The following is a 111632-nucleotide window of genomic DNA, read 5'->3' as shown; positions in this document are numbered from 1 at the left end:
CCCTCGAGACAGCGCGAGGTAATTACGACCGGCACTCCCTCGCCGATCGCGTCGCGGACAGCGGTTCCGAGCGCTTTCGTCGTATTCCCGAGGCCCGTCCCCTCGACGACGAGACCATCCGCATCACGTTCGACCGCCGCCTCGAGCAACTCGCCCGTGACGCCGCTGGCGCTTGTGACCGTGTAGACGGCCGCTGCGAGCGAGGTGGCCGGAAGGTGCGTCGATTCGCTCCTGGGTGTCCGATGAATCGCGACGCCGTTCCGGTCGACGGTGGCGACCGGGCCGGTCCCGACGGAGCGGAAGGTCTCGAGTTTCGAGGTATGAGTCTTCGTGACGCGGCGGGCGGCGTGGACCGCCTCGTTGAACGCTACGAAAACGCCACCGTGGCCGTGGGTGTCGAACGCGCCAGCGGCCCGAAACGCCGTGAGGAGGTTCGACAGCCCGTCCGGGCTATACTCGTCCGGGCGGCGCTGTGCGCCGGTCAGGAAGACGGGCGTCGCCGGCCGAATCGCGACGTCGAGATAGTACGCCGTCTCTTCGATCGTGTCCGTGCCGTGGGTGATGACGACCGCGTCGACGCTCGCATCCCCGTCGAGTTCGCGGACCCGATCGCCGATCGACTCGAGCGTTGCGGTGTCCATCTCGAAGCTCGGGATCTGTGCGACCTGATCGACGTCGATGTCCACGTAGTCGGCCAGTTCGGGGACCGCACTGACGAGATCGCTCCCTTGCTTGGTCGGCGATGCACCGTCGTCGCCGCCGGTGCTCGCGATCGTGCCGCCCGTGCTGAGTACGGTCACATACATGCGTCGTTCGAGGAGCTACCAGCGCCATCCTCAAAACACCGCAGCCTGCGCGGAGGAGACCAGTCGTCCCGTCGAACGCCACGCGATCGTCGCCCACTGCCCGAGGACGACCGGCGCGACTCGTATCGGCTGACAGACTGGTCCGGAAAGGCAGCCGATCGCTCCAGAAACACCGCGATCCCGCTGTCACCCGTAAAGGGTGCCTTTTTATGCCAACCGTCCGTACGCCGAGCTATATGTTCAAGGCCATCGTGAGCGCCGAAACGCTCACCAGCGCGCTCGACTCGGTCAGCGTGTTGGTCGACGAGTGCAAGATCCACCTCGAGGCGGACGGCCTCGAAATCCGGGCCGTCGACCCCGCGAACGTCGGGATGGTCGACCTCTCGCTCGATTCGGCTGCGTTCGAGTCCTACGAAGCAGACGGCGGGCTGATTGGCGTCGACCTCTCGCGGCTGGAAGACATCGCCGGCATGGCCGACTCCGGCCAGCTCATCCAGCTCGAACTCGACGAGGAGACCCGCAAGCTCCACATTCAGATCGACGGGCTCGAGTACACGCTCGCGCTCATCGATCCCGACTCGATCCGCCAGGAACCGGACATTCCGGATCTCGACCTGCCCGCTGAGGTCGTCCTCGAAGGCAAAGACGTCAACCGCTCCGTGAAGGCGGCCGACATGGTCTCGGATCACATCGCGCTGGGCGTCAACGAGGGCGAGGAGTTCTTCTACGTCGATGCGGAGGGCGACACCGACGACGTCCACCTCGAGTTGACCCAGGAGGACCTGATCGATCTACAGATCGGCCCTGCTCACTCGCTGTTCTCGCTTGACTACCTCAAGGACATGAACAAGGCGATCCCCTCGAATACCGAGGTCACGCTCGATCTCGGCGAGGAGTTCCCCGTCAAGATCTACTTCGGCTTCGCGGAGGGACAGGGACAAGTGACCTACATGCTCGCGCCGCGGATCCAGAGCGACTGAACGGCCGTCGTCAACTGTTCTGCCGGCCTGCTCTGATACTTAAAACGTCGATATAGACAGGGGAGTGGCTACTCTGTGACGTCCCCTCCAGTGTGCTATGCCCTCCCCGAACGATCCAGCGGACGAGCCGACAGAGGAATACGTCACGGCGTTCGATCCGGCGGATGGCCGGCCGAGCGAGGCCGTCGTCACCGCGGTCGCCACACGGCTCGAGCGGGACCCGACCGAACTGTCGCCGCTGTACGATGCCGTCGACCCGGGTGCGCTCAACGAGTTGGTCGAACACGCACACAGAAAAACCAGCGACAGCGTCCATCTGGTGTGGTTCACCTACGAGGGGTTCTCGATTGGCGTCCGAAGCGACGGCCGAATCCAGATCGAAGACGCCACCGCGGCCAGTTGACCGGGTCGTCCACACCGCCAGCGATCTAGCCCGCGTCGCTTAGTCCTGTGCGTCGAGAAACTCGATCAAGTGCTCGCTGACCAGCTTGTCGTCCTCGATGAAGAAAAGATGCGAGCCGCCCTCGATCAGTTCCAGCCGACTGTTGGGTAATTTCTCCTCGAGCAACCGCGCGTTCTCGACGGGGACGACCTGGTCGTCGGTCCCGTGGAGGATCAGCGTCGGGACGCGGACACGCTCAAGGCGGTCGCTGATGTCGAAGCCCTGCACAGCCGCGCCTTGGGCTTCGCGGGCTGGCTCGTCAGCATCTTGCTCGAGACGCCACTCGATGATCTGATCCATCAGATGTGGGTTCCGGTTGGTAAAGCGCTCGGTGAACGCGGGACGCATGCGGTGGCGGATCGTCCCCCGCTCGTCTGCCCCGTCGGGCGTCTCGAACATGTGTTCCTGCGTTTCCTCGGGCACCGGCGCGGCGTCGGGCCCGCCGTGGGACGTACAACACAGCGTCAGCGACTTCGCCCGGGTGTACTCGACGGCGTGGCGCTGGGCGATCATCCCGCCCATGCTCGCGCCGACGATGTGGGCGTTGTAGATCCCTGCATCGTCGAGGACGGCCTCGAGATCGGCCGCGAGCCCGTCCATCGAATAGCCCGCCAGTTTGAGCAAGACGAGTCCGCGGAGCAGCCCCGGCAGCCGCGGGACGAGCGGCGGCAAGCCGACGTCCGAGCGGCCAGTTCCCCGGTTATCGGGCGCGATCACGTCGTAGCGATCGGCGACGGCCTCGCGTTGCCACCGCCACATCCACCGCCCGAATCCCAGCCCCTGAACGAAGACGACCGGCGCGGTTCCATCGCCGTCACTCTCGTCGCGCTCGTAGTAGATCGACACACCATCTCTCGTCGCCTGTGGCATACTCGCAGTGACGTGTCGAACACTCTTGAAATCGATCCTCGAGCGCGGCGCTTGCGTCGCCGAATCGAGGAGCCGAGTATAAAACGCGATTACGATAATCAGCGCGCTTATCCCGCCGGAGTAATTTCGTTTTACCGATGCAGCGACTCCACGCCCGGTATCCGTTTCTCGCAGCCGCTCGCGAGTCCGTCGCGACGGAAGCGGTCGATCTCGCGACCGTCGTCGAGCAAGACCGGGCGGTCGTCGACCGCGCACGCCAACGCGTGATTACCGCACTCGAGGACGGAACTGTCGGCGAGCCAGCCCACGAACCTCGCGTCGAGTTGCTCTCCTATCCCGTCGCACGAGTGCTCGTCTCGCTGGTCGGCGAGCGCGTGCTCGTCCGCAAGTACGCCCGCGGAGAGGCCGCGACTGCCTACGACCGCTTTACCGCCGACATGGCCGACACGACCGAACTCAAAAGCGTCTCGTCGACGGGGCTCGAGCTCCCAGAGCTGTTAGCTGAATTCGACCTGCAAGACGAGATCCGCGAGACGCCAGCCAGCGATGGCTATCGCATCGACGTCGGCACCTACCTGCCGCTGGCCGAAGACATGTGGGAAGACGAGTGGCGGCTCGTCAATCGACCGCTGGACAGCGGCGAGGTACCCGTCGACGAAGACGAACTCCTCGCGCTGCTCCGGGAGGCGATCCGGGGCCGGATCGAGGACGGGCTGCCGTTCGAGGTGCCCGAGACGATCGCGAGCGCGCTCGAGGACGACGCCGACGAGATCCGTTCGATACTGGCAGACCTCGATCTGACGCAGGACATCGACACCGTCGTTCCCGACCTCTTCCCGCCGTGTATGAAGGCGTTGCTCGATCAGGTCCAGAAGGGCGAACACCTGCCACATCACTCCCGCTTTGCGATCACTGCCTTCCTGACGAGTATCGGGATGTCGACCGACGAGATCGTCGACCTCTACCGGGTCAACTCGTCGTTCGGCGAAGAGATGACGCGCTATCAGACCGACCACATCCGCGGCGATAGCTCGCCGACTGAGTACTCGGCACCGGCCTGTTCGACGATGCAGTCCTACGGCGACTGCGTGAACAAAGACGACCTCTGCGAGCGGATTCCGCATCCGATGGCCTACTACGAAAAGCGACTCGAGGAAGCAGAAGACGAAGAGCTCGAGGATTGGCGGGAAGACGAGCAGTCGGCAAGCGGGGACTGAGACGGACGCCTGTCAGTCAGTGCCGGCGCACCCGCATGCGATCGTGGGTGCGCCGGGAACCAGTGACAGCAGACCGTCTGAGACGGCACCAGTTCTGGCGGCTCCGAGTTCTGTTCTGGGTCAATTATGGGTTCAGCGGGCAGACTGGGAGAAACGAGATGGTGGCGTGTCTTATACTGCCGGACAAAACGGTTCATCCCTCGATCGCACCCAAGACGCTGTCGCCGACGGCGACAGCCGTCGAGACGCGATCGAGTAGTCACTGACGTTTGTCCGGTAGTATTAGGCACTGACGTTGCCGTCAGAATTGTTCAGCATATAAGCCAGAGCGACCCCGACTGCTGTCATCAGCAGGATGAACCCGACGATTACCCAGACGAGCATCTGACCGCCCTGGGGCGAGAGCGTGCTGTTTGCTGCGCCGTAGGACGATCCGATAGCGAACATCGCCGCCAGCATCAGAAAGACGGCACCGACGGAGACGACGATCTCGATGAGCGATTCGCGTTCGACCATTGCCTGAGCGATTTCGCCGGCCCCGTCAAAAGCGCTTCGAAGGGGTTCTCGGACGGCGATCGGGCGATACTACCCTGCTTTGGTCGCCGGTCACGTATAAATGCCGACCATGGGCATGCAGGCACGGTGGTTATGACTGTCGGTTCCCTATAAACGTCGAATAGCCAGCCGACCAGCCATTCCATCCGACGCATCCATGAAAACAACAGCGTCACCGAAAGCACCGCTTCCAGTCCCACGCACAGCCCATCTCCCGGAGCGATCGCGCCGGGCACACACCGAGCCGATGTCGGTGTTGCCACTCGGCGACGGCCTCTACGAGGTCGAGTCCGCGAGCGACCACACCTATCTCGTCGATCTCGAGGCAGGCCGGTGTACCTGCCCGGATTACGTCTTCCGCAAGACTCGATGCAAACACATTCGCCGGGTCGCACTCGAGATCACAGCCGGCCGAACACCACCGCCAGGCGAGATCGCGGTCGACTGTCACGACTGTGGCGAGCCGGTCTTCGTCGACGAGGACGCGGCCGCGCCGTTTTACTGCGACGACCATACGATCTATCCGGGCGACACCGTCGTCGATCGAGAGACCGGCGACCGGCTCACGGTCGTCGATGTCTCGGAGCTGCGGGCTGACGCCGTCAACATCGGGGCCGCAGACTGTACCGTCGCCGAGTACAGGACGAACGAGGACTACGATCCGGACGTGCCCGTCGTGGGCGCGGTCTATCCACACGCCACCGTCGCATCCAACGGCGTCGTTCCCGCGTCGCTGAAGGTCTACGTCTTTCCGCGAACGCGCCTCGAGAAACGATAACGGAGACTGGGTTCGGAACCGCGAACGGCGTTACTCGAGCAGTTCAGCAGCCTCTTCGACGTCCATGACGCCTTGTTCGACGGCATTGAGCACACGGAGGAGTTCCTCGTCCGGGCCGTCATCGACACTGCCATCGGCTGCGGCTTCCGCCAGCGTGACCTTCTCGGATTGGCCAGTGAACTCGGGGAAATCAGTGCCCTCCGCAAGTGCCGTTTCCTTTTTGACCCGGTAGTTGCCGCCGTCGGTCACGTAGAGGTCGCCGGGGTGGAAGAAATACCAGTCCTCGCGGTCGAAGCGGACGCCGATCCGGGGTTTCGCGCCGAAGTTCTGGGCGAAGTAGATGAGCGCTTCGACCTCTTCGCCGGTGAGGTAGATTGGGTCGCCCGCGCTCGATTTCGCCTCGATGGCGTAGAACTGCTCACCGTCGCCGGCGAGCACGTCGGGGAGTTCGCGGTCGGTCGCAGCGCCGCTTGCGGGCGCACGCATCACCGCGAAGCCGGCCTCGTCGAGCGCGTTGACGAGTTCGCGTTCGCGGCGGTCGCCCTTCGCATGGGACATATAGCACCCTCACCCGCGGGCGGTAATAAAAGACCTGACGACGCGGCAGCCACAGCCGATCACAGGGGAACGATTGCTGCGAGGTCGACCAGCAGCGACGTCGACGGGTCGGCAGTCTCGAGGTCGTACTCGAGGGCAAGATACAGCAAGCCGAACTGGATCGCGTTGAACGCGGCGTGGGCACCGATCGGCACGACGAGGTTATCGGTTTTCGCATACAGCAGGCCGAAGATGATCGAGCCACCGAAGACGACCACGACGGGAACCAGAGTCGCGAGCAGCGAGTCGGAGAGAACGGCATACGACATGATGTGGATCAGCGCGAAGATCGCGCTGGCAACGACGACCGCGGTGAGCCGGCCGAACGCGGCGTAGAGGCGTTTCTGGACGATATTTCGAAAGAGGAACTCCTCGGCAGGCGCGTTGAAGAAGAAGACGATGCCGATCATGATCAGGACCATCGTCTGATCGTTCCCGATGTAGGTTGCGACCTGATTGTCTGCAGACGGTAGAGAGAGTACCTGTACGACCAAACTGACGAGAATGTAAAACACGAAGCTCCCGAGAACGCCGGCGAGGACGTAGAGCCAGCCGCGTTTCGTCGGCCACCGGAGGTCGACGTACGACCAGCCGCGGCCGGTCGCGGCAAGATAGAGCGCGCCGGCGAGCACGAAGCCGAGGAAGTTCAGGATCAGCAATGCCGTTCGACTCACGAGGGAGGCGTCCGTCGGAGACGTCGCCAGCGCCGGCTCGAGCGCGATCGCGGGGAGGGTCGTAAACTGGCTCGCGAGAATCCCGAACGCTGCCAGACCGATCGCGACGAGCGTCGTCCGGACCGGACCGTCGCGATAGCGTGATGGCGTTTCCATAGCAGTGGTTAGGGCGACTGGGCCCTTGGGCGTTCCTCTCTCCGAAACGGCCCATCCGGTGAGCCGGTATCGTGAGCGATCAGTCCGCGAGAGCCGGGCTGCCCTCCTCGAACAGCTGTGTCAGCAGTCGCTGCTGGCCGATTCGTAGGTGGCGGTTGACCGTCGGCTGTGTCACCTCGAGCAACTCGGCGATCTCCTCGCCGGTGCTCTCGCGGGGCCACTCGAAGAAGCCGGCGAAGTATGCCGTCCGGAGCACCTCGAGCTGGCGATCGGTCAGCGCGTCGAGCAGCGATGTGACGTGTTCGCTGCGCGTTCGCATCGATCGCTCGACGTGGTGGCGGGCCTGCAACTCGATGGTCGGATACGCCTCGCGGAGCATCTCGACGAACTCACGGACGTCAGTTCCGGTGGGGACGTCGACGGTGAGCTCAGTCCCCGCCGCGTCGGCGTGCATCGAGCGCGGACTGCCGCCGTGGCGGACCAGCCGCGAGGCGATGACCTCGCCGGCGACGGTCGCCTCGAACCGACAGTCGGTTTCCGTCCGACTGATGAGTCGGGAGTCAGTCACCGAGACGAGGTCATCAAGCGCCGCGTGTACCTCGTCGGGCGACACGCCACTGGTCTCGAAAAACAGCAGCGTCTCGTCGCCCGAGTGTGTCCCAAGCCCCGCATAGTCGACGGTCGCATCGGTCTTCGCTGCGATCCGAGAGAGGAGATCATCCGCTCCCTCGAGCCGAAGCGTCAGCTCGAGCACGCGTTCGGCGTGGAGCGCCTCCCGCGTCTCGACGGCGTTGATCGCGTTTGCGATCCCGTCACCGAGTTCCGTCACGACGGTCTGCTCGAGATCACCGAACGCATCCGGTTCGTCTGCATACAGCGTGAGGACACCGTACGAGTACTCCGCGTGCGAGAGCGGGACGCTGATGACCGACTGGAAGCCCCGATCCAGCGCCGGGCGTCGCCAGGCTTCGCTCTGGAGTCCTTCGACGACGTTCGAGGCGACCGTCGGTGTCTCGGTCCGGGCGGTGCGGGCGGCCGGCTCGGCTGACGCATCGTATGCGAGCGGCATGTCGTCTAAGTAATCCTGACCGGAGCCGGCCCAGGCGCTGGGCTCGAGTCGCGTGCCGCTGGCGTCGAGCTGGCCAATCCACGCGAACGCGATGCCATCGGCCTCGATCAGCTGTTCGGGGACGGTTTGTTCGATCTCTGCGCGGCTGTCAGCGCCGATTAGCGACTGGTCGATCCGTCTGATAAGTTCGGTGATCGAGATCTGGCGGTTGAGCCGCCGGTTGCGTTCCTCGAGTTCCGTTTCCCGCTCGCGAAGGCTGGCTTCGCTCTCAAGGCGGTCGAAGGCGGCTTCGGTCGTCGCGACCAGTGTCTCGATCAGCCGCCGGGCGTCGACGTCGATCGATTCGCCGTCGGACGCGATCGCGAAGACGCCGTGATCGCCGATCGGGACGATGACGCCGCTCTCGACGCCTGGACCGAAGATTCGCGACTGGTCGAACGACGCGGGGTCGTCGACGACCATCCCCGTCCCCGTAACGTAGACGTTCCAGAGTGCGGCGTCGGTATCGCCGACGGCGACCGAGGCAGTGCCGTCACAGAGGTGTGCGAACGCGTCGGTATAAGCGATCGGCTCGAACCGGTTCACGTCGGCATCGAGGTGATACACCGCGACGCCTGCGGCCTCGAGGATGTCATCGGCCGTCTCGACGACCAGCGCCGCGACCTCGTCTTCGCTGTCGGTGCCGAGTAAGTCGCGTGCAGCGCCGTGGAGCGACTCGAGGGCGAGTTCGTGCTCCTTGCGGCGGGTGATGTCGTTGTTGATCCCGACCATTCGCGGGCCCGCATCGTCGTCGACGACCCGCCCGCGGGCCCCAACCCAGATCCAGCTTCTGTCCTCGTGTTGGAGCCGAAACTCCGTCTGGAACAGCTCGTTGTTCTCGATCGCCTGGGTGACCTCGTCTTCGACGCGAGCCACGTCATCTGGGTGGACACGCTGTGTGAACGCATCGAACGTCCCCCCGAACGACCCCGGTTCGAGCCCGAGCAGCCGCTCGTACGTCTCGTTCCAGATGACCTTGTCAGTGTCTAGATCCCACTCCCAGACGGCCGTGTTCGTCCCCTCGAGTGTGAGTTCGAGACGGCGTTTCGTCTCGCGAAGATCGCGTTCACGCTCTTTGCGTTCCGTGATGTCGCGACTGATCGCCAGATACTGGTTTTGATTCTCGAGATCGAGACAGATGAGGTGGACCTCGACAGGGAACGTCGAGCCGTCGTGACAGTGGTACTGACCCTCGAACTTTCGACGGTCGCCGACCGACAGGTCCTCGAGCATCGTAAACACCTCGGCTTCGCTGAATAGCGCGTCGTGTTCCCAGATCTTCGTGCCAAGTAGCTTGTCTTCGGTGTAGCCGAGCGCGTCCGCAAGCCGCCGATTGGCGTCGACGATCGTCCCCTCGGTATCGAGCACGTTGATCATGTCGGGGGAGTTCTCGAACAGTGCCTCGAGTCGAGCGCTCGTCGTTTCCAGACGGCGCTCGCGTTCCTTGCGCTCGGTGATGTCACGGATGACGCCGGCGGTCCCGGTGAACTCGCCGTCGTCCATCGGCAACAGCGCCATGTGGTTTTCGACGTCGATCCGCTCGCCGTCGACGGTCTCGAGGACCATCTCGAACGTCTCTGACGGCTCGTTTTCGCTGAGTAGGTCTCGAATGCGGTTCTGTGCCGTCTCGATGTCCGCGGCAGCCATCACCGTCGAGACGTGTTCGCCGATCAACGCGTCTGGGTCGTAGCCAATGATCTGTGTCAGCGCATCGTTGACGAACTGGAAGTTTCCGTCCGCGTCGATCGTATACACCACCTCATCGAGCGCCTGAATGATCGTCTCGGCGCGCTCGAGTTCGCGTTCGCGCTCCTTGCGCGTGGTAATATCTTGGGCCGCGCCGCGGAGTGCGACGATCTCACCGTCATCTCGGACGGGCGCACCGATACTGCGGATCCAGCGGCGGTTGCCATCCGCTGTGATGATCTGGTTTTCGATATCGTACGCCTCACCGTCCTCGAGTGCACGGTCGATCACCGCGCGGAGTCGTGACCGATCTTCCGGTGCAATATAGTCGAATACCCGATCGAGATCGAGTTCCTGATCGGATGCAAGTTCAAAGATACTGTAGACCTCGTCAGTCCATCGAACGTCGGCGGAATCGTCGGTCACGTCGAGTTCCCAGGCACCCACGTTTGCCAGCCGCTGGGAGTGCTCTAACAGATGCGTCGTCCGCTCGAGGTGGGCTTCGCGTTTGCGAAGCCGGCGCTCTTTCGCCTTGCGCTCGGAGATATCTCGACCGATACCGACCTCGACGGGGTTACCGTCGGGATCGTTAAGCACCGACGCGACGAACTCGTAGGGAATCCGATCGCCCGATTTCGTCTGCAGCGCCGCTTCAACGTGCGTCTCGCCCGTCTCGAAGGCTTCGGTAATCGAATCGCGGATCACGTCCCGATCGTCCTCGTCGAAGAACTCGAGGGCGTGCATGTCGTCGATTTCGGCGTCCGAATACCCCGAGACCTCGACCAGCGTCTCGTTCCAACGCTTGAGAGCGCCGTTCTCGTCAAGGACGTAAAACACGTCGTCTAACGCATCGATAACGTCGGTGGTGAACTGTTCGAATCGCTCGAGTCGCCGCTGTTTCTCCAAGCGTTCGCTGACGTCGCGACCGACGCCGACGATGACCTGCTCGCCCGCCGGGTTCTCGAGGGTCGACGCGACGAACTCGTAGGGAATCGGCTCGCCATCGCAGGTCACGATCGGGACATCGATACGTGTGGTCCCGGTTTCGAGAACCTCGGCGATCGAGTTCATAATCCGGTCGTGGTTCGCCTCGTCGAAGAACTCCAGCGCATGCATCGACTCGATCTCGGCATCGGTATACCCCGTCGTCTCGCACAGACTCTCGTTCCACTGGCACACCGTGCCGTCCTCGTCGAGGAGATAGACGACATCGTCGACCGCGTCCAGCATATCGTCGGTAAACGCCCGTGCCCGCTCGAGACGGCGCTCCCGTTCCCGAATCCGCTCGACGTAAGTGCGGCGTTCGAACGTCTGGCTCACCCAGCGGGCGATCAGTTCCACGAACGACGTTTCGGCGGGCGTAAACGCTCGCTCTCGGGGCTCGCGATCCAGAAAACAAATCGTTCCGCAGTGGTCGCCCTCGACGGTGATCCGACCACCGAGACGACAGTTGACATCGAGTTCGTCGGCAATCGGATGGTCGTCCCACTCGACCGCACTGGCGTCAGTGGCCCCCTGAACCTCGGCCGACTCGAACAGGTCGCGACAGGAGACCGCCGAGAGATCCAGCACCGTCCCCTCGAGATCGGTACCGTGTCCGACGGCCGTCTCGATCTCGTATCGGTCGGCCGACTCGTCGATTCGGGAGACGAACCCGGTCTCGAGACCGAGCCGCTCACAGCCCAACTCGAGCAGGCGACGGATCTTCGTCTCGTCATCCGTGTTCGGATCAGACGTGATCCGGTACAGGTCCTGCCGATACCGTTCGCTCTCGGCGCGTTGCCGTTCGCGGTCACACACCGCGGCCGTCAAGTCGGTGACGGTCTCGGAGAGCCGTCCGAGTTCGTCGTCTCGATCGATCGTAACGTCGATCGGGCCGTCGACGGCCGGCGGTTGTACAGACTGTTCGGACTCGGAGCGTGCAGACTCGTCCTCGAGTCGCGAGGTGAACTGCCGAAGCGCGTCGGTGAGCCGCTCGAGGTCGTTCGTCCGATCGGAGCCGCTTCGTGCGGCAAGACCCACGATGAGCAGTCCAGGTCCGGTCTGCGTGCCAACGCCGTGAAATCCGGAGACCAAGAGGCCAGCGACGATCCAGACTGCAACACCGATCACGCCGAGCAAAACCGTACGCGACCGCCTCGTGTCGGCCGCGAACAGTCCGCTCTGAACCGCAGTCCAGTCCATGGTACGCCTATGGAATGACTGACAATGATATGAGCGGTTTATTTCACACGCATCTCAATATCACCATTACAGTGCTGGCAGAGTACAAACGGTTGGGGCCGCAGTGTCGTCGGGTTTTGGACGTCCACCACACGCTCCGGCCGCGATATGGAGCGAACAGCGGGTAAACGACGTCGATCTTCGAGACACTATACACGTAGTGTTGGGGCGGCAGCAAAATTACGTGTATAACGGGCAAGCCGATACCGACGGATCGTATTAGTCAAGCCAAGATGCCCGGAGCCACACTCGATTATCACAACGATTCGATCAGTCTGCGCGTCGTCGAAGCCCTCGCAGACGCGACAGACACCGCCCCGAGCGAACTCGACCCGCTGTACAATACCGTCGATCCCGAGGCACTCGATCGACTGTTCCAACCCGACTCGAGCGACGGAATCCGCGTCATGTTCGAGTACGGCGACGCACGCGTCGAGGTTCAAGGCGACGGCACCATCATGGTCGATGGAACCGTCCATGACAGCCGATAAGCCGCGAGTCGAGTCGACCGGCCCCAGTCGAGTCCGGCAGGAGACGACTGCTGGAAACAGCGCCGCTCCCGTCTCGCCGGACGCGTCGAGCGACCCGCGACCGGAGGTGGTCTGAATGCTCGTCCCACCAGCAGCGGGGATCGAGCCATCCGTTCGAGGGCAGCCGGCACAGCGTACCCTCCTCGTCGTCGATCAGGAACGCGACCGCGACCACATCGAACGCGCGTTCGACGACGAACCAGTTGTCATCGAGACGGCCGCCACGCTCGCGGCCGCACGGGCCAGCGTCGACGAGATCGACTGTCTCCTCGTCCCGGCAACTGTGACGGACGACGACAGCGACATGACCAGCGATGACGCGGCCGCCACCGACAGGTCGGGCGAGCACGTCGGCTGGCTCGAGACAGTCAAAACCGACACGCCGGCGCTCCCGATCGTCGTCCTCGCTGCTGAGGTCACGCCCACTCTCATGCGCGCGGTCCGGGCGTACGAGTGGACCGCCGTGGTCGGCCGCGACGAACCACGCGAGCGACTCGTTACCTGCATCACCGACCTCCTCGAGCGGCACCGACTGACAGCCCTCTCGAAGCGGTCGCTTGCGAGCGTCGAACTCACTGGCGACGCGGTCGCGCTCGTCGATCCCACCGACGGAATCCAGTTTGCGAGCCGCTCGCTTCGGATGCAATTCGGTGCCGACGGCGACGAGCTCGTCGGCACCCCGTGGCAAGAACTGTTTACCGACGACGCCGTTTCCCACCTCGAATCAGTGGCATTGCCGACCGTTGCGGAGGGATGGCGGTGGACCGGCACCTGCACCGGCCAGCGACGGACGGGTGTGACGTTCCCGGTCCGAGTTCGACTCGGCGGCCTCGAGGACGGCAGTCTGGTGTTCGTCGTCAGCGAGGCCGACACCAGTGCTTCTGGACACGAAGACTGAGCACGTGGCGCTCGTCTTTCGTCCGCTCGATCCGCGATCCGCTGCTAGTAACTCAAAACCGAGACGATCCAACGAGATTCGACCCGTCCGATGTTATGTTCCGTGATCCCAGCTACCCATATAGTCGCGCTGGGTCTCGGTTAGCGAGTCGAAGTCGACGCCTTCTGCCTCGAGTTTGATCTCGGCGATCTCTTTGTCGAGTTCGTCGGGCACGTCGTGAACGCCGGCGTCGTAGGCATCACCGTTCTCGAGTAGCTCACGGACACAGACGGCCTGAATACCAAAGGACTGGTCCATGACCTCGACAGGGTGGCCAAGCGAGACCGGGGCGGCGAGGTTGACAAGGCGGCCCTCGGCGATGACGTTTAGCCGGCGGCCATCTGCGAGTTCGTAGGCCTCGACGCCGTCGCGGGCCTCGTAGCGATCCACGGCGAGGTCATCGAGCGCGTCGAGGTCGATCTCGATGTCGAAGTGGCCCGCGTTAGCGAGTAAGACGCCGTCTTGCATCTTCTCGAAGTGCTCTTCGACGATGACGTCGCGGTTGCCGGTCGTCGTCAGGAAGACGTCGCCGATTTCGGCGGCCTCGTCCATCGGCATCACGTCGTAGCCCTCCATGTGGGCCTCGAGCGCGCGGCGGGGCTCGACTTCGGTGACGATGACGTTCGCGTTCTGGCCGGCTGCCTTCTTCGCGACGCCCTTGCCACAGTAGCCGTAGCCAGCGACGACGACGTTCTTGCCGGCCCACGAGAGGTTCGTCGTCATGGCAATGGAGGCCAGCGAGGACTCGCCGGTACCGTGGACGTTGTCGAAGAGCCGTTTCATCGGCGTGTCGTTGACCGCGAAGACGGGGTACTCGAGTGCGCCGTCGTCGTCCATCGCACGCAGGCGGTGGACGCCAGTGGTGGTCTCCTCTGCGCCGCCGATAATGCCGTCGATCAGTTCGGGGTAGTCCTCGTGGATCGCCGCGACGAGGTCCATCCCGTCGTCGACGGTGACCGTCGGCTCGTGGGCGATGACTGCCTCGATGGCGTCGTAGTACTCCTCGTCGTCGACGCCACGTTTGGCGTAGCTGGTGATGTTCTCGTGGGTATCCAGCGCCGCCGAGACGTCGTCGTGAGTCGACAGCGGGTTACAGCCGGTAACGGCGACCTCCGCGCCGCCCTCCGCGAGCGTCTCGACTAAGATCGCCGTCTTCGCCTCGACGTGCATCGCCATCGCGATCCGCTCGCCCTCGAAGGGCTGGTTCGCGACGAACTCCTCGCGAACGTGCTCGAGAATCGGCATGTGCTGGGCTGCCCAGTCCATCTTCCGGCGTCCCTCCGTGCGAGCGGACTCGAGATCGTCCAGTTGCTCGCTGATCGGGGGATACTCGGTGTCGGTCATGGATCCATTGAGTGGGAGCGGGGCAAAAACGCTACCGAACCGCTCCGGCAACCACTTTCTGACACCGATTCGAACCTGACAGTAGAGCTGCACCGCTAGCTGGATCGAAATGAACGGCCAAAACGGTGCGTGAGCCGTACTTACTACGTGCCTCATCGATCGAGGCGGTCGCCGTCGATGGCGAGCACCGCGATCGTGTTTCAACACCGGCGATGGCTGATCTGCCGCGTGGCAGCGTCGTCGCCAGCGTCAGTCGTTCGAATGCACGTCGGCAGCGGTATTAGTTCGGACCGGCGTGACTCGGCCGGCCGCCGGCATTTCCGTTCTTTTCGCCGTCGTTGCTGTCCCCGCTGTCGGCGTCTTCGGCGTCGTCGTTGTCCTCGCTGTCGGTGTCGTCGCTGTCGTCTTCGTCTTCCTCGTCGTCTTCGGTGTCGTCGCTGTCCTCGTTATCCTCGCTGTCATCGCCATCTTCTTCGTCGTCGCTATCCTCGCTGTCGTCCTCGTCGTCTTCGGTGTCGTCGCTGTCGTCTTCGTCTTCCTCGTCGTCTTCGTCCTCGCGATCAGTTGGCGGCCCCGCGTGTGCCGGTGGGCCTCGCTTATCGTCATCGTCGTCTTCCACAGCATCGCCGTCGTCGGCGTCCTCGAGGTCGTCGTCGCTATCAGTCGGCGGGCCAGCGTGTGCCGGTGGGCCTCGCTTGTCGTCTTCGTCGTCCTCGTTCTCGTCATCGTCATCATCGTCGCCTGGCGGGCCAGCGTGGCCCGGTGGACCGGCGTGGTCCGGTGCGTTACCCGGGTTGTGCTCGACGACGAAGTTCGCGATTCGAAGGCCACGCGTCGTGTCAGATCGGGTTTCCTCTTCCTGCTCCTCAACGAACGCGGAGACGAGCGAGCCGAAGTTCTCGTACTCGGCGGACTCGAGCGTCACCGTCGTCTCGGCGGATTTGGTGTCGGTCGTCGCGGTGATGGCGACCTCGACGCTGTCGTTCTCGAACGGCGCGGACAGGCTCACCGTGCCGTTCTCGTCGGTCGTGTACGTGCCCTCGTCAGTGTAGGACACGGTCTCGTCGACAGTCGAGACGTTGACCGTCGCGTTTGCGACCGCGCTCTCGTTGTCCGTGACCGTCACGGTGACGTCATCGTTGTCCTGCTCGACGGCGACGACGAGGCCGGAGTAGAGCGTCGTCTCCGTCTCAGCGGTGAGCAGTTCATCGGAGACGTTCTCGTACGACGCGGCGACCGTCACGTCAACCGTTTCCGTGGGTTCGGGAAGGACGACCGTGCCGTTGGCGTCAGTCTGATATTCGCCTGCGCCATCGTAGGTCTCGTTCTCGTCGACCGGCGTCACGTTGACGGTCGCGTTCGCGACTGCGCTCTCGTTCGACGTGACCGTCACGACGGTGTCGTCAACGGACACGTCCAGCGTTTCTAACCCGTCAGGTTCGAGCGTTGCCTCCGTCGTCCCCGAAGCGTTTCCAGACGACGCGTTGACTGTCACGTTGACTGTCGTCTCGGGATCAGGGAGGTCGAGCGTGCCGTTGGTGTCAGTCGTTCCGTTTGCGGTATACGAGACGTTCTCGTCGAGTGACGTTACATTGATAATCGCATCCTCGACCGTCCCGTTCTTGGTTGTCTCGTTTTCAAACGCGCTTTCGTTCCACGTAACCGTCACGACGGTGTCGTCGACGGATACGTTCAGTTCGTCTATCTCATCGGCTGGTGCGTCATTACTGGCTGCCACCGCCGACACTGTTCCCAGCGGGGCGGCCACAGACAGGATCATCGCGGTAGCCAACGCCACCACGAACAATCGGTTTCGTTTCATCTCACTCGAGACATTCAGGTATCCGTGAATAAACCCACCCGGCAGTTCTCGGTGTTTTCGACTCGAGCGAAACAGTCTGAGAGACGGTTTAAACGTTTATAACAAAATCTGAGCGTTCAGTTTTCGTTCAGAGATATGGACTGAACCGGCGTCAACCGTCGGCGCGAGCGGCCAGCGTCTCGGCCGCCTCGAGCGCTCGCTCGCGAACCGCCCGTTCGTCCAGTGTCAGCACCTCGCGGTCGCGCATGAGTACCCGCCCGTCACAGACGGTGTGGCGGACGTCCGACGCCGCGGCCGCGTAGGCAAGGTGACTGACGAGGTCGTGTGGCGGGGTGAGGTGGGGTTGCTCGAGGTCGATCACAGCGAAATCGGCCGGTGCGCCTTCCTCGAGCCGGCCCGACTCGAGGCCGATCGCGTCGGCGCTGCCCGCCGTCAACATCTGGACGACAGCCTCGGCGGGGACCGCGCTGGCATCGTCGGCGGCGAGTTTGCCGAGCATGGCCGCATCGCGGGCCTCGTCTAACATCGAGAGGTCATTGTTCGAGGCCGCGCCGTCGGTACCGAGGCCGACGGTGACACCGGCCTCGCGCATGCGCTCGACGGGTGCCATTCCACTGGCGAGTTTCATATTCGAGGCCGGACAGTGGATTACGCCGGTGCCGGCCTCCGCGAGCAACTCGATCTCGCGGTCGTCGACGTGGACGCCGTGGGCGATGAAGTCCTCGGGTTCGAGCATTCCCTGTTCGGCGGCGTACTCGAGCGGCCGTTGGCCGTGTTCCTCGACGATCGGCGTGACTTCGGCTTCGGTCTCGTTGGCATGGTAGTGAACCGGGATCCCTGCCTCACGCGCTTTGGGGATGAACTCCTCGAGATACTCGCTCCCGACGGTCGTCAGCGAGTGAGGCTTGAACGCCGTCGAGATCCGGCCGTCTGCCGCGCCGTCGTACTCGCGGGCGATCTCGAGGCTCGTCTGGGCGTCCTCGCGGGCGGCCTCGTCGTCTTTCCCGACGGTGACGATGCCATGGCCGAGCCGCGCCCGAATGCCGGCGTTCTCGACCGCCGCGGCGACTTCGGGGACGTGGAAATACATATCCGCAACGGCGGTCGTCCCGGATTTGATCAACTCGAGCAAGCCGAGTTCGGCACCGACACGGACGTCCTCGGGAGTCATCTCGCCTTCGGCAGGCCAGATGTCTTCCTGGAGCCACGCATCGAGCGGTTTGTCGTCGGCGTACCCCCGCAGGAGCGTCATCGCGACGTGGCAGTGGCCGTTGACGAACCCCGGCGTCACGAGCGAACCGGCGGCATCGAGCGTCTCGTCGGCGTCAGCAGCCAGTTCGGGGGCGATCTCGCGGATCTCGCCGGTGTCCTGGTCAACCAGTACGTCTGCGGCCGTCACCGTCAGATCAGGCCGGAGGACCTGTCCGTCGGTGATCGCAAGCGTCGTCATTGACTTGGGATTCTCGTCGGGCGGCCTTAGCCTGTCGATGGACCGCGACGGGACGAGCCACGGGGTTTATGAAACAGTTCGACAATATGAAACTATGGACAATCGGACCCAGCGCGAGCGCGATCGGTCCAATGGCGGCTATCCACCGCGTGCCGCGCTCGCCGACGCATGGAACGAACACAGCCGGTACGTCGGCTTCGCCGCCGGCCTGTTCGCGGTCGGGATCGTCGTCGGCATCGCGCTCATGGTCGCCGGCTACAACTTGCTCGAGATCATCCAAGAGGTGGTCGGCGAGCCACTGTTCCCCGACATCAGCGACCGAAGCCGGCTCGAACTGGCACAGTTCCTGCTCGTCAACAACAGCCGGGCGTTCCTGCTATCGATCCTCGGCGTCCTGACGCTTGGGTTCCTGACGGCCTGGGCGATGGTGTTCAACGGGATCATCGTCGGGAACGTCGGTGCCTTTATCGCCGGCAGTGTCGGCATCGGCTACATCCTCGTGGGCCTGTTGCCTCATGGCATCTTCGAGCTCCCCGCGCTCTTTATCGCCGCGGGCGTCGGTTTCCGACTGCTCTACCGTGTCGGCCAGCGGATTCGAGGGTCCCGCGATGCGATCGTCACGAAACGCTATCTCTACCGAACCGGCCTGCTCGTCCTCGTGGGCTGGCTTTTACTCGTCGTCGCCGCCGTCGTCGAGGCGTTCGTCACGCCTGCGCTGCTCGAGGCGCTGTTTGCCGACCGGCTCGAGGCGATGGGGTCGTCCCCGTAATCGGAGCCGTTTATCCAGTTTATACGCTGTTGAACGGTCGTGAACGGATCGAATCGTTGTCCCCCTTTTTCTCGAGGAGGTGACTGTGTTCGGGTATGAAAAGACGCACAATCCAACTCGTATTGGTGGCAGCCCTCGTCGCCATCGCCGGCTGTGCCGGTGGGATGGGCGGCGACCCGGGAACGAACGACGACGGCTCGATGACGGACTCGAGCGGCGGGACAGGAACGGCCGCGTTCTACGTCAGCGACGAGCCGAACGTGATCGACGACTTCGAGCATCTCAACGTGACGATCACGAAAGTCGGGTTCAAGAAGACCGGCAACGTGACCGCCGACGCGACGAACGAGACCGACGGGAACGTCACCGACGGCAACGTCACGGAGACCGACTCGGACAGCGCCGGCAACGAATCGACGACCGAAACGCCAACTAACGAGACGGTCGAGAACGACAGTGATGACAGCGCGGCCGACGAGCAGTGGATCGAGCGCGAGGTCAACGACACGACGGTCGACCTCACCGAGCTGAAAGGCGCGAACGCGTCCATGATCGACGAGTTCGAACTGCCCGCCGGCGAGTACGAGACAGTCTTCATCTACGTCAGTGAAACCGAGGGTATCCTGACCGATGGTACGGAGACGCGCGTGAAACTGCCGAGCGAAAAGCTCCAACTGCACACGACGTTTACCATCGGGAACAACGAGTCGGTCGACTTCGTCTACGACATCGCACCGCACAAAGCCGGCAAGAGCGGGAAATACATCCTCAAGCCGGTGATCAGCGAGAGCGGCACGGGCGACGACGTCGAGATCCACGACATCGACGAACAGCAGCCTGACGAATCGACGGACGGCAAGCAGAACGACGATAAAGCGGGAGACGACGCCAAAGCAACGCAGGCAGACAGCGCCGAACAGCAGTCTACGGATACACCGCCACAGCAGGGCTAACGCAACCGACAGCCATCATGGCGGTGTGAGTCGCCAACACTAACAGCGGTGGCACCTCACTCGCCGCCCGACTCGAACGCTATTTTACAGGCCGATCGACAGCACAGAAGCAGTCGACTCGAGCCGATCAGCGCCGGAGCCACCCGAACAGCCGGTAGTCGTGGTCAGGCGTGTATCGGCGAAACAGCAGGCTGTTCGAGAGGACCGACACCGACGACAGCGCCATCGCGCCAGCCGCGAGCACCGGCTGGAGCAGCCCCAGCGAGGCAAGCGGGATCATCGCGGTGTTGTAGCCCAGCGCCCAGACGAGGTTCTGCTTGATCTTGTCCAGCGTCGCCTGCGAGATCCGGATCGCCTTCACCACGTCGAGGGGATCGTCGCGCATTAGCGTCACGTCGGCCGCCTCGATGGCCACGTCGGTCCCAGAGCCGATGGCGGTGCCGACGTATGCGACCGCGAGCGCAGGCGCGTCGTTGACGCCGTCGCCGACCATCATGGCCTTGCGACCCCCGGACTGGATGTCTTCGACCGCGTCGGCCTTGTCCTCGGGGAGGACACCCGCGCGAACGTTGTCGGGGTCGATCCCGACCTGCTCGGCGACGGCACGGGCCGTCCGCTCGTTGTCGCCGGTGATCAGCATCACGTCGAGATCGCGTTCCTGCAGGGCCGCGACCGCGTCGGCCGAACTGTCCTTGACCGTGTCGGCGTCCGCGACCACGCCCGCGACCGCGCCATCGACTGCAACCAACATCGCGGTCTTGCCCTCGTGCTCTAAGCGTTCCATCTCGTCTGCAGCAGGGGACGGATCGACGCCCTCGCTCTCGAGCAATCGACGATTCCCGACCAGCACCTCGCGACCCTCGACGGTCGCCCGGACGCCATGCCCGGGGACGTTCTCGAACTCGTCGGGGGTGGTTGGCTCGAGGCCGCGTTCTTCGGCCCCTTCGACGATCGCCTGTGCGAGCGGGTGTTCACTGTTGCGCTCGGCGCTGGCCGCAAGGCGGAGCACCTCGTGGTCCTCGAGGGACGGGCGGGCGGTCAGCGTGCCACCGTCGGTCGCCGTCTCGCCGCCGTCGGTCACAGCAGTCTTGCCCCCGAGGGCGACCACGTCGGTCAGCGTCATCTCGCCGGTCGTCAGCGTCCCGGTCTTGTCGAAGACAACGGTGTCGACGTCCTTCGCGCGCTCTAAGACGTCACCGCCCTTGAACAGGACGCCGTTTTGTGCGCCCAGCGTAGAGCCGACCATCGTCGCCGCGGGCGTCGCCAGTCCGAGCGCGCAGGGACAGGCGATCAACACGGCAGAGGCGAAGACGACGATCGCGAACTCGAACGTCGAGAGCGCGGCCGGGCCGCCACCGACCAGCCCCCATAGCGGTAACGCGCCGACAAAGCCGGCCAGCGCCTCGGGGAAGAGGAACCAGATCAGGCCCCAGAACGTCGCATTGAGGATGACCGCGGGGACGAAGTACGCCGAAATGCGATCGGCGAGATTCTGAATCTCTGGCTGGCGTGCCTGGGCCTCCTTGACGGTCTGGACGATCCCCTGCAGGGCGGTGTCCTCGCCGACTTTCGTCGCCTCGACGACCAGCACGCCGTTTTTGTTGATCGTCGACCCGATCACCTCGTCGCCCGACTCTTTCTCGACGGGCACCGACTCGCCGGTCACCATCGACTCGTCGACCGCGGACTGACCGTCCACGACGACGCCGTCGGTCGGCACCTGCTCGCCCGGCCGGACCTTCATCCGATCGCCGACCGCGACGTCCTCGAGTGGTACCTCCGCTTCGTTGCCCTCGTCGTCGACCAGCGTCGCCGTCTCGGCTTCCATCTCGAGGAGTTTCCGCAAGGCATCGCCGGCCTGGCCCTTCGAGCGGGCCTCGAGGTAGTTGCCCAGCGTGATGAACACGAGGATCATCGCGGCGGTATCGAAATACAGGTTCCCCGCGAGCAAGTCCAGCAGGACGACGAGGCTGTAGATGTACGCCGTCGACGACCCCAGTGCGATCAGCACGTCCATGTTGGCAGTGCGGTTTTTCGCGAGCGCCGTATACGAGTTCGCGAGGAACTCGCGACCGAGGACGACGTAGACCGGCGTCGCAAGCAGGAATTCGACCCAGCCGAACTCGATGCCGAAGATCGTCTCCGGAACGTACGCGCCCCCGAGCAGGAACCGATTTGCGAGGAAGAACAGGAACGGGGCCGACAGCACCGCGCCGAAAATCGTCAGCCGAAGCTGTTTGCGGGTCTCGGCCTGTCGGGCCGCGTCGCGGCGTTCCTGATCCGACTGCCCTTCGCCGTCGCCGCCGTCCTCCTCGCGGACGGGCATGTACCCCGCGTTCTCGATCGCCGCGTAGAGGTCCTCGAGCGAGGCATCGACGGGGTTGTACTCGACCTGGGCCTCGTCGGTCGCGTAGTTGACCTCCACGTCGATGACGCCGGGGACGGACTCGAGTGCCGTCTCGTTTGCTTCGGCGCAGTTCGCACAGCTCATATCCGTGATCCCGATCGACCGGCTGGCACGCTCGGCGTGGTAGCCGGCGTCGTCGATCGTCTCGTAGATCGTGGCGAGCGACACCTGCTCGGGGTCGTACTCGACGGTTCCCTCGTCGGTGGCGAAGTTGATACTCGCCTCGTGTACGCCGTCGGTGGACTCTAGGGCATCGTTGATCGCCTGCGAACAGTTCGCACAGCTCATGCCCCGAATGTCCAGATGTGCGGTCCGAGTACTCATTAGTAATCACTAGGGAGTGGTGACTTACCCACTTTACTGGTCGAAAGTCAAAGTCCAACGCGGTCAGTTCTTTCGAGTCGAAAGTCAGACGCCTTCCTCGAGCCGATCGTATCGCTGTTCGAACCGGCTCCGACAAGAGGGACAGCAGAAGTGGTACATCTCGCCGTCGATACGGGTCGACTCGCCCTCGCTGTCGACGGTGTTGCCACACTCTACACAGGTGAGCGCGAACGCCGCTCCGTCGAGCGACGGCGTCCATTCGGCGTCGTCCATCAGCGTCACCTCGTAGTCGACGCCGTCGACTGGAAACAGTCCCTCGAGCCACTCGTGGACCCGTTGGAGCTGGGCGCGTGCATAGAACCAGCAGTCGCCGTCGGCGGTGACGAACACGTGTTCGACCGCATCGGCGTCGACGAGCGCTGCCTTGCACGCACCGACGGCACCTGGCGGAACGGCCGCCCGGACGAACACCGGAACGCCCGCCCGAAGCTGTGACTGGTCGACGTCGACGGTGAACCCGTTGATGACACCTGCTTCCTCGAGGCGCTCGACACGGTCGGAGACGGCCGGTCCGGAAAGACCGACCTGCTCGGCGATTTCGCTGTACGGGCGGCGCGCGTTCTCAGCCAGCAGCCGCAGGATCTCCATATCAGTCTCGTCGAGGTCGCGCATACCGCCGAGTGGTCCTCGATAGCAAAGAGCGTGGCGACTACGACTTTCAGATCGAAAGTCTCGGTCGAGCTCGAGTTGGGATCGAAAGTAGTAATGCACAAAGATCGGGCGTCCATACACGTTCGTATGAGTCAGACGATCACTGTCGACGGAATGTCGTGTGAACACTGTGAACAGAGCGTCGAAGAGGCCCTCGCAAGCGTTCAGGGTGTCCAGTCTGTCGAGGTCGATCTGGACGCGGCGCAGGCGACCATCGAGGGCGATGCGGCGACTCAGGACCTCGTCAGCGCGGTCGACGAGGCTGGCTACGACGCGTCGGCGTAGGCACCGTCTCGAGACCGAGAGAACGTCCGTTTGTAGCGCAGTGCAGGGTGAGAGTCAGTGATGCTCGTGTGACGATTCGGAGTCCGACCCGCGCGGCGACTCGCCGGCGAACTCGGCGGGTGTCTCCTCGAACGCCCGCTTACAGGCAGTCGAACAGAAGTAGTAGGTCTCGCCGTCGTACGTGGTGCTTGGGCCGTCATCGTCGGTTCGCATCCCACACACGGGATCGCGGTGCTGCCCGGGCGCACCGAGCCCGCGGCGGTAGACGTACAGGAGCACGCCCGACAGTGCGAACGCGACTAGATTGAGGGCAAGCGTGTAGTCGAGTTCGAAGTACGTCGCCTCGGTGGCCGTCTCCCCGCCGGCCAGATTCGGAACGATACCGAGTGCGTCGAAGAGCAGTTCCATCAGCAAGCCAGTGAAGGCCATCGTCACGAAGAAGACGCCGAGAATGTAGAGCATGACCGCCCAGCCGTAGTACTTCCGGTAGACATTGAGAACCGGAATCGTGATGAGATCGGCGTAGACAAAGGCGATGACGCCAGCGAAGCTGATCCCACCGCCCCAGAGCGCGACCGCAAAAGGGACGTTGCCCATGCTGCCGACGAAACTGATGACGGCGATGGTGACACCCATAACTGCGTTTTCGGCGGTCACAAGCACTCCATCGCCCTCGAGAAACAGCGTGTTCCAGACCTGCTGTGGGACGAACACGATGACGAATCCCGAGATGAGAAAGCCCGCGACGACGTCCTTCCAGATCATCGACCACTCCTTGCGATACTGGTTCCCGAGTTTGTACCAGCCGCCCCACGAACGGAGATCGTCGTGCCACGTGCCGCTGCCAGCCGCCTGTTGGCGGTAGGTCTCCAGACACCCCGCAGAACAGAACGTCAGCGTGTCGCCGCCATCGGTCACGAGAGTATGGTCGGTGGACCCGTCCATCCCGCATGTCGGGTCCACCATGGCGCTGTGGTCGTGCTCGTGCCTAGTGAGTTGTGCCCGAGCCTCGTCGAACAGCGGTTCCGGAAGCGTCAGCCGGACGATAAACGCCATGACCGCGATGAGGACGAGTCCGCCGAGGAGTTCCGCGACCAGAAACTCCCACCCAAGCAGGATCAGAATCATCAGACCGAGTTCGACAATCAGATTCGTCGACGCGAACATGAACGCGAGGAAATTTACCACATGAGCGCCCTTCGCGAACAGCCCCTTGCCGATAGCGGCGGCACCGAAGCTACAGCCGCTACTCGCCGCGCCGAACGCCGTCGCCGTCGCGAGACTCGAGAGGTCGTCGTCCCCGAGTACCTGCGCCATTCGCTCTTTCGAGACGTAGACTTGCACGAGACTCGTGATCGTCAGTCCCATGATGATCGCCCACGCCGCGGTCCAGAGGAATCCGAGGCCGACCCGGAGTGACTCGAGGACTCCCTCGATGAGCGGCGGCTCCATATCTAGTCGTACGGATAGCGTGACTATTGCGGTTGTTCTTCAGAAAACTATGTCATTCCCATCGGGAAGCGGAGACTCGAAAGTTCGAGGGTGCCCTTCCATTAGAGAGGCGTGGAATAGCGCGACCGAACCCGCGGCGCGCCGGGACGGAATCGATCGTGGCGTCCGACACGCGATGGAACCGCGGCGGCGACCGATAGAATGACTCCGACGAACTGCCGGTATGGGGCACGCGCGGCCGGCTGCGTGGATTCGCTCGTCATCGAATCACTGACGGACAGAACGCCACAGTGGTCGCAGACGGACATTGGATTCAAAGGGAGAACTGCATTGAGTCGGGAGGCCGTCGTTCTACATGGGGACGGGACGCTCCGTCGCCGGTGACTTAACATGGCAACAGACACACGCGACACGCGACTCGTCACGATTGTCCTCATCGCCATCGGTGCCCTCGTCGTGCTGCCGATGCTCTTCATGGGATTCGGCATGATGGGTGTCGGGCCGATGATGGGTGGCATGTGGGGACACGGCGTCTGGGGTGGCGGAACGGTCCCCGGCTGGATGCCCCTCGTCGCCGTACTGATGCAACTCCTGTTCGTCGCCGGCATCATCGGTGGTGGCTATCTCCTCTATCGAGCGGTCACTGGATCGAGCGATGGCTCCGATGGGGCGTTCGAGGAGCTTCGCCGCGCGTACGCTCGCGGCGAGTTGAGCGACGAGGAGTACGAACAGCGCCGAGAGACGCTCGAGCGGGATCGATCACGCTGAGGGCGACTCGCGGGCGCGTGTCGTCTCCAGGGCCGTCCCGTCGCGTGGACAGTATTCATACGCCGGATCCCGCGTTTGGAACCCACAGGCGGGACACGTTCGAACCGGTGGTTCCGATGACTCTCGTCCCGACTTACCGAACAGAAACGGAACGAACGGGACGACCAGAAAGAACGCGACCGTATTGAACCGCCACCAGAGGACGGCACTCACGAGGAGACTCACCAGCAGTCCCACCACGGCGGTTGCGGTTCGCGACCCGAACATACGTCGAGCTAGGTGCACGTCGCTGAAAGGAACAGCGGTCGGCGTCACCGATCCGCGCCTCGAGCGTGACTGTCCAGTCGACGGTGGCGACCGTTTGCCCCGATGAAAAGACAATTCCCCGCCGACACCCAAGAGCGGGCATATGCGAATCGCCGTTCCCAACAAGGGCCGCCTGCACGAGCCGACGATCGATCTCTTAGAGCGGGCGGGGCTCCATCTCGAAAACGGAGCCGACCGGAAACTCTACGCCGATACGGTCGATCCCGACGTCACCGTGTTGTTCGCCCGCGCAGCCGACATTCCGGAGTACGTCGCCGACGGCGCGGCCGATCTCGGCATTACCGGCTTCGATCAGGTCCAGGAAGCCCGCGTGGACAACGTCGACGAGTTGCTCGACCTCGAGTTCGGACGCTGTCGGCTCGTCCTGGCTGCTCCCGAAGACGGGGACATTACGTCCGTCGACGATCTGGCGGGCAAGATCGTCGCCACCGAGTTCCCAAACATCACCGCCGATTTCTTTGCCGACACCGGCGTCGAACCCGACATCGTCGAGGTCTCGGGCGCGACGGAACTCACTCCCCACGTCGAGATGGCCGACGCCATCGTCGACATCACGAGCACCGGGACGACGCTGAAGATGAACCGGCTGGCCATCGTCGACGAAGTCCTCTCGAGTTCGGTGCGGCTGTTCGGCCGTGACGACGTCCTCGATGACCCGAAAATAGAAGAGGTCAGGACCGCGCTGTCCTCGGTCAAACACGCCGAGGGCAAACGCTACCTGATGATGAACGTGCCACGAACTGAACTCGACGACGTCCGCGACGTCATTCCAGGTCTTGGCGGCCCGACGGTCATGGACATCGCCGATGAAACGGACGACGAAGGGAAGGTCGCGGTCCATGCCGTCGTCAACGAGACAGATGTCTTCGAGACGATTACAGATGTCAAAGCAGCCGGTGCGAGCGATATTTTGGTGACCGAAATCGAGCGGCTGGTCGAGTAGGCCCCTACTCGAGCCGGGCGGCGATCGGTTGCTCGGACGATTCGGAGTCGAGTTCGAGCAGGGATTCGAACGCCGATGCGTGTTCCCCCGGCGCGACGAGGTTTTGCGCCGGGTCATAGCGCACGATGTCGTGTTCCGCGAGCAGCGGCAGGTGCGTCCGACACAGCGAGACGTGGATCCGCTGGCGAAGCTGGTGAATCGGCGTCCCGACTGTCGGATCGTATTCGGCGTCAGCAAGAGTCGCCACCAGTCGCCGGACCGAAACCGGCTCGTCGGCCGCGAGCACGCAGCGCAGCACCTCCCGCCGGCGGTCACTATCGACGATGCGGTCGATCGTCTCGCGCGGAAGCGAACGACGGTCGATAACGCCGTTGTTACCGGGAGGAAACCGTTCCGAAACGGCGAGCGACCGATCAGAGTGGATCGTCATTGGCACGTGAGAGTCAGGGATCAGACACCGGATAAACGCGGTCGGTCGTTTCAGTGAATGTGGTCCGATTCAGGCGAGTCAGCCGCTCTACGGGCAGAATGAACGGTCGATAATTCGGATAAAGCGAGGGTTATTCAGAGTCGTAGTTGTGAATCCGACAGGAACGACGGTCGTAAACAGTCACGGGCGGCGATCTCTCGCTGCCCCTGATTCATCAGCACACAAGACGGTAACAGGACGAGACCGACGGCGGTCGATCATCGACGACACATCGACGAGACTATCGACACGGGCTCGGATGAGACCGGTCACAGCTGTCGCCCCGTGTCGCCGGCGACAGCGACTCACGTGCGATCACGGGAACTCCCGTGATAGCCGGTAGTATGAACGAGCTGGCGCTGGTGGCGTCGATTCGAGTGAGTCCGACCCGACGATGTTACTCGAGCAGTCCCAGATCCTCGAGGCGGGAGACGATCTTGTCGACGGCGTGTTCGGCGTCTTCGGGCTTTTTCCCGCCGGTGATGACGAGTTTGCCCGAGCCAAAGAGCAAGGCGACGACTTCGGGTTCGTCGAGGCGGTAGACGAGTCCCGGGAACTGTTCGGGTTCGTACTCGATGTTCTCTAAGCCGAGCCCGATGGCGATCGCGTTCAGGTTGAGATTGCGGCCCAGGTCGGCCGAGGTGACGATGTTCTGGACGACGATCTCGGGATCTTCGTTGACCTGAATCTGGAGTTCACGAAGCTTGTCGAAGACGATCCGCAGGCTCTCGTGGACGTCGTCGGTGCTTTTCGCGCCGGTACAGACGATCTTCCCCGATCGGAAGATCAACGCGGCGGATTTTGGGTTCTGGGTTCGGTAGACGAGACCGGGGAACTGCTCGGGGTCATAATCGGCACCCTCGAGGTCCATTGCGACGCTCTGGAGATCGAGTTCCTGTCCAATACCGGTCGACGCCACCACGTTTTCGATGTTGATGGTGTCCTTCGGATCCGTCATTAGTCGCTTAAAAAGACGTATTTAAGGTTTATAAAGGTTGGTGCCGCCACCTGATATATCCGGTTTATACGACCGGCATCGAGCGGGGAAAACGGCAGCCTCATACGCGAGGGACGGCCACCATCGACCGTGTACCTGCTCGAGTTAGGCGGTGAGGACGATGCGTTCGCGGCCCGCGAAGCGGCGAGCGCCGCGACCGGCGTCGACCGGATCGCACCCGGCCTCGCCGTCGCCGACGCGATCGTCCCCGCACGCGTTCGCGGGCTCGCCTACACCCATCGTGCCAGCGAGCTCGTTGGCCGAGGTAACGCCGATCTCGCGAGCGCACGCGCTATCCTCGAGGCTGCCGCAATCGACCGGGAGGGGACGGTCGCGGTGCGTGCGACCGACGTCCACGGTACCAGTGGCGTGAGCACCGAGCGCGCGGAACGCGAACTGGGACAAGTACTGGTCGATCGCGGCTTTGCGGTGGATCTCGACGATCCAGATCACTGCCTGCGAGCCGTCTTTGCTGCGGGACCACTCGAGGATGACGACAGCGTGTGCGAGTCGCTCGAGGACGACGGCGACGCCCCCACGGGAAAGGAAGTTTCCGTCTGTGCGCTGGGTTGGCTCACGACCGAGAGCGTCCGCGATTTTGGGACGCGCGCACCGACGGACAAACCCTTCTTCCAGCCAGGGAGCATGGATCCGCTGCTCGCACGCGCCGTGGCGAACATCGCCGGCGCACGACCGGGGGCGACGATTCTGGATCCGATGTGTGGCACCGGCGGCGTGCTCGTCGAGGCCGGCCTCGTCGGTGCAGACGCGATCGGAACCGACGCGCAGGCGAAGATGGCCGACGGCGCGCGAACGAACCTCCGACACTTCCTCACACGCGACGAGCCCTCGCCGACCGGCTGTGACCGCGGAACCTGGCACGTCGGCCGTGGCGATGCGACCCGACTCCCGCTTGTCGACGACGCGGTCGACGGCGTCGTCTTCGATGCGCCCTACGGCCGCCAGTCGAAGATCGATACCCACCGACTCGAGGACCTCGTTGCGGGTGCCCTCGCCGAAGCACGCCGGGTGGCCCCGCGGGCGGTCGTCGTCGCGGATCGGTCGTGGGCAAGTGAGGCGCGAACGGCCGGCTGGGAGATCGAGTCGGTCTTCGAGCGCCGCGTGCATCGCTCGCTAACACGATACGTGATGGTACTCGAGGAAACAGGTCGTCGTCAGTAGTCGGCCTCGAGGGCGCGCTTTCGGAGTCGCTCGCCCTCATCCGTTTCGACGGTGAGATCGGGAACCTGAACCGGTGAGCCGTCCTCGTCGATCGCGACGAACGTAAACGAGGATTCGGTCGTCTTTTGGGTCTCACCGGTTCGTGGATTCTCTCGTTTGGCCCGTAATGCGACGCGGACGCTCGTTTTCCCCGCGTCGTAGACGTAGGCTTCGACCAGTGCCGTGTCACCGATCTGGATCGGGCGTTCGAACGCGAGGCTGTTGACCTGCGCGGTGACGCAGGTCTCGCCGGCGAATCGCATCGCCGCCATGCCGGCGAGCTCGTCGAGCCACTTCATCAGGTTGCCGCCATGGAGCGTCCCGTTGTTGTTCGCGTGGTTTGGCTGCACGCGAAAGCGGTTCTCGATGTGCGTCTCACGAACCGTTGGCATACAACGTGTCCACCCACAGCGCGGAGAAAGGTGCTTCGATCACGGCACGAGAGTCGTCTATTCGGCGTCGCGACCCAGTTCGGCAAGTAGATGTGAGACGTGGATGCGGTCACTGGTTCCTTCGTGCATCTCGAACTCGATGTCGGCGACGAGCCGATGGATTCGGGCGAGTTGTGCGCCCTGATAGCGCTTGCGAGCCACGCCGAGGATCGACTCGAGGACCTCGGTGCCATCGAGGCCCTCGTCGACGAGCAGGTCATCGAGCGTCGACCGAGCGTCGGTGAACGCGCCGGCCTCGGCGTCATCGAGCATCGACTCGATCTCGTCTTCGAGGCCGACCTCGCCGAGTGTCTCGTAGGCCGCACTCATCGTGAGTTCGCCTTCGTCTTCGACGGTCGTCTGGGCCGCCAAAATCGCCTGCCGGAGGTTGCCGTCGGCGTAGCCGGCGACGAACTCGAGGCCGTCAGCGTCGTACTCGACGCCCTCGCGCTCGACGATCCGCTCGAGGACGGTTACGAGCTCGTCGCTGGTCGGCGCTCGGAAGGAGACGGGGAAACACCGCGAGCGGATCGGGGGGATGAGCTTGGTGGGCTGGCGGGTCGCGACGATGAATTGGGTCGTCCGGTGGTGTTGTTCCATGATCCGGCGCAACGCCTGCTGGAAGTCCTCGCGGACGTTCTCGGCGTTGTCGAGTAAGATCGTGGTGTACCCACCCGAGACGGGCGCGTAGCTCGCGGATTCTTTGAGAACGTGGTTGATCATGTCCCGTTTGGACAGCGACGAGCGGCCGACGAGGAAGTGCTCGAACCGAGGGTCGTTCTTGATCTCGGTTTTGGTCCGGCCGAAGAAGTCGGCGACGTTGATCTCGACGAAGTCGTTGTCCGGATCGTCGTGCGCCTCACGGGCCAGTGCGCGCGCTGCGGCCGTCTTCCCGCTTCCCGGCGGCCCCTGCAGGAGGAGATTCAGTGGCTCCTCGACGGCTCGCTGTAGGTACTCGCGAGCGTCGTCCTGTGGCAACTCGGCCAGCTCCGGGGCGTGGGTTTCGGTCCACAGCGGCGCGTCCATCGCCAGCGAGTAGGGTCGGGCCGGGTAAGAATCGGTCGATTACTCCTCGCCGTCACCGGGCTCGTCCGCCACGGCTCCGAACGTGAACACCGTCTGTACTGGCTCGCCGCCGGACTCGATCGGAGTGGCCGCGTCGATGTTGCCCGGAGTACCTGCATAGAGGGTCGCCGTCAGTTCGTCGTCTGCGGCGATCGACGTGTCGGCCGGCAGGTCGATTGTGACGTTCCCATGCTCGCCAGGGTCGAGTCGCTCGCTCGTCCCGAGGATCGTCCCGTCGCGCTCGAGGGCGACGAATCCCTCCTCGGGGGTCGCCGCAGAGACCGTCACACTGTCGTTGTTCGCAGCTTCAACCGCGACGACCGGATCGGTGTGGAACGCGAGGTCGATCTGGCCGAGTTCGCCGTCGTCCTCGGTGTAGACGCCGATCGACTGGTTACCGGCTGGTGCACCGTTCGTCTCCACCTCGAAGGTCACGTTCCGGACTTCGCCGCTCTCGAGTTCGAACACCTGTCGGGCGAAGACGGCCCCGCCGATGCGGACCTCGACAGGCTGTTGGGCCTGGAACGTCGTCGGGTTGCGTATCCGGGCGCTCACGGAAATCGTCTCGTTCGTGGTCGCCGACGACGGTGCGTCGATCGAATCGACGGCGAACGAATTGCTGACCGCGCTGTCGCCGCTTAACACTGTCGCGGTGGCACTGACCGGGAACCCATCCGCGAGATAGGGCTGGTCTTCTTCGCCATCGGTGGCTTCGTAGGCGTAGCCCTCCTGGGTGGACGTATCCTGATGGACCGTCGCAGTGAGCTGTCCAACGAGGTCACGGTTCGCGCCGTCCTCGCGCTCGATGGTCACGTTTTCGTGGGTGCCGGCCTCGAGCTGATCGGAGACAGCAAGCGGCTGGTCACTACCGTCAGTGATGACGACGTAGCCGCCGTCCGAAAGCGTCACGTCCTGAATCGTGACGCTGGTGCCGTTGCCCCGCTGGTCGTCGAACGTAATCGATGCCTCCGGCTGTTCCTCGACGCCGAAGATGGCGGGTGCCTGACCGACGAGGATCCCGGCCGCGATCACGATCGCGATCGCGATCACGATCGCACCGATCTGCTTGAGCGTCCCGAACGTCGCTCTCGAGCTCATTGGGAGTGCCGTCCTGTTTGGCTTCGGGTTCGACGACCGTAAAACGCGCTGACTGTTTGCAGGTCGGTAACATAGTTCAAAGGGTGAGACCCGGACGATCCATCGGCTGGTAAGCGCAGCCGACAGATCAGTTGGGACTGCCTACCACCGATACGCATTGAACAAATATCATATTCGGCGTGAGATAAGTGATTGGCGGGTTGTGTATCGGACACCGCGTCCAAAACCGCCTCACTCGAGCCAACGGGCATGCAGACACTGCTCAGGGATACGGACGATCGAAGCCGGTTTAGCTACGGCCCGCCGAACATGGACCGATGCCACTGCGCGTGACGTTTCTGGGGACGGCCGGAGCGATTCCGACGACCGAACGGAATCCGAGCAGCGTCTTCATCGCCCGCGAGGGCGAGGGACTGTTGTTCGATGCCGGCGAGGGAACCCAGCGCCAGATGATGCGCTTTGGGACCGGATTTTCGGTCTCGCACCTGTTCGTCACGCACCTCCACGGCGATCACGTCCTCGGGATTCCGGGGCTACTCGAGACGATGGCGTTCAACGATCGGACGGAGCCACTGGCAATCCATACGCCCCACGGCACGCGCCGCCAGCTCAAGTCGCTCGTCAACGCCCTCGGGAACCGCCCCTCGTTTCCGGTACGGATCAACGAGGTCGGCGACGGCGACGTCGCCTACCGCGCCGACGAATACGAAGTTCGCGCGTTCGCGACCGACCACGACACCCGGTCGGTCGGCTACGCGCTCGTCGAGGACGACCGCAAGGGCCGGTTCGACCGCGAACGCGCCGAGGAACTCGGCGTCCCCGTCGGGCCGAAGTTCTCGAAACTCCACGAAGGCGAGGCCGTCGAACTCGAGGACGGCACCGTCGTCGAGCCCGAACAGGTCGTCGGCGAGGCGCGACCCGGCCGATCGATCGTCTATACCGGCGATACACGACCGACGGCGGCGACGATCGAGGTCGCCGACGAGCCCGATCTGTTGATCCACGACGCGACGTTCGCCGACGACAGCGCCGAGCGGGCCGCCGACACCGCTCACGCGACGGCTCGACAGGCCGCCGAAATCGCCAACCGGGCCGACGCGGATCGGCTCGCGTTGATGCACGTCTCATCGCGGTACGCCGGCTACGCCGGCGACCACCTCGAGCAGGCCCGAGAGGTCTTCGCAGGCGACGCCGAGAACGTCTGTGTCCCCGACGATGGGCAGAAACTTGAGATTCCATATCCAGACAGCGACGACGCGTAAGGGGCCGGCAACTCGGGGCGAAATTCCGCGCCGGATTTATAGCTGACTCGTTCCTAGAGGTGCCTGTGAGTACGCGAACGAGTGCGCTCGATGCGGTCGTCTTTGGTGTCGACATTCAGAGCGGTGACGTGCGCGGTGACGCGCCATCGTACGCACTGGCGGTTTACGACGGCGACGACGTCAGCCGGGACGTCGTCTCCCACCGGAAACTCAGGCGGTTGATCGACGACGAGGAGCCGGCGATCGTCGCGACCGACAACATGTACGAACTCGCCGCCGACAAGGACCAGCTGATCCACTTTCTTGGCTCGTTGCCCGCCGAGACACGGCTCGTTCAGGTGACGGGTGCTGAACAACCGGAGCCGCTGTCTCGTGTCGCGAAACGCCACGGCATCCCCTATGGCAAAGAGCCGATGAAAGAAGCCGAAGCCGCGGCCCGGCTGGCCGCCCACAACGTCGGCCACGAAGTGTCGGCCTTTACCAATACGACGGAGGTCAAAGTCTCCCGAGGCCGCTCGACCGGCAGCGGCGGCTGGAGTGAGGACCGCTACACCCGCCGCATCCATGGCTCCGTGCGGAAACGGGCCCGCGAGGTCGAATCCGCGCTCGAGAAGGCAAATCTCGAGTACGAGCGGGACGTCCGCGAGGCCTACGGCGGCTTCGCCAACGCCGTCTTCACCGTCGAAGCGCGACCGAGCGACATCCCCGTCTCGCGCAACCGGTCGGGCGACGTCCGCGTCGAGATCGAACGCGAACGCCGCGACGGGATCGAGTTCCAGCCGCTGGTCAAACGCCGCGACCACGTCATCGTCGGGATCGACCCTGGGACGACGACCGCCGTCGCCATCGTCGGCCTCGAGGGAGAGGTGCTGGACGTCTGGAGTTCCCGGACCAGCGACACCGCCGAGGTGATTGAATGGATCGTCGAGCGTGGCCGGCCGATCATCGTCGCGGCCGACGTGACGCCGATCCCCGAAACCGTCGAGAAGTTCCGCCGGAGCTTCGACGCCGCGGCCTGGACGCCCACGCGGGACCTGCCGATCGACGAGAAACAACATCGCACGCGCGAGCATCACTATGCAAACGACCACCAGCGCGACGCGATGGCGGCCGCCCTCTATGCCCTCGACGCCCACGAAGATCAGTTCGAGCGGATCGCGGCCAAACTCCCGCCGGGGATGGACCGCGGCGAGGTCACCGCCCGTGTCGTCGCCGGCGAGGAAAGCGTCGAAGCCGTCCTGCGGGACCTGCGCGACGACGAGGGCAGCAGCGACGACGACGCGACCGAGCACGAGCCCCGCGAGCTCACTGCCGAAGAAAAGCGGATCAAGTCCCTCGAGCGGCAGGTCGAACGCCTCAACTCACACGTCGACACCCTCGAGGGGCGCGTCGAAGACCGCGACGAGCGGATCAACGAACTCGAAAATAGCCTCAGCGGTGCCCGCCGTCAGGAGCGCAAGGAAGTCCGCAAAGACCGCGAGGTAAGCCGCTTGGAGCGGAAAGCAAACCGGCTCGAGCGCGAACGTGACGAGGCCCGCGAGCAGGTCGACGAACTCGAGAAGAAGGTCGAACGGATGAAAGCCCTCTGGAAGCTCGATCACTCGAACTTCAGTGACGTCTCCGCGAAGAAAGAGGGGCTGGTCCCAGTCAAGGTCGTCGAGAAGTTCACGAAAGGGGCGATCCGCGAGGCCGACGACCAGTATGGCATCGCCAGCGGCGACGTGGTCTACATCCGGGACGCCAGCGGTGCGGGCCGGTCGACGGCCGAACTCTTAGCGGAGTTCGAGCCCCGCGTGATCCTCAAAGACGGCGGCCTCTCGGAGATCGCCGATGAGATCCTCTTCGAGGACGAGATCCCCGTCGGACCCGCCGACGACGTCGCGATGCAGGAGGTCGACGAACTCGCCGTCGCCCGTGAGGACGACGTCGAGGCGGTCATCGACGACTGGCACGAACGTGCCGAAGCCCGGAAACGGGATCGGAAAGCCGCGATGGTCGACCAGCTCATCAGCGAGCACCGCGCCGGAAACAACGAGGTCTGACGGGGTTTGCCATTACGTCTCGGGACCGGTCTCAATCGGCGACAGCACCTGTGGCACTTCCTCGAGCGCGACTTCCTCGGTCAGGTCCTCGGTGTCGTCGACCGGCCCGTTGATGAACAGCGCGTGGGTGATGAGCGCGATCGCGACGCCGCCAAAGCCGGCGACCGCAACGAAAAACGAGACGGTCGTCGCGGCGCCGATGAGGACTCCGAGGCCGAGGCTCGCTCCGATACCGCTCAAGACGAGGTCGTAGTACTGGAGCGTGTATTCCATACGATCGATACGCGACGCAGGGGCAAAACGCTTGACCCGGTGTTCGAGTCGATCAGAACATGCCAAAGCTCTGGAACAGACCTGAGATCAGGGATTTGACGACCAGCCCGAGGCCGGCGAGGATGAGTGCCATTCCCGCGGCGATCAAGAGACTCTCGTACGCGACGAGTGCGATGCCGGCGAGCAAGAGCACGATCCCGACAATGCCGAGCGCACCGAGGTTTCGTAACATATCCACGCGTCGAGAGCCAAGCGAAATAAGCAGCGTGGTTCCTCGCGCCGTCCACTCGAGTCAGTCGGTCGGACTCGCGAACGGACAAAGACAATAAAGGGTTAAACCGCTCGAACGCGAAGCCGCGGCCATGAGCGACGACGGAGATGGCGGTCGGAAGAACCTCCGGATGCCCGAGGACGACGAGGTCTTCGCGACCGTCACGAACATGCTCGGGGCGAATCGCGTGAAAGTACGCTGTGCCGACGGGAAAGAGCGCACCGCACGCATTCCCGGGAAGATGCAAAAGCGCATCTGGATCCGCGAAGACGACGTGGTCCTCGTCGAACCCTGGGACTGGCAGGACGAAAAGGCCGACATCACCTGGCGCTACGAGAAAAGCGAGGCCGATCAGCTCCGCCGCGAAGGTCATATTCAGTAATCGACGCTCGTTTTGCGTGGCTTCACCCTGAACGCAGTTTCGTGAGTTCAACCACCGACTGGTCTCCGGTGCGGTATCAAAAGTACCATACTACCTCGCGACCCAGTGGACCGTACTTAGGTGGTTTCCGTGACCAAGAAACAGGAATACAAGGACGACTATCCCGACAAAAAGCTGTACATCCCGGGGCCGACTGAAGTACGCGACGACGTCATCGAGTCGATGTGCGAGCCGATGTTTGGCCACCGCATGGACCGGATGACCGACCTCTATACGACCATCGTCGAGGACACCAAGGAATTCCTCGGCACCGACAACGAGGTCGTCATCCTCACGGGCTCGGGGACGGAGTTCTGGGAGGCGTCGACGCTCAACCTCGTCGACGAGAACATCCTCGTCCCGACCTGTGGCAGCTTCAGCGAGCGCCACGCCAACGTGGCCGAGCGACTGGGCAAAAACGTCGACCGTCTCGAGTACGAGTGGGGCCAGGCCATCAAACCCGAGGACATCCGCGCGGAACTCGAGGAAAGCGACACCGACTACGACGTGGTCGCGACCGTAATGAACGAGAGTTCGACGGGCGTGCGCAACCCCATCGAAGAGATCGGGGATGTCGTCGCCGAGTACCCGGACACCTACTTCGTCGTCGACGCCGTCTCCTCGCTGGGCGGTGACTACGTCGACATCGACGAGCACAACATCGACGTGATCTTCGCCTCCTCGCAGAAGGCCTTCGCCATGCCGCCGGGCCTTGCGATCTGTGTGGTCAGCGACGACGCCTACGAGCGCGAACTCGAGAAAGACTCCGCCTCGTGGTACGGCGGCTTCCAGCGCACGATCGACTACTACGAGCGCAAGGGCCAGACCCACTCCACGCCCGCGATCCCGATCATGCTGGCCTACCGCAAGCAGATGAAACACATGCTCGAGGAAGGCCACGAGGCCCGCGACGAGCGCCACCGGGAGATGGCCGAGTACACCCGTGAGTGGGCCCGCGAACACTTCGATATGTTCCCCGAGGAGGGCTACGAGTCCCAGACGGTGAGCTGTATCGAGAACACACAGGGCATCGACGTTGCGGAAACCATCGAGACAGTCTCCGAGGAGTATGACTTCGTCTTCTCGAACGGCTACGGCTCACAGCTCGGCGAGAAGACGTTCCGCATCGGGCACATGGGCGAACACGATCTCGAGAGCATCAAAGAGCTCACCGACGCGATCGAGGACGCCGCCGACCTGTAAGACGGACTGCCGTCAGTCAGCGCCGGCACAGCCGAGGTTCGCCATTCGGGTGCGCCGGTTTCCGGCAACGGCGGATCGTATCAGCAACGCTCAAGCCGTCTGCCGTCTGTTCTCGGGTTGCACTCGATTGCCCGACCCGACACTCGCCTTCTGTGACCAGGGATCGCCCCCGGATACGATGGAGTCAATAGCCCCGCGGATGGCGACCAATGGCGAGCGATGAGAGAAAACACGAGAGAAAGAAACGGGCAGCGACGCGTTCGATGGCCGCGGCCGTCGAACGCGTCGACTACGAAAGGGTCGAATTATTCGCTGGATTCGTTGCCGCTGCCACCGCTGCCACTCTGGACCTCGATCATCCCCTCCATCTGCGGGTGGGGATTGCAGTTATACGTGGCGAGATCGCTGCTGGCCGTGAACTCGAACTGTTCGCTGTCACCGGGTTCTGCAACAGTGGCACCCGTCGTGTACTCGTCGACGACTTCGCCGTTGCTGTTACGGAGTTCCAGGTTGTGGTTGGCACCGTCGCCTTCCGACCAGCCGATCGTGTAGGTTTCACCCTCCGTGAGGATGATCGTCGGGTTCTGCTGACCCTCGATGCCGGACGGAGCGAGTCCTTCCCAGTGGGTCGTCTGCCCGCTGAAGTCGATATGCGTTCCGGGCTCGATTTCGACGCCACTGCTGCCACTGTCATCACCGTTGCCGTTGCCGTTACCGTTGCCGCCACCGCTACAGCCAGCGACGAGAGCCGTCGATGCGGCCGCACCCGTCAGCTTCAGCGCTGTCCGCCGCGAAACTGGATTATCTTGTGCCATCATCGGATGTTTAGCCTCGTAACATAAAAATTGATACCTTCTTCCGCTAGAGTGTTATGACAATACGTACCACACAATAGGACTACTACGAACTATTGAATGGGAAGTAACGTACCGCGGGGACGGGCCTCGAGGCTTCAAATTCTCCGGCGGCATGCGCCAGCGGGTATACTGATCGCGATGGCACTGGCTTGCGGACCCAGCCTCAGCATCGCCGACGAGCCGGCAAAGAATACCGTTTCGAGGATCTTCAACACCCCGCCACGACCGAATCAACACCATCGTTCATCTCGAAAATACTTATGTAGCCCACCTGCCTCTTTACTCATGTATGAGTAAACTACTCGCCACCGTCACGGCAAGCACACAGCGAATCGGAAAGGCACGACGAACGATCGCACACTCCCCTGCGTTCGGTGAGGACCGAACGACCGACGAAGCGGGACGTCCTGCGACGCGCATTCCACCAGGTGGCTTCCTCACCGGATGAGGGCTCGAGTCGATGACCGACCAACACGGCTGCGGTTCGCTTTTTCTGACTTCCGCTGAATCGACAGAGTGTTTCACGGCAACCGACGGCTGCAGAGGCCGTGCGACGCCGCAAGCGTCGCAGCAGTGCGCTCAGTCGAATACTGACGACGGCTGCTTGAGATAGACGTCCTGTTCGGTTACTCGCTGGTAGACATCATACAGCGTCTCCACCGCCGCTTCATCGGGGTTGAACCGAATGTGAGGCGCAGTGTGATAGCCACGACAACTGGTCAGGAAGAAATAGAGCGTCCGGTGATGGTCCGGCGTCGCGTCGACGACGCCCATCGATCGGCCGCCGAGGTCGTCCGAGAAATCGTTGAGCAGCGCGGTGATATCATCGTGAAGCTGCTCGTCCGGACGATACTGCGGCAGTCCGAACGCCTGTTGCATGTACGTCGTCGCCGCCTCGAGAAACGGGTTCGCGTCCAATCCCGTCGGATTGACGTCCTGAAACGCCTCGTACAACTCGAGGATCGTCGACAGTTCCGACCGCGTGATCGCGATCGGCAACACGGGCTCGCCACGCGGCAGCGAGTAGTCGGGAAACGAGTGCGACCCCGGATCTGGGAGCTGGTCGAATAGCTGCTCGAGCGACATGTGCATAACTATGTCATAGAGTGCCAAACTGTTACCGATGTGAACGCGACCCAGACGGTCTGCTGGAACGATGTCCCGGAGGGATCGCAGGGCGGTACGGTCTCACCGGCACTGACCGACAGGAGTCCGTATTAGGCGTGAGCAACGAATAGACGGGACAGCACAGCGGCCAGTCGTGACTGTTGAACTGTCGGTTTCGGCCACGATGGGCGTCGCGGCCGGACCCACCGAAGAAAATCCCGTTCGGCCCCCAGTTATCGCCAGGCCGGCAGCGTCGGTGCGTCCTCGGCCTCCATGGACAGCCAGGCACCGTCCGCGGAGATATCCGCAATGACGTACTCGTCGCTCGCGGCCGTCGAATCGATCGCACCGACGATACTATCGTCGGACGCCATGGCGTTGGGGGATACTGCCATGATAGTGAGTCACACTCAGTGCCATATAAAGTCATCGAATCGTACTATCCGTTCGCGATACCGATCGAGAATCAAATCAATTCTGGGTGTGAAACACTGGGTTTATACTCATTTTCGCCGTACCGGTGGGATATGAACGTAGCCGACGCGATGACGCCTCGCGAGGACGTGGTGACCGTCGACTTGCCGGGCACCCGGACCGACGTGCTCGAGTATCTCCAAGAGCAGTCGTTCTCGTCCGTGCCGGTCGTCAAAGAGACCGACGACGGGCTCGAGTACCGCGGGCTGGTCACGCGGGAGACGCTGATCGAACAGCCCGACGAGGACCAGCTCGTCATGCTGATGGAAGAGGACATGCCGACGACGACTGCCGAGACGAGCCTCGAGGCCGCCGCCCAGACGATGGTTGAGGAAGGCGCACGGCGCGTGCCCGTCGTCGACGGCGAGTTCGAGGGGATCATCACGGTGACAGACGTGATCCACGCGATCGCGACTGGCGACCAAGAGACCAGCGCCACCGTCGAGTCCTACGTCAGCGAGGACGTGAACACGACCTACGAGGGGGCACCGCTGCCCGTCGCCGAACGGGGGCTCTCCTACGCGAACGTCCCCTACACCGTGGCACTGGACGACGATGGCCGGATGAGCGGCGTGCTTACCGAGGTCGACATCATCGATGTCGCCCGGATCGTCGAGGGCGAGGAGTCGACCGGGGATAACTTCGGCGATCAGGACGACGAGTGGTCCTGGGAGGGGATCAAGGCCGTCGGCAGCCGCTATCTCCCGACCCGGGACATCGAGATTCCGACGGAGCCGGTCCGGCAGTTCATGAGCGAGGACGTGGTGACGGTGTCGGTCAATATGTCGGTACAGGAAGCCGCACAGCGGATGATCAGCAACGATATCGAACAGCTCCCGTTGGTCACGGGCGAAGACCTCGTCGGCATCGTCCGTGACATCGATCTCCTGGAGGCACTGTATGAGTGAACAACAGCACACGGACGACAGCACCGACAGCACGAGCGAGAAACTGGTCGAACTGGCCAAGCGACGCGGCTACTTCTTTCAGTCCTCGGGTGCCTACGGCGGCGTCGGCGGCTTCTACACCTTCGGCCCACAGGGTGCAGCCCTGAAAGGCCACGTCGAGGATGCCTGGCGCGATCGCTTTGCCGTCGCGGAGGGGAACATGGAGATCGACGCGCCCACGATCATGCCCGAACCCGTCTTCGAGGCCTCGGGTCATCTCGACGGCTTCGACGACATGCTCGTCGAGTGTCCCGACTGTGGCGAGAGCCATCGTGCGGACCACATCGTCGAGGACAACACGATGTACGAGGACGCCGAGAGTCTCGAGATTCCCGAAGTCGAAGAGGTCATCGCCGAGTACGAACTCGTCTGTCCCTCCTGTGGTGGCGGGCTGGCGGGTCAGGCCGTCGAGGACTTCAACCTCATGTTCGCGACGAACATCGGCCCCGGCGACTCCGATCCCGGCTACCTGCGCCCCGAGACCGCCCAGGGTATCTTCGTCGAGTTCCCCCGCCTCAAAGAGTACGCGCGCAACCAGCTTCCCTTCGGCGTCACCCAGATCGGCCGCGCCTACCGCAACGAGATCAGCCCACGGCGATCCATTATCCGGACCCGAGAATTCACGCAGGCCGAACTCGAGTACTTCATCGACCCCGAAGTCGACGAGCCGGATCTCTCGAGCGTCGAGGACGTCGAGGTCACCCTCTACCCGGCCAGCGAGCAGAACAAAGACGACGGCGAGGCCTTCGAGACGACGATCGGCGAGGCCGTCGACGAAAACATCATCACGGACCCGTGGGTCGCGTACTTCCTCGGTGTCGCAAAGCCGTGGTACGAGGCAGTCGGCGTCGATATGGACCGGTTCCGCTATCGCCAGCATCTCGCCGGCGAGCGGGCCCACTACGCCAGTGACTGCTGGGACGCCGAAAGCGAGATCGACGGCAACTGGATCGAGATGGCCGGCTTCGCCCATCGGGGCAACTACGACCTCTCGAAACACGCCGAGCACTCCGGCGACCGCTTTACCATCTTCCGGCAGTACGACGAGCCACAGACCGTCGAACGCGCCACCGTCGATCCCGACATGAGCTATCTCGGGCCCGAATTCGGCGGCGACGCACAGGCCGTCGTCGGCAAACTCGAGGACCTCGCGGCCCGCGACCGCGAGGCGTTCGACGGCGACACCGTCGAATTCGAACTCGAGGGCGAGACCCACGAGATCCCCGTCGAGAAGACCGGCTTTTCGGTCGACGAGGAGACGATCGCCGGCGAGCACATCACCCCACACGTCGTCGAACCCTCCTTCGGTGTCGACCGGCTGGTCTACACCGTCCTCCACCACGCCTACCGCGAGGACGAAGTCGACGGCGAGGACCGCACCTTCCTCGAACTCGAGCCGGAAGTCGCGCCCACCTTCGTCGGCGTCTTCCCGCTACAAAGCGACGACGAACTCGAGGCCCAAGCCGACGAGATCGTCGAGGACCTGCGCGAGGCGGGGCTGTCGGTCACCTACGACGACTCGGGCAACATCGGTCGGCGCTACCGCCGCCAGGACGAAGTCGGGACGCCGTTCTGTGTGACTGTCGACTACGAGACGATCGAAGAGGACGAGACGACCGTCACAGTCCGCGAACGGGATACGACCGACCAGAAGCGCCTGCCAGTCGACGAACTCGCCGAGACGCTGTCGGCGATTCGGGCTGGCGACCTCGAGTTCGAGGAATTGTAGCAACCACAGTAGCAGTGGTGGCGGTGCAGATTTTGTTGCAGCTGCGAGTGAGCCCGAAGGGCGAACGAGCAGGCCGACGACCGATGTGAAGGCCCCGAAGGGGCCGAAACGGAGGGAGGTGGTCTTCGTAAGCGCAGCGAGCGAAGACTCGGAAGTCGCAGCCTGCGAGCGATAGCGAGCAGGACCGTCTTCCGGTGCTTTTGATCAACCCTAAGCGGGAGCGGAGCTCCCGCGAAGTCCGAGAGAGCTTCGCTCTCTCGAGATTTTACCGAGCGACCGAAGGGAGCGCAGTGTAAACGGTTGGAGGTGATCGACGGACTGAAGGTCACCTCCCTCGAGCCACGACATAATGGCCGACGAACTGAAGCGGCGACTCGTCCACGCCAGCGGCTCGGGGCTTGTCGTCCTCTATCTGCTCGCCGACGCCCTCGAGCTCGGGCTTACGTGGTTCCGGTTTCAGCTCCTGCTGGTTCTCCTCGCGACCGGGGCGCTCGTCCTCGAGTTCCTCCGACTGCAGGTCGGACTGGACTGGCGGCTCTACGACGTGTTGACCCGTGAGTACGAACAGGACAACCCCGCCGCCTACGCGTTATATCTGATCAGCATGGCTGCCGTCGTGGTCGTTTTCGAGCCGGCAATCGCCCTCCCCGCGATGTTGATGCTCGCATTGGGCGATCCGATCAGCGGGACGGTCTCGGACAACACCCTCCAGCGGATCAAGCCGCCGAAAGTGCTTATTACGATGTTTCTGGTCTCGACGGTCGTTGCGATCCCGTTCCTGCCGCTCGCGGTCGCGATGATCGCCGCCCTCGGCGCGACGCTCGCTGATGGCATCACCCTCGAGATCCGGACCTACATCATCGACGACAATCTGACGATCCCTATTTATGCCGCCTGTCTGGCGTGGCTGGCCCTCGAGTTCGTGCCGGCGTGATCCCGGTCGCGGACTCGCAGTGAGCAGGGCCGCAGGGCGTTCGCGCTGTCGTATCGCGGTTCCGATATCGGCAAGGGTGTACCGTTCTGGGCCGCTCAAGGCCGCCGCGGACGAACGGATACGATAACCCGTGGCGCGCTCGAGAACGACACATCGACTCGCGACCGTCCGCAGCTTTCTCACGGACGGGCGCGGCGAAATCCTGAGTGCCGTCGCTGCCGGTTGGTTCCTCTCGATCGGCGTCCGGCTCGCGTATCCGGTGTTGCTCCCGTATCTCCGGGAGAGCTACGGGCTGGATCTGACGACGGCCGGCTTCCTGCTGACCGTACTCTGGCTCTGGTATGCGCTCGGACAGCTTCCGGGCGGGCTGCTTGCCGATCGATTCGGCGAGGGAAACGTCCTCGTCGCGAGTACGGCGATCTCGGCGGTCGCACTCGGTCTCGTCGCCGTCGCTGGCTCCGCGCCGGTCGTCTACCTCGCGACGGCAGCATTCGGCTTCGGGACGGCATTGTACGGCGTCGCCCGGTTTACGACGCTCTCGGATATCTTTCCCGACAACGACGGGACCGCGATCGGGATCACGATGGCGGCAGGCCAAGTCGGCAACACCGTCCTCCCGCTTGCGGCCGGCGGCATCGCCTCGGCGTTTGCCTGGCAGTACGGCTTCGGCCTCGTCGTTCCTGCCTTCGTCGCCGTGGCCGTCGGTCTCCGACTCGTCGTCCCCGCCCGCACCTCGAACGCGACCAGTGCCGTCGACAGCGTCTCCGTCGAGACGGCACGCTACGTCGCCTCGCAACTGCGTCGGCCGGAGATCGTCACCGTGACCGCGATCCAGATCCTGACCTACTGTGTCTGGCAGGCGGTTACAGGCTTCTATCCGACCTACCTGATCGAGATCAAGGGGTTCTCGGAAGGGGTCGCGACCGGGCTATTCAGCGCCTTTTTCGCGACTGGAATCGTCGTCCAGCCGCTGACTGGCCGGCTCTACGACCGGTTCGGGATTCGAACAGCGCTGCCACCCGTGCTCGGTGTCATCGTCGTGTCGCTGGTCGCGCTGCCGTTTCTCGAGGGCTTTTGGCCGCTCGTTGTCGGGACGATATTCCTCTCGAGCATCCTCGGCTACGGGACGATCACCCTGCCGTACATGACCGCGGCGTTTCCCTCAGACATGCAGGGAACCGGGCTGGGCTTTCTGCGAACCGTCTACATGACCACCGGCGCAGCGAGTCCGGTCCTGTTCGGTGCGCTCGCGGATCGAGGCTATTTCGACGAGGGGTATTTCGCGCTCGCCAGTCTCGTGGCGGTCGCGGTGGTGTTGACGTGGTGGCTCCCGGAGCAGTGAGTGGCCGTCACGTGACAGGCCCGCCTAGGCGTTCAGCCGCCAGAGTTCGAAGTTGAGCACGGCAGCGAAGGTGATCCACGCGAGATACGGCACGAGCAAGGCTGCTCCACGGCGGTCGACTCGTCGGAACGCGAGGATCGTTCCGAGGACGAGCACCCAGAGGACGACGATGATACCGAACGCAGCCAGCGGTGCCTCGAGCGCGAAAAACGTCGGTGTCCAGACGACGTTGACCAGCATCTGGGCGGCGAACAGTCCCAGTGCGAGCCGCCGGCCGCCAGCGTCACTGCGCCAGACCAGCCACAGCGCAACGCCAAGTAGCGTAAACAACAGCGTCCAGACGACCGGGAACGCGATCGTTGGCGGATAAAACCACGGTTTCTCGAGGGCACGAAACCACGGCGTGTTGGGCGACCCGATCGCACTCGGTGCCGCCCCGACGAGATTGACCAGCAGGACGAAGCCGATCGCGGTGAGGATCGACCCGAGGTCCGGGAGGCGTTGGCGGATCGTTCGGGTTTCCATATCACGTTCTATGCTGTCGTTCGATTTATACCAGTAGCCTAACTCGACTGTATTTCGGTCCAGCGGCCCCGCAGCCGCGAGACCACTTTCACCGTGCTATCTCAATCCTTAACAGCGCCCGCATCGAATCGCTGCCAATGGCAACGACGGACGAGGACGTCGCGTCGATCGAGCATCCGCTGCTCGAGTCCGACTTCTTAGAGCGCCGGCTCTACCAGCTGAAACTCGCAGGGACGGCCGCAAATCACCACACGCTCGTCTGTCTCCCCACGGGGTTGGGGAAGACGACGGTGAGCTTGCTGGTCACGGCCCGGCGACTCGACGAGGTCGGCGGCAAATCCCTGATGCTCGCGCCGACGAAACCCCTCGTCCAGCAACACGCAGACTTCTACCGGGAGGCCCTCCAGATTCCTGACGAGGAAATCGTCGTCTTCACCGGCGACGTGAGCCCGGACGACCGCGCCGAACTGTGGACGGAGGCGACTGTCGTGATGGCGACCCCACAGGTGATCGAAAACGATCTCGTCGGGAGCCGCATCTCGCTTGCGGACGTGAGCCACATCACCTTCGACGAGTGCCACCGCGCGACCGGCGACTACGCCTACAACTACATCGCCGAACGGTACCACGCTGACGCTCAGCAGCCGCTCGTGACAGGGATGTCGGCCTCGCCCGGCGGCGACGAGGAGGCCATTCTCGAGGTCTGTGAAAACCTCGGCATCGCGGAGGTCGAGGTAATGACCGAAGAGGACGCCGACGTCGAGGAGTTTACCCACGACACCGAGGTCGAGTGGGAACGTATCGACCTTCCAGATGAAGTCCTCGAGATCCGGGACGCGCTGAACGAAGTCATCAAAGACCGCCTCGAGAAGCTCAAGGAACTGGGCGTGGCGAAGTCGACCCAGCCAGATCAGTCCCAGAAAGACCTCAATCGGATGCGGGCGGAACTGCAGCAGCTGATCAACAACGACCAGTCGGAGGGGTTCGAAGGGATGTCGGTCCACGCCGAGGTGATGAAACTCCGGCAGGCCGTCACGCTGGTCGAAACCCAGAGCGTCGAGGCCCTGCGGCGATACTTCGAGCGCCAGCGCAACCAGGCCCGCTCGTCAGGGGCATCGAAGGCGAGCCAACGGATGGTCTCGGACCCGCGCGTCCGCGAGGCTATGCGGAAAGCCGAGAGTTTCGACGAGCTCCATCCCAAATATCGGAAAGCGCGGATGCTGCTGGCAGAGACACTGGGCCTCGAGGGCGGTGAACGCGTGATCGTCTTCACCGAGTCCCGCGATACGGCCGAGGCGCTGACGGACTTCTTGAGTGAGAGCTTCGACGCGAAACGGTTCGTCGGGCAGGGCGATCGCGAGGGCTCCGACGGCATGACCCAGAAACAACAACAGGACGTCTTAGACGAGTTTCGCGCAGGCGAATTCGAGGTGCTCGTCTCGACGTCCGTCGCCGAGGAGGGGCTGGACGTCCCGGAGGTCGACCTCGTGCTCTTTTACGAACCCGTTCCAACCGCGATCCGGTCGATCCAGCGCAAGGGCCGGACCGGCCGCCAGTCGGAGGGCCGCGTCGTCGTCCTGATGGCCGAGGATACCCGCGACGAGGCCTATTTCTGGATCTCCCGACGGCGCGAAAAGGAGATGGAAAGCGAGCTGCGCGATCTGAAAGGGATGGCCGACGAGCTCGAGAACGAACTCGACGACTCCCAGCAGTCACTGGCCGATTTCGAGGGCGAAGCCGACAGTGAGTGCGGGGTGAAAGTAGACGGAAACGGCGGCAACACCGACGCCGTCGGCGATTCTTCCACCGGAAGCGAGGGGGTTGCAGACCAGCCAGGCTTACAGGAATTTGCCGACGAAGAGACAGAGCCGAACGAGGACGGCGAGGTCGAAACCCACGAGCCACACGCCGAGGGTGAGACCGTCGAAATCGTCGCCGACCAGCGCGAGATGGACGCCAACATCGCCCGCGATCTCTCGCGCCGCGAGGAGATCGAGATCAGCCTCGAGACGCTCGATGTCGGCGACTACGTCCTGTCGGATCGGGTGGTCGTCGAGCGCAAGTCCGTCGCCGACTTCGTCGACTCGCTGGTCGGGGGCGACCGGTCGGTCTTCGAGCAGGTCGGTGCGATGGCGCGACACTACTCGCGGCCGATCGTCGTCGTCGAGGGCGAGGGGCTGTACGAACAGCGGGACATTCATCCGAACGCGATTCGGGGCGCACTCTCGAGTCTTGCGGTCGACTTCGGGGCGAGCGTTCTACGGACCGAAAGCGAGGCCGACACGACGGAACTGCTCGCCGTAATCGCCGGCCGCGAACAGGCGACCGCCGACCGAGAGGTGTCGGTCCACGGCGAGAAAGGCACCAAGACGTTAAGCGAGCAACAGGAGTACGTCGTCGCCTCGATCGCCGAGATCGGCCCCGTCACCGCGCGGTCGCTTCTCGAGGAGTTCGGCACGGTCGAGGAAATGATGATCGCGACCGAAGACGAGTTACAGGATGCCGACGGCGTCGGACAGGTGACTGCCGAGCGGATTCGAGAAGTGATCGGCAGCGACTATACTGGATAAGACAGCCGAGGCAACGGCAATCAATCGCTCGCGTCGGACGCGATGCTATCCTCGCTTGGAGGAACGGAGCCGGCCGCTCCCTCCGCACGGGTGACGATCCGTTCGGCCGCGATAACGCTCCCGACGGCGAGGAGAATGCCTGCGATGACGTCGATCAGCCAGTGGATCCCGAGGTACATCGTCGAGAAGACGACACAGATCGTCACGAACGACGCGATCTGGAACCATCGTGGGTACTCCTCGCGCGAGCGCCAGGCGAATAGCATGACGACGACCGCCAGTGACGTGTGCAGCGAGGGGAAGACGTTCGTGTTCGCCGATACTGCCGCAGTGACTTCCTGAGTCTGCGGGTAAAAGGAATACATCAGGCCGTCGACGGACGAGAGGTGATTGCGCGGCCCATAGACGATAAAGAGCGTATAACAGAGCGAGCCGATCAGATAGTTGAACACGTATGCCAAGAGGAGTTCCTTGAGGTGGCGCTGGGACGGCAACAGGAAATAGAGGATGGGGCCAGTCACCAGCAGGAATGGGAACCCAAACATGTACATCGCCGAGAAGAACTCGAGCGTGACTGTATGGGGAACGACGTCCTGGAGGACTGCAACGAACTCCCCTTCGAGAGCGTAGATTTCCGCGGTGAGATCCCAGTCGAGCGCGCGCGAGATCCGTAAACTATGGCCGTGGGTTGCTCGTTTTGCGAGGAAGAATACCCCCGCGACGCCGAGATACGGCGATATTTCGGCGAGCCGGCGGTCGTAGTCGGCCGCCGTCCGTTTCAGGGCGGTTCGGTCGAGACAGATCGCAGTGGTCCCGAGCAAGCCGATACAAACGACGAGTACCGTGAGTAATACGACGAATCCAAGTGCCATCGGTAGGGTCTCCTCTCTCCGTGGGTCGGTGAGCGACCGCGGGCCGGTACATGGAGGGTGGAATCGGTGTCGACCCGGCACACGACCGACACAGCGGCCGATCTGGCCCACGTTCGAGCGATGTTATGGCACACCATACTATCAAATATATATCTAGTGATGTAGTTCATATCTGTCATATTGGGTGTAGAGAGTCGCGTACTGATCGACGAAACGACACGCACATTCTCACAGGAAAGAACGTCCAGGAAGCAGTCCGACCGTCTCGAGCGCCGTTAGCTGTCAGCGCAAGGTGGACAGCGTCTCGCCGGCCTCGCGCGCCGCCTCGAGACACTCCCGTGCGTATCGTGGGTCGTCCGTCGCGGCCGCCTCCGTGGCGAACTTCTCGAGCGTGCGGACGAGCGCGTCGTGTGCGACCTCAAGGTCGCCGTCGGCCGGTTGCGGAGTCGGGGTCGACGCAGGGGAGCGAGACGGTGCGCTCGGCTCGCTCGCCCGATCGTCGGCGGTCCGACTCGAGACATCGGCCTGGGGTGTGGGCTGGCGCTCATCCCGGGATGGCGTTGTGACCGACGATTCGCGCTGGCTGTTTGCGTCCGTCTCGGCCGTCGACGCGTCCGACGTAGCTGTGGCCGTCGGCTCGGCCGATGCAGCAGGGGTGGGTTCGTCCGCGGCGGATTGGTCCGGCTCAGAGTGATCCGTGGACGACTGTTCGTCGGCCGGTTGGGCCTCGAGGTCGGTTCCCTCGACGGCGTCGGGATTGCCATGGCAGCTGGGGCAGAACGTAGTGCCGTCCATCTGGAACAGCGGGTCGCCACAGGTCCCACAGTGAGTGTTGGTCATCGTCGCGCCCTTGAGTAACAGATCGCTCATTCGCTGGGTGGCCTTGCGCTCTTGTTTGTCGCGTTCGTACTTCTCACGGAGTTTCTCGCGCTCTGCTTCCTTGTCGAAGTCGCTCATGTCCAGCTAGAGGTGTCGGAGCGTCGAAAAAGCTGCGACAACGAGATTCCAGGGCCGTGACGGTGACACTTACGTCTCGAGTGCGGCTTCAACAGCGTCGACGGCCGCTTCGGGAGTGTCGACAGACTCGAGGTCAATCCCGGCAGCGGCGACGTCGTGGGTTGCGAGGCCGACGACGGGCCGGTCGTAGATGCCGGCGAAGCCGAGTTCAGAGAGGGTCCCGACGCCGCCGGCAAGCGCGATGACAGCGTCACCGTTCAATGGGACGAGCGCGTTTCTGGCGTGACCCAGTCCCGTGGCGATCGGGATATCAACGTAGTCGTTGGCCTGTGCGCGGCGCTCGCTCGGCAGGATGCCGATCGTCGTTCCGCCCTCGGCTTTCGCGCCACGACAGACCGCCTCCATGGTGCCGCCGCGACCGCCACAGACGACCGTGTGGCCGCGTGCGGCGAGTTCGCGGCCCACTGCCTCGGCGCGAGCCGCCTGTTTGTCGGTAACCTGTCCGCCGCCGATGACGCTGACGCGCATACTCGAACGGGCGCAGGCATCGGCCATGATCGGTTCGGCCTCGAGGAGAAGAGAGGGAACGACAGTCGTCGAACCTTCATATCGTCAGACTCGTCTGAGGCTGGAATTTCCGACGGATTTAACGTGTGGGATGGGGAAGCATTACGTGGTATGACGAAAGTGAGCGTGGTCGGCGCGGCCGGCACCGTCGGGGCCGCCGCAGGCTACAACATCGCGCTTCGGGACGTTGCGGACGAACTCGTGTTCGTCGACATTCCGGACAAGGAAGACGATACGGTCGGACAGGCTGCCGACGCAAACCACGGCGTGGCCTACGACTCGAACACGACGATCCGACAGGGTGGCTACGAGGACACCGCAGGGTCGGATGTCGTCGTTATCACGGCAGGGATTCCACGCCAGCCGGGCCAAACGCGGATCGATCTGGCGGATACCAACGCACCGATCATGGAGGACATCGGTTCCTCGCTGGCTGAGTACAACGACGACTTCATCACCGTCACCACGTCCAACCCCGTCGACCTGCTCAATCGGCACCTCTACGAGACGGGCGATCGGGCCCGCGAGCAGGTAATCGGCTTCGGCGGTCGCCTCGACTCCGCGCGCTTCCGCTACGTGATCTCCGAGCGCTACGACGCGCCCGTCCAGAACGTCGACGCGACGATCCTCGGCGAACACGGCGACGCGCAAGTCCCCGTCTTCTCCAAAGTACGGGTCAACGGCCAGGACCTCGAGTTCGACGAGGACGAAAAGGAAGAACTGCTCTCCGAACTCCAGACCTCGGCGATGAACGTCATCGAGAAGAAAGGCGCAACCGAGTGGGGGCCAGCGACCGGCGTCGGCCACATGGTCGAGGCCATCCTCCGCGATACGGGTGCAGTGGTACCCGGCAGCATCAAACTCGAGGGCGAGTTCGGCCACGAGGACACCGCCTTCGGCGTCCCGGTCAAGCTCGGCTCCGACGGCGTCGAAGAGATCGTCGAGTGGGAGCTCACCGAGTTCGAGCGCAACCAGCTCGGCGAGGCCGCCGAGAAGCTCTCCGAACAGTACGACAAGATCGCATAATCGACGGTCGGCACGGCACGGCTTTTTTCTCGAGCCTGCATATGGACCGCTCCCAGTCAGTTCCGGCGCATCCGCGACCCGTCGCGCCGGTACACAGCGGGAGCAGACCTATCAGGGGATCAGCTGCTCGCCGTCGTCGTCGTAAACTGTGATCGCGTCGACGGGACAGGTCCGGGCGGCGAACTTCGCGTCGAGTTCCGCGTCCTCGGGAACCTCGCGGACGAAAACGCCGTCCTCGACCTCCTCACTGTCCTCGAGGATGGCCTTCCCCTTCGATTTGTCCTCCTCGAAGGCGTCCCATTCGGCGACACACTGGAACATTCCAATACAGGTGTCCTCGTCGTATTCGATCTTCATAGGCGGTGTTTCGCACGGTTGCGGTAAATCGGTAGCGGTCGTCGATGGACTCGAGGGAACGCTTTTGCGGCCAGTCATTGAAAGAGAGACGAGACGAATGGTTGCGTTCTCCTTTGTTGCCCTCATCGGGATCGCCGTTCTCACCTGTCTGTTCATGGCGTGGGTCCTGGGTGCGAACAGCAACTCGCCGCCCTTTGCCCCCGCGGTCGGCGCGAACGCGATCTCGACGATGCGGGCGGCGTTCGTCATCGGGCTGCTCGCAGCCATGGGGGCGCTCATGCAGGGCGGGAGCATCTCCGAGACGATCGGGGCCGACCTCATCAACGGCGTGACGATCACGCCGCTTGCGGCCACCGCGGGCCTGCTAACCGCGGCTGGCTTCATGTCGATCGGCATCTACACGCGGTACCCGATCCCCGCAGCGTTCGCGACGACAGGCGCGATGGTCGGCGTCGGGCTTTCGCTCGGCGGTGATCCGGCGATGACGACCTATCGCCGGCTCGGCACCTTCTGGCTACTGGTGCCGATCATGTCCGGCGGACTCGCCTACGCGACGGCGACGGTCCTGCGACGCGACGACGTCCCCGAGACGGTCGGCGTCCCGCTGTTGGCCGGTATCGTCGGCGCGATCGTCGCCAACGTCCGCCTCGGTGTGATTCCCGATCCGACCGCCGAGCAGGGCACGCTTGCGGGTTTTGTCGCCCGGCAGTTCGGCGGCGGCCCGACGCTCGCCGCCGGCGTCGATCTCGGGACCGTCGTCGTGACGATCGCCGTCGGACTGCTCGCGTTCTCCTGGGTGCGACGACAGGTCCGCGAGTCAGTCGAAGGCGGGATTCGGTCGTTCCTGTTGCTCCTCGGCGGCATCGTCGCCTTCTCCTCTGGCGGGTCGCAGGTCGGACTCGCAACCGGCCCACTCGAGAACCTCTTTCGGACCGAGCTCGGGCTCCCAGGGTCTCTGTTGCTCGCGATCGGCGCAGCCGGCATCCTCGCCGGTGCCTGGATGGGCGCGCCGCGGCTGTTACAGGCGACCTCTCGCGAGTACGCCCAACTCGGCGTGCGGCGGTCGATCGCGGCGCTGGTGCCGGGCTTTATCATTGCCCAACTGGCGATTGCACTCGGCATCCCCATCTCGCTCAACAACATCATCCTCTCGGGCGTCATCGGTGGCGGACTAGCCGGCGGCTCGGCCGGGGTTTCGCGGCGCAAGGTCGGCGTCACGATCACCTTCTGGCTACTGACACTCGGCAGTTCAGTTGTCGTCGGATACGGCCTGTATCGACTGTTCGCGACGGTGATGGCCGGCTGATTCGTTCGAACTCACTCGAGGATCGTCACCGGCTGCGTCGTCCGTTCGACGACCGTCGTGGCGATATCACGACCGAGAAATCGCCTGATGAACCAGTTCGATCGGGTTCTGTCGCCGGCCATCACGACGTGATCGATCCCCGCCTCCGACGCGTATCGGGGAACGACGGTGCCGGGTCGACCCTCGGCAAGTGCGATCCGGACGCGGTCCCCTGTGTCAGGGCCGGCAACCGACTCGAGCAATTCCGCGGCGCTGGCTCGTGCCTGTGTCGTTCGCTCCTCGCGTCGCTCCAAGACCCCACCCTCACTGAGCGGCGCGCCAAGCGGTGTCACGACCGCCAACAGCGTGATCTCGGCGTCGGGAAACGTCTCGAGGGCGTAGGAAAGCGCTTCGTCCTCCTGTGGTCGGCCGAGCGTGGGAACGAGGACGCGGTCGGGATCGGCCATAGGACGGTCTTCGGGTGCCGATCCCATCGGTCTATCGCCGCCGATCCCACGCTCCGGGGCAGGTCGGGGATGCATCAATACCCAACTAGATAATCAGTCACCGATCCGGATATAAAAGGGATTTCTGACAAACGCTTTTCATCAGTGGCGGCGGAGGGATACTCATGGGCACCGAAACAGGAATGTCGTCATCGGCACGATCACTCACGGCCAGCGGTCTGACACGGTCAGGGGTCGTCGCGCTTGCAGTATCGTTGGGCATCAATTTGCTCATCGTGTTCGTGGCCAACGCCGGCGGTATCGCACCACAACTGGAAGCACTGAATTACGGCCCGGTCACGTTCTTTACGACCCTCGGCGTCATCGGTGCGACCGTCACCTACGGGCTGCTTGCGCGATTCAGTGCCAGCCCCGATCGACTGTTTCTCATCGTTGCAGCGATCGTTCTGGTGCTCTCGCTCGTGCCGGATTTCACGGTTATCCCCAATCAACCCGGCGGGAGTCTCTTCGCCGGCGCGATCCTCGGGCTGATGCACGTCACGACAGCAGTCGTCTGTGTGGGCGTCCTGACCGACCGCAGTGCCGGCCAGTGAGCTGGAGCAGCGCACGCGGGAACACACAGTAATCCCGACGCAGCCTCGATCGACGGAGTCCGAAAGACGATACTTTAAACCGCAAACGGGGCCAAGCACGGACAATGAATCTCGAGGAGCTGTCGGGGCTCCCACCCGGTGCCATCGACCACTTCCGCAGCGAGGGCATCGAGGAGCTCTACCCGCCACAAGCCGAGGCGGTCGAGGCCGGCGCGACCGAAGGCGAAAACCTCGTCGCGGCCGTCCCCACCGCCAGCGGGAAGACGATGATCGCCGCGCTTGCGATGCTCTCGGCGATCGAACGCGGCGGAAAAGCACTGTACATCGTTCCGCTGCGAGCGCTCGCAAGCGAGAAACAGGCCGAATTCGAGGCCTATGAACAGTTCGGCGTCACGGTCGGCGTCACGACGGGCAACTACGAGAGCACGAGCGACTGGCTCGCAACGAAAGACATCGTCGTCGCCACCAGCGAGAAGGTCGACTCACTGGTTCGCAACGGCGCAGAGTGGCTTTCCGATCTCACCTGCGTCGTCAGCGACGAGGTCCATCTGATCGACGACCGCAACCGGGGGCCGACACTCGAGGTGACGTTGGCGAAACTCCGCCAGCTCAACCCCGGGCTACAGACGGTCGCGCTCTCGGCGACGGTCGGCAACGCCGACGAGATCGCCGACTGGCTCGACGCCGCACTCGTCGACACCGACTGGCGGCCGATCGATCTCCAGACGGGCGTCCACTACGGGAACGCGCTGAACTTCGACGATGGCTCGACACGCGAGGTACCCGTCGAGGGATCGGAAAAGCAAGAGGCCGCACTCGTCCGCGACATCTTACAGGAGGACGGCTCCTCGCTCGTATTCGTCAACTCCCGACGGAACGCGGAAGCCGCCGCGAAACGGTTGGGCGGCGTCTCGAGAAACGAATTGACCGCCGAGGAAGAAGCCGACCTCGCAGAACTGGCCGCCGACATCCGCGACGACAGCGACACCGAGACGAGCAGAGACTTAGCAGACTGCGTCGAGCGGGGCTCGGCGTTTCACCACGCCGGTCTCTCGAGCACTCAGCGGAGCCTCGTCGAGGACGCGTTCCGCGATCGCCTGTTGAAGATAATCTCGGCGACGCCGACGCTTGCTGCCGGGGTGAACACGCCCGCCCGCCGCGTGATCGTCCGCGACTGGCGGCGCTTCGATTCCAGCGCCGGCGGGATGGCTCCCCTGGATGTCCTCGAGGTCCACCAGATGATGGGGCGGGCCGGCCGACCGGGACTCGATCCCTACGGCGAGGCCGTCCTGCTGGCCAAAAACCACGACGAGAGCCAAGAGCTGTTCGACCGCTATATCTGGGCCGATCCCGAGCCGGTCCGGTCGAAACTGGCGGCCGAACCCGCCCTGCGAACGCACGTGCTCGCGACCATCGCTTCCGGCTTCGCCCGCACGCGAGCGGAACTCCTCGAATTTCTCGAGTCCACGCTCTACGCCAGCCAGTCGACCGAAGCCGGCCGCCTCGAGACGGTGACCGATACGGTTCTGGCGTACCTCGAGTCGAACGACTTCATCGAACGGGAAAGCGATAGCAGTGACGGGGCCGAAGACGACGGCAGCGCGTTCACCGCCGCTGCCGACCTTGCCGCCGACGACGGCGAGGAAGCACTCGAGGCGACCAGCCTCGGGCATACCGTCTCGCGGCTCTACCTCGATCCGATGAGCGCCGCCGAAATCGTCCACGGGTTAGAGCATGCGGACGACCGGCCGACCGCACTCGGCCTCTACCAGCTCGTCTCACGCACGCCGGACATGTACGAACTCTACCTGCGCTCGGGCGAGGACGAGAAATTCGGCGAACTCTTCTACGAGCGCGAGGCCGAACTGCTGGGCGATACCCCAAGCGAGTTCGAGGAGGATCGCTTCGAGGACTGGCTGGCCGCGCTCAAGACCGGCAAGCTGCTCGAGGACTGGGCCGACGAAACCGACGAAGAACGACTGACAGACCGATACAAGATCGGGCCGGGCGACCTGCGTGGGAAGGTCGACACCGCCGAGTGGCTGCTCGGCGCGGCCGAGTCGCTGGCCGCCGAGATCGACAGCGAGTGGACCGTCGCCGTCCGCGAAGCCCGCGCCCGCGTCGAACATGGCGTCGGCGACGAGCTCCTCGAACTCGTCTCGGTCGGCGGCGTCGGCCGCAAGCGTGCCCGCCGGCTCTACGAGGCGGGAATCGAAGAGCCTGCCGACCTGCGAACGGCCGACAAAGGCGTCGTTCTTGGCGCGCTCAAAGGGGAGAAGACAGCCGAGACCATCCTCGAGAACGCCGGTCGCGAAGACCCCTCAATGGACGGCGTCGAGCCGAACTCGGCGGGGTCGGCCGATGGCGGTATGACAGCCACCTCGAGCGGCGGTGGCGGGACCGACGACGGAACAGTAACAAACGGAGCAGACGACAGCCAGTCGAGCCTGGGTGATTTCGAATGAAACTCCTCGAATGCCGACTCGAGATCGACGATCTGGACGCGTTCGTCGCCGAACTCGGCAACCTCGGCGATCGCCACGGCGTGACGATTCAGGCGTTCGACGCCCGCTACGTCGCCGGCCGCCGGCATCTCGAGCGGGCCGTCGAGTTCGCCGACCGCGCCATCGACCGCGGCGAGAACGTCGCCCGCGATCGCGCCGTCGAGATCCTGCTGTACGCCGCCGGCCGTCGGCAGATCGATTGTGCGCTCGCGATGGGCGTCGACGAAGGCGAAACTCAGGCCGTGGTGCTCGTCGACGGCGATTCGGAGGAGAACGAGGCGGCAGCGCTCGAGGCAGTCGAAACGCTGGATGCGTTCGTCGACCACGAGCCGACACTCGAGACCCAAGACGTCGAGACGTTGTGTGCCTTTTTCGACGTTCCCGACGCCGAACGCGAGGCCACCGACGCACCGCTGTCGGCGCTGGTTTGCGAGCGGGTGGCGCTGCTCGAGGTCGAGAAGTAGGCTCGCGGCGATGACCGGGCCAGAGCGCAGTGGGGAACAGCGATCCCGATGACGCTCCGGTTCCACCGCTGCACCGTCAGTCGCCTGCAGTTTCCTCGAGCCGACCCTCCCGTGCCTCTCGAAGGCCATCACAGATGCCACCCTGACTCGACATATTGACCTGTGCGAGGCGGCCACGTCGGTGGACGAGATCGAACGAGTCGGGATCGATCGGCTCGCCCTCCGGCGTTCGAAACAGGCGGTCGGCCGGGGCCGAGACGAGGCCGATTTCGCGGGTCTTCTCCAGGTAGCGCTCGAGCGGCGCTTCCGGAACGGTGACGGCAAAGGAGCTGTCGCGGACGTAGATCGAGACGGAATCAGCTCCGTCGACGTACTCGAGATCTCGCAGTCGAACGTCGACAATCGCCCTGGCGTCGAGTCCGGCCTCGAGCAGCGCCTCGACCGCGTCGTACTGGCGGGCGACGCGGGCCTTGTCGTCGAGTTCCGCGCGGACTGCGGCGACGTCGCCGTCGGCGTCCGGAAACGCCTCGGCGAACGAGAGATCTTCGTTGACGCCGCGGTTGATTTCCGTCTCGTGCATGTGTTCGTGGAGCGTGATCCGGGCCTCCTCGACCGCCGGCAGCGATTCGATCTCGTCGCGGGCGTCGACGGCCATCATCCACGCGAAGGCCGGCGAACACCACGCCGTCGGCAGCGTGAGGTCGACACTAACGTGGCCACCGTCGATCTCGATCGCGTCGACGTACTCGAGCGCGACGATCGAACGGTCGAGTTCCGGATCGGTGACCCGATCGAGTTGATCGCGGACGGCCGCTCGCGCGGGCGCGGGGCCGTCGGATGTCTGCGTACTCATCAGTCGTCTGCGGCTGCGGGTTCTTCGCTCGCGTAGTGGTCCTCGAGCTCGAACTGCTGGCTGATCTCGTCGTCTTCGAACGTCTGGCGTTTCGCCTCGATGTCGATGTCGTAGAGGTCGGCGATGTTCTCGCCCATGACCTTCTTTTTCGTCTCGAGGTCCCACTCGACGCCGTACTCCGCGCGGTGTTCCTCGGTGAGTTCGGCTTCCAGAACCTCCTCGACGAGCCAATCGGGGTTCCACAGTGCGTAGTCCGAGCCAAAGAGGACGCGGTCCTCGCCGAGCCACCACAGCAGTTCGGACATGATCTCGGAGAACTTGCCCGGTCGGTTCTGGGCGAACGGCGCGGCGACGGCCAGTCCGCCGTAGACGTTCGTCTCCTGGGCGGCGATCCAGCAGAAGTCGTCCAGCCGTGGCAGGCCGACGTGCTCGACGATGAAGTTGAGTTCCGGGAACGACGAGGCCGCATCGTCGACGTCTTTCACGTCGAACGCGTCGCGGTTGAGGGGGCGGATCGTCGGTCCTTTGTGAGCGTGGATGTTCTCGATCCCGAGTTCCTGACACTTCTCCAAGAACTCGAAGGCGTCCTCGTCGTCGAGTCGCCACCCTTTCGAGTCACCGCGCCACTCGGCGGTATAGAGCTTGACGCCGGGGATATCGTATTTCTCATGGAGTTCCTCGAGGTACTCGAGGCCCTCCTCGCCATCACGGGGGTCGAAGGTACCGTTTAAGACGAATCGCTCGGGGTGTTCGGTCGCGAGTTCGGCGTTCTGCTCGGTGGTGTTGAATCCCTCGTCGTAAAAGTCGGTGAGGTACGTCGGCTGGAAAATGGCCATGTCGGCGGCAGCGTTGCCGAACAGGTCCTCGACCATCCGGTCAGCGCCGTACTTGCGATACTCGTCGATGTCCCACTGGCGTTCCTCGGGCGTGAACGTCGTGTGATAGTCATAGAAACACTGGATGAACTCTTCCCCTCCCTGGTGTTGGATATTCTCCTCCGTCGCGTCCCACAGGTGCACGTGGCCGTCGATGACGAAGATCTCCTCTCCGTTGTGCTGATACATCGTACCATGCACATCGGTACCACTACCCATTACTCTTTTTCAGGCAGAGATGAATGCGACACTCGGATCGATTTTCGCGGCCAAAATTAGCGGTGGTGGGTAGTAGTATCAAATCCAAAACACTCATGTGACACGAGAGGCGAGGGGAATGTTATCACGGATGACGGTGAACTGTGTGTCAGTCCCATGCAAGCAGCCAGACTCCACGGATACACCGAGGACATGAGCGACGCGCTCTCGATCGACGATATCGACCGGCCGGATATCGAACGGTCCGACGGCGTGTTGATCGAGGTCGAGGGCGCGGGCTGGTGTCAGACAGACAACCACATCATCGAAGGGATGTGGGAAGAGTACGCCCCACAGGACCTGCCGATGACGCTGGGCCACGAAAACGCGGGGATCGTCGCCGAAACTGGCGATGAAGTAACGCTGGTCGAAGAAGGCGACCCGGTGATCTGCCATCCCGTCCAGACCTGTGGCATCTGCCGTCCCTGCCGGCTCGGCGAGGACATGTACTGCAAAAATAGCGCGTTCAATGGCCTCACGACTAACGGCGGCTTCGCCGAGTACCTCCTGACCAACGAGCGCGCCGTGATTCCGCTGCCCGACGGCGTCGATCCGACCGACATCGCCCCCCACGCCGACGCGGGGATTACGGCCTACCACGCCGTCAAGAAGGCGGTCGACGAGCTGAATCCCGGCGACACCAGCGTCGTCATTGGTGTCGGCGGCCTCGGCCACATCGGGGTGCAGTGTCTCGAGGCGATGAGCGCCGCGGACATCGTCGCCGTCGACATCAAAGACGAGGCACTCGAGCTCGCGGACGAGATAGGCGCACACCACACGGTCAATGCTTCCGACGAGGACCTCCCGGACGTCATCGCCGATTTGACCGACGACGATGGGGCCCAGCAGGTCATCGACTTCGTCGGCGGCGACGAGACGACGGGACTGGCACCCGAGATCGTCGCCGCCGGGGGCGACCACCACATCGTCGGCTACGGCGGCCACATCCACGAACCCAGCCAGGCGCTGGTCAACGGCGAGTTCGCCTACCGAGGGACGCTGGTCGGCAAGTACGCCGAACTCCAGGAACTCGTCGCGCTCGTTGATCGCGGCGAAGTTGAACTGCGTACCGAACGCCACGATCTCGGCGAGATCAACACGGTCGCCGAACGCCTCGAGCACAACGAAATCGAAGGCCGGGCGGTCATCCTCCCACCCTGAGCTAGCCGGCGACGCGATGCCGACGGCTCGTGCCAAGACGGCAGTCGGTCGCCGACCGGCACTACACTCTTGCCCGGGCACGTGATACGGCCCCCATGGCAACGCTCGAGGATCCCATCAAGATCGGCGGTGTGACGGTCCCCAACCGGCTCTATCGCGCACCCCTACTCGAGTGTGCGGGCAACGGCCCCGACGCGGTCGACACGCTGATCGACGACCTCGAACCGGCCGCCGAGTCGGGCGTCGGGCTCATCTGCCAGGGCGCGACGATCGTCCGCGGCGAGGGCGGCTGTGCCGCGCCGGGGATGACCCGCGTTCACGACCCCGACTTCGTCGCCCGACTCTCTCGGCTGACCGACCGGATTCACGACCACGGAAGCCGGATTTTCATCCAGCTCGAGCACGGGGGCCTGCGGAGTATGGAGACTTGGCACGCCGAGTACCGAACGGAGCATCCGGGCCTCGAGCAACTCGCAGTGTCGGAACCGCCGTGGCAGTTGCGGCTGCTGGATCGGATCGGATTCCTCGAGTACGATCCACACGTCCTCTCGACCGCGGAGGTGTACGACCTCGCCGCCGACTTCGGCCGCGCGGCGGCTCGCGCCGTCGACGCGGGCTACGACGGGATTCACCTCGCCGGGGCAAACATGGGGATCGTCCAGCAGTTTCTCTCGCCGTTTTACAACCGGCGCGATGACGAGTTCGGCGGCTCACCCGAGGCTCGCCTCACGTTTCTCGCAGTCGTCCACGACGAGATCCGCGAGCGGGCGGGCGACGTGCCGCTGGTGACCAAGGTACCCGCCGAGACGCCCGCCCCGCCCGCGCCCATCGTTCGGCGGAACCTCTCGCTCGCGGATGGGATCGAGATCGCCCGCCGACTCGAGCGGATCGGCTACGACGCGGTTGTCCCCGTCCAGACGTCGGTCACCTGGGACATGAGCATCGTTCGCGGAGCGTATCCCGAACGCGCGTGGGAGAACGGGGCCCTGCAGGACGCATACGACGCAGCCTTCGGCGGCGCGACTCGACGACGGCTCGTCGCGCTGGCGAATCGCGTCCAGTCGCTCCAGTATGACTTTGAGCCGGCGTGGAACGAGGAGTTCTGTCGGCGCGTCCGCGAGCAGGTATCGATCCCCGTCCTCGCGGAGGGTGGGATTCGGGGGCGCGAGGAGATGGATCGGCTGCTCGACTCGAGCGGGAACGAAACTCCCGCCTGCGATATGGTCGGACTGGCCCGGCCCTTCTACGCCGAACCGCGGCTGGGCGCGCGGCTGCTCGAGGTCGAACCGGACGGCGATGGGCCGCGTGTCGTCTGCGAGAGCTGTAACAACTGTACAGTGCCACAGGTGACCGGCGCACCGGGTATCTGTCGGACGCCCAATGTGCTACAGAAACGGGGCGAACTCGAGCGAGCAGGGGCCTACGAGCGGTCCGACCGGTAGCCACTCAGGGCGTTACGGCAGTGCTCGTCGGTTACAACAAGGAGGGTCCGTCGATTCTACCGGCTCGCTACCGGCGGCGATGAGAGATCAGTTCTGGTGACTCGAGCGCTACCAGCAGACCCCTTCGTTTCGACTGGAGATCGGCGGCAGGAGCTAAGAAGGTGCTCGAGTCGAAACGGAAGAGAAGTAGTCCATCCTGGATTCGAACCAGGGTCGAAGCCCCCAGAAGGCTTCAGGATTGGCCACTACCCCAATGGACTGATATGTCTTCGTCGGTTTCAACTACCGACGAGGTACTTAATCATAGCGCGTGTTCATATTAGAGTGTTACGAACCTGGACGACGCATGGAACAGCGACCCACGCTGGAGAAAGGCTCGCCTTGATGGCAATTATTCGATCGATGGGTCGTAGTGTTCCATCCGGTGGCAGTTCGCACAGAGAACGGTACACCGGTTGATCTCAGAGCGAATTCGGTCCTTCGATCTGTTATCAGAGAGTAATTCTGCAACAGTTGCTCTCTTATCATTATTATGATGGAAGTCAAGGCAAGCTGGATTTGACTCTTCACACCGCACACATCCACCCATATCACGCTTTTGAGCGTGTACCCATCGTTTCCGTTCGCGTTGCGGTGGCGTGTAGTGTTTATTTCGGTGACAGTTAGCACAGAGAACAGTACATTTTCGAATTTCATCACGAAGTGCGTCTTTTCCGTAGCCGAACGTAACCATTCGTCCGACCGCCATCTTCTTTGTCGTTTCATCGACGTGGTGGAAATCGAGACAAGCGATAGTCTCGATATTGCATTGGGAACACCCACGGTCTCGCTTTTGTTCGTTGAGCCACGACCGGAGTCGAGAACGACGACGTAACGTTCGTTCTGCATTCCATTCGGTATTCCGATAGTGCCATCGCTGATCGACTGAAAGCTCTTCCCAGTCGAGATTCGACGGGAGATCAACATCGTCAGGTTTCGGCGGTACGCGAGAGCCAGTAGACGGTGCCGTTGCCAATCCTGCACGCTCTTTCGCGCCGTTCCAACTACCACATGTTCGAATGATAGTCGCAGAAGCCGGTGTCAACCCCAACTCCTCGTACTGTGCTTTCGTCGGCGACTCACCGAGTCGGTCGGCGGCCTCCCGAAGGGCCTCGAGACACTCCTCGTCCGTCGTCACACTACCGTTGGCCGCGTTATCGCGTATAAAATCTCGCCCGATACCGGCGAATTCAGCCGCTCGAGCGCGAACCGACATTCCTTTTTCCCGCTCTCGCGCACCCCCGAGTATGTACGTCGGACGATTCGTCGTCGTCGGCCCCGAGGTCGGCGCGTATCGCGTCTCTTCACGCTCGTTCCCCAACCGCGAGATTACCGCTCGAGAGGAAGCGCTCACCGTCGGGCCGACCGACGACGCACCGGAGACGGACAACCCCTACGTCTCCTACAACTGCCTGCGCGTCGTCGAGACGCCAACAGGTGAGACGGCTGCTTTCGGCAACGGCTCACACGTCGACCCGATCGCGGAGAAACTCGAACTCGGCTATCCCGCTCGCGACGCGCTCGCGGAGAGCCTGCTGGCACTCGATTACGAAAAGGACGACTACGACACGCCCCGGATCGCGGCGACGATCGGCGACGATGGCGAGGCCATGATCGGCACGGTTCGCAAGGATGCGCTGCTCGTCGAGACCGTCGACGAGCCGACGCTGGTTGCGACCTACGAGAAAGATGCCCCCGAAGCGTTCGATCTCGAGGCAGACAGCGCCGACGCGGCCGCGAGCGAGGTCTACGACCACGAGTTCGAGCACGCCGTCTGTGCGGCTGGCGTCGCACTGACTGACGACGGGTTCGAGACGGCGATCGAAAACGGCAACTGAGCATCGCGGTTTGCGTTTCTCGCCAGATACGACAGGGAGCCGTGAGCGATCGCTACCGAACGGGCACCGGCGGCGGCTGCCGGCCGCTGCGATGGACTGCTGGATAACCTACAAATTACTGGCACCTGATAGCTATGGGCATGAAGATCGGACTCATCTCGGATATCCACGGGAACCGGGTCGCACTCGAGGCCGTCCTCGAGGCCATGCCCGACGTCGACGAACTGTGCTGTGCAGGGGACGTGGTCGGCTACAACCCCTGGCCGGCTGACTGTGTCGACATGCTGCGAGAGCGGGACATACCGACGGTGATGGGCAACCACGACGCCGCCGTCGCCGCGGAGACTTCCTTCCGGTTCAACGGCATGGCGCAGGCGGGCGTCGAGCACGCCGAAAAACAGCTCTCGGACGACCAGCTCGAGTGGCTTGCCGAACTCCCGACCGAGCGCCACGTCGACGACGGGCGGCTGAAGCTCGTCCACGGCCATCCGGACGATCCGGATCGCTATACCAGATATACCTACCTGCAGGAGTTTACACCGCGGCTGCTCGGCGACGAGGACGTCCTGGTGCTCGGTCATACGCACGTTCAGGGCGTCGAGCGGTTCGCCGAGGGGATCGTCGTCAACCCCGGCAGTGTCGGCCAGCCCCGCGATGGAGATCCGCGGGCGGGGTACGCCGTCGTGGATCTCGAGGCGCTGACCGTCGAGACCGAGCGCGTCGACTACGACATCGAGGCGGTGCAGACGGCCGTCGACGAGGCCGGACTTCCCGATCGTATCGGAACGCGGCTCGCACGCGGGGAGTGAGAGACGTGAGCCGGCACGCGACTACGGAAAGGGACGCTTTAACACGTCTCCCACGGCTACTGTCTGACATGGGAGCTCCCGGCTCGACTGTGTGTACCGATCGGAACCAGCCACGGCACGTCGTGGGCCGGTGTTGTCGCTTGCGTCCGTCTCGGAACCGACGACGCCTCGAGACCGGATCGACAGGGGTGACGATCGAGGCTGATGTTTAGGCGCATCTACGAGGACATGCGAGCGATGCGCGAGCGTGACCCTGCAGCGAAGGGGTGGCTCGAGGTGCTGTGTTGCTATCCGGGGCTGCACGCGGTCTGGGCCTACCGGATCGCACACCGATGCTGGACCGGCGGCGGGACTGGCGAGCAATTCGTAGCGCGGCTGCTCTCGCAGCTCGTGCGGCTGTTGACCGGTGTCGAGATCCACCCGGGCGCGGATCTCGGTCGTCGGGTGACGATCGATCACGGGATGGGCGTCGTCATCGGCGAGACGGCAGAGATCGGCGACGACGTCCACATGTACCACGGCGTCACGCTCGGTGGGGCCACGAACGAACCGGTCAAGCGCCATCCGACGGTCGAATCGGGTGCGCAATTGGGAGCCAACGCGACGCTGCTCGGCGACATCACGATCGGCGAAAACGCGGCCGTCGGTGCCGGCTCTGTCGTCACACAGGACGTCGAACCCGGTACGACTGTCGTCGGCGTCCCAGCAGAACGGGTCGACTGACGAACGCAGCCGAGTCAGCCGGTCACACGAGCGGCTCGAGCAGTTCTCGACCCGCTTCGAGCAACTCACGAACCCGTTTCTCGTCCGCTGCCTCGGCGTAGACCCGCAACACTGGTTCTGTCCCACTGGGGCGAACGAGCAGCCACGAGCCGTCGGCCAGCAGGAGTTTGAACCCGTCGGCAGTGTTGACGTCCTCGACGGCGGTGTCTGCGACGGTTTCGGGGATCGCCGTCTCGAGATCCTCGAGGACCCGCGTCTTTTCGCTGTCGGGACAGTCGACGCTGAGCTTGTCCTGAACGACAGTCCCGTGGGTCTCGAGGAGTCGGTCGACTCGCTCGTCCAGTGGCTCGTCGGCGTGCATTGTGGCCGCGAGCAACGCCATCAACACGCCGTCTTTCTCGCGGACATGGCCACGAACCGTGAAGCCGCCGGACTCCTCGCCGCCGACGAGCGCGTTGCCCTCGGCCATCGCCTCGGCGACCCATTTGAAGCCGACCGGGACCTCCTGGACGGTCTCGCCGTGGGCCTCGGCGATCCGGTCGATCAGATACGTTGTCGAGACGGTCCGGACTGCCGATCCGGACGCGTCCTCGAGCAGATAGTCGTACAGCGCGGCGAAAAACAGGTTCTCGTCGAGATAGCCACGCTCGGGCGTGACGACGGCGATGCGGTCGGCGTCGCCGTCGTTGGCGATCCCGAGATCGACGCCGCTGTCGTCGGTGACGGTTTCGATCAGCGTCTCAAGGTTCTCCGCGGCGGGTTCGGGCGAGCCACCGCCGAAGTCGGGATCGCGCTCGCACCGGAAGCGTTCGAGGTCGGCCCCGGCGCGCTCGAGGACCGCGTCGGTGGTTCCGCGGCCGCTGCCGTGCATGGCGTCGTAGGCGACGGACAGCCCCGAGAGGTCGGTGCTGCCGGTGATCGATTCGACCAGATCGAAGATGGCGTCCGCGTGGGACTCGGTAAAGTCGACCTCGCGGACGGTGCCGTGGTCGGCTTCGGGAAGCGACTCGGGTTCGGCAAGGCGATCCGCGATGGCATCGGTGACGGCGGGCAGCGCCGGCGCGCCGTCGTCGGGAATGAACTTCACGCCGTTGTACTCGGGCGGATTGTGCGAGGCCGTAATGACGAGCGCGCCCGCCAGCTCGCGGTCGACGATCGCGTGGGCGACCAGCGGCGTCGGCCGGTCCCGATCGGAGAGCACCACGTCAAACCCGTTTGCACACAGCACTCGCGACAGTTCCTCGGCGAACCCGCGGGAGGTCTCGCGGGCGTCGTATCCGACCGCAACCGGACCCTCGAGCCCCTCATCGTCGAGATACGTCGCCACCGCCTGTCCGACCATCCGGACACGTGGCGTCGTAAACTCCTCGAGCGTCGCCCGCCAGCCATCGGTACCGAAGCTAATCGTCTCCATGGTGCGGTGGTCGCGGGCCGGTGCGAAAAAAGCGACGGGCGACTGCGACCACAGAAAGATGGCAAGTCACACCACAGCAGACCGACTCAGGCGTCGACGTTGGCGAGACGCTGTTCGAAGAGCCGTTCGCCCGTCTCCTCGCAGGTGACCGCGACGACCTTGTGGGAGCTACAGCAGGATTCGACGACGTCCTCGCCCATGCGTACGTCGCCACCGGACGGACAGGTCTCGAGGAACATCCGAAGTCCGTTGAGCACCGCCCCCTTCGTCTCGGGCTGGTAGGCGTCCCAGTCGGGCACCCACGACTCGAGAACGCGGCTGGCAGCGACGTCAGCGAGCAACGCGGCACGAGAGGGCCAGCGACCCGCCACGCCGGACGGGGAGCGCAACGTGCGGGCTTCGTCGCGGTCGTCGAGGTCAAACTCGTCTGGAGCGGCGTCGAACCCGAACGCGTCGACGGCGGCCGCAGCGTCGAGCCCCGACTCCTCGACGGCGTCGATCTCGTCGAACCAGTCGGCCTCGAAGGCGTCGGTCAGACAGAGATCGTCCCGGTCGTCGCAGGGCTCGAGGACATCGTGCTCGAGAAACAGCGTCTCGAGGTCGAGTTCGAAGGCGTCAGCGAGTTCATCGGCCTCGCCGGCGGTGGTGTCGGGTTCGGCCGCCGCATCCACATCGCGGCTTGTCACATCGTCAGCGTCGGCTGAGTCGGTATTGCCGTGATCCGTATCGATGTCTGCAGTCGCCGCGGTGTCGGCACCACCGAGACCGCTCGCCACATCAGGGTCGGGGTCCTTGCCGAACCAGCGGAGGACTGTCGGCGGGAGATACCGCTTGGTCAGCGTCGGCGTGCCGGGGACGAGATACCCTCGCAGGTAGATCACCGCGATCGAAATCACGACAGCGAGAAGGCCGCCAAGGCGTGATTTCCGCGCGATGAGGGAACCGGTGACCATCGCGATAGCCAGGTTCAAGACGGTACACGGTTCGCAGCGGTTTTCGCCCGTGTAGTCGGGCTGTCTGAGTTCGTCGACGACGTCGAGTTGCATCTCGAGACGATTGTCATCACCATCACACATTTAGTTGTCGGACGGACAGGTCGGCTCCGAGACCGGCCACTGGACTGGCAGGCGGGCCTATGTGTGTGAACACGGCTCACTCGAGTCCGACGAGCCGTTCTTTTTCGGCACGCGAAAGCTGCTTGATCTCGTACTCACGGGACATCGCAGCTGATTTCGAGTCGAACCGCTCGTGATAGCGGAGTTCGACCGGTGTCCGCCCACGGGTGTATTTCGCACCGTCGCCGGCGTCGTGTTCGGCCACGCGTCGCTCGAGGTCGGTCGTGTAGCCAGTGTAGAGAGAGCCATCAGCACACTCGAGGACGTAGACGACGTGGGCAGCCTCAGCCATCGACTGTCGAATGGGACGGAGCCGCAAAAAGTCTCACGTCCGTAGGGGTCCTGATCGGTCGTCGCGATACGTTCAGACGCCGCGAGCGCGTTCTTTCGCGGCTTCAGCGATTCCAGCGTTCGCCGAACAGCTGACACACGCGTGTATCTCACCGCGTTCGTTGGCGAAAACGCGTGCGAACCGTTCGGAGACGTGCGCGCCGCAGTGGTCACACTTGGGCATTGGACACACCGGCCGAAGCCGGTACTCGATTATACCGGGTGAACAGTTAAATAGTCTTCTCCAAACACTGTTTGGCTTTCCGGTAGCAGGAAGTATTTTTCCCTAACTAAGTATGCGTGTCAATCACGAGCCGTGGCGATCGCCTGTGCGATCAGGGTCGCCTGTGCGCCAGCGACAAAGCCCGCGTCGACGTTGACGACCGAGAGAACAGTACAGGACTGTAACATCCCGGCGAGTGCCGCCTCGCCGTCGCCGCCGTACCCGTAGCCACTCGAGACAGGGACGCCGATGACCGGCGTATCGACGAGACCGGCGACGACGGTCGGCAAGGCACCCTCCCGGCCGGCAGCGACGATCATCACGTCAGCGTCGCGGAAACGGTCGAGTTGATCGAGCGTGCGAGACAGCGCTGCAACACCGACGTCGTCGACCCGATCGATCGTCGCGCCGGCGTCCAGACAGACGGCCTCGGCTTCGTCGGCGACTGCCTCGTCGACCGTCCCGCCGGTGGCGATGCCGATAGTCGCCTCGAGCGACGGCGGCTCGTAGTCGACAGTCATCACCCGAACCGCGCCGCTGTGGCGGTCGATCGTCGCGTCCGGAGTCGTCTCCGCGATGTAGTCTTCGAGAGCGGCAAACTGCGGGTCAGAGACACGGGTAAGCAGTGCTCGCCCGGTCGTTTCGAGTGCGGTTTCGGCCAGTGCGACGACTTGCGGGATCGATTTTCCCTCCGCAAAGATCGCTTCTGGGACCCCACGGCGCTGGTCGCGGGCTGCGTCGAACCGGCCCGCCTCGCCGGTGGCATACCCCCTGAGTTCGGCCTCGGCCGCCGCTGGCGAAACGGTACCATCGGCGACGGCGTCGAGGAGTTCACGCATACACGCTCTCCGCGGCCGAGACACTCGAATCCGTCGACCTAGCGTCGAGAACAACCGAGCGAACGAGGGGTCTGGGCTGGTTGGACTGGTACTGAACGTGCGCGCGAGCCCCGGAGGACCGCGCGCGAGCCGGAATCCGGTGAATAACCGCCTTCGAAATCGAACCCGGTCGCTCATTAGACATATACTTTCCGGTGAGTCTGGTCATCGAAACCGGCGAATCAACCGCTGCAACCCCCGTATTTCCGGTAGTAAGCACAATTCTTATATAGGGTAACGGGAAAGAAATAGATCGTATGGCAGATCTTATCGTCAAAGCCGCCGTAAAGGAAGCGCTCGATGACAAAAACGTCGCCTCGGACTTCTACGACGCCCTCGACGAGGAGGTCTCCGAGCTGCTCGACGACGCTGCCCGACGCGCAGAGGCCAACGACCGGAAGACGGTCCAGCCCCGCGACCTGTAAGGTCGAGACTGCTTCGTTTTTTATCGACGCCGCGACCGAGAGTCGCGCGTATCCGTCGCTAGCCAGTTCCCTCGAGATCGATCGATAGACACGTACTGAGAGACAGAGGTCCGTACAGCGCTGATCGTCTTTCGCGTGCGAGCGGTGTAAATCGTGTTCTCCAGCAGTATCAGCGCTGGCGCTGGGTCACGTACTCGTTGGTTCGACCGAGTAGCACGTAGTCGGTCTCGCGCAGTTCCGGGATCGACGCCGATCCGGTAACGAACATCGCCGTCCGTAACTCGAGGGCAAGCGTCTCGATCAAGTCGACGACGGCGTCGGTCCCCTGCCCTGCCGGAGCGAGGAACGGCTTTGCAAGCCCGCCAGCGCGCGCGCCGAGGGCAATCGCCTTCGCGATGTCGAGTCCAGAACGGACACCGCCGCTTGCGATCACGCAGTCGTGGACGGACGCCGCCTCGAGCGTACTCACTGCAGTGGGGACACCCCAGGCCCGGAACAGCTGTCCGATCGCTTCCTGACGGTCAGCACCGACTGCGGCCGCGCGGTGGGACTCGATTCCCGACCACGTCGTGCCGCCTTGCCCGGCGACGTCGACGGCGTCGACACCGGCGTCGGCGAGCCGACGCGCCGTCTCACGTGCGATTCCGTTGCCCGTCTCCTTGACGATCACCGGCACCGAGAGGTCGGCGGCGACGGCCTCGATCGCGTCGAGGCAGCCGCGCGCGTCGACATCTCCCTCCGGCTGGACGGCTTCCTGTAAGAAGTTCAGATGGACCGCCATCGCGTCGGCATCGATCATCTCGACGGCGCGCTCGACGTCATCGACATCGTACTCAAGCAGTTGGGCCGCGCCGACATTGCCATAGAGGAAGGCGTCGGGTGCGACGTCCCGGACGACCGTGTAGGACTCGAGTAAGTCTTCGTCGTCGAGCTCGAGGCCGGCACGCTGGCTGCCGACGCCCATGGCGATATTCGTCTCCTGGGCGGCTTCGGCCAGCGCCCGGTTGATTTTCGTCGTGTTCGGGTGGCCGCCAGTCATGCTCTCGATGACGATGGGGGCGGCGAGGTCGTGGCCGAACAGCGAGGTGGTCGTGTCGATCTCGTCGCGGTGGACATCCGGCAGTGCCTCGTGGACGAGGTCGATATCGGCGAACCCTGCGCCGTCCGTTTCGATGTCTTCCTCTTCGATGATGCGGATGTGATCGTCTTTCCTGTCGGATGTCTCGGGCATCGAATCGTCTCCATCGGAGGGTGGTGTGACGGTATTGAAAAGGTGTCCATTCGTCGGCCCTGTCGCTGCACGAACTGCGACAGCGACTCGCGTTTTTTCCTCCTCCCCGCGGTAGAACTGTTCCCATGCTACGTACACTCTTGCTCGGCTTCGGGCTCGTCGAAATCGTCACGCCACGACCAGTGATCGAGGCCTGCGAGCGGATCGGCCTGCGAAACCCCGAGACGGCTCTGCGACGGCCGCTGGCGCTGACCGGCGCACGGCTCGAGGGATTGGCCTTCGTCTGGCTGCTCCTCCGCGGCCGCGAGGGAACGACGCTCGTCAGCGCGCTACTCGGGCTCGCCGGGCTGATACTCGTGTTGGTTCCGCGGCCGATCATCACGTTCAGCCAACATCTGGTGTATGCCAACACCGACGACCTCGAGCTCCGGTTGTGGGTGGTGCCCGCGGCGCGGCTGCTGGGTGTGCTCTACCTGACAGTGCTCTTGCTGTCGCGCTCGGCGGGAACTGAACGAACAGCCGACACCGACGCTGACGCGACGGCCGCTTGATACGGTCTGCGGTTGAGAGGCGACCTCAGTAGTCCCGGCGCTCGACGCCGTCCTCGCGTCCGACGTAGGCCACGTCAGCAAGGCCGACAAACAGGCCGTGTTCGACGACGCCAGGGATCGCGGAAAGCTGTGTCGCCAACCTATCGGGGTCGTCCATCCGGCCGAACGCACAGTCCAGTACCAGGTTGCCGTTATCAGTCACGACCGGCCCGTCCTTGCGCTCGGCATCCCGGAGCGTCGGCTCGCCGCCCAGTTCCCGAACCCGATCCGCCGCGAGGGTGTGGGAATCGGGGAGCACTTCGACCGGTACCGGCCGCTCGAGTCGCTCTGTCAGCTTCGAGGGGTCAGCGACGACGAGAAATCGATCCGCGGCCGAGTCGACGAGTTTCTCGCGCGCGTGGGCTGCGCCGCCGCCTTTGATGAGCGCGCCGTGAGCGGCCGTATCGGAATCGTCGACGACTTGATCCGCGCCGTCGATCGCGATGTCGACGCCGTCGACCGCGTCGAGGTCGGTCAACGGGATGCCGACCTCGAGTGCCAGCCGGCGGGACTGAAACGAGGTTGGAATCCCGCGGATCTCGAGGCCGTCGTCGACGGCCCGGCCGAGCGCCCGGATCGCGTGGGCAGTCGTCGACCCGGTGCCGAGGCCGACGACGAACCCGTCTTCGACGTCCTCGGCCGCGCGTTCGCCGGCGCGTCGTTTCGCTGCGTCTGAGCCACCGTCCGTCTTCATGCGTGTGCAAGCGAGCGGCGACGGGAAAAACGTTGTAACTTGGCCGCGTCGATCGACCCATTCGGTGGTCATACGGACTCCTGTCAGTCAGGTACGGCTCGCCCGCGACTCGCCTTGCGGGCGGCCGGGCACTCGTGACAGCAGACCGTATCAAAGGTCGACACGATCGAACCGCCAGAGCCCGAGCGCTAGCGGGACGAGCGCCCAGAGTGCGAGCAAGACGAAGCCGAACCACGGCTTGGCGACGATTGGCACACCACCATCGATCAGCCCCTGTGTCTCGTATGCGCTCGAGGCCGTGAACTGGCCAGCGCCGAGCACGGCAGTGATCGCGGAGCCATAGGCGGCGTCCGGCGTCACGGAGTTCATGACGATGTACCAGCCGGGAATCGTTTCGGGGATGATCGTCCCTTCGATCACGAACAGCAGCGCCTGAGCGAGCACGCTCCAGGCGAACCAGAGCAACACGACGAGTCCGACCGCACCGACTGCCGCTCTGGTCGTCGACCGCGTCATCGCAGAGAGGCCAACGCCAAGGCAGACGTAGACGAACCCGAACAGCACTGTTACCAGAGTAAAGGCAACGTAGTCAACGAGCGAGACCGAGCCGACGAACGCGAAGAGCCCAAGCAGGCCGACGGTAAAGCCAATCAGAATCGAGACGGCGACCACGCCAGTCCGACCGAGTACCTTCCCCAGCACGACATCCTGGCGACGATGGGGGAGTCCGAGCATGAACTGCAGGCTCCCGCTCTCTCGCTCGCCGGCGATCGCACCGTAGCCGACGAACAGGGCGATAATCGGGACGAGAAAACTCGCGGGCGTCTGCAACGCGAGTATCAGATCGATCGTCGACTCCGCGCCACCCTCCTCGAACAGCGCCGAAAGCCGCGAGGCCAGAAACGCACCGCCGACGGTAAACAGGGCGAACAGGCCGGTCAGTGCAAGCAGGACCCGCGAGCGAACGGCGTCCCGAAAGTCCTTCTTCGCGACGATAATCGCGCTCATTGGGCCACCTCCGCCGGCGTGGCGTCCGACGTATACGCCACGAACAGGTCCTCGAGCGAGGATTCGTCGGTTGTGAAATCCTCGACAGTCACATCGTACTCCTCGATCGTGTGTAACACGGTCGTCTTCGCACGGTCTGTACAGGCGACGACGAGGGTCCGGCCCTCCGGCGTCACCGACGAGACACCGTCGATCGATTCGACTGCCTCGAGGGCGGCTGTCGAGTCGTCGGGAACGCGGTCGAGAGTCACGCGAAGCCGGGTCTGATCGGGCATCGCATCACGCAGCCCGTCGATGGTATCCTCGGCGATCAGGTGGCCGTCACGCAGAATGCCGATGCGATCACAGACGGCCTCGACCTGCCCGAGGACGTGTGAGGAGAAGAAGACGGTCGCGCCGCGGTCGTTTTCCTCACGAATGATCTCGCGCATCCGGCGAGCGCCGTTGGGGTCGAGGCCGGTCGACGGTTCGTCGAGAATCAGCAGGTCCGGCTCGCCAACCAGCGCCGTCGCGAGCATGAGCCGCTGGGTCATCCCCTTCGAGTAGCCGCCGGCTTTCTTGTCGGCTGCGTCGGCCGAGAGCCCAACCCGCTCGATGAGATCGTCGGGGTCGTCGTCGGCCCCTTTCGATTCGATCGCGAACGCGACGTGCTGGCGGCCAGTCAGCCGGTCGTAAGGCTCGACACCTTCGGGGAGGATGCCGGTCCGCTTCCGGATCGCGAGGGCGTTTGCCTGCGCGTCGAGGTCGAACACCCGCACCTCGCCGCTGGTTGGCCGAATGAAATCGAGCACGAGGTTGATCGTCGTCGACTTCCCCGCGCCGTTTGGCCCGAGGAAGCCGTAGATCTCGCCGCGTTCGACGGTGAGATCCAGTCCCTCGAGGGCTGTGTCGGTGCCGTACCGCTTCGTTACGCCTGCGATATCGATGGAGGGCATTGTTCAATCAGACTACCATTGAGGAGTTACAAATAGCTTACCTCGTTGACAAGTTAACATGGAACGAAGTCCTATCAATTGTTGGTACCAAGAGCAAATGATTTGTATCGTGTAAATTCAATACCATATGTTGGATTACACTATGATCGAACTGACCCTGCCCTCCGTCGATCGAACGACACTCGATCGACACCGATGGTCCCGCGTTCGAACGACAGGCCGCTCACGTCGGGTGAAATAATGTTGCACTACGCCCTCCTTCCCTTGCAAGCTGGCGGCGAAACGGCTCAGATCGACGGCACAACGATGCTGATCGCGATGGTGATCGGGTTCATCATCGGGGTCGTGATCGCAGTCGGCGCTGCCTACTGGGTATATAAAGATGCCGCGAAGCGCGACAACAACGAACTCGCATGGGCGATCGGCGTCGGCGCGCTATTGTTCCTGTTTTTCCCCATCGGCGTCATCGCACTGATCGCATACGTCATCCTCCGGAGTGATGAGACGACGACGGAGCCAATGACCGGTGAGACGGCCGGCGGAGAGTGGTAGCACGTCGACTCAGTCGCCGAAACCGGCGTGACGTTGCGCAGAACTTTTTTGAGACCGTCCGTCGTCGAACGGGCATGGCGAGTTCGGGCACGGCCGTTTCTCTCTCGAACGTCCGCAAAACGTATCGTATCGGCGAGCCGGTCCACGCACTCGACGGTGTTTCTCTCGAGGTCCCCCGTGGCTCCTATACCGCGATCATGGGGCCGAGTGGATCGGGGAAGTCGACGCTGATGAATCTCGTCGGCTGTCTGGACACGCCGACGGAAGGAACGGTGGTCGTCGGTGGGCAAGACGTCGGGACACTCGGCGATCGCGAGCGAACACGGCTGCGAGGGACCGAGGTCGGCTTCGTCTTTCAGACGTTCAACCTCATGCCGCGGTTGAACGCCGTCGAGAACGTCGCACTGCCGCAGTTGTTTCAGGGCGTCGGCCGTGCTGAGCGTCTCGAGCGGGCACGAGACCTCTTAGAGCGCGTCGGCCTCGGCGACCGAACCGATCACATGCCCAACGAACTATCGGGCGGCCAGCGCCAGCGGGTCGCACTTGCCCGCGCGCTGGTCAACGACCCGGCGATCGTGCTGGCCGACGAGCCCTCGGGGAACCTCGATACGGACACCGAAGCGGACATTCTTGATCTCTTTGACGAGTTCCATGCAGGCGGGACGACGATGCTCGTCGTCACCCACGAGCGCCACGTCGCCGAGCGGGCCGACCGGATCGTCCACCTCCTCGATGGACGGATCGAGCGAATCGAGGAACTTAACGGTGCCAGCGGGTCGCAGCCGGGAACGCCGGCCGGCCAAGAACCGGGAGGGAGCGACGAATGAATCCGCTCGAGAGTCTGCGCCTCGCGTGGCGATCGATCCGTGGCCACCGGCTTCGGTCGGCGCTGACGACGCTCGGGATCGTGATCGGCATCGCGGCGGTAATCGCCTTCGTCACGCTGGGTGCAAGCCTCCAAGCCGGCGTGATCGGCGACATCAGTCCCGATGACCAGCGAAACCTCTACGGCTGGGCCGCCGAACCCAACACCGAAGGCGGCCCGCTAGCAGGCGCACAGCCCGTCTTCACACAAGACGACCTCGATGCAGTCGAGGATCGCGAGGACATCGACGCGGCCTACGGCTACGCGACGCTGCAGACGCAGGCGATCTCGAACGGCGAGGAGACGGTGGCGCAAGGCAGCGGGTTGATCGCGTCGGGACCGTCGTACATCCGCGAGGAGCGTATCGCCGAGGGCAGACAGTTCGAGATGGGAGCACGCGAGGCGGTGCTCAACCCAGCGGCTGCGAATCAGTTCGAGGAGAACGTCAGCGTTGGCGAGAACCTGACCGTGACGATGCTCGGCGGGCAGCGAATGGACGTCGAAGTCGTCGGCATCACCGACAACAGCGAGGGACTGAGCCCGTTCGAAGGATTCGAGTCCTCACCGCGGGTCTACGTGCCGACTAACCCCTACTACACGGAACAGGCTTCGATGCTGGGAATCGGCGGTGGCGGTGGCGGTGGTGCTGGCAACCAGAGCCTCGCCGGCGGCGAGGCCCGGTTCCTCGCGATCATCATCGAGGCCGAGTCGGCCGACCAGACAGACATCGACGCCGCCCGCGAGAGCGCAACCGACTACCTCGAGAGCGACGCCGCCGACGCCAGCGAGTTGCTGGATGACGACCTCGAGGTACAGCTTCAGACGAGTACGGAACTGCTGGGCCAGCTCCAGGACGTGTTGAACCTCCTGCAGAACTTCATCGTCGGGATCGCGGCCATCTCATTGCTGGTCGGCTCGATCGGCATTGCGAACATCATGCTCGTCAGCGTCACCGAGCGGACCCGCGAGATCGGTATCATGAAAGCCGTCGGCGCGCAAAATCGCGACGTTCTCGGGCTGTTCCTGACCGAATCGGTAATCCTTGGCGTCATCGGCGCGATCCTGGGCACCGGGCTGGGGCTCGTCGGGGGCTATCTCGGGGCCCAGTACATCGATCTCCCGTTAGTCTACCCCCTCGAGTACGTCGCGCTCGCGATCATCGTTGGGATGGTTGTGGGTATTCTCGCCGGGCTGTATCCGGCCTGGCGGGCCGCTCGGACGGACCCGATCGATGCGCTCAGATACGAGTAAGTGAACTCACACCTCTCGATCGGAATCCCGGTCGCGCTCTCGCTGTGCGTCTCGGTCGTCAGCGCGATCGCTCGAGTCCTCAAATCCCGTATCGAACGTCGACGGCTCGCCGAACTCGTCGTCTCGCGTCGACGGCGTGTCGGAACGGCGAGCGGCCTCGTTCGTGTCGAAGCCAACCGTCTCCCGGGTTTGCCGGTGACGGTCGGGATACTCTCGAGCGAGGTACGCGCCGAGATAGCCACCGAGCAGTGAAAGACCGACGGTATAGAGCAGCAGGAAAAAGCCGAAGCTAACGATCACGAAGGTAAACAGGACCACCCCTTCGATCGGGAAGCCGCCGATCAGGCCGAGGCTGAAAAACCCGGCCAAGAAGAACCCAAAAATCAGGAAGGGGACGAACGTGATCGCGCCGGCCAGCGCCCCCGCGATTGCGCCCGCTCGTTCGTCCGGCCCCTCGAGAAAGCCCGCGACAGCCCCGCCAAGGACGGTCGAGCCCGGGATAAACGAGGCGACGACGCTGATGACAGCGCCGATAATCGCGTTGACGAGCGTTCGCGTCTGAACCATACTAGACGAAAGGACGGCAGAGAGAAAAGTGTCGGTGGTCCAAGACGCTCTGTCGTCGAAGCCCAGTCGCCAATCCGGGGCGGTCTCTCTCAGTCGTCAGCAGCCTTCGAATCTGGCTCCTCGAACGTGGTCTCTGTTTCGTCGGGATTGCGTGCAGGACCCTCGTGGTCGTCTTCGACGAGGTCGGTGAACGTGGCATCGCCGTTGACCTCGTCTGCGAGCAAATCGACGGCTTCGACGAACACCGCGACGAGCAGCGGGCCGACGACGACGCCGATCGCACCGAGGGTAAAGAGGCCGCCAGTGAAACCGACGAAATAGAGGCTGCCGGGAAGGCCGGCCGAGCGTCTGGCGAGTCGCGGCCGAACAGCGACATCTGGCAGCCAGGCGATCAGGACGAGTCCGAGCGTGCTAAGCAGCGCTGCTGCGACGAGGTCGCCGACGGCGACGTGGTAGAGCGCGATCGGAATAACGAGCATGCTCGGACCGATGATCGGAACGAACTGGAGGACGGCAGCGGCGATCGCGAGCGTTAGCGCCGCCTCGTAACCGAGCCCCCAGAACAGCGGATAGGCGGCGGCGAACGTCGCGATCGACGTCGCGACCTGCAGCACGTAGATCGCATACAGCGTCTCGCGGGCCCGCCGGGCCAGCGCGTAGACTACGTCTCGATACTCGTAGGGTACCGGTGCGATGGCCGCCCGGCCCGCCGCGTCACCTTTGAGCAGCAGGCCGAATAGCAACACGACGAACAGCGCGAACTTGATCGCAAGCACCGGCAACGCCAGCGCGAACGAGGTCGCAGCCCCCTGAACGAACTCGAGAGCGGCGGTCTGAACCGCCCCGGTTTCGATCGCATAGGTCATCCCGAACGCCGAAACTGACAGCTCTCGGGGCAGCGCCGCGACGGCGTTGACGACCTGCTCGAGCCGGAGAGAGAACACGACGACCAGCGGCGTACTAACCGCGAGTGCGACACCGAAGCCGACCAGGGTCGCGGCCAGCGCGCCGGTCCACTCGGTGAGCCCGCGCCTGACGAACCAGCGCTGGACCGGCACGAGGACGTAGGCCACGGTCAGCGCGAGGAGGATCGTCCCGAGTACCTCGAGTAAGATCCCGCCGGTCACGACGCCAAGCGCGAAGACGATCCCCGCGAGGACGTACCGGCGCTGGCGGCTCAGGCCGGCGTTCTCGTTTCCAGACCCTGTCACAGCCGGGACTCTCACTCGAGGGCTAAAGTCTTTGTCTGGTGAGCGAACCGGAACGCGCAGGGTTGCCTTTTTCGACGGGATCGTGGTAGTCACACGCATGAAGGTGGTTCGGCAGCTCCGAATCGATATCGACCGACGGGAGGTGGCTGTCGGGACCGAGATCACCGTTCGCGTCCGTGACGATCGACGACGGCCCGTTAAGGGAGCGATCGTTGCGACACAGACGAAATCTACACGGACGGACGAACGCGGCCTGTGCCGGTTGCGATTTGACTCGCCCGGGTTCTGGAAGCTCGTCGCGGCGACGTCACCGACCGAGCGCGAGGCGTACGAACCGGCGTCGGCGCTCGTTCGAGTCGTGCCGAACGCGACCGCACTTCGCCCGCTCGGCTGGGTCGGACCGCGATAACAGTCAGTGGCGACGAACGGGCACAGCGTTATGCTGCTCACGGATGTAGACCGTTGCTATGGGAGACACAAAGAAGGGACGAGACAAGCAAGCAGACGACGCGGAGAAACACCAGCGAGAGCAAGAACTCGCGGAGGAACTCGAGCGTGGTGACGAAGCCGAACCGCCGCTCGAGGACGACGAGGAGGCGGCCGAAGACGAGGATACAGCGGACGAGTAGGTTCGGAGCCGACTACAGACCCCAGAAAAAGGCGATGCCAAAGGTGGTCACGACGGAAAGCAGCAACTGTAGCGGCGCGCCGACCCGGACGAAGTCCGAGAACTTGTAGCCGCCGGGACCGTAAACGAAGAGATTCGTCTGGTAGCCGACGGGGGTGAGAAACGCCGTCGAGGCCGCGAACGTCACGGCGAGTACGAACGCGAACGGGTTCGCACCGATCTGGGACGCAGTTTCGACGGCGATTGGCAGCATCAACACGACGCTTGCGTTGTTGGAGATGACGCCCGTGATCAGCCCCGTCGCGATGTAGAACACCCACAGGACACCCAGCGCCGGCAGGTACGCGCCGGTCGCTGCGACGAGGCTGCCAAGCAGGTCTGCGCCACCGGTCTGCTCTAAGGCCATCCCCAGCGGGATGATGCCGGCCAGCAGGAAGATCACGTCCCACTCGACAGCGTCGTAAATCTCGGTCGGTCTGAGCACGCCCGTCGCAACCATCGCAACGACACCTGCAAGCGCGGTCACGAGAATTGGCAGGGAGAGCGCAGACAGCGCAGTGAACGCGCCGATACCGGTCACACCGGCGAGAGTCGAGCCGACCATTCCCCACGGCATCGCGACGGTGCCGACGACCCCCGCCATAATCGCCGCCGCGTGGGGGATCTTCTCGGTTCGGTAGTCGGGTTCGTCGGGTTCGTGGGCGACGATGAAATCGTCGTTTTGTGAGAGCCGATCGATGCTGTCCGGAGCGGCCTGTACTAACAGCGTGTCGCCAATGCGGATCCGACGCTCGTCGATGTTGGACCGAACCGTCTCGCCCCGGCTGCGGAAGGCCAGCACGGTCGCGTCATACCGCTGGCGAAAGGTCGAGCTCTCGAGCGACTTGCCCGCGAGAAACGACCCCTGTGGGATGACGACCTCGACGAGCGTCTGCTCGGAGACTGCCTCGGGCTCGAGTTCGTCCGCACTCTGGGGGTTGCCGGCGAAGGTCAGCGTCTCTCTGTCGACGAGTTGCTGGACAGTCGGCCGGTCGGCCCGCAATCGAAGCAAGTCGCCGGCCCGGAGCGTCTTCTGGCCGATCGGTTCGATGAACTCCTCGCCGTCGCGGACGACCTGGAGAATGTCGGCGTCGAACGCGACGTGGTCGATGGCGTCGTCGACGGTCGACCCGATCAGTGGGGAATCGTCGTCGACGACGACGTCTGTCAGGTACTCCTCGATGGCGTACTCCTTGACGTAGTCCTCGTCGACAGGGACGCGTTCGGGCAGCAATCGATGGCCGACAGTCATGAGATAGAGGCTCCCGACGACCAGCACGACGATCCCGAGTTGGGTAAACTCGAACATCGAAAAGGGCTGGTCGAGCAGCCGCGCGGAGACGTCGCTCGCGAGGATGTTCGTCGAGGTGCCGATCAGCGTGAGCATCCCGCCGAACATCGACGCATAGGAGAGCGGAATCAGCAGTTTCGAGGGGGAGGTCTTTCCCTTATGGGCGATATCCGAAATGACGGGCACGAGAATGGCGACCACCGGCGTATTGTTGATAAAGCCGGAAATCGGGCCGCTGACGCCGATCGTCGCGAACAACTGTTTATCGAGGTCGTCACCGGCGAACGCGGACATCTTCCGGCCGATGATCTGGACGACCCCCGTCCGGCTGATCCCGGAACTGAGAATGAGCATCGCCAGCACAGTAATCGTCGCCGAGTTCGAGAATCCGGACGTTCCCTCTGCCGTCGAAATCTCGGTGAAATTCACCACACCGTCGGCTCCAAGTACCATCAACAGCACCATCACGAGGATCGCGGTCACGTCGATCGGGAGCCACTCGGTCACGAACAACACCAGTGCAACGACGATGATCCCGAAGACGACCACCATCTCTGGAGTCACCGCCAGCCCGCTCGAGTCAGCCGCTAGCGGAGTCGTACCGCTAGCAAGCAGTGAAAATCCGGACACGATTGACAGTACGGAGTCGGTGACGGTCCCGTTTGAAGGCCTCGGTCCGACCTCGAGTTCGAGCCAGCGGCGCACGGCCGCTCAAACGGGCGGCCGACCTACTGCGAGGACAGTCGCGAGCGGAACCGCTCGAGGCCGACATCCAACATATCGGGGCTGACCGGCTGGAACTCGCCGTCGGCAGGCAAGTATGGGCGCACCGAGTCCCAGCTCTCGCGGGCGTAGCGTTCGTCCAACAGGACGCGCACGCCGACGTCATCGGGGCTGCGGATGACGCGGCCGATCGCCTGCCGGGCCTTTCGCACGGCGGGAATCGTCAGCGCGTAGGTAAAGCCGTCGCCGAACGCGTCGTCGTACGCTCGGCGGACGGCTTTCGTCCGCGGGCTCGAGGTGTTGACGATCGGGACACCACAGACGACCGCCGCGGCCAGCCGGTCGCCGCTGTAGTCGACGCCCTCGGTCAGTGTTCCCCGAAGGCTCGTGACGAGGACCTTGCCGTCGCCCGCGAAGAAGTCGGCTTTGAGCGACTGGGTCGTCTCGTCGTCGCTTGCGGCGTCGCGCAAGACCGGCTTGTCGACTCGCCCTTCGAGGACGCCGGCGGCCCACTCGGCTTCAGCGTAGCTGGGCATGCCGACGAGGACGTTGCCGGGAAGCCGGGCGACCTTCGCGATGGCGTTCGCGTAGGCTCGCCGCGTCGGATTTTCGTCACCCGGTCGGCCGCGATTGTCGTACGTGTACTTCGGCGCGGCGACCGCGAAGCTCTCGCGGTTCTCGGCAGGAAAGTGCAGCCCGTATCGGCGCTCGACCACTGGCCGGTCTTCCTCGCGTGCGAGATACTGGAGCCCGGTTACCTCGGTAAAGGCCTCCATCGGCTCGAGGGTCGCACTCATCAAGATACCGCCACCGAACATCCCGAGGCGGTCGCCGATGGCATCGCTGGGGACGCAGTTGTGCAACGCAAGGCGAGCGTTGTAGGCCCGCCGCCACGAGTCGGCGGGCTCGGTGTCATCCCAGATGCGCTCGAGTTCGATCTCGCGGAAGTAGTCGGTGTGACCCTGCCGGTACCACTCGCCGAGGACGCGGCCGACAGTTGGCGCAGCGCGGCTTCGGTCCTCGTCTTCGGCCTCGTTCAAGATTCGACCGGCGACCGCACCGACAGACTCGGCACGGACCCAGTCGGCGTCGCCATACCCCGCCTCGCGGGCCCACTCGCTGAGTTCGTCTTCGGCGGGCTTGCTCGGATCACGGAGCGGAATTTCGTCGTCGTTCAGCTCGGTCAGGTTCGACTGCCAGCCCCGGTAGTTCCGGTCGAGGAAGGCAGTCACGCGGCGGTCGAGTTCGGCTCGGAGGTCACGGACGAACTCGAGGGTTCGATTGAGTTCCTCGAAGGAGACGTCGCTCTCGTTGAGTTCCCCGCGCACGAGGTCGGCGTCGGCGGTCTTGGAGCCGCCTTCGGCCTGTCTGCCCTCGCGTTCGAATTTGAGCGGCTGGATGACCCGCGAGAGTTCCGTCTCGGCGTCCCGAAGCGTCGCGTCGGCGACGCCCTCGCTGACCAAGTCGCGCACGCGTGGCTCTAACATGTGGGCCTCGTCACAGACGACGAACGTCGAGTCGTCGAGCAGTGCGCCGGTAAAGGAGCCGACCGTCCGGGGGTCAAAGGCGTGGTAGTAGTTTCCGATGACGACCTCGACATCGCCAAGGGCAGCCCCCATCACGGAGTGGGGACAGGTGCCGTGTCTCGCTGAGCGCGCGACCAGCTCCTCGGGCGTGACCATGCCGGCGTCGGTGAAATCGTACGGGACTGCTTCGGCGGCCGCGCCGTCTTCGTCGTCCGGTAAATCCTCGAGGTACTGTGCGTAGAACGGACAGTACTCGGTTTCGGCCCCGACGGGGCCGCCCTCGCCGTACTCAGGCAGTTCGGGCGGATAAGGCGTCGGTTCGCCCGCGGTCTCGAGGAACCGGCCGTCGCTGGCGCGAGCCCCGCTGTCGGCCAGCCCGATCTGCTGGCTGCGGGCGCGGGCAGCGAGGTTTTGCGCGGTCGTGTCACCGCCCTCGCCGGTGAGGTCACGAGTACGGTCCCGCAGCGTCTCACAGCGGTCGTAGACGTTTCCGTCGTCGATTCCTGCTGCACTCTCGCGGTTGTACGGACAGACGTCGGCCTTGCCGACGAGCGTGAGTCCCGATACTGGGTCCCAGTCGCCGGGCAGATGCTCGTTGATCGTCTCGAGGTCGGCCTCGAACTGGCGTAGTTGCTGTTTGACGCTCGTCAGGACGAGGACGCGCTCGTAGTCGGTGTCCGGATCGCGTACGAGGTCGATCCCCGCGGTGAGTGCGATCATCGTCTTTCCGGTGCCACAGGCCCCTTCGATGACGGTGTAGCCGCCCTCCTGTCCGGTTTCGATGGCGGTTTCAATGCCGTCGACCTGCGGCTCGTAGGGGCTGTCGTGGCCGAAGATCGCACGCCAGTTCGTCATTCCTGCCGTACTCATCGTCGGTCGGTCATAGGGTTGACGAACACGAGTGGCCGCTCGATCGTATTTAAACGGTGGCTCGAGAACGACGGAGCGTCAGGACCACCGAGAACGTAACGCCTTCCAGTCCTGGCGCTCTACCTCGGCTATGAGCGACACCAGTTCCATCGACGCCGACCAATATCGGGACGAACTCGAGTCGAAACGCGCCGAGAAAGACGACTTCTTCGCGACCCATCCACAGTCGCCGATCCCGCCCGAGGAACGCGACGACTTCGACGGGCTGGACTACTTCGACCCCGATCCGACCTACCGCGTGACCGCGACGGCGACGGTCCACGACGACCCCGAGGTCGTCTTGATGGAGTCCACCGCGGGAAGAGAGGTGCGCTATCTTCGCGTGGCGACACTGGAGTTCGACCTGAATCGTGACGACGAGGCTCTCGAAGATGGAACCTTCGAGTTGGCTGCATATCAACAGGAGAGTCCGAACGCGGAGCCGCTGTTCGTCCCGTTCCGGGACAAGACCACAGGGCAGCAAACCTATCAGGGTGGTCGCTACATGGAGCTTGAAGCGGACCGCGACCTCGAAGACGGCGACGAGCTCGTCGTCGACTTTAATCTCGCGTACTCGCCGTTCTGTGCGTACAGCGAGACGTTCGACTGTCCGCTGCCGCCGGAGGAAAACTGGCTCGAGATCGCGATTCCGGCAGGCGAGCGATACGAATAGAACAGCGGTCTCGCAAGTCGCGACCCGACACATCGCCGACCCGTGCTCCGTCTCAGCCGCTGCGCTCGAGCGCGAGACGGATATGAGGGGTTTTCGCAAGGGGCCGTTTCGACTCGAGCCACCGGCCGCGTTGCGGGCTGTACGACGGGAACTGGGGGCTCGAGTGGAAATAGAGGGGTTCGACCGGTCAGGGAGCGACGCCGACGGTCAACAGCGTGCCGAACTCGCGGTAGCGCTCGACCATCGCCTCGCGGGTGTCCCAGTCCTCGAGCGGGAACTCGTCGTCGTCGGGAATCGTAATTTCGCGATCGGGGATGTTGTCCTGTTCGGCGACGTGCAGGCCTGCCTCGCGGAAGGCCATGCGGTACTCGTCGCGGTCCCAGCGGGTCATCTCGATGTCGATGAACTCCTGCCACTCGTGGGAGTGGACGTTCTCCTCGTAGTAGTTGACTGCACAGTAGAAGGTGCCGCCGGGCCGGAGGATGCGGGCAATCTCCTCGAGAGTGTGGTGGGGATCCGCGGCGTAATAGAACGCTTCCATCGACCAGACGTGATCGATCGAGTCGTCAGCGAAGGGGAGCGCGTCGAAGTCGCCGACGAGGAAGCCAACGCTCGCGTCGTCAGTATAGCTGGCCGCATTGCGGGCCATTTCGGGTGCGCCGTCGAGTCCGTAGACGCGGCCAGCGCCCTTTGTATCCCGGAGTGCGCGGCCGGCGTAGCCGCTCCCGCAGCCGAGATCGAGGACGGTCTCTCCCGGTTCGACTGGCATCCGCGCGAGTGCGTGCTTTGCGGTGTGCCAGTGTCTATCTTCCATTCCCTTGTCACGGCCGCTCGTTGCCCAGTCGTCGAACTCCTCGCGTACGCTCATAACGTGGCGATGTGTGACGCAGGGATAAACGCGTTCGCATGACGTCGCGGAACGCTGTGGCGTCGCTCACAGTCGTGATTGAAGCCGACACGGTCGACGGACAACACCCCATGAGAGCCATTCTCACCGTTATGAGAACCACCGACAGATACTTTAGGCTGGCCTAAATTATAGCAAGTGAAGGGTCGTCGGTGATCGAACTCCGTGGGCATCTGGAGTTCGCGATCCTCGGTGAGCCACACTGTCCCACCCCCTCGCCAGTTTTGGACCCTTCCTCCGGTTTCCGGAGTCCAGTTTCGTCGCATGATATATCCGCACGCTTAAGGGAGTGCCGAAAGTTGTTCACGCCAGTATGGACTACAGCCTCGAGATAGACGGGACACCGGAGACGGTACCGGGCGGGACCGGCGTCCTCCTCTTGCATCCAAGCACTGGCGAAACCGACCGTATCGATACCGACTTCCTCAAAGCCGACACCGACCACTTCCTCGTCGTTTCGACGCGAACCACTGCCCGCGAAGTCAAACAGAAACTCGAGTACTACGATGTCAACGAGGAGTGTGCCGAAATCCTCGATACGCTAAGTATCGAACGCGGCTACTCCCGGCGGTCGTCCGATACCGTCCACTACGTGGCCGCTCCGGACAACATCGACGGCATCGTCGCTCAGATCGACGCCTTCCTCGACACCCATGAGGGAAAAGTCCGCATCAGCTTCGATTCCGTCACCGAACTCGCCTACTACGCCGGTGACGAGCGAGCCCTCGAGGCCGTCGAACGAATCCTCGCACTGCTCGAGGACCACGACGCAGTCGGCCTCTTTCATCTCTCGGAAGAACCACACGACGCCGCGCTCGTCGACGAGTTCCGCGGACTGTTCGACGGCGTGATCGACCTCGACGAAGACGGGAGCATCGACGCCGAGTTCTAACCAGTCCAGTCGCGTTCGATCACGAGCCCGCTCGAGAGCCGCCACGCGGCCTAAAATCGAACAGTTACTCGTCGACCAGCGAGTCGAACGTCTTCTCGGCCCACCGGATCGCATACGCCGGGCCGTGATCCCGGTAAGCCTCTGTATCGAGCGCAGCGAACGGCGCGGGCAGTTCGATCGCGTGTTTGATCGCCGCACACGCCAGTTCGGTCGCGTCCGCGAAATCAGTCTCGCCACGAGCAACCGCCCGTGGCAGTCCCGCGACGCGATCCTCGAGTCGCGACCCCGCGTCCTGCCAGGCGTCAGCAAGGGCCGGATGATCGCCGTGCCAGTCTGCGAAGATCTCTCGGGTCTGGAGACCGATCCAGCCATCATACAGCGCGGCGGCGACCTGATAGGTGCTGTTCGGGTCGAGCGGGACTGCTCGATCGAGCTCGCGATACGAGTCCTCGAAGAAACCAATGAACTGTTCGGGCACCTCGAGTCCGACCTGGACGAACGCCTCGGCGATCAGAAACTCGACGAACGATTCGGGCGAGCCCTCGACTCTGGGTTTGACCACCACGACCGGCGGCTCCGTCTGACGGGTCCAGGCGACGCTGCCGTCGCCCGGCATTCCGATCGTGAAATCCGAACTCGCGTAGCGAGCGAGCAGCGTTGGCGCGTCTTCGGGCAGCCAGGCTGCCGGATAGCTGGCCGGCTCGAGCGCGTCGACGAGCAAGCCGAGGTCCTCAGCGAGCGCTGGTGGAAGGGTTTCGAAGTCACGCTCGCAGTCGAGAACTCGAGCGCCCGGTGCGTGAGCGTCACGAACCGACGTGAGTCGATCCGGGAGCGCACGAGTCTCGAACATCAGGCGAACGCCGTCTGGAAAACGAGCAGGATCGACAGCAGTGCCGATACGGCGACCGTGGAAAGAACAACCTTGGTTGCAGTGCTCATATGTGCCCCCTCGTATCGCCATTGCTTAAATCCATCTGTCTCCGTCCGCCGTCTCGACCCGCTCGTCCCCGTATGCCGGTCGAATTACAACGACTCGAGCAGTCGCATTACACCATCGCCATTGGTCGACAACCAGTATTTCAGTTGGAACTCGATTCCCAACTGCGTAGCGTTTTCCGGAGTGATTTCTCTGTGCTACAGTAGAAACGGTCCGGTGGGTTCTGCGCGTCCATCACTCGTCGCTGTCGCCACCGTCGCGCCAGGAATCGGGGACGTCGATGACGTATCGGCCGTCCTCCTGGAGAGAGATGATGTACTCTTCGCGGTTGTAGAGTTCCATCAAATTGAGCTCATATTGGCCCGGTCGGACGATCTTGATGCTCTCGAATTGTTTGTTGAGCTCTTCCCGCAGGTCGTCGATCGACGGACGATCCCCGCTCGGTTCGCTGACGACGCGACCGTGTTCCGGCGGTCGATCGTCACCTGCTGTGGCATCGGTCGGCTCGTCTGCATCGACGCCGTGTCGAGGGTCGGAGACGGTGGCTCCATCGGTGTGAGTCGGCAAGTCGCCTGCAGAAATGACCTCGCTTCGGGCGTCAGCCTGGGCCGAACTCTCGTTGTCTGCAAGCGTCGTGGTCGGCTCGTCAGATCGCTGGTGTGACCGCTCGCTATCGCCGGATTCGTCGATCGTCTCGGTCTGCGTGTCGGTTCGGTTCTCGGGTCGCCGCGCCGTCTCGGGCCACTCAGCGAACTGCTCGTCGGTTTCACCGTCTGCCTCGGTGGTGTCAGCCCCACCGTTCGAGGGCCACGACCGCTCCGACTCGACAGCAGCGCTCGAGCCGTCGGGCGCAGACTGTACAGCAGGGTCGGGAGATTGTCGGTTCCGCCCATCCATCGGGTCGTCGTCTTTAGTGATCCAATCGCGAACGGTCTCCGTGGCACGGCTCGTGACGCTGCCCGACTCAGTCGATTCTGCGTCGGCCGCTTCCGTGTCGCTGGCCCCATCGGAGGTGTCTGCTGTGGCCGCAGTTGTGGGTGCGAACTGAAACTTGTTCCCGCCACAGTCGGGACAGCCCGATAGCATCTCCTTGGAACCGTCAGCGAACGTTCGACCGCAGTTCGTACACTGATGAGGCATTAATTACGGGAGACGAGCGCGCTGATGAGCGTTTCGTCCTTGTGGAGTGTCTCGATCTGGTTGGCCGGTCCGATCACGGTGAGTTTCGTCTCCACTTTGTCGCTACCCATAATACGGCCGAGCAGCGACGAATCACGGGCCTCGGACTTGGGATAAGTCTCGATCTCGATCCCGTTGAACTCGTCTGGGCTGATTTCAGCCATCGTCACCTCGATGAGGCGACTCTCCTCGTCCGGCGTCAGCCCTTCCTCTAAGATGACGATGTTCCCGTCGTGGACGCCGTCCAAGATCATCCTGATCTTTTCCATCGTGGCCATCCCGTCCATGCGCTCGCCGCTTATCAGATCGATCTGTACGCCGTCGGACGGCTCCGAATCGTCTGCGTTGGTTGCCTTCGGCATTGTTTCTCACCCGAAGTATTCCGCGATCTTGTCGTACACTTCGTCCATGTTGTCGCCTTCCTTCGCAGAGAGAGGCACAGTCGTGTGCTGTGGGAAGGCATCCTCGATCCGCTTGACGCTCGAGTCATCGAGGTCAGTCTTGTTCGCGAAGATGAGAACCGGAAGATCGCGAGACTCGATGATGCCGATCAACATCGTGTTGACCTGCGTGATCGGGTCTTCGGCGCTATCCAGTACGTAAATGACGCCGTCGACGTCTTCGCGTAGCCAGTGCATCGCCTCGGCGACGCCTTCGGTCGCTTCACGGGAGCGACGAATCGCGTCCTCTTCGTCGAGTTCGTCCGTGAACTCCTCGTAGTCGACCTTGGTCGTCACACCGGGCGTGTCGACGATGTCGATCGTTACCGTCTTCCCGTTGCGTTCGATGTCGACGTTTTCTTTGCGGCGTGCGCGACGCGTCTCGTGGGGGATGTGACTCTCCGCACCGATGGCATCACCCGTCCAGTCGCGTGCAATGCGGTTTGCGAGCGTGGTCTTGCCGGCGTTCGGCGGACCATAGATACCGATTCGTTTGGGCTCCTGTTCCGAAAACAGGCGATCCGTCACCCGAGAGATACTATCTTTGAGTTCTGTGAACAGTCCCATCTGTTGGGCCCTCCAGCACCGCGGGGTGCATCTGCGCGTACTACTAAGCGAACTCACTTAAGCCTACGTCAGACATGTTGACACTCCAGACAAGAAGAGTGTCAAAAATCAGAATGAAATCACCAGATACGTCGGGTGAATCTCGTGTGAGTTGTACACATGCAGACTACTTTAGACAGTCTGATCTCACTGACACCTAGTGCGGAAAGCGTACTATCTGCAGGAAGCGTACTAGCCACCCAGCTGGGTTTCGAATACATGTGCATGGATGAGTGTCACAAACATGTGTGATAATACGTCTAGGCATCGTAATTAGCTATCAATAATTAGTATCACGATTGTTGTAAGGGAGTTGTTACTGACGGAGAGGAGCTCCCCCCCCCACCCCTTCGTTTCAACTGGAGACTGTCGAGTGTATGGGGCCGGTGTGTGGCCAGAGAGCTGCCAGTTACCCCTCTTTTTGGCTTGAGATGGGTTCTACAGCGCGAAATCAGACGAATTGATGGAGATTGATAGGGGTAGAACGGATCTAGTAAAGGGGTAGAACGGATCTAGTAATGGATTCTACTAGTTACTAGTACTAGCAGTTCCAAGAATATAGGCTAGTAGATACTAGTAATAAAGAACGCATCTCTAGTAAGACATGCTGTTCTGCTAGTTCTACGGTTACTGTTTCTAGCCAACCAACCTAAAACCTTCCCTTCTAGAAACCTCATCTCACCCCCCCCTCCTTCGGAGCGTTCCACCTGAAACGAAGGGGTGGGGGGGGGAACGCATATAGTAGCTACTAACATATAACTCTGTGAAACGGTAACGACCATCTCAATAAACGTCCGAATCACACATCCCGTGTCTCGGTCGATCCTAACGTACGGAACATCGGTATGGAGAATCTGAACACCAACTGCACTCTCGTTATTCGTCCCCGATCTGCTACGATCTTGTCTCTGTTTATCGTTTCTGACACCCCACTCGCGCGTAACAACAATTCATAATCGAGAAACAGCGCTAACACAGTTCCTCAGTATTGTCAATCCGACATGACGCTCATCTGAATTAGTACTCGGACTATTTCAATTCGAGCCGACTCGAGCGTCACTGATCGTCGTTCCAGCACGAGATGAAGGGAAAGGAAGGCTTTATTACTGTGGTTTTCCTCTGTTTCGTTTGCATCAACTGGACCCGACTCGGGTATCTGGAACTGTGGATCCACCTATGGACCCCATCAGACCATGAGATTCCTGATTCCCGACTCGACACTCCACACGAAATAAGGGGGCCTGTGTACGACGGATGTCAGACGACTCAGAAACCGCAGATTCGGACGAGGTTGAAATCGACGGAACGAGGGGGTTCTCGACGAACTTCGAGAACGCTGATCTCGGTGACGAGGAGTCGAATCAGGGGTTGTTCGACGATCTCCTCAGCGGTGAACCTATCTTCGAGAACAAAGAGGTACTCCGTCCATCCTACACGCCACACGAACTTCCCCATCGAAGCGACCAGATCAATAAGATGGCGACCATTCTGGTGGCTGCCCTTCGCGGCGAAACGCCGTCGAACATCCTCATCTACGGTAAAACCGGCACCGGCAAGACCGCAAGCGCGAAGTTCGTCAGCAAGGAACTCGAGAGCACGTCCCAGAAGTACAGCGTCCCGTGTGACGTCGAGTACATCAACTGTGAGGTCACTGACACCCAGTATCGCGTGCTCGCACAGTTGGCGAACAAGTTCATCGAGAAGAACGAACAACGGATCGACGAGCAACTCGCGACCCTCGAGTCGCTGCTAGACGCCCTCGATGAGTACGATGCGACCGTCGACGCTCGTGATACCCACGGGGAAAACGCGGACGACCGGTCCAACGACCAACCGGCGTCGGACCCGTTCGAGGTCGCACTCGAGGACGCGACGGAGTCAAAGACCAACGTTTCGTCTGGAGACGACATCGAGTCCAAGTCAGGCGGTTCTCCACCTGAAGCAGAGGGGTATTCGGGAGCGTCAGAATCGAAAGCGTCCTTGCCCTCCACTGAATCCGATTCGACACCGGTCGACGGCACCGGGGACGCGACGGCTGCCGATTCGACCGCGCTTCCACCGGACCACCCTCTCGAGTCGACGCCGTTCGAGAGTCGCGAGGCGGTCGAAGCCCGCATCGAGGAACTCGAGGCCGACAGGGAGTCGTTTGAGGAGGTTCCGATGACTGGCTGGCCGACCGACCGTGTCTACAGCGTCTTCTTCGACGCCGTCGACTACGACGAGCGGGTCGTCGTCATCATGTTAGACGAGATCGACAAACTCGTCGAGAAAAGCGGCGACGATACGCTCTATAACCTCTCGCGGATGAACTCCGAACTCGAGAACTCGCGGGTCTCGATCATCGGCATTTCGAACGATCTGAAGTTCACCGACTTCCTCGACCCCCGGGTCAAGTCATCGCTGGGCGAAGAGGAGATCGTGTTCCCACCGTACGACGCGAATCAGTTACGCGACATCCTCGAGCATCGTTCGAACGTCGCGTTCAAGCACGGTGCCCTCTCCGAGGACGTGATCCCGCTGTGTGCAGCGTTTGCCGCACAGGAACACGGTGACGCACGTCGTGCACTCGATCTGCTTCGCACCGCGGGTGAGCTGGCCGAGCGCTCCCAGGCCGAAACGATCGTCGAGGAACACGTCCGGCAGGCCCAGGACAAGATCGAACTCGACCGCGTCGTCGAAGTCGTCCGGACGCTGCCGACCCAGAGCAAACTCGTGCTCTTTGCGATCATCTTGCTCGAGAAAAACGGCGTCCACAGCATCAACACGGGCGAGGTGTTCAACATCTACAAGCGTCTCTGTGAGGAGATCGACGCCGATGTCCTGACCCAGCGCCGGGTGACGGACCTCATCAGCGAACTCGACATGCTCGGCATCGTCAACGCCGTCGTCGTCTCGAAGGGTCGGTACGGTCGGACCAAAGAGATCAGTCTCTCCGTTCCACTCGAAGAGACGGAGGCTGTGTTACTGAGTGATTCCCGGCTGAGCGATATCGACGACGTGCAGCCATTTATTCAGGCTCGGTTCGAGAACTGACGAGTAGCGTGGCCGCCGACATCGCGGTCGCATTCGGTTTTGATGTCAGCCGCTCAGTCACATCGGTCTCGAGGAACGCGTTCCGCCTGGCTCGTGATCGCACCGTTCTCCGTCGCTCTCCGTACCCCTCTATTTCCACTCGAGAATACGGCAGACGACAGATAGCGAATCTGACGACGTGGAGTGAGTCAGCGGTGCAACTCAGGGTCGATACCGACCTGCGGCCAGTGCGATACTGCCGCCGGCGACGCCAGCGATACCGGCGAGTTCGCCGTTCGACTCGAAACCGGACGCGGGACCGGCGGGTGTCATCGGTGCCGGCTCCGGCTGTGTATCTGCCAGCTGGCTCGAGGGTGACGGCGGAACGAGCATGCCCCCAAGAAGGTCGTCGACGGCCAGTCTGACGTGGCCGAGCCACGGGATCCGGTACTGTGCTTTGCCGGTGATCCATTCGGGTTTGACGATGTTGGTGTTGGCACCGCCACCCGTTTGATCATAGCCGAGGTTGTGGTCGCCTTTCGTGACGAAGCCGGCGTACGGTGCGGGACAGTTCGGAACCCCCTGACAGGTTGCGTCGCCGACGATCTCTTCGCTGGCTTTCGTATCGACCCAGTTTTCACCTTCGTCGACCCAGAAGTGGGCGCGATGGATGACCGGTGTCCTCGCCGGATTGCCGTTTGGCCTGAAGACGATGACATCGCCAGGATTGCCAAACTTGGTGTAGTCGGTCTCCTGACCGCGCTCGAGGGTGACGACGCCGGTTCCCTCGATTGCGTTATCGCCGACAAACCGGTCTTCCTCGACGACGAAGATGAGGTCTCCTCTGTACATGTTCGGTTCCATACTACCGCTCTCGACGGCGACCAGTGGCGGCCAGATCCCACTGACGCCGAATAAGAGGAGGGCGACGACGGCGACGATAGCGACGCTGCTCAAGACGTCTCGTGTCACCATGACAGTCTCATCGTTCGTCTTGAGGAACCAGCGGATGACTCCGTCGTCTTCGATCGTCACGTCGTCGGAATCAGACGCGGTCGGTGAGGGTTCCGGTGACGGCGTCTGGGGACTACCGGCGCGTTCATCCGACCGGTCGCGGTCGTCGTCGCCGGAATCGCCAGGAGAAGTCCCGGAGCTAGAGCCGCTCATCGTCACTCGTTTCACCGGGCGCGAAAATCAACCTTCTGTTCGCACGGGCTATTTTTGAGTGACAAGAGCCTCGCGGCGGTTACGGCGCGGAGCATGTCACGGGTCGCGCGTCTCGGCGGCCGTCCCGTACCAGATGAGCGCGAGTACGCTGCCAACGGTGGCGACGATGATCGGGCCAATACCGACGACTGAACGGACCGAATCGGCTGCCAGTCGAATCTCTCCGATCCACGGGACTCGAACCATCGCCTTGCCAGTAACCCACTGGGCGCTGACGACGGTCGTATTCGCACCCGACCACGGTACCTGGTCGTAGGCCGGATTGGCGTCGCCTTTCGTAATAAACCCATCGTGGGGTGCTGGACACGATGCGAGATCGGCACAGCTCGCACCGTTTAAATACGCGGGATTGGCCTTCGTTTCGACCCACCGTTCTCCCTCTTCGACTCGAAACTGGGCGCGATGGATCGTCGGCGTCTTCGTCGGATCGCCGTTCGGCAGGAAGATGATGACGTCACCCGACTTCCCGAACCGTTGGTAGCTGCTGTCGTGGCCGCGCCGGACGGTGACGATGCTCGTTTCCGCGACTGCACCATCGCCGGCGAACCGTCCCTCATCGACGATAAAAACGAGATCCCCTTGCCCGATATTTGGTTCCATACTGCCGCTCTCGACAGCGACAAACGGCGGCCAGACACCGCCGATCCCGACCAGCAGGCAGCCACTGATCGCGACGATCGCGACGATCGTCACGATGTCTCGAATCGCGGTGCCAACTCGAGTGTCCGTCTCGAGTAGCCAGCGACCGATCCCGTCGTCTGCGATCGTCTCCGCATCGCTGCCGCGTGTTCGCGGTCGCGTGCCGACGTCCTGTCCGCGGCCGTCCGACTCCGTCGTCGGGTCTCGGTCCCGTCTCGAGAGCGCATCGAGACGGTCGGACCGATCGGAGTCTGACTTACCGGCGTCGGGACCGTCCATTAGCGTTCGATTTCGACGACCTCGTCATCAACCTTCCGGCACCATCATCATCACCCCGTTTCCGTCACGAGTGTCTGTCACTCCGATCGCTGATCCGCTACCCTTTTTGCGTCGCTCGCGAATGCGGAGTGTGTGCCACTCGAGGCTGCCGCCCGACTCGTGAGCGAACTCACGAGCCGTGGCTACAACGCCGAGCGCGAGGCGGTAACGCGGCTCACGGCAGCCGACGACCCGCGTGCGGCCCTTGAGCGCGTTCTCGAGGACGTCCCAGATGACGTGTTGGTCGTCCGAGCCGAGCACGTTGAGGCGGCGCTTGCGACCGACGCTGGCGGGGCGACTCACTCCGATGGCCCTCCCGGCTCGTCGGCAGATTCGACACCCGCTGTTTCGACTGGAACACACTCGGCGCAGGAACGCGATTGTTCAACTCGATCTCCAGTTGAAACTGTGGGGTCGAGTTCGGCGAACCGTGAAACCGATCCTGCGGTGCGCTCGCTCGAGATCACCGGCGACATGACCGGCGAGAGCACGGGGACCGGCGAGTACAGCGATTTCGTCTCCGTCTTCCGCGATCGACTCGATCGACTCGGCTCGAAACTGCGCGGGCGGGTCAATCACCGCCCGGCGACGGCGATTCAGTCGATGCCCGGCGGTAGCGAGGCTGCGATGGTCGGACTGGTCAACGACATTCGCTCGACCGCCAGCGGCCACTGGTTGATCGAACTCGAGGACGCGACCGGGACCTTCCCGTGGCTGGTGATGAAAGACCGTGAGTACGTCGACCTCGTCGACGAGTTGCTCTGTGACGAGGTGCTGGCGATGGAGGGAACGCTGGCGGACGACTCGGGAATCGCGTTCGTCGACTCGATGTACTTTCCAGACGTGCCCCGCACGTACGAGCCCTCGACGGCCGATCGTCACGTCCAGGCAGCACTGATCAGCGACGTCCACGTCGGCAGCCAGGAGTTCATGGAAGACGCCTGGAACGCGTTTGCCGACTGGCTGCACACCGAGCAGGCCCAACACGTCGAGTACATGCTGCTGGCCGGCGACATGGTCGAAGGTGTCGGCGTCTATCCCGATCAGGACGAGGAACTCGACATCGTCGACATCTACGAGCAGTACGAGGCCTTCAGCGAGCACCTGAAAAAAGTACCGGGTGACATCGAGATCGTCATGATCCCTGGCAACCACGACGCCGTGCGACTCGCGGAACCACAGCCGGGATTCGACGAGGAACTCCGGGAGATCATGTCCGCCCACGACCCACAGATCGTAAGCAACCCCTCGACGGTCACGCTCGAGGGCGTCTCCGTGTTGATGTATCACGGCGTCTCGCTGGACGAAGTCATCGCGGAACTCCCCGAAGAAAAAGCCAGTTACGACGATCCGCACAAGGCGATGTATCACCTCCTCAAGAAGCGCCACGTCGCACCTCAGTTCGGTGGCCATACCCGGCTGGCCCCCGAAGAGAAAGACTACCTCGTGATGGAGGAGGTCCCCGATATCTTCCATACCGGCCACGTCCACAAACTCGGCTTCGGGAAGTACCACAACGTGCTCGCGATCAACTCCGGCTGTTGGCAGGCCCAGACGGACTTCCAGAAGAGCGTCAACATCGATCCCGACGCTGGCTTCGCGCCGATCGTCGATCTCGACACGTTAGACGTGACCGTCCAGAAGTTTAGCTAGCGGTGACCGCTCATTGCCAGCGGTACAGCTATTGATCACGACCGCGTTAGCGACTGACGTCCAATCGATATGTCTCCTGATAACAGTCGCTCCGCGGAGACCACCGAACCCGCGTTTCGGCCCGCGATCGACGCGCACACGCATCTGTTTCCCGAACGACTTACTGCCGCGATTCGACGCTCACTCAGCGATGAGACCGACTGGGAGTTTTCACACCCTGTGACTCGGTCGGCAATCGAAGCCGTCCTTCGCTCTGCGGGCGTCGCTGCCGCCGTCGCGCTTCCCTACGCCCACGAGGCAGGGCTCGCGCGGGAACTCAACGCCTGGCTCTGCGACCAGGCCGACTCGTCGGACCTGCTGATTCCGTTTGCGACGGTCCATCCCGACGACGAAGACGTCGCTGCCGTCGTCCGCGACGCGTTCGAGGCGGGCGCTCGTGGCCTCAAGATCCACTGTCCTGTCCAGGAATGTCGGCCCGCGGATTCGCGACTCGAGCCGGCTCTCGAGGTAGTGGCCGAATACGACCGTCCGATCACCTATCACGGGGGCACCGCACCGATGTTCGAGGACAACCCCTACGTCGGCTTCGACGGCTTCGCCGAGCTGGTCGGTTCCTATCCGGAACTGCGCGTCTGCTGTGCCCACATGGGCACCTACGAGGTCGAGGCGTTTCTCGAGCTCGCGCGCGAGCATGCGTCCGTCTATCTCGATACGACGTTTGCGATGTCTACGTCGGCCGAGGAGACGATGGGGTTTGATCCATCCTCGATCGCCGACGAGACGGTGGTCGAGCTCTCGGAGTCGATCATGTACGGGTCGGACTTTCCGAACATTCCGTATCCCTATCGCAACGAGCGGGCCGGCCTCCTCGCTCGCGATCTGCCACGGGAGACGATGCGAGACGTCTTCTACCGGACGGCGATCGACTATCTCGGCCTCGAGTCCGAGCCAGACCTCGGAGACGGTACGGAGACTGCGGGCGGTGTCTAAGACGGACGCCTGTCAGTCAGTGCCGGCCGGCCGCGACCGTCCTGCGGTTGCCCCGGGACAGCGAGACAGCAGACCGTATGACCCGAGTCAGTTGGTACTGTAGCTCGCCGGCTCGAGCCGAAATCGCACCGTCGGCGCGCCGTCGAATCGCGGGCCGCGGCCGCGTCGTTCGAAGCCGAGTTCGTCGGCGGCGCGTTCGATCGCGGTGGCATCCTGTGCTGCGAGCACTTCGACGGCCATCGACTCGCGCTCGGCAAACCGCACCGGTTCGGCTAGCAACCGCTTGCAGGCGTCGTTTGTCCCGTCGAGTTGGGTGACGTGAACGGTGTCTTCGCGCGCGTCGAAGCTAATGAATCCGAGCAGGTCCTCTGGATCAGAGCCGTCGTACTGTGTGTTCGAGATATTCGCGTTCGGATCGTGACTGCCGTCCTCTGCGACGCGCACCGTGCGGTCGTGGACGAGATTTCGCATCACGTCCGTCGGGGAATCGGCAATCGACGCGAGCGCGTCGGCATCGGCCTCGAGTGCGTCACGTACGTTCATCGACGTATGGTGACGCTGCGCACGACAGTGAATGTTACCCTGCCCGATTGACGACGCCATGCCGGCGTCCGCCACACATTTCGGCAGTGGACGGGCCGTAATCGGGGTGTCAATCAGTGGTTTCGGGACTCGATCGTCGACAATTGGACGGATGATAAAAACGGGGACGATGGGACACAGTTATCTGCCCGCTCTGGTAACGACTCGAGTATGAGTCACAGCATCGCACTGCGAGTCGTCTGTGAGGTGGCAGCATGCGCGTCGTAGCCAAGTTCGGCGGAACGAGTCTCGGTAGCGGGGATCGAATCAACCGCGCCGCGGACTCGGTTGCTGCTGCCGTTGAGGACGGCCACGAGATCGCCGTCGTCGCCAGCGCGATGGGATCGACCACTGACGAACTGCTCGACGAGATCACCTTCGAGACCGACGATGCCGACCGCGCCCAGATCGTCAGTATGGGCGAGCGGACGTCGGTCCGGATGCTCAAGGCCGCGCTGTCGGCCCGCGGAATCGACGCGACCTTCTTAGAGCCCGGCAGCGAGGAGTGGCCGATCATCACCGACGAGTACGGTGAGGTCGACGTCGAGGAAACCCAGCGGCGCGCCCAGGAAGTCGCCGCGGAGATGGACGGGACTGTGCCCGTCATCACCGGCTTCCTCGCGGAAGGGCCCGATGGCTCGATCACGACGCTCGGCCGCGGTGGCTCCGACACCACGGCCGTCATGATGGGCAAGTACATGGACGCCGACGAGGTCGTCATCGTCACTGACGTCGAAGGCGTCATGACCGGCGACCCGAACGTCGTCGAAGGAGCCCGCAACGTCGGCGAGATTTCCGTCGACGAACTCCGGAACCTCTCGTTCCGCGGTGCCGAAGTCGTCGCGCCCTCCGCACTGTCGTACAAAGACGGCGGCCTCGACGTCCGCGTCGTCCACTACCAGCACGGTGACTTGCTGTCGGGTGGGACGAGTATCGAAGGCGAGTTCAAGAACCTCGTCGACCTGCGCGAGCGACCGCTTGCGTGTCTGACCGTTGCCGGCCGTGCGATCCGCAACCAGCCCGGCATCTTCAACCACCTCTCGGACTCACTCGCCGAGAGCGAGATCAACATCGACGCGGTCGCCAGCGGGATGGACACCGTCACATTCTACATCGACGAGGAAGAGGCCGAACGCGCCGAGAACATCCTCCACCGCGAGGTCATCGCGCGTGACGAACTCTCGAGTGTCACCGTCGACTCGCCGGTCGCCGTCGTCCGCGTCACCGGCGGCGAACTCCCCAACCAGCCGGGGATCATCAGCGAGATCGTCAACCCCCTCGCCGAGGCTCGGATCCAGCTCAACGACATCATCACCAGCGCGACCAGCGTCGCGCTCTTTGTCGACTGGGACGACCGCGAGGAGACCCTCGAGCTAACGCAGGACCTGTTCTAACCCGGGCTATCCGGCCCGCGGTTCAGTTCACTGATTGCTGACTGACTGCTCTCTGTGAGAGTCGTAGTAACGAACGTATTCTCCCCGTAATACAGCGGTAGCGCGTTCGTAACGAAGGTGACTGGTGGGAACACTCCAGCCATGAGCACCGACCCGACAGTGACGGAGGTCTTCGCGGAGATCGACCCCGACCCGGACGCGATCCTCGCCGCGTACGACGCTGACGATCCCGATGCGCTTCTCGCGAGCGGTGGCGAGCACGACCCGAGTACCGACGCAGCGATCGACGCCGACGACGTGACGGCGGCGGACGTGTTCGCTGACCTTCAGGCGGCCGCACGCGAGGTAAGGGTGACCGAGAGCGATCGCGAGCGTGCGTCCGGTGCCGGATCCGATCTAAAACTCGTCGGTCCCGCACCGACCGAGACGCGGATTCCGTCGGACGCGTTCGGGATCGATGACGTTGAGATCGACGACGCACTGACAGCGATCTGCTGGGACGGGCTCGGAACCGACGGCGCGGTTCGTTGATCTGACTCCGACAGCGGTGTCGCCGCATCGGAACGCGAACGCGCGGGTCTACAGGCTCGCGAGAACGCCGCGGGCACGGTCTCGCAGCGTTGGTTCCGGTTCGGGCTCCGACTGGCCGAGTTGCCGTTTTGCGACCGAGCGCACCCCCCGTCGTGCAGACTCCGAACGCATCGCAGCCGCCGCCCAGTCGGGGAGCTGTGACTCGAGTTCCTGTCGCTTCTGGGCTTTGAGCTTGCCGAACTGGCGCAGTGCCAGGCCGATACCGAGAAACAGGCCAGCGTCGAGCAACTCACGGCGGAACCGATCTCGGTCGTTCCGAACCGCGATCGCTTTCACCAGCGAGAGCGCACCGATTGCCAAATAGACCTTCGAACGCTTCGACGGATCGCCGCGGAGCAGCTGTTGGAGCGCCATGCGGCGGTAGCTACCACGTTCTCGCCGATAAAGGTCTGCCGGCAGGAGACGGGCCCCTGTCGCGGTCGTGGTTAGACGCGGTCGAGCGTGAGGGTGCCTCGGTAGCGCTGTTCGTCGATCGGCTCGATCGAAAACCCAAGCCGCTCGTAGAACGGACGAACGCCGTCGTCGAATCGCGCCGTGAGCAGCCCTTCGCGCTCGAGGGCGGTCTCGATCAGCGCCCGTCCGATCCCTCGGTCTCGATGGCGACGCCGGACGCCGACTGCGCCGACGTGGGCCCCGGATTCGCGCTCGAGCGGCTCGAGGACGACCGTGCCGAGGATTCGTTCGCCGTCGCCCGCACGTGCCGACATCCCGTTGCGATCACCCGCGATGAAAACGTCACCAGCGTTGATTCGACCCTCAACATCGCCGGGCTCGAGCAACGCGGCATCGAGAATGCGGCGCACCTCGAGAGCATCGCCAGTGGTTGCCGTCCGGACGAACACGGAATTATCCACCCTTGATCAGTCGCAACACCGTCACGTGGTCGCTTTCGACCGGCTGGTCCTCTGGAACCGGGCGACCGTCGACGAGGACGCTCACCTCGTGGGGACTCAACTCGACCGCACGCAGGAGATCGGCGTACGTCGGCGTCGCCGCCGCAGTGTGCTCGTCATGACGATCGGACGCGGCGGCCACCGCCTCGAGTTCGAGTTCGTAGGTGTCTTCGCCTTTGACGTCGACGGTGACGTGCATACGCCGCGTTACGAGGCAACGGTCTTGAGCGCGTCGCTCCGGCAGTGGGCGAGCCATCTCGCCTCGTTAGTCCGTCGTCGGCTCGTCCGAGCCAGTACCGGATCGCCGGTTTCGAGCGCTTCGTCGATGGCCAGACAGCGCCCGTGCGATCGCGCCGAGCCCGAGCAGGAGGACGAGCAGGTTGACCACGCCGCCAACGATAGGCACTAGAGAGAAGCCGGCACCGACCAGCAGGCCGAGGATGAGCGCAAGCCAGCGGTTGCTGATGCCAACCAGTGAGAGGACCCACGCTGCGATGGCAAAGAGCCCATAGATGACGCCGATCCACAGCAGCAAGGCGAAGACCAGCGTGCCGATGATCGACAACGGAATCCCAATAATGGTGATCGCGAGCGCGATCAGCAGGAGCGGCACGCCGATGAACACCCCCAGCCCGACCAGCCCGGTGCGAATCGGTCCCGTCGCGACGCTATCGGCGACGCGACCGGAAAACCGCGGGAACAGCGCGAGCAACACGGCACCGAGCAGGAGGTTGATCACGAACGAGTAGACCGTGAACAGCCACGCTGCGAACGGCTGGACCGTCGGCGCGACGTCGACGCCGAGCGCGGGATCCTCTTCGATGTCGCCCGCGACCGCGTCGGTGTTGCCCTCGAGATCGCCGTCGTAGCGCAGATCGCCCGCGATCGAGGCAGTCTCGCCCAGCCGGATCGTATCGGCACCGATCTCGGCGTCGCTCTCGAGCGTCCCGTCGATGACGACAGTGCCGGCACCGGCCGTGAACGTGCCGTTGACGGTGCCGTTTTCGGCCACCGTCACGCTCCCTGCCGCGACCTCAACGTTGCCGTCGACGGTGCCCGCGATCGTCACGCTCCCCGCGCCGCCCTCGAGATCGCCGTCGACCTGCCCTGTCTCCTCGATTTGGACGTCGCCCCCGGCGGCGCTGACGTCGCCAGTGACGGTACCCCGGACGATGACGGTGCCACCGACCGCCTGCAGACTGTCGACCGTTTCGCCTTCCTCGACGACGACTGTCCCGCCGGCCCGGGCGTCGGTCTGGGCAGTGACAGTCGCCGGGACGGCACCGATGACGACGATGGCGACCAGCAACGCGATGACGAGCCGTGACCCTCGGTTTTCCCCGCGTTTCATGGCGTATCGTTCTACGAGCACAACCAAAAACGTGTTATGCAGATGTCAAGATCCGTGTTGGTTTTGATTCGGCTTCTTCGGCTCCCAGCGGGTGCGCCTACCAGTCGGCCCGCGACTCGAGACCGACCTTCGGGCGATTTATCTTCCGTCCCGCTCTGGTGCCGGTATGAGCGAGGCCGAGGCCGACGCCGAGGCGGCGGGGCCGACCCCCGGGAAGACGGAAGTCTGGATCGAGAAGTACCGGCCGGAGCGACTCGACGAGATCAAAGGCCACGAGAACATCGTGCCACGGCTCAAACGCTACGTTGAGCAGGACGACCTCCCGCATCTCATGTTTGCGGGGCCTGCCGGTACCGGCAAGACGACGGCCGCACAGGCCATCGCCCGCGAGGTCTACGACGACGACTGGCGCGAGAACTTCCTCGAACTCAACGCCTCCGACCAGCGCGGCATCGACGTCGTCCGCGACCGAATCAAGGACTTCGCGCGCTCGAGTTTCGGCGGCTACGACCATCGCATCATCTTTCTCGACGAAGCTGACGCGCTCACCTCCGACGCCCAGTCTGCGCTGCGCCGGACGATGGAGCAGTTCTCGAACAACACCCGCTTTATCCTCTCGTGTAACTACTCGAGTCAGATCATCGACCCCATCCAGTCGCGGTGTGCGGTCTTTCGCTTCACCGAACTCGGCGAGGACGCCATCGAGGCGCAGGTCCGCGAAATCGCCGCCACTGAGGGAATCGACGTGACCGACGACGGCGTTGACGCGCTGGTCTATGCGGCCGACGGCGACATGCGCAAGGCGATCAACGCCCTGCAGGCCGCGGCCGTCATGGGCGAAACCGTCGACGAGGAGACCGTCTTCGCGATCACCGCTACCGCCCGCCCCGAGGAGGTCGAGGCGATGGTCGAGTACGCCATCGACGGCGACTTCACCGCCGCCCGCGCCGCCTTAGAGGACCTGCTGACCGACCGCGGACTCGCCGGCGGCGACGTTATCGACCAACTGCACCGCTCGGCCTGGGCGTTCGATATTCCCGAACAGGCGACGGTGCGGCTGCTCGAGCGACTTGGCGAAGTCGACTATCGAATTACGGAGGGCGCAAACGAGCGCCTGCAACTCGAGGCCATGTTGGCGTCGCTGGCGCTCGAGGACGAGGCCTAACTTCCGTCGAGCGCCCGCTCGCCGTCGGCGACACCGCGACACACGACGGCGATTCGACCGTCTGTTTCGACGATGTCGACGCTCCAGCCGTGCATATCGGCGATGCGCTCGACAGGCTCGAGGTCGTCGTCGGCACCGTCAAGCACAGCCGAGTGGCTGGCGACTCGTTCCGTCGCGTCTGGCTCCGTCTCCAGCGCATCGACGGCCTCGGTGTCCGCCTCCGGATCGTACTGTGTGAGACAGAAGCCGTCGTCGGTCACGCCGACGACGACGGCCGGTACTGTCTCGTCGTCGACGACGAGCCGAAACAGGTGCTCGAACAACTCCCGCAGCCGTGCCTTGTTTGCCTCGAGGATGCGATCGGTCGCGTCCCGCGTGACGAGTCGCGTCTCGCCGGTTTCGATGCTAATCCAGGCTTGTCGTGCGATGTCGTGGACACCGACGGGTTCGGTATTGACGAGCGCGTCTCCCTCGGCGAGCGCGGCCAGTCGCTCGAGTGCTGCTTCGACGCGCTCCTGTGCGTTCGCAACGGTCGTGACGTGGTCGCTCTTCCCGGTGTCGGCGTCGAGCCCGAGGTAGCCGCGGGCGACGTTCAGTGACGGCCAGATGTCGTCCTCGAGCAGGTCGGTGATCGCCTCGAGTCGCGCGTCGGTGGCGGCCCGCGTTCGTCTGCAACGATGGCGTTCGGTTACGTCGTGGTAGACGAGTAGTCCGCTTGGGTTGTCCGCGTTCGCACCAGCGTCGCTTGCGGCCGATTCGAGTGGCTTCAGCGTGATCAGAAAGTCGCGGATGCCGTCGTCGGTATCGTGGCAGCGTTCGAACTGGCGGCGTTCGCCCGCCTGTAGCGCCTCGCGCAGCGTCGTTCGGCGGTGCTCGAGGCCCGACGGGACGAGCCACTCGTCGACTGGCTCGCCGACGACCTCGTCGGGATCAGTGCCGAAGACGTCGGCGACGGCGTCGGTGGCCGCTTGAACGATGGGCTCGCCGTCCTCGCATTCGTACCACAGGACAGGGATCGGGAGTGCCGTGACGGCCGGTCGGAGCCGGTCACGGTCCGGTCGACAGCGATTTTGGTCGCGACAGACCCACTCGATTTCGTCTGCGAGGTGGGCAATGGCGTCGTCGGTATCACGCCGAACGTAGCCGTCGATGCCGCCGGTCGAGCCGGCAGCCGCCGGTGTAAACGAACTGTCGGTAAAGAGGACAAGTGGCGTCGAGCCACAGGCTTCGACCACATCGAGCAGATTCGAGCCTGCTGTTGTCGTCGGCGTCTCGGCGAAGACGACACAGTCGACCGCAGGAGCCCAGTTGCGGATTCGCTCGGTCTCGAGTGTCGTCGCCGATCGAACCGATCGCTCGTGGCCGTCGCGTTCGGCGGTCTCGAGTCGCTCGGCACCATCGCTGGCCGTCGCCTCGGAGCCGGCGACATAGAGGACCGTCCGCGGTCGTGTCGTCGATGACGGCTGGGTCATTCGTTTGAACAGTCGATACTCCATACGTCGGGCCCGTCATCTCTTAAAAATTTACTGGCCGGCTCGACGGTGACGCCCGACGGCTGCTAATACTGTCGGCTGACTGTCCATGATAGCTGTCCCCGACCACGGTTGCGGAACTGTTTTACGCGCTGCACGGGCAATAGACGCGTAATGAGCGAACTAGAGGAGGAGTACCGCCTCGAGTACTTCGAGGAGGAAGGGTTCGAGCGCAAGGAGTGCCCGTCGTGTGGCGCTCACTTCTGGACGCGCGACCACGACAGGGAGACCTGTGGTGAGCCGCCGTGCGAGGAGTACGGCTTCATCGACAACTCGGGGTTCGACGACGAGTACAGCCTCGAGGAGATGCGTGAGACCTTTCTCTCCTATTTCGAGGATCACGACCACGAACGCATCGATCCCTACCCGGTTGCGGCGAACCGCTGGCGCGACGACGTCCTGTTGACCCAGGCGTCGATCTACGACTTCCAGCCGCTGGTCACGAGCGGCGAGACGCCGCCGCCGGCGAACCCGCTGACGGTCTCCCAGCCCTGCATCCGGATGCAGGACATCGACAACGTCGGCAAGACGGGCCGCCACACGATGGCCTTCGAGATGATGGCCCACCACGCGTTCAACACGCGCGAGGACGTCGACGAAGACGAGTACGCCTACTACGGTGAGGTCTACTGGAAGGACCGGACCGTCGAACTCTGTGACGGCTTTTTCGACTCGCTGGGCGTCGATCTCGAGGAAGTCATCTACATCGAGGACCCGTGGGTCGGCGGCGGCAACGCCGGGCCCGCCATCGAGGTCATCTATCGGGGCGTCGAACTCGCCACGCTCGTTTTCATGTCGATGGAGCAGGATCCCGACGGCGAGTACGAGATGAAAGACGGCAACCGCTACAGCCCGATGGACACCTACATCGTCGACACCGGCTACGGGTTAGAGCGGTGGACCTGGGTCTCTCAGGGGACGCCGACGGTCTACGAGGCGGTCTACCCCGATATGATCGCCTTCCTCAAGGAGAACGCGGGCCTCGAACATACCGACGAGGAGGAAGACCTGATCTATCGCGCAGCAAAGCTCGCGGGCCACATGGACATCGACGAGGCCGAGGACATGGAAACCGCCCGAAGCGAGATCGCAGCCGAACTCGACGTCGACACCGCGGAACTCGAGGACCTGATGGAGCCCCTCGAGGACATCTACGCCATCGCGGACCACTGCCGGACGCTGGCCTATATGCTCGGCGACGGCATCGTCCCCTCGAACGTCGGGACAGGCTATCTCACGCGGATGGTGCTGCGACGCACCAAACGGCTCTGTGACACCGCCGGCGTCGACGCGCCCCTGGACGAACTCGTCGATATGCAGGCCGAACGTCTCGAGTACGAAAACCGCGATACGATCCGTGACATCGTCCGCACCGAGGTCGAGAAGTATCGCGAGACGCTCGAGCGCGGTGGTCGCCGGGTCGAGACGATGGCCGAGGAGTACGCCGAGACGGGTGAGCCGATCCCGACCGAGGAGCTGATCGAACTCTACGACTCACACGGGCTCCAGCCGGATATGGTCGAAGAGATCGCCGCAGAAGCGGGTGCCGAGGTCGACGTGCCCGACGACTTCTACAGTCTCGTCGCGAAGCGCCACGACACCCCCGAAGCGGTCGCCGAGGCCGACGAGGACGAGGACGAGCGATTCGAGGATCTCCCCGAGACGGAGAAACTCTACTACGACGACCAGCAGCGTACGCAGTTCGAGGCGGTCGTCCTCGACGTCTTCGAGCGCGAGGAGGGTTACGATGTCGTCCTCGACCAGACGATGTTCTACCCCGAAGGCGGTGGCCAGCCTGCTGACACGGGGACGCTCTCGACCGACGACACGACCGTCGAGGTCGAAGACGTCCAGATCGAAGACGGCGTCATCCTCCACCGAACCGACGAGAACCCCGGCAAGGGTGAACTGGTCAACGGCCAGATCGACGGCGGCCGTCGCCGGCAACTGATGCGCCATCACACGGCAACCCACATCGTCATCCACGCCGCTCGGCAAGTTCTCGGCGAGCACATCCGGCAGGCCGGTGCCCAGAAGGGCGTCGAGAGTTCCCGAATCGACGTTCGCCACTACGACCGCATCAGCCGCGACGATATCAAGCGGATCGAGAACCGCGCCAACGAAATCGTCATGGACAACACGTCGGTCACCCAGGAGTGGCCCGACCGCCACGACGCCGAAGCCGAACACGGCTTCGACCTCTATCAGGGTGGCATCCCGCCGGGCGAGCAGATCCGGCTGATCCACGTCGACGAGGACACCCAGGCCTGCGGTGGCACCCACGTCGCCCGCACCGGCGACATCGGCGCGATCAAGGTCCTCTCGACCGAACGCGTCCAGGACGGCGTCGAACGGATCACCTTCGCCGCTGGCGAAGCCGCTATCGAGGCGACTCAGGAGAAAGAAGACGCCCTCTACGAGGCCGCGGAAATCCTCGACGTCTCGCCCGAGGCGGTCCCAGACACCGCCGAACGGTTCTTCGAGGAGTGGAAGGACCGCGGCAAGCAGATCGAGGACCTGAAAGAACAGCTCGCCGAGGCCCGCGCCGGCGGCGGTGGCAGCGGCGAAGAAGTCGATGTCGGCGACGCGACGGCCGTCATCGACCGGATCGACGCCGACATGGACGAACTGCGCGCGACCGCCAACGCCCTCGCCGAAGACGGCAAGATCGCCGTCCTCGGCAGCGGTGAAAGCGGTGCCCAGTTTGTCGTCGCCGTGCCCGACGACGTTGGCGTCAACGCCGGCGAAGTCGTCGGCGAACTGGCCTCGAAGGTCGGCGGCGGTGGCGGCGGCCCGGCGGACTTCGCACAGGGGGGCGGCCCCAACGTCGACGATCTTGACGGGGCGCTCGAGGACGCACCCGACGTACTTCGGCAGGTTCAGGACGCCTGACGTTCGCTGCTCGCTCGCATCGAAATCGACCCCTTCTTTCAGCGTCCGTCCCCTCGAGTCACCTATGCCGACTGCATCGAACGGATCGGTCTCGCTGTACTACGACCGCGCAGGCGAGGGTGCGCCTGTCGTCTTTGTCTCCGAGGCGGGCCTCGGCGGCTGGCTGTGGGGCTGGCAACACGCTGCCGTCGCCGGCCCCTACGAGGCCGTCGTCTGGGACCTTCGAGGAACTGGCCGGTCGGACGCCCCACCCGGCCCCTATAGCCTCGAGACGCTCGTCGCCGACCTCGAGGCAGTGCTCGCCGACTGCGAGATCCGTAACGCCCACCTCGTGGGCTGCGGGCTCGGCGGTGCGATCGCACTCGAAGCGGCTCGGACCTCGAGTCGCGTCGCGACGCTGACGTTGTTTGGCACGGCCGCGCAGGGATCGGACTTCGATCTCGAGGCGCTGTTCGCACCGCCGGACGATCCCGACGCGCTTCGCGAGTCGCTCGAGGCGGGACTCTCCGATGACTTCCTGGCGGCCCAGCCCGACGTGTGCGACGGCATCGTCGACTGGCGAGCCGACGGCGACGCGGATCGTGCGGGCTGGGAGGCACAGGTCGCAGCGCTCGCGGACTTTGACGCAAGCGACTGGCTGGTCGAGGTGACGCAGCCGACACGGGTGTTCCACGGCAGGGCTGACGAACTGGTATCGCCGTCGGCCGGCGAGGCCCTCGCACGGGGGCTTCCCCGTGGCGAGTTCCGCGAACTCGAGGGCGCGGGCCATCTCTGCTTTATCGAGCGCTCGCGGACGGTCAACGATCTGTTGCTGGGCTTTCTCGAGGACCAGACGGACGACGAGTAATCGGACTCGAAACCAGCGAGCGCGCGTTGGCAGGATCGATACCGAACTGACCGGCAAGCCGGTCTCATGCTTGCGATTGATCCCCTATCTACTACGTACTCGAGCGTGGGAGTAACTATCGTGACTCTCTCGCTGGCGCGGCGGGCCGACCACTTCCCGGATCGGACGGCGGTCATCGACATCTCGGAGCAGCGGCTGTCCGCCCCCGCGGAGACGATCAACGAGGACCGGGTCTCCTACCGGGAACTGTCGACGCTTGCGGAGCGGATAGCCGAGCGCCTCGCCGCGCGTGGGATCGCCGCTGGCGACACAGTCTGTCTCGTTACCAGAAACCGAGTCGTCGCGCTCGCGCTGTGGTTCGCCTGTCGCCGGCTCGGCGCGACGTTCGCGCCGATCTCGCATCTGCTGACCCCCGCCTCGGTCGACCGCCCGTTCGACGTCCTCGCACCCGATCTCGTCGTCGCCGAAGCGGCCCAGCGCGACCTAGTGCGGTCGATCCCCTTCGATCGGGTCGTGACGCTCGAGGCGCTGGCTGAAACCAGCGGTGAGCCGATCGATCACGACGGGCGGCCGACCGACGCAACGCCGGCGCTGGCGCTCCACGGCGAGTCCGGCCGTCCGGTCGCCGGCTATTCGGCCACCGCCATCGAGCGCAACTGTATCACGGGCGTCGTCGCGTGGGGGCTCGCCGCCAACGACGTCGTGCCGCTTCCGATGCCGCTGTCGACCGCCGACGGTCTCGTCCGCGTCGCGTTGTCGGTGCTCTACGTCGGCGGTACGCTCTTGCTCGACCGCGCGTTCGATCCCGGCGACGCCACGACTGCGATGGCCGCGGCGGACGCGACGCTCCTGATCGGCCGCGAACGGGCGATTCGCGACATCGCAGCCGCATCCGGATTCGACAATGCGGCCGACTCGCTCGAGCGGGTCGTCTGCGAGGGACCGATCGGCGACGAGGCGGTCGCGGCCTACCGAGACCGCAACGTTCCGGTTGTACCGGTTTACGGCCGCCTCGAGTGTCCAACCGCCATGAGCGGGCGATTCGACCCGGATCGATGCGATTCCGACGGGACCGGCGTTGGCAGCCCGGTGCCCGGCTGTCGGGCCCGTCTGGTCGATGAGGCGGGCGCGGTCCTCGAAGGCGTTGCCGACGGACAGGTGCAGCTGTCGGGGCCGATGCTCGCCGACGGCTATGTGGGCAGTCCCGACACAGACGCGGCCGACGATCGCGGCCGATTCGTGGACGGCTGGTTCCATACTGGCGACCGATTCCACCGTGATGAAGCCGGAGCCTACCACTTGCGGTGAGCCACCGTGTTGACTGGGACCGAGGTCTGTCACTCGGCTCGATTGTTGGGACCGACTTCAACTGGCTGTCACCGCTTACGGCAACGTCGGCACCGTACGCAAGGCCTATTTTCACCGAGTTGCCACTAGACCGTAATGCGTCACCTGCGAATCGCCGTCCTCAACGCGGCCCATCAGGACAAGAACACGACGCGGAACTTCCGGCGCGAACTCGACGCCTCGCTGTCGGAGTTCGACGCCACCGACGGGACGGTCCCCGACGGCTTCGACTACGATGGGGCCGTCGTCACCGGCTCCCGGTCGTCGGTCTACTGGGACGAGGAGTGGATACAGTCCGTCAAGGCGTGGGTCGACGAGGCGATCGACCGCGACATTCCATTCCTCGGAATCTGCTGGGGCCACCAACTGCTGGCTGACGTCCTCGGGGGCACCGTCGACGACATGGGCGTCTACGAGGTTGGTTACAGCGAGATCGAACACACGGGCGAGTCACGCCTCTTCGAGGGGATCGACGAGACCTTCACTGCCTTTACCAGCCACTCCGACGCGGTCACTGAGCTCCCGCCGGGTGCCGAATCCCTCGCCGAAAACGAGTACTCGAACCACGGCTTCTGTAAAGACCGGGTCTTCGGCGTCCAGTTCCACCCCGAGTACGACACCAAGACCGCCCGCGAACTCGTCTACCGGAAGGACCTCGCCGACGATCGGCTCGAGTCGATCCTCGCCGAGATCACCGAAGCGAACTATCAGCGATCCTGTGAGGCGAAACTGGTCTTCGAGAACTTCCTCGAGTTCGTCCGCGAGGTGACGGTGGGAGATAGGGCCGCCGAGGCTGCGAGCCACGACGCGACGGCGGAAGCCGGCGGCTCCGACTGACCTTTCTATTCGGGCTCGCTCGAGACGAGTGACGCCGTCTGGTCGTGAATCTCTCTGTCGAAGCGAGCTACTCGAGTTGTGTTCTGAAAACGTAGCCGTGAGCGATGACCTCGAAAACCGAATCGTAGTTAGTCCGCAGCGATATCGACCTTCGCTTCGTCCGCTTTCCCAATCGCTTCGACGATGAGTTCAGCGATGTCGACGATCTCGATCTCGTCCTCGTAGCCGCCGGTCTTGCGCCCGTCCTCGTACATGGTCATGCACATCGGACAGGCGACGACGAACTTCTCGACGCCACTGCCGGCGTCGGTGTCCTCGAGCGCTTCACGAATCCGTTCTTCACTGGGTTTGGGCTCTTCTTCGAAGTCCATCCAGAGGCCGCCACCGCCGCCACCGCAGCAGAAGGAGTTGGCGCGGTTGCGGGGCATCTCGTCGAGCGTACAGCCAGTCGCTGTGATGAGTTCGCGGGGGGCTTCGTACTCGTCGTTGTACCGGCCGAGGTGACACGGATCGTGGTAAGTGACCGTGTAGTCGAGTTCCGTCCCCGACAGCTCGAGGTGGCCTTCAGAGACGAGTTCTTCGACGGCCTGGGTCCAGTGAAGAACGTCAATTTCGCCGTCGGCGTTCCATTGCTCGTCGTACTCGAAGGGCATCATCGGATCGTCGGCGAACTCTTCGAAGTCGACCTCGGGATACTCGTTTTTGAAGGTGTTGTAGGAGTGCGGATCCGTACAGACGATTGTGTCGAACTCGCAGTCTTCCCAGGTTTCGACGTGGTGGCCGGCAAGTTCGATGTAGAGGAACTCCTCGCCGACGCGGCGGATGTCGTTACCGTCGAATTTCTCGTCGTCGAAGAGGATGCCGAAGCTGACGTCGGCTTC

111 protein-coding genes and 1 tRNA gene (1 of these 112 running past the window's edge) are annotated in these 111632 nt (G+C 63.5%); 51 read left to right on the top strand and 61 right to left on the bottom strand.

Features of this window, described 5'->3' with window-relative positions; genetic code table 11:
* A protein-coding gene (locus tag BSG09_RS08090) for an asparaginase (RefSeq protein WP_092931954.1) crosses the window boundary here: on the bottom strand, positions 1 to 806 show its 5' portion. It extends 166 nt beyond the left edge of the window; the window shows 806 of its 972 coding nt (coding positions 1-806); it begins with the start codon at positions 804 to 806; its stop codon lies beyond the left edge, outside the window.
* 236 nt (positions 807 to 1042) lie between these two features.
* On the opposite strand from BSG09_RS08090, the gene BSG09_RS08085 reads away from it, so the two are divergent.
* Complete coding sequence (locus BSG09_RS08085; RefSeq protein ID WP_092931952.1) at positions 1043 to 1786, top strand: DNA polymerase sliding clamp; 744 nt, start codon at positions 1043 to 1045, stop codon at positions 1784 to 1786.
* Between the two features lie 97 nt (positions 1787 to 1883).
* Positions 1884 to 2189, top strand: a complete 306-nt coding sequence (locus BSG09_RS08080) for a HalOD1 output domain-containing protein (protein ID WP_092931950.1) — start codon at positions 1884 to 1886, stop codon at positions 2187 to 2189.
* A 39-nt stretch (positions 2190 to 2228) separates the two neighbouring features.
* On the opposite strand, the gene BSG09_RS08075 is transcribed toward BSG09_RS08080, so the two are convergent.
* On the bottom strand, positions 2229 to 3098 hold the full coding sequence (locus BSG09_RS08075) for an alpha/beta fold hydrolase (RefSeq protein WP_092931948.1): 870 nt from the start codon (positions 3096 to 3098) through the stop codon (positions 2229 to 2231).
* Positions 3099 to 3235: 137 nt separating this feature from the next.
* On the opposite strand from BSG09_RS08075, the gene priL reads away from it, so the two are divergent.
* Complete coding sequence (gene priL / locus BSG09_RS08070) at positions 3236 to 4315, top strand: DNA primase regulatory subunit PriL (protein WP_092931946.1); 1080 nt, start codon at positions 3236 to 3238, stop codon at positions 4313 to 4315.
* A gap of 282 nt (positions 4316 to 4597) precedes the next feature.
* Here the strand turns inward: priL and BSG09_RS08065 are convergent, their stop codons facing one another.
* Complete coding sequence (locus tag BSG09_RS08065) at positions 4598 to 4831, bottom strand: DUF7472 family protein (protein WP_092931944.1); 234 nt, start codon at positions 4829 to 4831, stop codon at positions 4598 to 4600.
* A gap of 196 nt (positions 4832 to 5027) precedes the next feature.
* Between BSG09_RS08065 and BSG09_RS08060 the strand changes: the two genes are divergently transcribed.
* Positions 5028 to 5648, top strand: coding sequence for an SWIM zinc finger family protein (locus BSG09_RS08060; protein ID WP_092931942.1), 621 nt, complete (start codon positions 5028 to 5030; stop codon positions 5646 to 5648).
* A 30-nt stretch (positions 5649 to 5678) separates the two neighbouring features.
* Here BSG09_RS08060 and hjc read toward each other — a convergent pair whose 3' ends face one another.
* From hjc to BSG09_RS08045, 3 genes are all read right to left on the bottom strand, one after another.
* Positions 5679 to 6206 carry a Holliday junction resolvase Hjc gene (gene hjc, locus BSG09_RS08055; protein ID WP_092931940.1) on the bottom strand — a complete coding sequence of 176 codons (528 nt, stop codon included), beginning with the start codon at positions 6204 to 6206 and terminating at the stop codon, positions 5679 to 5681.
* Positions 6207 to 6265: 59 nt separating this feature from the next.
* Positions 6266 to 7075 (bottom strand): CPBP family intramembrane glutamic endopeptidase, encoded by an 810-nt coding sequence (locus BSG09_RS08050; RefSeq protein WP_092931938.1) that lies wholly within the window; start codon positions 7073 to 7075, stop codon positions 6266 to 6268.
* 79 nt (positions 7076 to 7154) lie between these two features.
* Positions 7155 to 12053 (bottom strand): PAS domain S-box protein, encoded by a 4899-nt coding sequence (locus BSG09_RS08045; RefSeq protein ID WP_092931936.1) that lies wholly within the window; start codon positions 12051 to 12053, stop codon positions 7155 to 7157.
* 272 nt (positions 12054 to 12325) lie between these two features.
* Between BSG09_RS08045 and BSG09_RS08040 the strand changes: the two genes are divergently transcribed.
* Positions 12326 to 12583 carry a HalOD1 output domain-containing protein gene (locus BSG09_RS08040; RefSeq protein ID WP_092931935.1) on the top strand — a complete coding sequence of 86 codons (258 nt, stop codon included), beginning with the start codon at positions 12326 to 12328 and terminating at the stop codon, positions 12581 to 12583.
* A gap of 115 nt (positions 12584 to 12698) precedes the next feature.
* Positions 12699 to 13520, top strand: coding sequence for a PAS domain-containing protein (locus tag BSG09_RS08035; protein ID WP_092931933.1), 822 nt, complete (start codon positions 12699 to 12701; stop codon positions 13518 to 13520).
* A 93-nt stretch (positions 13521 to 13613) separates the two neighbouring features.
* On the opposite strand, the gene BSG09_RS08030 is transcribed toward BSG09_RS08035, so the two are convergent.
* From BSG09_RS08030 to BSG09_RS08020, 3 genes are all read right to left on the bottom strand, one after another.
* Positions 13614 to 14903, bottom strand: a complete 1290-nt coding sequence (locus BSG09_RS08030) for an adenosylhomocysteinase (RefSeq protein ID WP_092931931.1) — start codon at positions 14901 to 14903, stop codon at positions 13614 to 13616.
* Between the two features lie 280 nt (positions 14904 to 15183).
* Entirely contained in the window at positions 15184 to 16725 is a 1542-nt protein-coding gene (locus tag BSG09_RS08025) for a DNA primase (RefSeq protein ID WP_139246193.1), read from the bottom strand.
* A gap of 151 nt (positions 16726 to 16876) precedes the next feature.
* Positions 16877 to 18175 carry an amidohydrolase gene (locus BSG09_RS08020; RefSeq protein WP_092931929.1) on the bottom strand — a complete coding sequence of 433 codons (1299 nt, stop codon included), beginning with the start codon at positions 18173 to 18175 and terminating at the stop codon, positions 16877 to 16879.
* A 94-nt stretch (positions 18176 to 18269) separates the two neighbouring features.
* Here BSG09_RS08020 and BSG09_RS08015 point away from each other — a divergent pair, with 94 nt between their 5' ends.
* Positions 18270 to 18944, top strand: coding sequence for a stage II sporulation protein M (locus BSG09_RS08015; RefSeq protein ID WP_092931927.1), 675 nt, complete (start codon positions 18270 to 18272; stop codon positions 18942 to 18944).
* 95 nt (positions 18945 to 19039) lie between these two features.
* On the top strand, positions 19040 to 19897 hold the full coding sequence (locus tag BSG09_RS08010; protein ID WP_092931925.1) for a DUF4382 domain-containing protein: 858 nt from the start codon (positions 19040 to 19042) through the stop codon (positions 19895 to 19897).
* 127 nt (positions 19898 to 20024) lie between these two features.
* Here BSG09_RS08010 and BSG09_RS08005 read toward each other — a convergent pair whose 3' ends face one another.
* Together BSG09_RS08005 and BSG09_RS08000 are read right to left on the bottom strand one after the other, a co-directional pair.
* On the bottom strand, positions 20025 to 22628 hold the full coding sequence (locus BSG09_RS08005) for a heavy metal translocating P-type ATPase (protein WP_092931923.1): 2604 nt from the start codon (positions 22626 to 22628) through the stop codon (positions 20025 to 20027).
* 84 nt (positions 22629 to 22712) lie between these two features.
* Positions 22713 to 23300 carry an AsnC family transcriptional regulator gene (locus BSG09_RS08000; RefSeq protein ID WP_092931921.1) on the bottom strand — a complete coding sequence of 196 codons (588 nt, stop codon included), beginning with the start codon at positions 23298 to 23300 and terminating at the stop codon, positions 22713 to 22715.
* Between the two features lie 126 nt (positions 23301 to 23426).
* Here BSG09_RS08000 and BSG09_RS07995 point away from each other — a divergent pair, with 126 nt between their 5' ends.
* Positions 23427 to 23624, top strand: coding sequence for a CopZ family metallochaperone (locus BSG09_RS07995; RefSeq protein WP_092931919.1), 198 nt, complete (start codon positions 23427 to 23429; stop codon positions 23622 to 23624).
* Between the two features lie 54 nt (positions 23625 to 23678).
* Here the strand turns inward: BSG09_RS07995 and BSG09_RS07990 are convergent, their stop codons facing one another.
* The gene (locus BSG09_RS07990; RefSeq protein WP_092931917.1) at positions 23679 to 25076 is read right to left on the bottom strand and encodes a permease; all 1398 of its coding nucleotides are present in this window, start codon (positions 25074 to 25076) and stop codon (positions 23679 to 23681) included.
* Positions 25077 to 25466: 390 nt separating this feature from the next.
* On the opposite strand from BSG09_RS07990, the gene BSG09_RS07985 reads away from it, so the two are divergent.
* Positions 25467 to 25844, top strand: coding sequence for an SHOCT domain-containing protein (locus BSG09_RS07985; protein WP_092931915.1), 378 nt, complete (start codon positions 25467 to 25469; stop codon positions 25842 to 25844).
* On the opposite strand, the gene BSG09_RS07980 is transcribed toward BSG09_RS07985, so the two are convergent.
* Entirely contained in the window at positions 25836 to 26111 is a 276-nt protein-coding gene (locus BSG09_RS07980; protein ID WP_092931913.1) for a hypothetical protein, read from the bottom strand. The genes BSG09_RS07985 and BSG09_RS07980 overlap by 9 nt on opposite strands.
* 142 nt (positions 26112 to 26253) lie before the next feature.
* Between BSG09_RS07980 and hisG the strand changes: the two genes are divergently transcribed.
* Positions 26254 to 27114 carry an ATP phosphoribosyltransferase gene (gene hisG / locus BSG09_RS07975; protein ID WP_092931911.1) on the top strand — a complete coding sequence of 287 codons (861 nt, stop codon included), beginning with the start codon at positions 26254 to 26256 and terminating at the stop codon, positions 27112 to 27114.
* 4 nt (positions 27115 to 27118) lie between these two features.
* On the opposite strand, the gene BSG09_RS07970 is transcribed toward hisG, so the two are convergent.
* Together BSG09_RS07970 and BSG09_RS07965 are read right to left on the bottom strand one after the other, a co-directional pair.
* On the bottom strand, positions 27119 to 27544 hold the full coding sequence (locus tag BSG09_RS07970; RefSeq protein WP_092931909.1) for a DUF7344 domain-containing protein: 426 nt from the start codon (positions 27542 to 27544) through the stop codon (positions 27119 to 27121).
* Positions 27545 to 27980: 436 nt separating this feature from the next.
* Positions 27981 to 28541, bottom strand: a complete 561-nt coding sequence (locus tag BSG09_RS07965; protein WP_006671604.1) for a TATA-box-binding protein — start codon at positions 28539 to 28541, stop codon at positions 27981 to 27983.
* A 129-nt stretch (positions 28542 to 28670) separates the two neighbouring features.
* Here BSG09_RS07965 and BSG09_RS07960 point away from each other — a divergent pair, with 129 nt between their 5' ends.
* Positions 28671 to 29762 carry a TIGR01177 family methyltransferase gene (locus BSG09_RS07960; RefSeq protein ID WP_092931907.1) on the top strand — a complete coding sequence of 364 codons (1092 nt, stop codon included), beginning with the start codon at positions 28671 to 28673 and terminating at the stop codon, positions 29760 to 29762.
* Here BSG09_RS07960 and BSG09_RS07955 read toward each other — a convergent pair.
* The 3 genes from BSG09_RS07955 to BSG09_RS07945 are packed head-to-tail and all read right to left on the bottom strand — an operon-like array spanning position 29756 to position 32395.
* Positions 29756 to 30193 (bottom strand): acyl-CoA thioesterase, encoded by a 438-nt coding sequence (locus BSG09_RS07955; protein WP_092931905.1) that lies wholly within the window; start codon positions 30191 to 30193, stop codon positions 29756 to 29758. The two genes, BSG09_RS07960 and BSG09_RS07955, sit on opposite strands and share 7 nt — an antisense overlap.
* Positions 30194 to 30250: 57 nt before the next feature.
* Positions 30251 to 31258, bottom strand: coding sequence for an AAA family ATPase (locus tag BSG09_RS07950; protein ID WP_092931903.1), 1008 nt, complete (start codon positions 31256 to 31258; stop codon positions 30251 to 30253).
* Positions 31259 to 31297: 39 nt separating this feature from the next.
* Positions 31298 to 32395 carry a DUF7282 domain-containing protein gene (locus tag BSG09_RS07945; protein WP_092931901.1) on the bottom strand — a complete coding sequence of 366 codons (1098 nt, stop codon included), beginning with the start codon at positions 32393 to 32395 and terminating at the stop codon, positions 31298 to 31300.
* A 317-nt stretch (positions 32396 to 32712) separates the two neighbouring features.
* Here BSG09_RS07945 and rnz point away from each other — a divergent pair, with 317 nt between their 5' ends.
* On the top strand, positions 32713 to 33657 hold the full coding sequence (gene rnz, locus BSG09_RS07940; RefSeq protein WP_092931899.1) for a ribonuclease Z: 945 nt from the start codon (positions 32713 to 32715) through the stop codon (positions 33655 to 33657).
* A gap of 65 nt (positions 33658 to 33722) precedes the next feature.
* A complete protein-coding gene (locus tag BSG09_RS07935) occupies positions 33723 to 35699 on the top strand; it encodes a DUF460 domain-containing protein (RefSeq protein ID WP_092931897.1) in 1977 nt (658 codons plus the stop codon).
* A 12-nt stretch (positions 35700 to 35711) separates the two neighbouring features.
* Here the strand turns inward: BSG09_RS07935 and BSG09_RS07930 are convergent, their stop codons facing one another.
* Positions 35712 to 35972 (bottom strand): hypothetical protein, encoded by a 261-nt coding sequence (locus BSG09_RS07930; protein WP_092931895.1) that lies wholly within the window; start codon positions 35970 to 35972, stop codon positions 35712 to 35714.
* Positions 35973 to 36024: 52 nt separating this feature from the next.
* Complete coding sequence (locus BSG09_RS07925; protein ID WP_092931893.1) at positions 36025 to 36204, bottom strand: DUF7470 family protein; 180 nt, start codon at positions 36202 to 36204, stop codon at positions 36025 to 36027.
* A 130-nt stretch (positions 36205 to 36334) separates the two neighbouring features.
* On the opposite strand from BSG09_RS07925, the gene eif1A reads away from it, so the two are divergent.
* Together eif1A and BSG09_RS07915 are read left to right on the top strand one after the other, a co-directional pair.
* On the top strand, positions 36335 to 36625 hold the full coding sequence (gene eif1A / locus BSG09_RS07920; protein WP_008013381.1) for a translation initiation factor eIF-1A: 291 nt from the start codon (positions 36335 to 36337) through the stop codon (positions 36623 to 36625).
* Positions 36626 to 36754: 129 nt separating this feature from the next.
* Positions 36755 to 37867 (top strand): pyridoxal-phosphate-dependent aminotransferase family protein, encoded by a 1113-nt coding sequence (locus BSG09_RS07915; protein WP_092931891.1) that lies wholly within the window; start codon positions 36755 to 36757, stop codon positions 37865 to 37867.
* Between the two features lie 305 nt (positions 37868 to 38172).
* Here BSG09_RS07915 and BSG09_RS07910 read toward each other — a convergent pair whose 3' ends face one another.
* Entirely contained in the window at positions 38173 to 38682 is a 510-nt protein-coding gene (locus BSG09_RS07910) for a plastocyanin/azurin family copper-binding protein (RefSeq protein ID WP_092932105.1), read from the bottom strand.
* 331 nt (positions 38683 to 39013) lie between these two features.
* Here BSG09_RS07910 and BSG09_RS20750 point away from each other — a divergent pair, with 331 nt between their 5' ends.
* Positions 39014 to 39172: a hypothetical protein gene (locus BSG09_RS20750; RefSeq protein WP_175542168.1), complete on the top strand. Its 159-nt coding sequence runs from the start codon at positions 39014 to 39016 to the stop codon at positions 39170 to 39172.
* A 131-nt stretch (positions 39173 to 39303) separates the two neighbouring features.
* On the opposite strand, the gene BSG09_RS07905 is transcribed toward BSG09_RS20750, so the two are convergent.
* Both BSG09_RS07905 and BSG09_RS20745 read right to left on the bottom strand, forming a co-directional pair.
* Positions 39304 to 39810, bottom strand: coding sequence for a hypothetical protein (locus BSG09_RS07905; RefSeq protein WP_092931889.1), 507 nt, complete (start codon positions 39808 to 39810; stop codon positions 39304 to 39306).
* Between the two features lie 254 nt (positions 39811 to 40064).
* Positions 40065 to 40205 carry a DUF7556 family protein gene (locus BSG09_RS20745; RefSeq protein ID WP_463508296.1) on the bottom strand — a complete coding sequence of 47 codons (141 nt, stop codon included), beginning with the start codon at positions 40203 to 40205 and terminating at the stop codon, positions 40065 to 40067.
* A 153-nt stretch (positions 40206 to 40358) separates the two neighbouring features.
* On the opposite strand from BSG09_RS20745, the gene BSG09_RS07900 reads away from it, so the two are divergent.
* The 4 genes from BSG09_RS07900 (at position 40359) to BSG09_RS07885 (ending at position 45257) form a co-directional block, all read left to right on the top strand.
* The gene (locus tag BSG09_RS07900) at positions 40359 to 41213 is read left to right on the top strand and encodes a CBS domain-containing protein (protein ID WP_092931887.1); all 855 of its coding nucleotides are present in this window, start codon (positions 40359 to 40361) and stop codon (positions 41211 to 41213) included.
* Positions 41206 to 42981: a glycine--tRNA ligase gene (gene glyS, locus BSG09_RS07895; RefSeq protein ID WP_092931885.1), complete on the top strand. Its 1776-nt coding sequence runs from the start codon at positions 41206 to 41208 to the stop codon at positions 42979 to 42981. Before BSG09_RS07900 ends, glyS begins: the two co-directional genes overlap by 8 nt.
* A gap of 349 nt (positions 42982 to 43330) precedes the next feature.
* Positions 43331 to 43915, top strand: coding sequence for a diacylglycerol/polyprenol kinase family protein (locus BSG09_RS07890; RefSeq protein WP_092931883.1), 585 nt, complete (start codon positions 43331 to 43333; stop codon positions 43913 to 43915).
* Between the two features lie 130 nt (positions 43916 to 44045).
* Positions 44046 to 45257: an MFS transporter gene (locus BSG09_RS07885; protein WP_092931881.1), complete on the top strand. Its 1212-nt coding sequence runs from the start codon at positions 44046 to 44048 to the stop codon at positions 45255 to 45257.
* A gap of 24 nt (positions 45258 to 45281) precedes the next feature.
* Here BSG09_RS07885 and BSG09_RS07880 read toward each other — a convergent pair whose 3' ends face one another.
* Complete coding sequence (locus BSG09_RS07880) at positions 45282 to 45782, bottom strand: TspO/MBR family protein (protein ID WP_092931879.1); 501 nt, start codon at positions 45780 to 45782, stop codon at positions 45282 to 45284.
* A 137-nt stretch (positions 45783 to 45919) separates the two neighbouring features.
* Between BSG09_RS07880 and BSG09_RS07875 the strand changes: the two genes are divergently transcribed.
* On the top strand, positions 45920 to 48352 hold the full coding sequence (locus tag BSG09_RS07875) for a DEAD/DEAH box helicase (RefSeq protein WP_092931877.1): 2433 nt from the start codon (positions 45920 to 45922) through the stop codon (positions 48350 to 48352).
* Between the two features lie 20 nt (positions 48353 to 48372).
* Here BSG09_RS07875 and BSG09_RS07870 read toward each other — a convergent pair whose 3' ends face one another.
* The 3 genes from BSG09_RS07870 to BSG09_RS07860 form a co-directional block, all read right to left on the bottom strand.
* On the bottom strand, positions 48373 to 49224 hold the full coding sequence (locus BSG09_RS07870) for a phosphatase PAP2 family protein (protein ID WP_092931875.1): 852 nt from the start codon (positions 49222 to 49224) through the stop codon (positions 48373 to 48375).
* A 282-nt stretch (positions 49225 to 49506) separates the two neighbouring features.
* A complete protein-coding gene (locus BSG09_RS07865) occupies positions 49507 to 50181 on the bottom strand; it encodes an Sjogren's syndrome/scleroderma autoantigen 1 family protein (RefSeq protein WP_092931873.1) in 675 nt (224 codons plus the stop codon).
* Positions 50182 to 50250: 69 nt separating this feature from the next.
* Positions 50251 to 50709 carry a TIGR00725 family protein gene (locus BSG09_RS07860; RefSeq protein ID WP_092931871.1) on the bottom strand — a complete coding sequence of 153 codons (459 nt, stop codon included), beginning with the start codon at positions 50707 to 50709 and terminating at the stop codon, positions 50251 to 50253.
* Between the two features lie 150 nt (positions 50710 to 50859).
* Here BSG09_RS07860 and mdh point away from each other — a divergent pair, with 150 nt between their 5' ends.
* Positions 50860 to 51774 carry a malate dehydrogenase gene (gene mdh, locus BSG09_RS07855; protein WP_092931869.1) on the top strand — a complete coding sequence of 305 codons (915 nt, stop codon included), beginning with the start codon at positions 50860 to 50862 and terminating at the stop codon, positions 51772 to 51774.
* Positions 51775 to 51885: 111 nt separating this feature from the next.
* Here the strand turns inward: mdh and BSG09_RS07850 are convergent, their stop codons facing one another.
* Complete coding sequence (locus tag BSG09_RS07850) at positions 51886 to 52131, bottom strand: ferredoxin (protein WP_092931867.1); 246 nt, start codon at positions 52129 to 52131, stop codon at positions 51886 to 51888.
* 97 nt (positions 52132 to 52228) lie between these two features.
* On the opposite strand from BSG09_RS07850, the gene BSG09_RS07845 reads away from it, so the two are divergent.
* Positions 52229 to 53437, top strand: a complete 1209-nt coding sequence (locus tag BSG09_RS07845; protein WP_092931865.1) for an inorganic phosphate transporter — start codon at positions 52229 to 52231, stop codon at positions 53435 to 53437.
* 11 nt (positions 53438 to 53448) lie between these two features.
* Here BSG09_RS07845 and BSG09_RS07840 read toward each other — a convergent pair whose 3' ends face one another.
* Positions 53449 to 53883, bottom strand: a complete 435-nt coding sequence (locus tag BSG09_RS07840) for a universal stress protein (RefSeq protein WP_092931863.1) — start codon at positions 53881 to 53883, stop codon at positions 53449 to 53451.
* Between the two features lie 164 nt (positions 53884 to 54047).
* On the opposite strand from BSG09_RS07840, the gene BSG09_RS07835 reads away from it, so the two are divergent.
* The 3 genes from BSG09_RS07835 (at position 54048) to cgi121 (ending at position 57444) form a co-directional block, all read left to right on the top strand.
* A complete protein-coding gene (locus tag BSG09_RS07835; protein ID WP_092931861.1) occupies positions 54048 to 54476 on the top strand; it encodes a DUF6069 family protein in 429 nt (142 codons plus the stop codon).
* A gap of 104 nt (positions 54477 to 54580) precedes the next feature.
* The gene (locus BSG09_RS07830) at positions 54581 to 56941 is read left to right on the top strand and encodes an ATP-dependent DNA helicase (RefSeq protein WP_092931859.1); all 2361 of its coding nucleotides are present in this window, start codon (positions 54581 to 54583) and stop codon (positions 56939 to 56941) included.
* On the top strand, positions 56938 to 57444 hold the full coding sequence (cgi121, locus tag BSG09_RS07825) for a KEOPS complex subunit Cgi121 (protein ID WP_092931857.1): 507 nt from the start codon (positions 56938 to 56940) through the stop codon (positions 57442 to 57444). The genes BSG09_RS07830 and cgi121 overlap by 4 nt, the downstream gene beginning before the upstream one ends.
* Positions 57445 to 57520: 76 nt before the next feature.
* Here cgi121 and BSG09_RS07820 read toward each other — a convergent pair whose 3' ends face one another.
* Positions 57521 to 58297: an iron-sulfur cluster assembly protein gene (locus tag BSG09_RS07820; RefSeq protein ID WP_092931855.1), complete on the bottom strand. Its 777-nt coding sequence runs from the start codon at positions 58295 to 58297 to the stop codon at positions 57521 to 57523.
* Positions 58297 to 59361 (bottom strand): amidohydrolase family protein, encoded by a 1065-nt coding sequence (locus BSG09_RS07815; protein ID WP_092931853.1) that lies wholly within the window; start codon positions 59359 to 59361, stop codon positions 58297 to 58299. The genes BSG09_RS07820 and BSG09_RS07815 overlap by 1 nt, the downstream gene beginning before the upstream one ends.
* Positions 59362 to 59547: 186 nt before the next feature.
* On the opposite strand from BSG09_RS07815, the gene BSG09_RS07810 reads away from it, so the two are divergent.
* Both BSG09_RS07810 and BSG09_RS07805 read left to right on the top strand, forming a co-directional pair.
* Positions 59548 to 60591, top strand: a complete 1044-nt coding sequence (locus BSG09_RS07810; protein WP_092931851.1) for an NAD(P)-dependent alcohol dehydrogenase — start codon at positions 59548 to 59550, stop codon at positions 60589 to 60591.
* Positions 60592 to 60686: 95 nt separating this feature from the next.
* Complete coding sequence (locus BSG09_RS07805) at positions 60687 to 62033, top strand: oxidoreductase (RefSeq protein WP_092931849.1); 1347 nt, start codon at positions 60687 to 60689, stop codon at positions 62031 to 62033.
* A 187-nt stretch (positions 62034 to 62220) separates the two neighbouring features.
* Here the strand turns inward: BSG09_RS07805 and BSG09_RS07800 are convergent.
* Positions 62221 to 62293: transfer RNA gene (locus tag BSG09_RS07800), tRNA-Gln, on the bottom strand.
* Positions 62294 to 62424: 131 nt separating this feature from the next.
* Complete coding sequence (locus BSG09_RS21260) at positions 62425 to 63210, bottom strand: homing endonuclease associated repeat-containing protein (RefSeq protein WP_092932103.1); 786 nt, start codon at positions 63208 to 63210, stop codon at positions 62425 to 62427.
* Positions 63211 to 63319: 109 nt separating this feature from the next.
* On the opposite strand from BSG09_RS21260, the gene BSG09_RS07790 reads away from it, so the two are divergent.
* From BSG09_RS07790 to cysE, 3 genes are all read left to right on the top strand, one after another.
* Positions 63320 to 63910, top strand: coding sequence for an IMP cyclohydrolase (locus tag BSG09_RS07790; protein ID WP_092931847.1), 591 nt, complete (start codon positions 63320 to 63322; stop codon positions 63908 to 63910).
* Positions 63911 to 64050: 140 nt separating this feature from the next.
* Positions 64051 to 64719 (top strand): metallophosphoesterase family protein, encoded by a 669-nt coding sequence (locus BSG09_RS07785; RefSeq protein WP_092932101.1) that lies wholly within the window; start codon positions 64051 to 64053, stop codon positions 64717 to 64719.
* 204 nt (positions 64720 to 64923) lie between these two features.
* Entirely contained in the window at positions 64924 to 65442 is a 519-nt protein-coding gene (gene cysE / locus BSG09_RS07780) for a serine O-acetyltransferase (protein WP_092931845.1), read from the top strand.
* A gap of 22 nt (positions 65443 to 65464) precedes the next feature.
* On the opposite strand, the gene BSG09_RS07775 is transcribed toward cysE, so the two are convergent.
* From BSG09_RS07775 to larB, 5 genes are all read right to left on the bottom strand, one after another.
* Positions 65465 to 66856 carry a phosphoglucomutase/phosphomannomutase family protein gene (locus tag BSG09_RS07775; RefSeq protein ID WP_092931843.1) on the bottom strand — a complete coding sequence of 464 codons (1392 nt, stop codon included), beginning with the start codon at positions 66854 to 66856 and terminating at the stop codon, positions 65465 to 65467.
* Positions 66857 to 66942: 86 nt separating this feature from the next.
* A complete protein-coding gene (locus BSG09_RS07770) occupies positions 66943 to 67902 on the bottom strand; it encodes a hypothetical protein (protein WP_092932099.1) in 960 nt (319 codons plus the stop codon).
* Positions 67903 to 68008: 106 nt separating this feature from the next.
* The gene (locus BSG09_RS07765; protein WP_092931841.1) at positions 68009 to 68263 is read right to left on the bottom strand and encodes a GIY-YIG nuclease family protein; all 255 of its coding nucleotides are present in this window, start codon (positions 68261 to 68263) and stop codon (positions 68009 to 68011) included.
* Positions 68264 to 68335: 72 nt separating this feature from the next.
* Entirely contained in the window at positions 68336 to 68485 is a 150-nt protein-coding gene (locus BSG09_RS20740) for a DUF7563 family protein (RefSeq protein WP_175542167.1), read from the bottom strand.
* A 119-nt stretch (positions 68486 to 68604) separates the two neighbouring features.
* Positions 68605 to 69363, bottom strand: a complete 759-nt coding sequence (gene larB / locus BSG09_RS07760) for a nickel pincer cofactor biosynthesis protein LarB (RefSeq protein ID WP_092931839.1) — start codon at positions 69361 to 69363, stop codon at positions 68605 to 68607.
* Positions 69364 to 69659: 296 nt separating this feature from the next.
* Between larB and BSG09_RS07755 the strand changes: the two genes are divergently transcribed.
* Entirely contained in the window at positions 69660 to 69827 is a 168-nt protein-coding gene (locus BSG09_RS07755; RefSeq protein WP_008013450.1) for a DUF1931 family protein, read from the top strand.
* 169 nt (positions 69828 to 69996) lie between these two features.
* Here BSG09_RS07755 and fni read toward each other — a convergent pair whose 3' ends face one another.
* Entirely contained in the window at positions 69997 to 71058 is a 1062-nt protein-coding gene (fni, locus tag BSG09_RS07750; protein WP_092932097.1) for a type 2 isopentenyl-diphosphate Delta-isomerase, read from the bottom strand.
* A 125-nt stretch (positions 71059 to 71183) separates the two neighbouring features.
* Here fni and BSG09_RS07745 point away from each other — a divergent pair, with 125 nt between their 5' ends.
* Positions 71184 to 71609 carry a hypothetical protein gene (locus BSG09_RS07745; protein WP_092931837.1) on the top strand — a complete coding sequence of 142 codons (426 nt, stop codon included), beginning with the start codon at positions 71184 to 71186 and terminating at the stop codon, positions 71607 to 71609.
* A 25-nt stretch (positions 71610 to 71634) separates the two neighbouring features.
* On the opposite strand, the gene rpiA is transcribed toward BSG09_RS07745, so the two are convergent.
* The 3 genes from rpiA to BSG09_RS07730 form a co-directional block, all read right to left on the bottom strand.
* On the bottom strand, positions 71635 to 72342 hold the full coding sequence (rpiA, locus tag BSG09_RS07740; protein WP_092931835.1) for a ribose-5-phosphate isomerase RpiA: 708 nt from the start codon (positions 72340 to 72342) through the stop codon (positions 71635 to 71637).
* Positions 72343 to 72492: 150 nt separating this feature from the next.
* The gene (locus BSG09_RS07735) at positions 72493 to 73350 is read right to left on the bottom strand and encodes an ABC transporter permease subunit (RefSeq protein WP_092931833.1); all 858 of its coding nucleotides are present in this window, start codon (positions 73348 to 73350) and stop codon (positions 72493 to 72495) included.
* Positions 73347 to 74285: an ABC transporter ATP-binding protein gene (locus BSG09_RS07730; RefSeq protein ID WP_092931831.1), complete on the bottom strand. Its 939-nt coding sequence runs from the start codon at positions 74283 to 74285 to the stop codon at positions 73347 to 73349. The genes BSG09_RS07735 and BSG09_RS07730 overlap by 4 nt, the downstream gene beginning before the upstream one ends.
* A gap of 240 nt (positions 74286 to 74525) precedes the next feature.
* Here BSG09_RS07730 and BSG09_RS07725 point away from each other — a divergent pair, with 240 nt between their 5' ends.
* The 3 genes from BSG09_RS07725 (at position 74526) to BSG09_RS07715 (ending at position 76953) form a co-directional block, all read left to right on the top strand.
* The gene (locus tag BSG09_RS07725) at positions 74526 to 74837 is read left to right on the top strand and encodes a hypothetical protein (protein ID WP_092931829.1); all 312 of its coding nucleotides are present in this window, start codon (positions 74526 to 74528) and stop codon (positions 74835 to 74837) included.
* 74 nt (positions 74838 to 74911) lie between these two features.
* Positions 74912 to 75664, top strand: a complete 753-nt coding sequence (locus BSG09_RS07720) for an ABC transporter ATP-binding protein (protein ID WP_092931827.1) — start codon at positions 74912 to 74914, stop codon at positions 75662 to 75664.
* Positions 75661 to 76953, top strand: coding sequence for an ABC transporter permease (locus tag BSG09_RS07715; RefSeq protein WP_092931825.1), 1293 nt, complete (start codon positions 75661 to 75663; stop codon positions 76951 to 76953). The genes BSG09_RS07720 and BSG09_RS07715 overlap by 4 nt, the downstream gene beginning before the upstream one ends.
* A gap of 6 nt (positions 76954 to 76959) precedes the next feature.
* Here BSG09_RS07715 and BSG09_RS07710 read toward each other — a convergent pair whose 3' ends face one another.
* Together BSG09_RS07710 and BSG09_RS07705 are read right to left on the bottom strand one after the other, a co-directional pair.
* Positions 76960 to 77520 carry a DUF5518 domain-containing protein gene (locus BSG09_RS07710; RefSeq protein ID WP_092931823.1) on the bottom strand — a complete coding sequence of 187 codons (561 nt, stop codon included), beginning with the start codon at positions 77518 to 77520 and terminating at the stop codon, positions 76960 to 76962.
* Positions 77521 to 77609: 89 nt separating this feature from the next.
* Positions 77610 to 78731 carry an AI-2E family transporter gene (locus BSG09_RS07705; RefSeq protein WP_092931821.1) on the bottom strand — a complete coding sequence of 374 codons (1122 nt, stop codon included), beginning with the start codon at positions 78729 to 78731 and terminating at the stop codon, positions 77610 to 77612.
* 97 nt (positions 78732 to 78828) lie between these two features.
* Between BSG09_RS07705 and BSG09_RS07700 the strand changes: the two genes are divergently transcribed.
* Together BSG09_RS07700 and BSG09_RS20735 are read left to right on the top strand one after the other, a co-directional pair.
* Positions 78829 to 79140 carry a hypothetical protein gene (locus BSG09_RS07700; RefSeq protein WP_092931819.1) on the top strand — a complete coding sequence of 104 codons (312 nt, stop codon included), beginning with the start codon at positions 78829 to 78831 and terminating at the stop codon, positions 79138 to 79140.
* A 58-nt stretch (positions 79141 to 79198) separates the two neighbouring features.
* The gene (locus tag BSG09_RS20735; protein ID WP_175542166.1) at positions 79199 to 79360 is read left to right on the top strand and encodes a hypothetical protein; all 162 of its coding nucleotides are present in this window, start codon (positions 79199 to 79201) and stop codon (positions 79358 to 79360) included.
* Positions 79361 to 79372: 12 nt separating this feature from the next.
* Here the strand turns inward: BSG09_RS20735 and BSG09_RS07695 are convergent, their stop codons facing one another.
* Both BSG09_RS07695 and BSG09_RS07690 read right to left on the bottom strand, forming a co-directional pair.
* Complete coding sequence (locus BSG09_RS07695) at positions 79373 to 81241, bottom strand: SLC13 family permease (RefSeq protein WP_092931817.1); 1869 nt, start codon at positions 81239 to 81241, stop codon at positions 79373 to 79375.
* A gap of 176 nt (positions 81242 to 81417) precedes the next feature.
* Complete coding sequence (locus BSG09_RS07690; RefSeq protein WP_092931815.1) at positions 81418 to 83793, bottom strand: ATP-dependent DNA helicase; 2376 nt, start codon at positions 83791 to 83793, stop codon at positions 81418 to 81420.
* A 145-nt stretch (positions 83794 to 83938) separates the two neighbouring features.
* Between BSG09_RS07690 and BSG09_RS07685 the strand changes: the two genes are divergently transcribed.
* Positions 83939 to 84520 carry a DUF1684 domain-containing protein gene (locus BSG09_RS07685; RefSeq protein ID WP_092931813.1) on the top strand — a complete coding sequence of 194 codons (582 nt, stop codon included), beginning with the start codon at positions 83939 to 83941 and terminating at the stop codon, positions 84518 to 84520.
* Between the two features lie 187 nt (positions 84521 to 84707).
* Here the strand turns inward: BSG09_RS07685 and BSG09_RS07680 are convergent, their stop codons facing one another.
* Positions 84708 to 85388, bottom strand: coding sequence for a class I SAM-dependent methyltransferase (locus tag BSG09_RS07680; RefSeq protein WP_092931811.1), 681 nt, complete (start codon positions 85386 to 85388; stop codon positions 84708 to 84710).
* Between the two features lie 352 nt (positions 85389 to 85740).
* Between BSG09_RS07680 and BSG09_RS07675 the strand changes: the two genes are divergently transcribed.
* Positions 85741 to 86319, top strand: coding sequence for a DUF7090 family protein (locus BSG09_RS07675; protein ID WP_092931809.1), 579 nt, complete (start codon positions 85741 to 85743; stop codon positions 86317 to 86319).
* Between the two features lie 64 nt (positions 86320 to 86383).
* Here BSG09_RS07675 and BSG09_RS07670 read toward each other — a convergent pair whose 3' ends face one another.
* From BSG09_RS07670 to BSG09_RS07655, 5 genes are all read right to left on the bottom strand, one after another.
* Entirely contained in the window at positions 86384 to 87169 is a 786-nt protein-coding gene (locus BSG09_RS07670) for a DUF7089 family protein (RefSeq protein ID WP_092931807.1), read from the bottom strand.
* Entirely contained in the window at positions 87169 to 87258 is a 90-nt protein-coding gene (locus BSG09_RS21825) for a hypothetical protein (protein ID WP_008013481.1), read from the bottom strand. Before BSG09_RS21825 ends, BSG09_RS07670 begins: the two co-directional genes overlap by 1 nt.
* 232 nt (positions 87259 to 87490) lie before the next feature.
* Complete coding sequence (locus tag BSG09_RS07665; protein ID WP_092931805.1) at positions 87491 to 88396, bottom strand: Zn-ribbon domain-containing protein; 906 nt, start codon at positions 88394 to 88396, stop codon at positions 87491 to 87493.
* Complete coding sequence (locus BSG09_RS07660; RefSeq protein ID WP_092931803.1) at positions 88396 to 88797, bottom strand: DUF2073 domain-containing protein; 402 nt, start codon at positions 88795 to 88797, stop codon at positions 88396 to 88398. The genes BSG09_RS07665 and BSG09_RS07660 overlap by 1 nt, the downstream gene beginning before the upstream one ends.
* Before the next feature lie 6 nt (positions 88798 to 88803).
* Positions 88804 to 89442, bottom strand: coding sequence for an Era-like GTP-binding protein (locus BSG09_RS07655; protein ID WP_092931801.1), 639 nt, complete (start codon positions 89440 to 89442; stop codon positions 88804 to 88806).
* Between the two features lie 1293 nt (positions 89443 to 90735).
* Between BSG09_RS07655 and BSG09_RS07650 the strand changes: the two genes are divergently transcribed.
* Positions 90736 to 92514: a Cdc6/Cdc18 family protein gene (locus BSG09_RS07650; protein ID WP_092931799.1), complete on the top strand. Its 1779-nt coding sequence runs from the start codon at positions 90736 to 90738 to the stop codon at positions 92512 to 92514.
* A gap of 201 nt (positions 92515 to 92715) precedes the next feature.
* Here BSG09_RS07650 and BSG09_RS07645 read toward each other — a convergent pair whose 3' ends face one another.
* Together BSG09_RS07645 and BSG09_RS07640 are read right to left on the bottom strand one after the other, a co-directional pair.
* A complete protein-coding gene (locus tag BSG09_RS07645) occupies positions 92716 to 93660 on the bottom strand; it encodes a S24/S26 family peptidase (RefSeq protein WP_092931797.1) in 945 nt (314 codons plus the stop codon).
* Positions 93661 to 93756: 96 nt separating this feature from the next.
* Complete coding sequence (locus BSG09_RS07640; RefSeq protein WP_092931795.1) at positions 93757 to 94638, bottom strand: S24/S26 family peptidase; 882 nt, start codon at positions 94636 to 94638, stop codon at positions 93757 to 93759.
* A gap of 132 nt (positions 94639 to 94770) precedes the next feature.
* On the opposite strand from BSG09_RS07640, the gene BSG09_RS07635 reads away from it, so the two are divergent.
* Together BSG09_RS07635 and BSG09_RS07630 are read left to right on the top strand one after the other, a co-directional pair.
* Positions 94771 to 96330: a DNA-directed DNA polymerase II small subunit gene (locus tag BSG09_RS07635; protein WP_092931793.1), complete on the top strand. Its 1560-nt coding sequence runs from the start codon at positions 94771 to 94773 to the stop codon at positions 96328 to 96330.
* Between the two features lie 69 nt (positions 96331 to 96399).
* Positions 96400 to 97320, top strand: coding sequence for an amidohydrolase family protein (locus tag BSG09_RS07630; protein WP_092931791.1), 921 nt, complete (start codon positions 96400 to 96402; stop codon positions 97318 to 97320).
* An 87-nt stretch (positions 97321 to 97407) separates the two neighbouring features.
* Here BSG09_RS07630 and BSG09_RS07625 read toward each other — a convergent pair whose 3' ends face one another.
* The gene (locus BSG09_RS07625) at positions 97408 to 97863 is read right to left on the bottom strand and encodes a hypothetical protein (protein ID WP_092931789.1); all 456 of its coding nucleotides are present in this window, start codon (positions 97861 to 97863) and stop codon (positions 97408 to 97410) included.
* A gap of 254 nt (positions 97864 to 98117) precedes the next feature.
* Here BSG09_RS07625 and BSG09_RS07620 point away from each other — a divergent pair, with 254 nt between their 5' ends.
* Together BSG09_RS07620 and BSG09_RS07615 are read left to right on the top strand one after the other, a co-directional pair.
* Positions 98118 to 99296: an aspartate kinase gene (locus BSG09_RS07620; protein ID WP_092931787.1), complete on the top strand. Its 1179-nt coding sequence runs from the start codon at positions 98118 to 98120 to the stop codon at positions 99294 to 99296.
* A 141-nt stretch (positions 99297 to 99437) separates the two neighbouring features.
* Positions 99438 to 99827, top strand: coding sequence for a hypothetical protein (locus tag BSG09_RS07615; protein ID WP_092931785.1), 390 nt, complete (start codon positions 99438 to 99440; stop codon positions 99825 to 99827).
* A gap of 48 nt (positions 99828 to 99875) precedes the next feature.
* Here the strand turns inward: BSG09_RS07615 and BSG09_RS07610 are convergent, their stop codons facing one another.
* The 4 genes from BSG09_RS07610 to BSG09_RS07595 form a co-directional block, all read right to left on the bottom strand.
* The gene (locus tag BSG09_RS07610) at positions 99876 to 100241 is read right to left on the bottom strand and encodes a hypothetical protein (RefSeq protein WP_008013509.1); all 366 of its coding nucleotides are present in this window, start codon (positions 100239 to 100241) and stop codon (positions 99876 to 99878) included.
* Positions 100242 to 100312: 71 nt separating this feature from the next.
* Positions 100313 to 100729 (bottom strand): GNAT family N-acetyltransferase, encoded by a 417-nt coding sequence (locus BSG09_RS07605; protein ID WP_092931783.1) that lies wholly within the window; start codon positions 100727 to 100729, stop codon positions 100313 to 100315.
* Positions 100730 to 100733: 4 nt separating this feature from the next.
* Entirely contained in the window at positions 100734 to 100979 is a 246-nt protein-coding gene (gene samp2 / locus BSG09_RS07600; protein ID WP_092931781.1) for a ubiquitin-like small modifier protein SAMP2, read from the bottom strand.
* 66 nt (positions 100980 to 101045) lie between these two features.
* Positions 101046 to 102131 carry a bactofilin family protein gene (locus BSG09_RS07595; protein ID WP_092931779.1) on the bottom strand — a complete coding sequence of 362 codons (1086 nt, stop codon included), beginning with the start codon at positions 102129 to 102131 and terminating at the stop codon, positions 101046 to 101048.
* A gap of 166 nt (positions 102132 to 102297) precedes the next feature.
* Between BSG09_RS07595 and BSG09_RS07590 the strand changes: the two genes are divergently transcribed.
* The gene (locus BSG09_RS07590; protein ID WP_092931777.1) at positions 102298 to 103296 is read left to right on the top strand and encodes a replication factor C small subunit; all 999 of its coding nucleotides are present in this window, start codon (positions 102298 to 102300) and stop codon (positions 103294 to 103296) included.
* Here the strand turns inward: BSG09_RS07590 and BSG09_RS07585 are convergent.
* Positions 103293 to 104792, bottom strand: coding sequence for a PAS domain-containing protein (locus BSG09_RS07585; protein ID WP_223174696.1), 1500 nt, complete (start codon positions 104790 to 104792; stop codon positions 103293 to 103295). The two genes, BSG09_RS07590 and BSG09_RS07585, sit on opposite strands and share 4 nt — an antisense overlap.
* A 150-nt stretch (positions 104793 to 104942) precedes the next feature.
* Here BSG09_RS07585 and alaS point away from each other — a divergent pair, with 150 nt between their 5' ends.
* The 4 genes from alaS to BSG09_RS07565 all read left to right on the top strand — a co-directional run bounded on the left by alaS (position 104943) and on the right by BSG09_RS07565 (position 110751).
* Positions 104943 to 107720 (top strand): alanine--tRNA ligase, encoded by a 2778-nt coding sequence (gene alaS, locus BSG09_RS07580; RefSeq protein WP_092931775.1) that lies wholly within the window; start codon positions 104943 to 104945, stop codon positions 107718 to 107720.
* 64 nt (positions 107721 to 107784) lie between these two features.
* Positions 107785 to 108567, top strand: coding sequence for an alpha/beta fold hydrolase (locus BSG09_RS07575; RefSeq protein ID WP_092931773.1), 783 nt, complete (start codon positions 107785 to 107787; stop codon positions 108565 to 108567).
* 105 nt (positions 108568 to 108672) lie between these two features.
* Entirely contained in the window at positions 108673 to 109875 is a 1203-nt protein-coding gene (locus BSG09_RS07570) for a class I adenylate-forming enzyme family protein (protein ID WP_092931771.1), read from the top strand.
* Positions 109876 to 110010: 135 nt separating this feature from the next.
* On the top strand, positions 110011 to 110751 hold the full coding sequence (locus BSG09_RS07565; protein WP_092931769.1) for a type 1 glutamine amidotransferase: 741 nt from the start codon (positions 110011 to 110013) through the stop codon (positions 110749 to 110751).
* 128 nt (positions 110752 to 110879) lie between these two features.
* On the opposite strand, the gene BSG09_RS07560 is transcribed toward BSG09_RS07565, so the two are convergent.
* Positions 110880 to 111632 (bottom strand): (Fe-S)-binding protein (locus tag BSG09_RS07560; protein ID WP_139246192.1); only part of this gene is annotated, 753 nt, incomplete at its 5' end.

This window comes from Natrinema hispanicum (assembly GCF_900111485.1).
GTDB classification, from domain to species: Archaea; Halobacteriota; Halobacteria; order Halobacteriales; family Natrialbaceae; genus Natrinema; species Natrinema hispanicum_A.
Note: the sequence above shows the minus strand (reverse complement) of the source record. Positions and strands in the feature narration are given on the sequence as shown.

What these genes read in the sequence shown, in the direction of transcription:
- rpiA (WP_092931835.1), bottom strand. Translation starts at nt 72,342, where the DNA reads ATGAAGACGGACGGTGGCTCAGACGCAGCGAAACGACGCGCCGGCGAA.
- BSG09_RS07930 (WP_092931895.1), bottom strand. Translation starts at nt 35,972, where the DNA reads ATGGAATACACGCTCCAGTACTACGACCTCGTCTTGAGCGGTATCGGA.
- BSG09_RS07870 (WP_092931875.1), bottom strand. Translation starts at nt 49,224, where the DNA reads ATGGCACTTGGATTCGTCGTATTACTCACGGTACTCGTCGTTTGTATC.
- priL (WP_092931946.1), top strand. Translation starts at nt 3,236, where the DNA reads ATGCAGCGACTCCACGCCCGGTATCCGTTTCTCGCAGCCGCTCGCGAG.
- BSG09_RS07715 (WP_092931825.1), top strand. Translation starts at nt 75,661, where the DNA reads ATGAATCCGCTCGAGAGTCTGCGCCTCGCGTGGCGATCGATCCGTGGC.
- BSG09_RS07965 (WP_006671604.1), bottom strand. Translation starts at nt 28,541, where the DNA reads ATGACGGATCCGAAGGACACCATCAACATCGAAAACGTGGTGGCGTCG.
- BSG09_RS08010 (WP_092931925.1), top strand. Translation starts at nt 19,040, where the DNA reads ATGAAAAGACGCACAATCCAACTCGTATTGGTGGCAGCCCTCGTCGCC.
- BSG09_RS07735 (WP_092931833.1), bottom strand. Translation starts at nt 73,350, where the DNA reads ATGAGCGCGATTATCGTCGCGAAGAAGGACTTTCGGGACGCCGTTCGC.
- samp2 (WP_092931781.1), bottom strand. Translation starts at nt 100,979, where the DNA reads ATGCACGTCACCGTCGACGTCAAAGGCGAAGACACCTACGAACTCGAA.
- BSG09_RS07835 (WP_092931861.1), top strand. Translation starts at nt 54,048, where the DNA reads ATGGGCACCGAAACAGGAATGTCGTCATCGGCACGATCACTCACGGCC.
- BSG09_RS07860 (WP_092931871.1), bottom strand. Translation starts at nt 50,709, where the DNA reads ATGCGCGTCAGCGTCATCGGCGGCGGACAGGTTACCGACAAACAGGCG.
- BSG09_RS07865 (WP_092931873.1), bottom strand. Translation starts at nt 50,181, where the DNA reads ATGAGCGACTTCGACAAGGAAGCAGAGCGCGAGAAACTCCGTGAGAAG.
- BSG09_RS07640 (WP_092931795.1), bottom strand. Translation starts at nt 94,638, where the DNA reads ATGGACGGTCCCGACGCCGGTAAGTCAGACTCCGATCGGTCCGACCGT.
- BSG09_RS07575 (WP_092931773.1), top strand. Translation starts at nt 107,785, where the DNA reads ATGCCGACTGCATCGAACGGATCGGTCTCGCTGTACTACGACCGCGCA.
- BSG09_RS07765 (WP_092931841.1), bottom strand. Translation starts at nt 68,263, where the DNA reads ATGGCTGAGGCTGCCCACGTCGTCTACGTCCTCGAGTGTGCTGATGGC.
- BSG09_RS07950 (WP_092931903.1), bottom strand. Translation starts at nt 31,258, where the DNA reads ATGGACGCGCCGCTGTGGACCGAAACCCACGCCCCGGAGCTGGCCGAG.
- BSG09_RS07625 (WP_092931789.1), bottom strand. Translation starts at nt 97,863, where the DNA reads ATGAACGTACGTGACGCACTCGAGGCCGATGCCGACGCGCTCGCGTCG.
- BSG09_RS21825 (WP_008013481.1), bottom strand. Translation starts at nt 87,258, where the DNA reads ATGAGCACTGCAACCAAGGTTGTTCTTTCCACGGTCGCCGTATCGGCA.
- BSG09_RS20735 (WP_175542166.1), top strand. Translation starts at nt 79,199, where the DNA reads ATGGGAGACACAAAGAAGGGACGAGACAAGCAAGCAGACGACGCGGAG.
- BSG09_RS07710 (WP_092931823.1), bottom strand. Translation starts at nt 77,520, where the DNA reads ATGGTTCAGACGCGAACGCTCGTCAACGCGATTATCGGCGCTGTCATC.
- BSG09_RS07970 (WP_092931909.1), bottom strand. Translation starts at nt 27,544, where the DNA reads ATGACGATCCACTCTGATCGGTCGCTCGCCGTTTCGGAACGGTTTCCT.
- BSG09_RS08025 (WP_139246193.1), bottom strand. Translation starts at nt 16,725, where the DNA reads ATGAAACGAAACCGATTGTTCGTGGTGGCGTTGGCTACCGCGATGATC.
- BSG09_RS07810 (WP_092931851.1), top strand. Translation starts at nt 59,548, where the DNA reads ATGCAAGCAGCCAGACTCCACGGATACACCGAGGACATGAGCGACGCG.
- BSG09_RS08015 (WP_092931927.1), top strand. Translation starts at nt 18,270, where the DNA reads ATGGACAATCGGACCCAGCGCGAGCGCGATCGGTCCAATGGCGGCTAT.
- BSG09_RS20750 (WP_175542168.1), top strand. Translation starts at nt 39,014, where the DNA reads ATGAGTAAACTACTCGCCACCGTCACGGCAAGCACACAGCGAATCGGA.
- BSG09_RS07850 (WP_092931867.1), bottom strand. Translation starts at nt 52,131, where the DNA reads ATGAAGATCGAATACGACGAGGACACCTGTATTGGAATGTTCCAGTGT.
- BSG09_RS07770 (WP_092932099.1), bottom strand. Translation starts at nt 67,902, where the DNA reads ATGCAACTCGACGTCGTCGACGAACTCAGACAGCCCGACTACACGGGC.
- BSG09_RS07720 (WP_092931827.1), top strand. Translation starts at nt 74,912, where the DNA reads ATGGCGAGTTCGGGCACGGCCGTTTCTCTCTCGAACGTCCGCAAAACG.
- BSG09_RS07725 (WP_092931829.1), top strand. Translation starts at nt 74,526, where the DNA reads ATGTTGCACTACGCCCTCCTTCCCTTGCAAGCTGGCGGCGAAACGGCT.
- BSG09_RS08040 (WP_092931935.1), top strand. Translation starts at nt 12,326, where the DNA reads ATGCCCGGAGCCACACTCGATTATCACAACGATTCGATCAGTCTGCGC.
- BSG09_RS08000 (WP_092931921.1), bottom strand. Translation starts at nt 23,300, where the DNA reads ATGCGCGACCTCGACGAGACTGATATGGAGATCCTGCGGCTGCTGGCT.
- BSG09_RS07630 (WP_092931791.1), top strand. Translation starts at nt 96,400, where the DNA reads ATGTCTCCTGATAACAGTCGCTCCGCGGAGACCACCGAACCCGCGTTT.
- BSG09_RS08085 (WP_092931952.1), top strand. Translation starts at nt 1,043, where the DNA reads ATGTTCAAGGCCATCGTGAGCGCCGAAACGCTCACCAGCGCGCTCGAC.
- larB (WP_092931839.1), bottom strand. Translation starts at nt 69,363, where the DNA reads ATGCGTGAACTCCTCGACGCCGTCGCCGATGGTACCGTTTCGCCAGCG.
- BSG09_RS07910 (WP_092932105.1), bottom strand. Translation starts at nt 38,682, where the DNA reads ATGGCACAAGATAATCCAGTTTCGCGGCGGACAGCGCTGAAGCTGACG.
- BSG09_RS07650 (WP_092931799.1), top strand. Translation starts at nt 90,736, where the DNA reads ATGTCAGACGACTCAGAAACCGCAGATTCGGACGAGGTTGAAATCGAC.
- BSG09_RS07815 (WP_092931853.1), bottom strand. Translation starts at nt 59,361, where the DNA reads ATGTATCAGCACAACGGAGAGGAGATCTTCGTCATCGACGGCCACGTG.
- BSG09_RS07985 (WP_092931915.1), top strand. Translation starts at nt 25,467, where the DNA reads ATGGCAACAGACACACGCGACACGCGACTCGTCACGATTGTCCTCATC.
- BSG09_RS08045 (WP_092931936.1), bottom strand. Translation starts at nt 12,053, where the DNA reads ATGGACTGGACTGCGGTTCAGAGCGGACTGTTCGCGGCCGACACGAGG.
- BSG09_RS07695 (WP_092931817.1), bottom strand. Translation starts at nt 81,241, where the DNA reads ATGGTGGTCGTCTTCGGGATCATCGTCGTTGCACTGGTGTTGTTCGTG.
- BSG09_RS07785 (WP_092932101.1), top strand. Translation starts at nt 64,051, where the DNA reads ATGAAGATCGGACTCATCTCGGATATCCACGGGAACCGGGTCGCACTC.
- BSG09_RS08050 (WP_092931938.1), bottom strand. Translation starts at nt 7,075, where the DNA reads ATGGAAACGCCATCACGCTATCGCGACGGTCCGGTCCGGACGACGCTC.
- cysE (WP_092931845.1), top strand. Translation starts at nt 64,924, where the DNA reads ATGTTTAGGCGCATCTACGAGGACATGCGAGCGATGCGCGAGCGTGAC.
- BSG09_RS07925 (WP_092931893.1), bottom strand. Translation starts at nt 36,204, where the DNA reads ATGTTACGAAACCTCGGTGCGCTCGGCATTGTCGGGATCGTGCTCTTG.
- BSG09_RS07675 (WP_092931809.1), top strand. Translation starts at nt 85,741, where the DNA reads ATGGACTACAGCCTCGAGATAGACGGGACACCGGAGACGGTACCGGGC.
- BSG09_RS07945 (WP_092931901.1), bottom strand. Translation starts at nt 32,395, where the DNA reads ATGAGCTCGAGAGCGACGTTCGGGACGCTCAAGCAGATCGGTGCGATC.
- BSG09_RS08075 (WP_092931948.1), bottom strand. Translation starts at nt 3,098, where the DNA reads ATGCCACAGGCGACGAGAGATGGTGTGTCGATCTACTACGAGCGCGAC.
- BSG09_RS07955 (WP_092931905.1), bottom strand. Translation starts at nt 30,193, where the DNA reads ATGCCAACGGTTCGTGAGACGCACATCGAGAACCGCTTTCGCGTGCAG.
- BSG09_RS08035 (WP_092931933.1), top strand. Translation starts at nt 12,699, where the DNA reads ATGCTCGTCCCACCAGCAGCGGGGATCGAGCCATCCGTTCGAGGGCAG.
- BSG09_RS07775 (WP_092931843.1), bottom strand. Translation starts at nt 66,856, where the DNA reads ATGGAGACGATTAGCTTCGGTACCGATGGCTGGCGGGCGACGCTCGAG.
- BSG09_RS07665 (WP_092931805.1), bottom strand. Translation starts at nt 88,396, where the DNA reads ATGCCTCATCAGTGTACGAACTGCGGTCGAACGTTCGCTGACGGTTCC.
- BSG09_RS07595 (WP_092931779.1), bottom strand. Translation starts at nt 102,131, where the DNA reads ATGAAACGCGGGGAAAACCGAGGGTCACGGCTCGTCATCGCGTTGCTG.
- BSG09_RS07565 (WP_092931769.1), top strand. Translation starts at nt 110,011, where the DNA reads ATGCGTCACCTGCGAATCGCCGTCCTCAACGCGGCCCATCAGGACAAG.
- cgi121 (WP_092931857.1), top strand. Translation starts at nt 56,938, where the DNA reads ATGAAACTCCTCGAATGCCGACTCGAGATCGACGATCTGGACGCGTTC.
- BSG09_RS07670 (WP_092931807.1), bottom strand. Translation starts at nt 87,169, where the DNA reads ATGTTCGAGACTCGTGCGCTCCCGGATCGACTCACGTCGGTTCGTGAC.
- BSG09_RS07755 (WP_008013450.1), top strand. Translation starts at nt 69,660, where the DNA reads ATGGCAGATCTTATCGTCAAAGCCGCCGTAAAGGAAGCGCTCGATGAC.
- BSG09_RS07730 (WP_092931831.1), bottom strand. Translation starts at nt 74,285, where the DNA reads ATGCCCTCCATCGATATCGCAGGCGTAACGAAGCGGTACGGCACCGAC.
- BSG09_RS07805 (WP_092931849.1), top strand. Translation starts at nt 60,687, where the DNA reads ATGGCAACGCTCGAGGATCCCATCAAGATCGGCGGTGTGACGGTCCCC.
- alaS (WP_092931775.1), top strand. Translation starts at nt 104,943, where the DNA reads ATGAGCGAACTAGAGGAGGAGTACCGCCTCGAGTACTTCGAGGAGGAA.
- BSG09_RS07900 (WP_092931887.1), top strand. Translation starts at nt 40,359, where the DNA reads ATGAACGTAGCCGACGCGATGACGCCTCGCGAGGACGTGGTGACCGTC.
- BSG09_RS07840 (WP_092931863.1), bottom strand. Translation starts at nt 53,883, where the DNA reads ATGGCCGATCCCGACCGCGTCCTCGTTCCCACGCTCGGCCGACCACAG.
- BSG09_RS20745 (WP_463508296.1), bottom strand. Translation starts at nt 40,205, where the DNA reads ATGGCGTCCGACGATAGTATCGTCGGTGCGATCGATTCGACGGCCGCG.
- BSG09_RS07845 (WP_092931865.1), top strand. Translation starts at nt 52,229, where the DNA reads ATGGTTGCGTTCTCCTTTGTTGCCCTCATCGGGATCGCCGTTCTCACC.
- BSG09_RS07585 (WP_223174696.1), bottom strand. Translation starts at nt 104,792, where the DNA reads ATGGAGTATCGACTGTTCAAACGAATGACCCAGCCGTCATCGACGACA.
- BSG09_RS20740 (WP_175542167.1), bottom strand. Translation starts at nt 68,485, where the DNA reads ATGCCCAAGTGTGACCACTGCGGCGCGCACGTCTCCGAACGGTTCGCA.
- BSG09_RS07615 (WP_092931785.1), top strand. Translation starts at nt 99,438, where the DNA reads ATGAGCACCGACCCGACAGTGACGGAGGTCTTCGCGGAGATCGACCCC.
- BSG09_RS07700 (WP_092931819.1), top strand. Translation starts at nt 78,829, where the DNA reads ATGAAGGTGGTTCGGCAGCTCCGAATCGATATCGACCGACGGGAGGTG.
- BSG09_RS07990 (WP_092931917.1), bottom strand. Translation starts at nt 25,076, where the DNA reads ATGGAGCCGCCGCTCATCGAGGGAGTCCTCGAGTCACTCCGGGTCGGC.
- BSG09_RS07980 (WP_092931913.1), bottom strand. Translation starts at nt 26,111, where the DNA reads ATGTTCGGGTCGCGAACCGCAACCGCCGTGGTGGGACTGCTGGTGAGT.
- BSG09_RS07820 (WP_092931855.1), bottom strand. Translation starts at nt 58,297, where the DNA reads ATGAGTACGCAGACATCCGACGGCCCCGCGCCCGCGCGAGCGGCCGTC.
- hisG (WP_092931911.1), top strand. Translation starts at nt 26,254, where the DNA reads ATGCGAATCGCCGTTCCCAACAAGGGCCGCCTGCACGAGCCGACGATC.
- glyS (WP_092931885.1), top strand. Translation starts at nt 41,206, where the DNA reads ATGAGTGAACAACAGCACACGGACGACAGCACCGACAGCACGAGCGAG.
- BSG09_RS08020 (WP_092931929.1), bottom strand. Translation starts at nt 18,175, where the DNA reads ATGACGACGCTTGCGATCACCGACGGACAGGTCCTCCGGCCTGATCTG.
- BSG09_RS07875 (WP_092931877.1), top strand. Translation starts at nt 45,920, where the DNA reads ATGGCAACGACGGACGAGGACGTCGCGTCGATCGAGCATCCGCTGCTC.
- BSG09_RS08060 (WP_092931942.1), top strand. Translation starts at nt 5,028, where the DNA reads ATGAAAACAACAGCGTCACCGAAAGCACCGCTTCCAGTCCCACGCACA.
- BSG09_RS07645 (WP_092931797.1), bottom strand. Translation starts at nt 93,660, where the DNA reads ATGAGCGGCTCTAGCTCCGGGACTTCTCCTGGCGATTCCGGCGACGAC.
- BSG09_RS07790 (WP_092931847.1), top strand. Translation starts at nt 63,320, where the DNA reads ATGTACGTCGGACGATTCGTCGTCGTCGGCCCCGAGGTCGGCGCGTAT.
- BSG09_RS07880 (WP_092931879.1), bottom strand. Translation starts at nt 45,782, where the DNA reads ATGGAAACCCGAACGATCCGCCAACGCCTCCCGGACCTCGGGTCGATC.
- BSG09_RS08030 (WP_092931931.1), bottom strand. Translation starts at nt 14,903, where the DNA reads ATGACCGACACCGAGTATCCCCCGATCAGCGAGCAACTGGACGATCTC.
- BSG09_RS07620 (WP_092931787.1), top strand. Translation starts at nt 98,118, where the DNA reads ATGCGCGTCGTAGCCAAGTTCGGCGGAACGAGTCTCGGTAGCGGGGAT.
- eif1A (WP_008013381.1), top strand. Translation starts at nt 36,335, where the DNA reads ATGAGCGACGACGGAGATGGCGGTCGGAAGAACCTCCGGATGCCCGAG.
- BSG09_RS07680 (WP_092931811.1), bottom strand. Translation starts at nt 85,388, where the DNA reads ATGAGCGTACGCGAGGAGTTCGACGACTGGGCAACGAGCGGCCGTGAC.
- BSG09_RS08005 (WP_092931923.1), bottom strand. Translation starts at nt 22,628, where the DNA reads ATGAGTACTCGGACCGCACATCTGGACATTCGGGGCATGAGCTGTGCG.
- BSG09_RS08065 (WP_092931944.1), bottom strand. Translation starts at nt 4,831, where the DNA reads ATGGTCGAACGCGAATCGCTCATCGAGATCGTCGTCTCCGTCGGTGCC.
- BSG09_RS07830 (WP_092931859.1), top strand. Translation starts at nt 54,581, where the DNA reads ATGAATCTCGAGGAGCTGTCGGGGCTCCCACCCGGTGCCATCGACCAC.
- BSG09_RS07995 (WP_092931919.1), top strand. Translation starts at nt 23,427, where the DNA reads ATGAGTCAGACGATCACTGTCGACGGAATGTCGTGTGAACACTGTGAA.
- mdh (WP_092931869.1), top strand. Translation starts at nt 50,860, where the DNA reads ATGACGAAAGTGAGCGTGGTCGGCGCGGCCGGCACCGTCGGGGCCGCC.
- BSG09_RS07685 (WP_092931813.1), top strand. Translation starts at nt 83,939, where the DNA reads ATGAGCGACACCAGTTCCATCGACGCCGACCAATATCGGGACGAACTC.
- BSG09_RS07655 (WP_092931801.1), bottom strand. Translation starts at nt 89,442, where the DNA reads ATGGGACTGTTCACAGAACTCAAAGATAGTATCTCTCGGGTGACGGAT.
- rnz (WP_092931899.1), top strand. Translation starts at nt 32,713, where the DNA reads ATGCCACTGCGCGTGACGTTTCTGGGGACGGCCGGAGCGATTCCGACG.
- hjc (WP_092931940.1), bottom strand. Translation starts at nt 6,206, where the DNA reads ATGTCCCATGCGAAGGGCGACCGCCGCGAACGCGAACTCGTCAACGCG.
- BSG09_RS07905 (WP_092931889.1), bottom strand. Translation starts at nt 39,810, where the DNA reads ATGTCGCTCGAGCAGCTATTCGACCAGCTCCCAGATCCGGGGTCGCAC.
- BSG09_RS07890 (WP_092931883.1), top strand. Translation starts at nt 43,331, where the DNA reads ATGGCCGACGAACTGAAGCGGCGACTCGTCCACGCCAGCGGCTCGGGG.
- BSG09_RS07660 (WP_092931803.1), bottom strand. Translation starts at nt 88,797, where the DNA reads ATGCCGAAGGCAACCAACGCAGACGATTCGGAGCCGTCCGACGGCGTA.
- BSG09_RS07745 (WP_092931837.1), top strand. Translation starts at nt 71,184, where the DNA reads ATGCTACGTACACTCTTGCTCGGCTTCGGGCTCGTCGAAATCGTCACG.
- BSG09_RS07590 (WP_092931777.1), top strand. Translation starts at nt 102,298, where the DNA reads ATGAGCGAGGCCGAGGCCGACGCCGAGGCGGCGGGGCCGACCCCCGGG.
- fni (WP_092932097.1), bottom strand. Translation starts at nt 71,058, where the DNA reads ATGCCCGAGACATCCGACAGGAAAGACGATCACATCCGCATCATCGAA.
- BSG09_RS07690 (WP_092931815.1), bottom strand. Translation starts at nt 83,793, where the DNA reads ATGACGAACTGGCGTGCGATCTTCGGCCACGACAGCCCCTACGAGCCG.
- BSG09_RS07610 (WP_008013509.1), bottom strand. Translation starts at nt 100,241, where the DNA reads ATGGCGCTCCAACAGCTGCTCCGCGGCGATCCGTCGAAGCGTTCGAAG.
- BSG09_RS08080 (WP_092931950.1), top strand. Translation starts at nt 1,884, where the DNA reads ATGCCCTCCCCGAACGATCCAGCGGACGAGCCGACAGAGGAATACGTC.